Here is a 113,873-nt window from a genome sequence, read left to right as displayed (position 1 = left end):
TGCGTTTGTGCACGAATTCGATGGATCCGACGTCGATTCCGCGAGTCGGCTGCGCAGCGACGAACAGTCGCAGATCGCGGCTCAGTTCTCGCGCGAGCACCACCTTCTGCTGATTGCCACCGGAGAGGCGTCCGACGGCGGTGCCGATTCCCGGTGCGCGAACGTCGAATTCGCTGAGCTTGTCCGATGCGAACTTCTCCAGATACTCGCGTTGCACCGCGCCGCGTCGCACGAACGGCATGCTGTTGGAGCGATCGAGCATCAGGTTCTCGGCGATGGAGAATTCGCCCACCAGTCCGTCGACGGTGCGGTCCTCGGGGACGAAGCCGACGCCTGCGTCGAGCACGTCCTGCACCGTCGACCCGACGAGCGAGTTGCCGTCGAGGCTGATCTTGCCGGATACGTTGTCCTGCAACCCGAGTAGGGCTTCGACGAATTCGGTCTGACCGTTGCCCTGCACGCCGGCGATGGCGAGGATCTCTCCCGCCGCGACTTCGAGGCTGACGTCGTCGACGGTCTTGTTGCCCTGGGCGTCGAACACGGACAGGTTCTCGATCACCAGTGCCGCGTCCCCGGGCGTGGCCGGGTCCTTCGAGACGGTCAGCTGCACATCGCGTCCCACCATCAGTGCCGCGAGCTCGGTGTTGCTGGCGGTCGGCTTCGCTTCGCCGACGACCTTGCCGAGCCGGATGACGGTGATCTTGTCGGCCACTTCGCGTACTTCGCGCAGCTTGTGGGTGATGAAGACGATCGTGGTGCCCGACGCCGCGAGTTCGCGCATGATCCGCATCAGATCGTCGGTCTCCTGCGGCGTCAGGACGGCTGTCGGCTCGTCGAACACGAGTACCTTCGCCTCACGAGAGAGTGCTTTGACGATCTCGACCCGCTGCTGCACGCCGACGGGAAGGTCGTCGACGAGAGCATCGGGATCGAGGTCGAAGCCGAACCTCGCGGATATCTCCCGCACCAGCTTCCGAGCTGCCACGAGGTCGAGTCGTCCACCGAGCGAGGTGGTTTCGTTGCCGAGCACGATGTTCTCGGCGACGGTGAACACCGGAATCAACATGAAGTGCTGATGCACCATGCCGATTCCGGCGGTCATCGCCTCGCCCGGTCCGGCGAAGTTCTGCTCGACGTCGTCGAGCAGAATCTGGCCCTCCTCGGCGCGATACAGGCCACTGAGCACGTTCATCAACGTGGACTTGCCTGCACCGTTCTCGCCGAGGAGACAGTGGATCTCGCCGGATTCGACGCTCAGATCGATGTGGTCGTTGGCGATCAACGAGCCGAATCGTTTGGTGATACCGCGAAGTTCGAGCTTCATATCCCTTTACGACCGCTTGGTGCTACTTGGGTGCCGACGGCGACTCGACGGTGATGGACCCGTCGATGATGCCGGCCTTGATCGTGTCCAGCTCGCCCTGCAGCGCGGGGTCGACCTTGGACTCGAAGTCGTGGAACGGTGCGATACCGACTCCGTCGTTCTCGAGAGTGCCCACGTACGGGGTGTTGTCGAACGCATCGGCACCGGAGTTGGCGACGACCTCGTCGACGCTGGTCTTGAGTCCCTTGGTCACCGAGGTGAGCAGCAGGTCACCGACCGAGGGGTCGGACTCGAACACGTCGGCGTCGGCACCGATGAGGGCGACCGGGCGCGAGGAGTCGCGAATGGCCTGTGCCGCACTCTGATAGATGGGACCGCCGACCGGGAAGATGACGTCCGCGTTCTGGTCGATCAGACCCTGGGCGGTGTTCTTCGCGACCTCGTTGGCGGTGAATCCGCCGGTGAACGAGCCGTTCTGCGAGGGTACGTCCCAGCCGATGACGCGGACCGCTTCGCCCTTCTGCTCGTTGAAGTAGTTCACGCCGTCTGCGAAGCCGTCCATGAAGATGGTGACGGTCGGCAGCTGGGAGCCACCGAACGTACCGACCACGCCGGTGGTGCTGTAGCTCGCGGCCGCGTAGCCGGCGAGGAATGCGGACTGCGACGCGTCGTAGGTCAGCGGCTTGACGTTCGGCAGATCGATCGTGGAGTCGTCGATGATCGCGAAGTCGATGTCGGAGTTGGCCTCGGCGGCCACCTTGGTGGCGTCGGCCAGATCGAATCCGACGGTGACGATGAGGTTGCAGCCCTGATCGACGAGGTTGTTGATGTTGGGGCCGTAGTCGGTGGGCGATGCGGACTCGACGGTGCGTGGCTCGACGCCGAGTTCTTCGGAGGCTTCGGTCAAGCCCTCGAACCCGAGCTGGTTGAACGACTTGTCGTCGAATCCGCCACTGTCGGAGACCATGCAGGGCAGGAAGTCACTCGATCCGCCTCCGCCCGATCCTTCGTCTTCGGGGGCGGATCCACAGCCTGCGATCAGGGCGATGGCACCGAGCGACGCGACGCCGCCGAGTGCTGCCTTCCGCGTACTCGTGCGGGTAACGAATGACAAGATGTCCTCCAATTTAGGTGTACTTCGTCTGGGTCGGGACGCTACTCGCGCGGGCGAGGGTGCGCAGGATTTCGGTCAGGCATCCCTGTCGGGCTCGGCCTTGTGCGGCTCGGCCTTCGCGGTGGAGACATCGTCGGGCAAGCTGCCGCCTTCACGGAGTATTCGTGCTTCGTCCTCACGCACCATCACTGCCGGCCCCGCTGCCACCACCGAGGGGTTCGGCGGAGTTCCGGGCTTGAACACGTTGAAGAATACGTTGAGTACCACCGCGACGATGCTGGCGGCACTGATTCCGGAGTGGAAGATCGTGACGAACCAGTCCGGGAACTCGTCCCAGAAGTCGCTCGCGACAACAGGTATGAGGCCGAACGCCAAGGTCACCGCCACGATGACGACGTTGGAGTTGTTGTCGTAGTTCACCTTGCCGAGGGTGCGGATACCGCTCGCGGCGACGGTTCCGAACAGCGCGATGCCTGCGCCGCCGAGAACCGGAAGCGGGACGACCCCGACGACGGCTGCGAGAATCGGCGAAAGGCCCAGCAGTGCAAGCACGCCACCGCCCGTCGCCACGACGAAGCGGCTCTTGATGCCGGTCATCGCCACCAGGCCGACGTTCTGCGCGAAGGCCGTGGCCGGGAAGGTGTTGAAGATCGGGGCGACGGCAGAGGAGACCATGTCGGCGCGCAGGCCGTCGCCGACACGCTTGGAGTCGACGTCGGTTCCGACCACTTCGCCGACGGCGAGGATGTCGGCGGTGGTCTCGACCATGATCACCAGGATCACGATGGTCATCGACACGATCGCGCCGATTGCGAATATCGGGGAGCCGAAGGCGAAGGGTGTCGGGACGGCCACGACGGACGCATCGGCGACGCCGTCGAAGTCGGTCTTGCCGACGATCAGTGCCGCGATGGTGCCGACGACGAGTCCGAGCAGGATCGACAGCCGCGACAGTCCGGGGATCTTGGTCATCACCAGTACGGCGAGGAGGGTGAACATCGCCAGCCCGATGTTGCCGGGGTCCAGGTAGTTCGGGTTCGGGGCACCGCCCACCAGTTCCTGGCCGGTGATCCAGCGGGCGGCCACCGGCATCAGCGACAGTCCGATGACGGTGATGATGCTGCCGGTCACCAGCGGCGGGAAGAACCGAACGATCCTGGAGAAGAACGGGGCGATCGCCAATCCGATCAGCGCGGCCACGAGAACGGCTCCGAGCACCGTGCGCAGTCCGGTTCGCCCGTCGTCCGCGCCGGCGATGATCGTCAGAACCGTCGAGACCGATGCGAACGAAATGCCCTGTACCAGCGGCAGTTGCGAGCCGAAGAACGGGATGCCGATCGTTTGCAGCACGGTGGCCACGCCACTGACGAACAGCGCGCAGGAGATCAGCAGGGCCTGATCGGCTCCGGAGAGTCCGGCCGCTCCACCGACGATGATCGGGACGGCGATGACGCCGCCGAACATCGAGAGGATGTGTTGCAGACCGTAACCGAACATCTGCAGCACCGGTGGGCGAGCGTCCTCGGGCCTGGTCATGAATGTCAGGCTAGGAACCGGACGTTACGGGCAGCGGCACCCACCCATTTCCGGCGAGTTACGCTTGCTCGGCCTTACCCGCCTCCACCAGATGCTCGAACGCCTTCAGGTTCGCCAACGATTCGCCGCGCGATACCCGCCACGCCCATTCCCGTTTGATGGATTCGGCGAAGCCCAGCTCGAGCAGCACGTTGAAGTCGCCGTCGGCGGCCTCGAGGGTCTGGCCGAGAATGCGGTCGAGTTCGTCACCGTTGACGGCGTGCAACGACATTCGGCCGACGAGGTAGATGTCGCCGACCTTGTCGATCGTGTAGTGAACTCCGTACAGGCGACGGTTGCGTCGGAGCAGGTATTTGTAGACGCCCTCGAAGTTCTCGTCGGGTTTGCGGCAGACGAACGCCTCGATGCGCACCCCGTGATGCCCGACGGTCAGCATCGTCGTCGTCTTGAGTTTGCGTTCCCCTGGCAGTTCCACGGTGAACACCTCGCCCCGCCGGGTGTAGTCCAGCTCGCGGTCCTTCAGTGCCCGGTCGATCAGTTCGGCGGTCTCGCTCATGCAGTCACAGCTCCTGATCTGCGTAGTTTCGACAATCCTCGGACGCGTCGCGGAGAGAACTCGCTCGGCCCCTCGCCTCGGTCGAAGTGGAACTTGGCCTTGCGGTAGCTCTCGATGAGTCCGTCGGCGGTGTGCTCCCACGAGAAGTTGCGGGCGTGCTGCGGTGCCGCGGTCGCCATGTCTGCCAAGGCAACTGGATCCGCCAGCATCGACGAGAGCGCATCGGCCCAGTCCTCGGTGCGATGGCCCTGAACCAGGCGTCCGGTCTCGCCCGATCGCACCGCCACACCGAGTCCGCCGACGTCCGCGGCCAGGACCGGAGTGCCGCATGCCTGGGCTTCGATCGCGACCAGGCCGAACGATTCGTTGTAGCTCGGAACGGCGACGATGTCCGCGGCGCGGTAGACCTGGGCCAGGCGCGCCGACGGTTGCGGCGGCATGAACGTCACTCGGGCAGTTATCCCCAGGTTCTCGGCCAGATCGATGAGGGCGTCCGGTCGATCCAGTCCGCTGCCGGACGGGCCGCCGACGATGAGGACGCGCAGCGGTGTCGCCGGATTGCGCTGCAGCACTTCGGCAGCCGCGGCGATCAGCACGTCGGGGGCCTTGAGCGGTTGGATGCGTCCGACGAATGCGACGATCGACTCGTCGGGATTCAATCCGAGCTCGGCGCGCGCCGCACGCTTGTCACCCGGATTGTATTGCGCCAGATCGGCTCCCGGCGCAACGACGTCGATCGAATCCTGCGACGCCCCGTAGATCTCGACGAGAGACTTCGCTTCCTCGGTGGTGTTGGCGATCAGCCGGTCCGCCTCGGCCACCACCTGCTGCTCACCGATCTGACGCGCGGCGGGTTCGGGCGAGTCGCCCTGCGCCAGAGACGCGTTCTTGACGGCGGCGAGAGTGTGCGCGGTGTGTACCAGCGGCACTCCCCAGCGATCGCGCGCGAGCCAGCCGACCTGACCCGAGAGCCAGTAGTGCGAGTGCACCAGATCGTAGTAACCGGGTTCGTGGCGAGCTTCTTCTCGCAGCACCCCGGCTGCGAATGCGCACAGCTGAGTGGGTAGATCGTGCTTGTCCAACCCCTCGAACGGACCGGCGACGATGTTGCGCACCAGCACTCCGGGAGCTGCCTCGACGACAGGCGCGTCGGTCGACGCCGTCGCACGGGTGAAGATCTCGACCTCCACGCCGCGCTTGGCCAGCTCTTTCGCGCTCTGCAGCACGTAGACGTTCATGCCGCCCGCATCGCCCGTTCCCGGCTGCGCCAGCGGGGAGGTATGCAAGGACAACACAGCGACCCTGTTCAGCTGGCGTCCAGTCACTTCTTCAGTGTGCACGCCTCCACATTACGTCTCGATAACTACCCCTTCCGACGACCGGGCAGACTCGGACCATCCACGAACTCGGTCACCTCGGTGAAGAAGCGCTGCGGATCGGCGACGAACGGCCCGTGGTCCACACCCTCCCAGTACGACGCGACCGCCGTGGGAATCAGCTCCGCAGCGTGCCGTCCGGCGGAGACGTCGACGACGGTGTCCTCGGTCCCGTGCAGCACCAACGCCGGGATGTCGAGGCTGCGCAGCAGGTCGTCGTGGCCGACCGCTCGATCGAACAGGGCTGCGCGAACCCGTGGCCTCGTGGACAGCGTCAACCCGAACAACGCCTGCGCCTCCGTGCCCTTGCCTTCTGTCGGCCCGGTGAGCGCGTGCCCGAAACTCCCGAGCGCTTTGATCGCGACGCGGGGCTCCTCGGCCATCGCACCGGGGATCGCAGCGCGCATGGCCGTCCCGACGCGGCCGCCTGCCTCTCCCCTGCCGATGCTGGTGATCGCACCGACGAGCACGATGCCCGCCACCGCGCCCGTGCCGTGTTCGGCGAGGTAGTCGCAGATCACCAGTCCGCCGTACGACCAACCCAGCAGCACCGCGTCGGATGTGATGCCCTCGGCGGCGAGTACCGCGTCGACATCGCCTGCCCATGTCCTGGGATCGTCGTAACCGGCAGGCGGGGCGTCGGAATAGCCGTGTCCGCGCAGATCGACGGCGACGACGCGGTAACGCTCCGCCAGGTCGGCCAGCAGTCCCTCGCCCCAGCAGGCCGAGCTCTGCGCCCACCCGTGCAGCAGGATCAGTGGCCGCGCCGCCGGGTCACCGCTGACGCGGTAGACGATGTTGGCTCCGTCGATGCCGGTGGCCTGGCGAATCGGTCCTGCTGCACGGGTGCTCGTATCGGGCTGGCTCATAGTGGGTCAACCTACGCGGCAGCCTTGCGCATCGAGGCGAGCGGATCGGAGTACAGGGCGCTCAGAGAGACCACGGTTGCGGCGTACTCCTGCACTTTGTCGCCGAAACCGCTCACCCGAATATCCCTGCGCTCCAACGTCGAATGCGTCGCGAAGGCCTCCCCCACGTGCGGAATTCCGGCCGGGTACGCGGTGAACGCCTGGCCTCCGAGTACCACGCGGTCCGGATTGAACATGTCGCGCAGCAGCGCCACCGTCCGCCCCAGAATCTGCGCTCGCTCGACGAGCAACTCCCGCGCGGCCTCGGAGCCTGCCTGCGCCGCCTGATACACCGCGCCGATACTCGGGTGAGGCTGCGGTCCGACTATTTTGCGATCGACGGCGGCGGAGACCACGGCTCGATCGCTGACGGAGGCCTCGAGGCATCCCCGATTGCCGCAGCTGCACAGCGCCGACGATCCGGTGGGCAGGTGTGCGATGGACCCCGGGCCGCTCGTGGGGGTGTGCACGCGGCCGTCGATGGTCAGCGCCATGCCTGCGGTCTCGCGTGCGTAGAAGTACAGAGAAGTTCCGCTGTTGCTCTGCGACGCAACACTGTCCGACAGGCGCGGTGCGAGGAGCAGCTCCGAGGCCGCCATGGCCTCGACGTGCCCGGAGACCGAGATCGGCAGTCCGAGTCCACCGCCGATGATTCCGGCGACGCGGCCGTTCTCCCATCCCAGCCGCGGATGGTCGACGGTGCCGGTCGCGGTGTCGACACGTCCACCGATCGCCACCCCGACCCACAGTGGGGTGCGGCGGTGCCAGCGTCCGGCGAAGGCACCGGCACTGCGGGTGATCGACGCCAACGCTGTCTCCGAAGACCCGGCGGGCGTTGGTATCTCGATGGCGCCGAGGATGCGTCCCCGCAGATCGCTGACGATGATGCCGGTGACGACGGCTCCGATGTGGATGCCGATGGTCGAGAACGGTTCGTGATTGACCTCGAACGGCACCCGCGGACGGCCGATCGCCCCCGGTGCCGTCAGGTCTGCGCGCTCACGAAGCAGCCCGACGGTGAGCAGGGCCGACACCTGGCGATTGACGGTGGCGATGCTCGATCCGGTTGCGCGAGCGGCACGCTCGCGCGAGATGGGCCCCTCGACGCAGGCCACCCGAAGCACCGACGCGGCGGGACTGTCGGCGATCCGCAGATCCGGTGCGACGAGTTGGACGCGCGATCGAGGCGTCGGGAGAGACCGACGAGAGGTAGGGCCGGTGTGGTGGTGCAGGGTTGATACAGACATCCGTTGTGATCCTCAGCAGTGGCAGATTTCCGTCGTGAATGGACAACGACGGAAGTGCGAAGTGATGCAGGTCAAGGAAGGGGCGCGGTGGTCGTACGGAACCACGACGCGCGAATCGACTGTCTGCAGCTCGAAACGGAGAGCTAGAGACGGATTCCTTGGCCGGGACAACACAGTTCCCGAGGAAGCGGCAAGCGAGAACCGAGAGCCGCGGTCACATAGGTGACCCGCATCGCGGTGGTCTCACTGGCGGACATGGAATCAAAATTAGCACCCTTGCGTCCGATGTCCAATCGGGCGTCGGACAGCACGGGGCACACCGGGCATAGAATTTCGCCATGACCTCGTCCGAACACATTTCCCCCGATGCCCGAATCGCCGTCGTCACCGGAGCGAGCTCCGGCATCGGCGCGGCCACCGCCCGCCAACTGGCCGCCGACGGCTTCCACGTCGTGATCGGTGCCCGCCGACTCGACCGGCTCGAGGAGTTGGCGTCGGAGATCGGTGGCACTGCCCTGGAACTCGATGTGACGGACGAGGATTCGGTCGCCGCCTTCACCGCGGTCGTTCCCCGTGTCGATGTGTTGATCAACAATGCCGGGGGCGCGAAGGGCTTGGCCCCGGTGATCGACGCCGACCTCGACGACTGGCGCTGGATGTGGGAGACCAACGTGCTCGGTACATTGCGGGTGACGAAGTCGTTGCTGCCCAAGCTGATCGACTCCGGGGACGGTCTGATCGTCACCATCACGTCCGTGGCTGCGTTCGAGGCCTACGACAACGGATCGGGCTACACCTCGGCCAAACACGCTCAGGCGGTGCTGCATCGGACGTTGCGCGGCGAGCTACTGGGCAAGCCGGTGCGATTGACCGAGGTAGCTCCGGGTGCCGTGGAGACCGAGTTCTCGCTCGTCCGGTTCGACGGCGACGCCGCCAAGGCCGACGCGGTCTACCAGGGCATCACACCACTCGTGGCGAGCGATATCGCCGAGGTCATCGGCTTCGTCGCATCGCGCCCGTCGCACGTCAACCTGGACCAGATCATCATCAAGCCCCGGGATCAGGCCGGTCCGGGGCGCTTCTCCCGCAAGTAGCGGCTTCGCCGCAGGTGAGCGGAACTTCGTAGTGGGCTACGAAGTTCCGCTCACCTGCGCGTAGTGCTCACAGCGCCGACATCGACTCCCACGTCGGCCAGTCGATGGCCCAGTCGTACAGGTCGCCGTCTGCTGCCGAGAGGTCGATGCGCGTGCCGGTGACCTCGACGGGATCGCCGTACATCGCCGTCTGGAAGTACTGCTGAGCGTCGGCGTCGGAGAGATTGATGCATCCGTTGGTGACGTTCGAGGCCCCCTGCACACCGGTGGTCAGCGGATTGGCGTGGATGAACTCACCGTTGTTGGAGATACGCACAGCCCAGCGTTCGCGGACGTTCTCGTAGAACGGCGGGTTGGACATCAGGAAGTCCTCGTGCTTCTCGGTGACGACGTGGATACCGCTGCGGGTGACGTTGCGGTCCTCGTTGCCCTCGCCGTAGCTGACCGGTATGTCCATGATCGTCGCGCCGTCGCGGACCACCTGCATGCGGTGGCTGGTGGCGTCGGCGACGACGACCTGACTGCGTCCGATGCTGAAGTTCAGGGTGACATCGTCGGCTCCGTATGCACCGTCGCCGTAGTTCACGCCGTACAGGTTGGCTACCACCGAGACGGTCGTGCCGGGAGCCCAGTAGTTGGTGGGACGCCAGTGGATGCGCGAGCCGTTGTCGTCCGGAAACCATGCCCACGCGCCGGGAGTCGGCGGGTTGGTGGTCACCGTCAACGCCTTCTCGACGGCGGCCTTGTCGGCGATCGCCGAATCGAACTGCAGGATGATCGGGGCGGCGATGCCGACCTCCTGGCCGTCGCCGATGTTGGTGCTCACCGACGTGCGGCTGTCGGGTTCGACGGTGGTGAAGACACCGGTGATCTCGACGGCCTTGTCGTCGCTGCCCACGGCCGAGCCGGACCACGTGTACTGCACGCCGTAGCCGAGAGGCTCGGTGATGGCGTACGAGGTCTTGTCGGGCGAGAGCGCGCCCTGGACGACCTTGCCGTCGGGGTTGGTCAACGCGACCTGGGTGAGCGTTCCGTCGGCAACGGAGACCGAGATCGGCGCGACGGGGCTGACGTCGACGGCACCTGCGACCGGGTTCTCGGTCACCCGTGCGACGGGCGCTGCCTCGGTGGTCGGGGCTGCCGTGCCCGAGCCGGCATCGCCCGATCCGACGGTGCAGCCTGCCACGAGTGCCACCAAGGCGACCAGCACGGCGATCAACCACACCGTGCGAGTCCGTTTTGTCTGTTCTACCTGCTCATGCACGTTATCCAACGTACCTGCGTCGGCGAACTACCCCGATTTTTGGGGGCAGTCTCACAGCTGGCAGGAGTGGAGCCCGCGGAATGACTCACAGCTGCAGGAGTGGAGTTCCGCGGAACGACTCAGAGTTTGCGCGTACGCAGTTCGTGCCCCTTGGACGTCAGACAGCGCCCGGAATCGAGGCTCCAGTCCCACCCGTGCAGATTGCAGGTGAGCTTGTTGCCCTCGACGATGCCGAACTTCGTCAGGTCCGCTTTCAGGTGCGGGCAGCGGCGCTGGATCTCGTAGCCGCCCATCGTGATCGTGGCGGTGTCGTCGTGCGCCTCGGCGAACCAGCCGTCGGCGTAGGCGATGCGCTCGTCGGTGAGGCACTTGAAGAACGTGTAGAGGAATTCGTTGTAGCCGCCGACGCGTCGGGCTCGGAAGCGGGTGGACAGGAAGATCGAGTTGACCCAGTCCGGCTCTCGGTCACGTATCGCGGTGCGCACCAGTTCCGGCGGGATGGTGAAGCTGTAGCGGAACTTCTCGTTCGAGATCGGTTCGCGCACAATCCTTTTCGGAAAGTCCAGCACGACGGTTTCGTCGCCCATGGTGATTCCGACGGGATAGCCGATGCCGTCGCAGATCAGGTCCGTCTGCGCCATGATCGGCTCGAACAGGCCCCTCATCGGCTCGAGCAGTGGCTCGCCCTCGGCCGGAGCCCACGCCGCCTTCTCCGCTGCGATGACCGATGCCTGACGCTGGGCATAGGCCTCGATGTACTCGGCCTTACCGGTGGTGAAGATGGCCTCGGCCTCGGCCGTCGGAATCGGGTGCTCGTGGGAGATCAGCTCGGAGCCGTCGAACGTGGCGGCGGTGCCCGGCATCATCAGCAGGCCCTTGTCGTGCCCGTGCAGTCGCATCTGCTCGAGAAACACCATCTGGTCCGGGAACACGTTCGCCGGGTCGCCGTAGACGTCGTTGAGCGAGCGCAGTTCGTCGTCGAGGAAACACGGCGGGCCTGCCGACGGGACGACCCAGGTGGAGCCGACCTGCTCGATGTACTGGCGCGCCCGATCCATCTGCCGTTGACGCTTCTGGATGCCGAAGTTCTTCTTCGCGCGCGAGACCATGTCGTAGACCATCGGGTACCAGATCGCGCCCGAGTACTGCAGCATGTGCACGTCCACGGGACCGAAATTCTCGGTCATCACGTCCAGGTCCACCGGCCTCGCGTCGTTCATGTTGAACGCGACGGTCTTGCCGTCCGAGACGACCAGACCCGAGTCGCCGATCGGCCCGTCGGCGGGCGCACGCAACGCGATGATCATGATGTCCAGATCGCCCTTGGGACCGGAGATCGTGTGCTTGACCGAGTCCGTCGTCTCGTAGAACTTGTGGAAGCCGAGCTTCTCCAGCTCGTGCTTGAGATCGAGCACCGGGTAGTCCGGCAGCAGGACCGTGGCGTCCTTGTTGACGTGCTCGGCCAGGTTCTTCGGGTCGAAATGGTCCTTGTGCAGGTGCGAGACGTAGAGGTAGTCGCAATCACCGAGGGCGTCCCAGTCCAGACCCGAGTTGTCGGGGAACGGGAACCACGACGCGTAGAACGACGGGTTGACCCACGGGTCGCACAGGATGCTTCCGGCGTCGGTCCGAATATGGAATCCCGCATGTCCCACGCTGGTGACCTGCACTGATTTACCTCCCTGGAGCCTTCACTTGCAAAGCTTCATCGTATGCGCCGTTTCGACCGGCCCTAACCCAGCGCGCAGTTGACGAGGTCACACTCGGGCGTGAGCGTGATGCCGAACTTCTCCTGAACCCCGTCACGGACGTGCGCGGCCAGCGCCATGATGTCCGACGCGGTCGCCCCACCTCTGTTGGTGATCGCCAGCACGTGTTTCGAGGAGAGTGCCGCGGTGCCGCGCCCGAATTCGGTGCCGTATCCGCGTGGGAAGCCCGCGTTCTGGATCAGCCAGGCGGCCGGGATCTTGGTGCCCGCGGGGTCGGGAAAGTTGGGCGCGTGTGCGGCGGCCTCGGGTACCTCGGGCAGGACCGGGTTGAGGAAGAACGATCCGACGCTCCACGTGTCGTGGTCGCCCGCGTCGAGCACCATGCCGCGTTCGCCGCGCAGTGCCAGCACGGCAGCCCGCACGTCCGGCACCGGTACGACGTCGCCGATCTGCACGTCGAGACGCTCCGACAACGCCGCGTAGCGCACCGGAAGCGACTCGGTCGTCTTCTTCAGTGCGAACGTCACGTCCAGAATCACGTAGCGCGAGGATCGCTTGAACACCGACGACCGATGCGTTCCGAAACCGCACTGCTCCGGCGTCCACACCGCCGTCCGATCGGTGTCGCGGTCGTAGACGGTGAGGCTGTGCAGCAGCTCCGACGTCGACGCGCCGTACGCGCCGACGTTCTGGATGGGCGTCGCGCCGGTGGTTCCGGGGATACCCGAGAGCGCTTCCATGCCCGACAGTCCCGCGTCGATCGTCGCCTGCACGACGGCATCCCACTCGACACCCGCATCGACCGTCACCATCTCGCCGTCGATGTCCAGCCGGGACCCGGTCACCCGAACCACCCGGCCGTCGAAGCCGTCGTCGCCGACGACCAGGTTGGATCCGCCGCCGATGACCAGCACATCCGTCCCCGAGCGGTCCGCGTCACGCACCAGCGAGACCAACTCGTCGGCGTTCGTCGCGACGGTGAATTCACGGGCCGGGCCGCCCACCCGGATGGTGGTGAGCTCCGAAATTGCAGTAGGCACGGACTCTCACGCTACCGGTCGCGCACCGGGTCTTCGGTCACCCGGTAACCTGCGGGGATGCCTCGCCCCATTGAGCACAGCTCGACTGTGCCCGCCTCCGCCGACAAGGTCCACGCCGCGCTGACGTCCGAGCAGTACTGGAAGGACCGCATCGAGCAGATCGGCGGACCGGGTGCCAGCCTGAAGAGCGTCACGGTCGGCAACGGAACCATCGACGTCGTCATGACCCAGTCAGTTCCCGAAGAGGAGCTGCCGTCCGCGGTGACCGCCTTCAAGAAGGGCGACCTCATCATCGAACGCACCGAGAGCTGGGGACCGTTCGACGGCACCCACGCCGACGGCACGTTCGGAGCGACCGTCGAAGGCGCACCGGCCCGCATCACCGGCACCACCACGCTCGACGCCGGCGGCGAGACGACCACCATCGCGTTGGCAGGCACCACCGAGGTCAAGGTTCCGATCTTCGGCGGCAAGATCGAAGCGATGATCAGCGAGCAGGTGCTCTCCCTCATCGACAACGAACAGGACTTCACCGGTAACTGGATCGCCGCGAACCCGAACGGCTAACCTGGCGCACTATGGCTCGCCGAATGAACTACTCCGCCCGGTTCACCCACTCGACGCAGCAGGTCTATGCAGCGCTCTCCAGTCGCGATCACTGGGATGCGCGCATCGAGGAGATGCGTAAGTACTCGGAGAACGAGCTGAAGAGCTTCGAGGTGTCCGACGCCGGAATCGACATCGTGATGCACCACGTCATCCCGCGCACCGAACTGCCCGACATCGCGCAGACGGTGATGAAGAAGGACATGATCATCACCCGCAACGTGCACTTCGATGCCTTCGAGGAAGTCACCGCGGGCCACTACGACGCGTCGATTCCGGCCGGACCGGGCTCACTCAAGGGCACCACCTCGCTCTTCCCCACCAACGGCGGATCGACCCTGCGCACCTCCTCCGAGGCCAAGGTCTTCCTGCCGTTCATCGGCGGCAAGCTCGAACAGCTGATGCTCGTCAACCTCATCGACCTGTGGCGCGGTGAGGGCGAAGTGACCGCCGACTGGCTCGAGAAGAACGCCTAGCCCTGAGCCCGGTCCACAGAGGTCGTTCCGCAGGCTCCACTCCCCATCTGGGTCGTTCCACAGGCTCCACTCCTGCCCCCGAAGGTGTCATCACTCGCGGCACCACCGGCATCAATCGGTTGCGTCGTAGCGACCGGTGGCTGATGCACCACCCCGATGTTCGACGCGTTCTGCAGAGCTCGGCGAATCCCCTCGTCGTGGACCTCGGGTACGGGGCGATGCCGAACACGACGCTCGAGCTGGCCGGTCGATTGCGCACCGTCCGGCCCGACCTCCGAGTCACCGGTCTCGAGATCGACCCCGCTCGCGTCGTCCCCGGCAGTGACGGCGTGCAGTTCGCCCGCGGCGGTTTCGAGCTGGCGGGCCTGCGCCCCGACCTGGTGCGGGCGTTCAACGTACTGCGCCAGTATCCCGAGGATGCGGTACCCGCTGCCTGGCAACGCATTCTGTCGAGCCTGGCACCCGGTGGCCTGCTGATGGACGGCACCTGCGACGAGCTGGGTCGACGGTGCGCCTGGGTGTTGCTCGACGCCGAGGGCCCCCGTTCCCTGACGCTGGCATGGGATCCGTTCGACGTCGAGATGCCGTCGGACATCGCGGAGCGGCTTCCGAAGGTGTTGATACATCGCAACATCGAGGGCGAGCTGATCCACGATCTGCTTCGACGGGCCGACAGAGCGTGGTCGGTCTCGGCCCCGCTGGCCCCGTTCGGGCCTCGAATTCGGTGGCGCGCAGCCATGAAAGTGCTTGCCGAACAGGGTCTTCCGATCACACTCCCGCGCCGACGGATGCGAGACAACGTACTCACGGTCCCGTGGTCGACGGTCGCACCGGCAACGCGAATCGACTAGGTGCAGGCGGACAGTGCCAGTTCGACGCGTTCGGCCACTCGATCCGTGCTGTTTCCGGCCTCGGAGTACAGCGCCTGCGGGTCGACGCGACCGATCGCCACGGCGTCGCACACCACCTCGTCGAGGGTGATCTGGGAGATGCCGCCCGCGGCGAGGTCGAGCACCGTCCGCACCGGAGTGGTGAGGTTGAAGGTGCCTGCCGATTCGACGTCCCGGGGCTCGAGTCGTAGGCGATGAACCGCCAGTCTGGTGTCGGTCAGCCGTAGGTCGCCGAATGCGCAGACGTGCACGAATTGCGGGTGCAGGTGCCCGAATCCGTGTAGCTCCGCCGCGCTCTGGTGCGAGATCACGGCCTCGCCGCCGAACCAGGCACACCACATGGCGAACACTTCGAGTTCGCTGTGTGGCCACTGGCCGAGTCGGAACAGGTTGCGCTCGACGCGAGTCCACGTGTTGGTGGCCAGATTGACGCGCGCCATCGCAGAATCGAAGCCGAGCTCGCCGGCCTGCTCGGCCGTGAAGTAACCGTCCTGGCGAGTGGCCAGCGAGTGCAGTTCGTGCACGCTCGGTCCTGTCGTACTCATGACGCAAGCCTACGTCACAATGTGTTACAGGTCACAAAGTTTCGATCGAGAACGCAGGTTCGGCGAGTTTCACAGAGCTTGCTCAGAATCATCGGGAAGACTGCCAGGAATGTCATCCACAGCCAGGCGGAGCACCGCACCGCTGATCGCAGTCTCCGTCGTCGTCGTCCTCCTCGTCGCCGTCATCGGTGGCGAGTTGTTCGTCCGTCAGCAGATCAAATCCTGCCTCGCCGGCCAGCTCGAGTCCGAGCTCGGCAGCCAGGTCGAGGTCGGTCTCGGCCTGAAGCCGGTCCTGCTCTCACTGGTGGACAAGAAGGTTTCCTCGGTCACCGTCGACAGCGACGACGCGCGCTTCGGTCCCGCCGAGGGCATGGTCGTGCACGCCGAGGCACGTGACCTGAACCTGACGCAGACCGCCGACTCCGGCGGCACCATCGGCAGCTCCAGTGCCGACATCTCGTGGTCGACCGACGGCATCACCCGCACTCTGCAGAGCCAGGGCATCGGCGCGATCGTCTCGGGCGTCACCTCGGACGCGTCGGCGGGCACCCTCGACTTCGCCGTCGGAGCACTGGCGAATCTGACCGTCAAGCCGCAGGTTGCAGACGGCAGGGTCGACTTCCAGACCGTCGACGCATCGATTCTGGGTCTCGGCATCCCCACCGATCTGGTCGACTCCGTCGTCGGTGTGCTGACCGACAGTCTGCAGGCCTACCCGCTGGACATGGCTCCGACGTCGCTGACCGTCACCGACAGCGGCATCGAGCTCACCCTCGAAGGCGGGCAGTACACGATTCCGGTGACTCAGCAGGATCAGAATCAGCCGACACCCGAGGGTTGCTCGCTGGTCGCGTAACCCACGTGCACGGTAATTCGTAGCAGGCTACGAATTACCGTGCACGTGCGACGCAGTCGCTCTAGTTCAGACCGTCGAGCACCGCGCGCGTTCCCGAAAGCCCCAATCGTGTTGCGCCCGCGTCGATCATGGCCAGGGCGGCCTCCGTGGTGCGGATGCCGCCGCTGGCCTTGACGCCCAGTCGTCCGCCGACGGTCTCCGCCATCAAGCGCACTGCTTCGACGCTCGCGCCGCCTGCGGGGTGGAATCCGGTGGATGTCTTGACGAAGTCGGCACCGGCTTTCTCGGCGGCGCGGCACACCTCGACGATCGCGTCGTCGGACAGTGCGGCCGATTCGATGATGACCTTCAGGACCGCGGTTCCGGCGATCCCCTCGCGAACGGTGACGATGTCGGCCAGTACCGCGTTGTAGTCCCCCGCGATGGCCGCGCCGACGTCGATCACCATGTCGACCTCGTCGGCGCCTTGCTGCACCGCGAGCCTGGCCTCGGAACCCTTGATCAGCGAGTGATGCTTGCCCGACGGGAATCCGGCGACGACGGCAGTGAGCATTCCCTCGGCCTGAATCGGCAGCATCGACGGCGATACGCACACCGCGAGCACTCCGAGTTCGCGGCCTTCCTCGATGAGGGCGGCCACGTCGGCCGTCGTGGCTTCGGGCTTGAGCAGCGTGTGGTCGACCATTCCGGCGAGGGCGGAGCGGGTGAGTGTCATGTGTTCCAGCTTTTCACAGCACGCCCTTTCGTAGCCCTGTCGGTCTACGATTTTCGTTCATGACAGCAGCCTCGCTCGCCGCCACCTTCAACGCCACCAGCAGGGAGTTCGACGCGGTGACGCCACAGGTCTGGGGGCCGGCCGGGCAGTCGCTCGCCTTCGCGCTCGGGTTGGCGACCGGGGACACCGTTCTGGACGTGTGCTCCGGCACCGGGGCATCGGCGATCCCCGCGGCGGCCGCCGTCGGCCCGGACGGCCTCGTGCACGCCATCGATCTCGCCGACGACCTGCTCGAGGTCGGGCGGGTGAAAGCCACCGAACGGGCCCTGCGCAACATCGACTTCGTGCTCGCCGACGCCACCGAATGGGAGCCGCCATCGACGGTTCCCGATGCCGGATACGACGCGTTGGCCTGTTCGTACGGCATCTTCTTTCTGCCCGATCCCGAGGGGGACTTCGCTCGTCTGGTGTCGTTGGTTCGTCCGGGCGGTCGCGTCGGGGTGACGGTGTGGCGCAAGGGTGCGTTCGAGGCGTTCGCGGGCACGTTCTTCGAGGTGATCGGTGCGCATTCGCCGCCGAGCGAACACGACGGGCCACTCGCGCAGGACGGTTACGACAAGCACCCGATCCGGCGGATGGAGACGGCGGATCTTCTGTCGGCATGGCTCGCCGCGGCCGGCACCACCGATGTCGAGGTCGTGGAGCTGTCGAATCACGTTCCCGCGACGGAGTCGTTCGTGTGGGATCTCGTGCTGGGCAGCGCGATGCGGGGAGCGCTGACACCGTTCGACGATGCGACCCGGACGCAGATCCGTGCCGAGTTCTCGGAGCTGCTGACCGAGCGAGGAATCGATTCGATCGATCTGGGGACACTGGTGGCAACCGGGGTGCGGACGCCCTGAGACAATCGGCGGTATGAGTTCTTCCGTATCCGAGGATCGCCGTTACGTTCTGTCGCTCGGTTGTCCCGACAAGACGGGCATCGTCGCCCGCATCTCCACCTTCCTCGCCGAGGTCGGTGGATGGATCGTCGAGGCCGCCTATCACGCCGATCCCGACACCGGTTGGTTCTTCACCCGGCAGGCGGTGCGCGCGTCGTCGGTGGACATGAGCATCGAGGAGCTGAGGACGCGCTTCGCCGTGGTGGCTGCCGAGCTCGGTCCGGAAACCGAATGGACACTCCATGATTCGGGTGAGCCCAAGCGCGTGGTCCTACTGGTCAGCAAGGAGGCGCACTGCTTGCACGACCTCCTCGGGCGCGCTGCGGGCGGCGAACTGCCCGCTCAGATCTCCGCGGTGATCGGCAACCACAAGTCGCTCGAGCCGATCGCCGCGGCGCACGGCACCCCGTTCCACCACGTCGAGTTCGCCAAGGATCCGGCCGAGCGCGGGCCCGCCTTCGAGGAGGTGCGGTCGCTGGTCGATTCCTACGACCCGCACGCGGTTGTGCTGGCACGCTTCATGCAGGTTCTGCCCGAGTCGCTGTGCGCGCACTGGGCGGGCCGAGCGATCAACATCCACCACAGCTTCCTGCCGTCGTTCGTCGGCGCGCGTCCGTACCACCAGGCGTTCGCGCGGGGCGTGAAGCTGATCGGCGCGACGTGCCACTACGTGACGGCCGAGCTCGACGCGGGTCCGATCATCGAGCAGGACGTCATCCGCGTCGACCATTCCGACGAGGTGGCCGACATGGTGCGTCAGGGCCGCGACATCGAGAAGCTGGTGCTCTCCCGTGGCCTGCGGTGGCACCTGGAGGATCGCGTCCTGGTGCACGGCCGCAAGACCGTGGTGTTCAGCTAGATCATAAGTTCCGGAGCCGAACCACTTCGGTGTTGAATTCGTCGATTGCCTCGACGGAGCTCATGTGTCCGATGCCGGGGATCACGATCAGTCTGCTCAGGTGGTCGTGATCGTCGAGGGCGCGGGCGAGTTTGCGGGCGTGCACGGGTGGGGTCAGTCGGTCGGCCGATCCGACGAGCACGCTGGTGGGAACGGACATGTTCTCGAGCGCTTCGTGGATGTCGAGGTCGCTGAGCGCGGCACCCCAGATGCCGCGGGTGCGCGGGGCGCATTCGAGCACGATCTTCTCGCAGAACGCCACCTCGGCCGGTGTCGCTCCTGGTGCCATGGAGATGTACTTGATGGCCTGGCGGGTCACCGGCGACGGCCGCAGCGGAAGCGCCGAGCTGAGCACGGCTTTGCCCACGGGGGTCGGGAGGCGCGGGAAGCGCTGCGGCAGTGGGATGACGGTGGTTTCGCGGACGAGTGAGTCGGTCGCGGTGCTGGCGAGCAGGACGGCACTGACCAGGCGATCGACCTGTTCGGGATAGTTTCCGGCCCAGGCCATGATCGACATGCCGCCCATGCTGTGACCCACCAGCACAGCTTTGTTGTCCTCGTCGACGGTGGCGGTGAGGACCGCAGCGAGGTCGTCGGCCAGCACGTCGGGGCTCAGTGGTCGCGTTCCCACGTCGCTGCGGCCGTGGCCGCGCTGGTCGTACGCGATGACGCGGTAGCGGCCGGCGAGGGCGTTGATCTGCGGGTACCAGTAGTCGGCCGAGCAGGTCCAGCCGTGGCTGAAGACGATCGGCGCGGCATCGGAGTCACCGTAGCTACGGACGTGCAGGTGGGCACCGTCGTCGGTGACCACCTCGGTGATGTGCGGCTCGAAGGTGGGGTACTGCAGCAGCTCGTCGGGCTGGACGTCGGTCGTCTTGGTGAACGAGTGCAGGCGACGCCGCCGAACGACGAACGTACCGATGCCTGCCGCGACGGCCGCACTGCCGACTCCGAACAGCGCGCGTTCGATTACCTTGCGTGAAACCACTGATTCCCCTCCACCTGTATCCCCCGAGCGGGTGCGGTAGAGGCTACGCCCAGAACCGAACGGGCGTCGACGCGGCTGGTTACCAGCGAGGTCCGCGCTGGATGCTGTCGATCTTGGGCCGTACGTCGACGAGGTACACGCACACGGCGACGACGCCAATGATGCCCAGGAATCCGATCACTCCGGAGACGAGGATGAGGAGCAGGCCGACGAACAGGATGGCCAGCCACGCGTTCTTGGTGAGCTTGTCCACGGCAGGAAAGGCGTCGGCGCGCTGACGCAATGCGTGGAAGATCGCGAATCCTGCACCTACCACTCCGAGGATCTGCAGAAAGGTCAGGATGTAGTAGCTGAAGCTGCCGGCGATGCTCACGCGGTCAGTGTACGAGAAACGACCCCCGCGCCGCTCGGCGCAGGGGTCGTTTTCTTTACGAGTGCTTTAGCGAGTGGTCTTCTTCGCCGGAGCCTTCTTGGCCGGAGCCGGGGTGGACTTCTTGGCCGCCGGTGCCGGTGCGGTCTTCTTGGCCGGTGCCGGAGTCTTCTTGATCGGCGAGTTGGCGTTGCTGCGGGTCTTGGCCTCGACCGTGCCCGCCGCGCCGCTCACCTTGTCGGACGCCTTGATGGCCTTGTCCTTGGCCTCGTCGCCTGCTTCGTCGATGTTCTCGGCGAGCTCGTCGGCGGCGTCGGAGATCTCCTCGGCACCCTCACGAACCTTGTCCGATGCGAGACCGGCCAGTGCAGCGGCACGCTCACCCACTGCGCGGGTCTGCGAGGCGACGGTTCCGAGGGCCTGCTCGGTGAGGTCGACGACGTCGTTGGCGGCGGCATTGGCGCGTTCGAGGCGTTCTTCGACGGCGGGCGTGCGGCGGATGCGCTCGACGGTCTCTTCGCCGCGCTCGGCGAGCGAGGTGTAGAGGTCGGATGCCACCTTCAGGTATGCCTCGGCAACCTTGCGCAGCTCTTCGGGAGTGAAGCGCTCGCGCAGCTCGGCGATCTCGTCGGGGAGCTCTGCGGGCAGGTTCGCCAGCCGCTCGCGCAGGCTCTCGACGCCCTCGGTGACATCTTCGGAGATGTCGGCGATGCGGGCGTTGACCTCGCTGGTGCGGCTCTCGGCGCGCGAGCGCACCTGAGCGACGACGTCGGCCACGGCCTGGACGACGGCGTCGCCTGCACCGACGGCTGCGAAGATCGGGGTCTTGACGTTCTCGAAGTTCTTGGAATCAGACATCGGGTGTCTCCTGTTCGTCGGGTTCGGGCTCCTGCGTCGACTCGTTCTCACGACAGAACGAGTCGTAGATCTCGATCAGCACTTGCTTCTGCCGTTCGGTGATGTGCTCATCGCCGAGCAGAGCTTCGCGCACCGGACCGTGGGGACGCGCTTCCAAGATCCCGGCCCGGACGTACAGCACCTCGGAGGAGACGCGCAGACCCTTGGCTATCTGCGCTAGCACTTCTGCGGACGGGTTGCGCAGTCCGCGTTCGATCTGGCTCAGGTAGGGGTTGCTCACTCCGGCCCGGCTGGCGAGTTGCCGCATGGATACCTGCGCGGCTTCCCGTTGGGACCGGATGTAGCTGCCGATGTCCTGGGCCGCAGTGGTGACCACTGCAGCGACCAGATCCCCCGCCTCGGCGACGACCTGCGTCGCCTCGGTCGCTTTGGCGACCAGATCCCCCTCGTTCTCGGCCATATCGGCCTCCTGTTTCGGTGTCCTACTGGACGGTACCGAAGGGTGCTAACTATTGCAAGCACTCTGCTAGCACTAGTGCCCGAAGATCAGATCCGAGATCGTGTAGATGGCGAGACCGGCGATGGAACCGACGACGGTTCCGTTGATGCGAATGAACTGGAGATCGCGTCCGACCTGCAGTTCGATCTTCTTGCTCGCCTCCTCGGCATCCCACCGCGCGACGGTGTCCCCGATGATCGTGGTGATCTCGTCCGCGTAGTTCGCGGCGATGTAACTCGCCCCACCGAGGAGCCAGCCGTCGACCTTGCCGCGCAATTCCTCGTCGTCGCGCAAGCGCACCCCGAGGTTGGCGGTGTTCTCCTTGATCTTGGTGCGCAGCGTGCTCGTCGGATCGTCCACCGACTCGGTGATCAGCCGCTTGGCCACCTTCCACGTCGCCGCGGCGAGGCCGGTGATCTCCTCGCGCCCCATGATCTGCGCCTTGAGCTTCTCGGCCTTCTCGATGGTGACCGGGTCGTGCTGCAGGTCGTTGGCGTAATCGACGAGGAACTTGTTGGCGGCCAGGCGTACGTCGTGTTCGGGGTTGGAGCGAATCTTCCAGGTGAACTCGACGAGCTCCTTGTAGACCTTCTCGCCCAACAGGGTGTCGACGAACTTCGGCGACCAGTTCGGGGAGTCCCGCGCGACGACGCGATCGATCATCTCCTGGCTGCCGAGCGCCCACTGGTGAGCGCGCTCGGCGAGCATGTCGATCAACGGCAGCTGGCGATTCTCGCGGAGCAGTTCGTCGAGAATCCGGCCGATCGGCGGTCCCCACTGCGGGTCGGCGAGTCGACGCACGATGGTGCTGTCGATGACGGCGGTGATGTCCTCGTCGTTGAGGACGTCGACAACGCCGTGCAACACGGTCGCCGCCTCGGCCGCGACCCGTTCGGCGTTGTCCGGCTGAGCGAGCCAGGTACCCAACCGCAGGGGAACCTGCGCGGACGCGACCTTCTCGGACACGACCTCGGGCGCGAGGAAGTTGCTGCCGACGAACGAACTCAGGCTCGCACCCAGCTGGTCCTTCTTCTTCTTGATCAAGGCCGTGTGCGGAATCGGGATGCCGAGCGGGTGCTTGAACAGGGCCGTCACCGCGAACCAGTCCGCGAGTGCGCCCACCATTCCCGCTTCCGATGCCGCGCGCACGTAGCCCACCCAGGCACCTGCACCTGTCGACTCCTGCCAGCGGCAGAAGATGTAGACGATCGATGCGAAGACGAGAAAGCCCGTCGCGACCGTCTTCATCTTGCGGAGGTCGCGGCGTTTGGTGTCGTCGTCGAAGTTCATCAGCTGCACAACCGACATTGTGCCCAAAAATACCTCGGACCAACCGGACGCACCCTGCGACGGTGTCCGAGCAGGCGCATAGGGTGGTGGTCGTGGCAAGAAATACGACGGAGGCAAAGCTGGACGAGTCCGAGCCGAGCGAGGACAAGCCCAAGGCCGAGAAGCCGGACGGCCGCAAACGTCGGTGGCGTGAGCACAAGATCGCGCGACGCGAGGAGTTGGTCGACGGCACGCTGGCTGCGATCCGGTTGCGAGGCCGCGAGATCGGAATGGACGAGATCGCGTCGGAGATCGGTATCTCCAAGACGGTGCTCTACCGCTATTTCACCGACAAGAACGACCTGACGAGCGCGACCATGTCGCGGTACGTCGAGACGACCCTCGCACCTCGCATCTACGCGGCCATCTCACACGAGCTCGACGAGTACGAACTCACCCGCGTCGTCGTGACCGCCTATGTCGAGACGGTGGCCACCGATCCCGAGGTGTACCTGTACGTCATGGCGAACAACGCCGGCAACAATCGCGACGTCGTCGCCGAGTCCGAGCGCATGATCGCCGAGTTGCTCTCCACCGTGTTGGGTGAGCGCCTACGGCAACGCGAGATGGACTCGGGCGGTTCGGTTCCGTGGGCCTTCGCGATCGTCGGCGCGGTTCAGTTGGCCACGCACTGGTGGATCTCCAACAAGTCCATGTCCGCGGACGATCTGATCGACTATCTCTGCATGATGATGTGGGGCGGCATCCACGGAGTCGCCATGGCCGACGGCTCCCCCGCGAAATTCAAGTCGCAGCCGCACCCTCTCGTCGTCGAACCAGGCACGCCCTAGCGCTCGTCGTACCCGTCGTCGTCGAGCGGGACCTCGGCTCGTTGATCCAGCACGTCCCGGACGTCGGCCTCGACGGGCAGATCACTCGTACTCGGCTCGCCGGACTCGTCGACGATCGGCAGACTCTGCTCGACCCGATCCTCGGTGGGCGTTTCGATGGGTGATTCGCTCATGTCTCCATTCGTACCATCACTCGTCAGTTTGAGATCCGGTCCGGTCGGACATTCGAACAGGTATGACTACCGATACATTGACCGGACGCCGCATCGCCATTCTCGCTACAGACGGCGTCGAGCAGGTCGAACTGGTTCAGCCTCGTGAAGCCGTCGAAAATGCCGGAGCCACAGTCACATTGGTGGCACTCGACCATGGTGACATCCAAGCGATGGAGAGCGACGTCAATGCCGCCGACACCTTCACGGTCGACCGCGTCGTCGCCGATGTCTCCGCGGACGACTTCGATGCGCTGATCCTGCCCGGCGGCACCACCAACCCCGACCAACTTCGCGTCGACGCGGACGCGGTGGCGTTCGTGCGCGCATTCGTACAAGCCCGCAAACCGGTCGGCGTCATCTGCCACGGTGCCTGGACTCTCGTCGAGGCGGACGTCGTGAAGGGCCGGACGTTGACGTCCTACCCGAGTATCCGAACCGACATTCGCAACGCGGGAGGAACCGTCGTCGACGAGGAAGTGGTCGTCGACGGCAACCTGGTGTCGAGCCGCAATCCGGACGACCTGCCGGCCTTCTGCGCGAAGATCGTGGAGCATTTCAGCGCTTGATAGGTTAGCGTGCCCTATGCACATTTCTCGTTCGTTGGCTCTGCCTGCGGCAGCCCTCGCCCTCGCCCTCACTCTGACCGCATGCAGCTCCGACAACGGCGACACCACCGACCCCTCGGAGGCCGGTGGTGTCGTCGTCACCGACATGTTCGGCGACGTCGAGGTCCCGGCGAATCCGCAGCGAGTGGTTGCACTCGGCTGGTCGGACGCCGAGACCGCACTGGCGCTCGGCGTCCAACCCGTCGGAGCGAGTGACTGGCTCGGAGTCGGCGGAAACGGCCTCGGCCCGTGGGTCGACGAAACCTACGACACCGACCCCACGATCGTCGGCACCTTCGACGTCGACATGGAGTCGATCGCGGCGCTGGCACCGGATCTGATCCTGTGGACTCGCAGCACCAACGACAAAGCCGTCTACGACGACCTGTCCGAGATCGCCCCGACTGTCGCCGCGCCGCCGGGAACCGACGTCGCCTACGGCACCACGTGGGACGGCCAGACCGAGATCGTTGCCCAAGCGCTCGGAAAGGTCGACGAGGGCAAGAAGCTCGTCGACGACACCCAGGCACTGGTCGACGACACCATCGCCGCCAACCCCGAATTCGCCGGCAAGACCGTCGCCGTCGGTACGCTCTACAGCGGACAGGTCGGTGCCTACGTCCGCGGCGACACCCGCGTCGACTTCCTCGAGTCGTTGGGCATGGAGAACACCCCGGCCGTCCAGAACCTCGCGCAGCCGGGAGCATTCAGCATCGAACTGTCCGAGGAGAACATCTCCGCGCTCGATGCCGACCTCACCGTCATGTTCCCCATCGGCACCGGACCCGAGGTGATCACCGACAACCCGTCGATCCAGGGCCTGCCGTCGGCACGCGACGGACGCCTCGTGGTGCTCGGAGATCAGAACCTCTCCAACGCATTCTCGGCAGCCTCGGTCGCAGGCACCCGATACGCACTGGAGAACGCAGTGCCGCTCTTCGCGGCACCACTGAAGGGCTAGATCACACCCTCCCCGGGGGGGGCTTGTCACACTCTCCCTGGAGGGAAGCCACCCGCGGCGATCGGTCCCCAGGTGTCGATCACAATGCGTATCAACGACTTTCCCTGCTTCACCATCGCCGCGCGGTACTCGTCCCAGTCCGAGTGCTCGCCGGCGATGCTGCGGAAGTACTCCACCAGAGGCTCGACCGCGTCGGGAAGATCGATGATTTCGGCGGTACCGTCGACCTGGACGTAGTCGCCGTTCCAATCGTCACTGTGCACCAACACCGTGACGGCGGAGTTGCGGCGAATGTTGTGCACCTTCGCGCGCTCGGGGTACGTGGCGATGACGATGCGGCCTTCCGAGTCGACCCCGGCCGAAACCGGGGAGACCTGCAGGCCGTCGTCGCGCTTGCGGGTGATCAGGGTGTGGTGGTGCCGCGGAGAGACGAATTCGAGCAATTCCTCACGCGACACGGTCTCGGCTTTTGCGATGGTAGGGGCCATGATCCCCATGGTAGAGAAGTAGTGTCATCGGTCATGGCCGACAACTCGAAATTGTGGACGCTCTCTCCCGTCGAGGTGCTGCGTGCCGGCGCGTCTCCACGTGTGGAGGACATCGATTTCACCGCAACTCCGGGATTCGACGGCAAGAAAGCCCACGGCAACGACGTCCTCGAACAGCGGGGTGCAGTGCTGGCCGCGCTGCAGGAGAAGCTCTACGCCCATGGGCGCGCGGGTGGAACCAGGTCGGTTCTGCTGGTACTCCAGGGCATGGACACCGCAGGCAAGGGCGGAATGGTCAAGCACGTCATCGGCATGGTCGATCCGCAGGGCGTGGACCTGGCGTCGTTCGGGGTGCCGACTCAGGAAGAGAAACAACACCACTACCTGTGGCGAATCCGCAAAGCACTTCCGCGGGCCGGCCGCATCGGGGTGTTCGATCGCTCCCACTACGAGGACGTCCTCGTCGTCGCGGTCCACGACTTGGTGCCACGGCAGGTGTGGGAGAAGCGATTCGACGAGATCAACGCCTTCGAAAAGGAGTTGACCGAACAGGGAACCGTCGTGGTGAAGGTCGCGTTGTTCGTCTCGGCAGACGAGCAGAAGAAGCGGTTGCAGGAGCGGCTCGATCGGCCCGACAAGCATTGGAAGTACAACCCGGGCGACGTCACCGAGCGTGGCTTCCTACCGCAGTACCGGGCGGCGTATCAGCGGGTGCTGGATCGGACCGACGTCGATCATGCACCGTGGTACGTCGTCCCGGCCGATCGGAAGTGGTACAGCCGCCTGGCTGTCACGGAGATCCTGATCGACACGTTGGAGAAACTCGATCTCGATTGGCCCGCAGCCGATTTCGACGTCGAACACGAGAAGAAGCGTCTCGCCGAGAGCTGAACGAGAAGGGCCCGCGACACTGCGTCGCGGGCCCTTCTCTCATGCTGGGTACAGCTGGGTGAAGATTTACAGCGTGGCTGCGTCGATCACGAAGCGGTAGCGCACGTCGGACTTGACGACGCGGTCGTATGCCTCGTTGATCTTCTCGGCCGGGATGACCTCGATCTCGGCACCGATGTGGTGCTCGGCGCAGAAGTCGAGCATTTCCTGGGTCTCGGCGATGCCACCGACCATCGAACCGGCGAAGGAGCGACGGTTGGCCAGCAGGTTGAACGCGGGCACCTCGAGGGGCTTCTCGGGAACACCGAGCTCGACGAGGGTGCCGTTGCGGGCGAGCAGTCCGAGGTACTTGCCCATCGGCAGGTTCGCGGAGACCGTGTTGAGGATCAGGTCGAACTTGCCCTGCAGATCCTTGAGGGCGGTGGTGTCCTTGGTGGCGTAGTACTCGTCGGCACCGTAGGCCTTGCCGTCGGCTTCCTTGGCGTCGGTCTGGCTCAGCACGGTGACGTGTGCTCCGAGTGCGTGCGCGATCTTGACGCCGATGTGGCCGAGGCCGCCCATGCCGATGATGGCGACCTTCTTGCCCGGTCCTGCGCCCCAGTGCTTGAGCGGCGAGTACAGGGTGATGCCTGCGCACAGCAGAGGTGCGGCGACGTCGAGCTCGACGCCCTCCGGGATTCCGAGAACGAACTTCTCCGTCACGACGATCTGGGTGGAATAGCCGCCGTGGGTGAACTCGCCCTCGTAGGTCTTCGAGTTGTACGTCTGGACGACGCCCTTGGTGCAGTACTGCTCGTCGCCGTCCTTGCACGCCTCGCACTCGCCACAGGAGTCCACGAAGCAGCCGACGCCGACGCGGTCGCCCACCTTGCGGCTGGTCACCTCGGAGCCGACCTCGGCCACGATGCCTGCGATCTCGTGCCCGGGAACGACGGGGTACGTGGTGCCACCCCACTCGTTACGGGCGGTGTGGATATCGGAGTGACAGATGCCGGCGAACTTGACGTCGATGAGGATGTCGTGCGGTCCGACAGCGCGTCGCTCGATCGTCGCCTTCTCGAGCGGGGCGTCAGGAGCGGTGGCCTGGTAAGCGGTAGCTGAAGTCATAAGTACATTGCTACCTACGCATCGGTGCAAGCGCAAGGCAGCTACCGCCTCGACCAGGCTATTCCTACTCTAAACGAGTCGTTCGCAACAGTAACGTCAGCTGTTCTTGGCGATGTTGCCGCCGAGCCACAGAACGTATGCGCCCAGACCGATCAGTCCGATCTTGCGAGTCTTGGGGTATGCGATCGCGGCACCGACCGCCAGTTCGGTGGCTCCGTTGCGACTGATCCAGGTCCGAGTGTCCTTGGGGAACGGAAGCTTGGTGATTCCCTCGAACGCCTCGGGCACCACGAAGTGGGCGGCGCCGGTGGCCGCCAACCCGATCCCGAATGCCTTGGGAACCACACTGTTCGACTTCGTGGACTTGCTCACTGACATGCTCCTGTGATCGAAGTGACTGCATTCGCAGACCGACAATAGCGGTCCGGTGACCGTCGCGGGGCAACCCGCCCGCGGCGGTGTCTACTTTGCGATTCGGCCGTTCTCGTAGCGGTAGAAACCGGCTCCGGCCTTCTTGCCCATGTGCCCGGATTCGACCATTCGCAGCAGCAGCGGCGGTGCTAGGAAGAGGGGTTCCTCGAACTCCGAGTACATCGAATCTGCAATGGCTTTGACCGTGTCGAGGCCGATCAGATCGGCGAGTGCGAGCGGCCCCATGGGGTGCGCCAGACCCAGCACCGTCGCCTTGTCGACGTCTTCCTTGGTGGCGAACCCGGATTCGACCATGCGAATCGCGGAGAGCAGATACGGCACGAGCAACGCGTTGACGACGAAGCCCGATCGATCTGCCGAGCGCACGACCTGTTTGCCGAGAACATCGCCCGCGAAGCGCTCGGCCCGGTCTGCCACTGCCGGTGACGTCAGGTCGGTGGTGACGAGCTCGACGAGTGGCAGTACCGGGACCGGGTTGAAGAAGTGCAGACCCACGACTCGGCCGGGTGCCGTCGTGGCGGCTCCCAGGCTCACGATGGGAATGGAGGAGGTGTTGGAGGCGATGACGGCATTTGGGTCGGTCACCACCGAGTCGAGTTCGGCGAAGATGTCGGTCTTGATCTTCTCGTCTTCGAGCACTGCTTCGACGACCAGTTGGCGGTCGCCGAAGTCGGCGAGGTCGGCGGTGAATCGCAGCCTGCATGCCGCTTGCTCACGCTCACGTTCGGTGATCTTGCCGCTGCTGACGCCGCGGTCCAGCGATTGCAGGATGCGGCTGCGACCGGCCGTCGCCAGTTCGCGGGTCTGTTCGTGGACCAACACGTCGACGTGCGCACGGGCGCAGACCTCCGCGATTCCTGCACCCATCTGCCCCGCTCCGACGATCCCCACCCTCTCGACCGTCACAGGAGGCTCCTAGTCATTGATGTTGCGGCACAACAGGTTGAAGTGAGATGCGGGTAACTCTTACCGGGTACGCCCAAAACCTTCGTCGTACAGAACAGGCGGCCCGCAACGAATGTTGCGGACCGCCTGACTAGTGCGCTGAAAATCCGGAGAGGCGGAACTGCTTAGTGGAACTGGCCTTCTTCGGTGGAGCCCTTCAGTGCTGCCGTCGAGGTGTTGGGGTCGACGGTGGTGGCGATGCGGTCGAAGTAGCCTGCACCGACCTCACGCTGGTGCTTGATGGCGGTGAAGCCGCGCTCTTCGGCAGCCTTGAACTCGCGCTCCTGCAGGTCGACGAACGCGGTCATGCCTTCGCGGGCGTAGCCGTGTGCCAGGTCGAACATGCCGTAGTTGAGCGAGTGGAAGCCTGCGAGGGTGATGAACTGGAACTTGAAGCCCATGGCACCGAGTTCCTTCTGGAACTTCGCGATGGTCGCGTCGTCCAGGTGCGCCTTCCAGTTGAACGAAGGCGAGCAGTTGTAGGCGAGCAGCTGGTCCGGGAACTCGCTGCGAACCGACTCGGAGAACTTCTTGGCGACCTCGAGATCCGGCACGCCGGTCTCCATCCAGATGAGGTCGGCGTACGGGGCGTAGGCCTTCGCACGGGCGATGCAGGGCTCGATGCCGTTCTTGACGCCGAAGAATCCTTCTGCGGTGCGGGTTCCGTCGAGGAATTCACGGTCACGCTCGTCGACGTCGGAGGTGATCAGCGTGGCTGCCTCGGCGTCGGTGCGGGCGATGATGACCGACGGGACGTCGGCGACGTCGGACGCGAGGCGTGCCGAGGTCAGGGTGCGGATGTGCTGCTGGGTGGGGATGAGCACCTTGCCGCCGAGGTGGCCGCACTTCTTCTCCGATGCGAGCTGGTCCTCCCAGTGCACGCCTGCGGCGCCGGCCACGATCATGGCCTTCTGCAGCTCGTAGGCGTTCAGTGCGCCACCGAAGCCGGCTTCGGCGTCGGCGACGATCGGTGCGACCCAGTTCTTGACGGAGGTATCGCCCTCGATCTTGGCGATCTCGTCGGCGCGCAGGAGTGCGTTGTTGATGCGACGGACGACGGACGGCACCGAGTTGGCCGGGTAGAGGCTCTGGTCCGGGTAGGTGTGACCCGAGAGGTTGGCGTCGCCTGCGACCTGCCAGCCGGAGAGGTAGATCGCCTGGAGGCCGGCGCGAATCTGCTGCACGGCCTGGTTGCCGGTGAGGGCACCGAGCGAGTTGATGTAGTCCTCGTTGTTGACGAGGTCCCACAGGATCTCGCTGCCGCGGCGAGCGAGGGTCGCTTCTTCGACGACGGTGCCCTGGAGGTCGGAGACCTGCTGTGCGGTGAAGTTACGGGTGACGCCCTTCCAGCGGGGGTTGGTGTCCCAATCCTGCTGGATCTCGGCGGTGGTCTTCGGGGTGCCGGTGGTCGACATCTTCAGCTCCAGTCTCTTCTGCTTCTCGGCCTGCCTCGAGACGAATCTTCACATCGTTGCCAGGCCCTTCTGGTGTACTCCAGAACAATGGCACACCCGAAAACATGCGTCTACCAGTTGTTAGTGCCAATCTTGGCTAGCTTTACTGGCGTCGTTGCTAATGTTGCAAATTTTTGGTCGACACAAACCTCTCCGATCGGACAGCGTGGTTACTCGCCGGTAGCGATGAATCCCCAGTTGATGAACGGAATGAACAAAATTCTTTACCGGACGCTTGTACGGTTTGACGAGGGCGTCTGAATCGAGTCAGAAACCGAGCACTCTGTGATCGACATCACAGCTACCTCATCCCACGATGTGAGCATGGCACGGGTTGCTTCCCTCGACACCACTTTTGCGGGGATCCCCCGACCGACGCCACCGAGTGGAGCAGAAGTTGCACTCATCCACAGGCTGGCACCTGTCCACAGGACTTTCGATTTCCCCAGGTCGAGCATCGAAGACCACCCACGCCATCGCAGACGCTGCACCCATGACAGCCGACTCCACTCCCGCCCAACCCGGTCATTCCGCAGGCTCCACTCCCGCCCAACCCGGTCATTCCGCAGGCTCCACTCCCGGCCCCGCCACATTCCGACAGCTCGTCTCCTCCGGACTCCATCCCAGCACCGTCTCGCGACGCTTCACCCGCGTTCTGCCGACGGTCCATATGCGCGGGGAGCCGTCGACGATGGATCGGTGTCGGGCCATCGCCCTGTGGCGACCCGATGCCGTACTCAGTCACCGTTCGGCCGCATACCTACGCGGCTGGACGACCGAGCCGTCCACTCTCGATGCAACCGTCCCCCGCTCGGCCCGGTTGCGACCACCGCCATGGCTCCGACTGCACCGTCGCGCACTCGATTCCCGGCTCGTCGACGAGGTCGAGTCACTGCCTTGCACCACTCCTGCGCAGACGATGCTCGATTGCCTGGCGGTACTCCCTCGCGAAGAGGCCGAGTTGCTGATCGACGAGCGTCTGAAGTTCGGACTCGACCCTGCGTCGCTCATCTGCCTACTCGAGCGATTCCCGGGTCGACGCGGCAACGCAGAGTTGGCCCGTCAGGTCCGGTTGGCAGTGACGAGGTTCGCCTCGGAACCGGAGCGGGCCCTCGGCCGGGCATTGCATCGGATCGGCCTGTATCTGGAGATGAATGCGACAGTCGGCTCGTTCGTCTGCGACCTCGTCGACCGTCGCAGCCGAACGATCATCGAGGTGGACGGACGCGAATTCCACAGTGCAGCAGAGGTGTTCAGCAAGGATCGACGTAGACAGAACGCCCTGGTACTGGGTGGCTGGTTGGTGCTGCGCTACTCGGCGTTCGATGTGCTTGCCGCGCCGGATGTGGTGGCTGCCGAAATCGCGTCGGTTGTCAGGCGGCGTCGGGAATCGCGGCGATGAGAGCACACAATGCTCCACTCGCCGGTCCGCACGAGGGATTTACCGGATCCACCGCGCCGAGTGGAGCACCCATTGCATCAGGCGCCGCGATGAACCCACAGAGCAGAAAATGCTCCACCCCTGGGGCCGCGTACGACATTTTTCGCACGCGGCCCCGGGAGTGGAGCACCGGTTGCCGAGATCAGATGCGAACGCCGGTTCGGTCGTCGCTGCGTGCAATCACCTGCGACGTGATCGGCGTCCGACGCGAGGCCAGCACGCCGAGGCCGCCCATCGCGGCGATGACGAGTCCTCCGACGATCGCGAACAGGTCGGCGGCGAGCAATCCGGACGGGAACACCATCAGCGCGGGCGAGACAGCAAGCAGCAACCCGAGGCCGACGTGGGTCCAATGACTCTGTCTCGACGAGGATCCGATGGCCCAGAGTGCAGACGACGCCGCAAGGATGCCGAGCACGAGGATCGCACCGGTGACTTCCTGGTCTCCCTGGACGGGAAGCCAGACGGTCGATGCGACGAGCACGGCTCCGGTGACGAAGACGACGACGTCCCTGACGATTTCCGATGTGCGTTGACGATTGGACATGACCGCTCCTCGTGGTGCGTGGTGAATAGCTCGTACACCGGTATACGCCCTTACTTCGGCTAATGTTCCCGTTGGCTGTCGAATTGTGACCCAGCAGCCGATTGCGAACGGTGTTAACCCGATTCTTCGCAGGCGTAGCCTGGCGATATGTCGAAAACCTTCGTCGGCGTGCGGCTTCGGCAGCTCCGCAGCGAACGCAGCATGAGCCAGGTGTCACTGGCGCAGAAGCTCGGGATCTCCGCCAGTTATCTCAACCAGATCGAGCACGACGTGCGTCCACTGACGGTGCCGGTGTTGCTGCGGATCTCCGAGGTGTTCGGCGTCGACACGTCGTTCTTCTCCTCCGAGGACGACACCAGGCTGGTTGCCGAACTCCGCGAGGTGGCGCTCGATCAGGACATGGGGATCGATGCCGATGCCCACGAGATCGCGCAGATGGTCAGCTCTCACCCGCAGTTGGCACGGGCGATGGTCAACATGCACCGCCGATACCGCAATACGACGGCTCAGCTGTTGGCCGCTACCGAGGAGCGGTTCTCCGACGGCAGTGGCAGTGGTTCGATCAGCAAGCCGCACGAGGAAGTGCGTGACTACTTCTATCAGCGACAGAACTATCTGCACGAATTGGACACTGCGGCAGAGGCTCTGACCTCGAGAATCCGGTTCCATCGCGCCGACGTCGGTGGCGAGATCGCCAAGCGGCTGCGGACGGTTCACGACGTGCAGATCGTCAATCGCATCGACCTCGGCGAGAACGTGCTGCATCGGTTCGATCCGCAGACGCGAGTGCTGGAGATCTCACCGCATCTGTCCGGCGGGCAGAAGGTGTTCAGGTACGCCGCCGAACTCGCCTATCTCGAATGCGGGGATCTGCTGAAGAAGATGGCCGACGAGGGCAACTTCACCAGTGAGTCGTCGAAGAAGTTGGCGGTGCTCGGTTTCGCGAACTACTTCGCGGCCGCGACGGTGTTGCCGTACCACCAGTTCCACGACGTCGCCGAGGATTTTCGGTACGACATCGAGCGGCTCTCGGCCTTCTTCTCGGTCAGCTACGAGACCATCTGCCATCGCCTGTCCACCTTGCAGAGGCCCGAGTTGCGGGGTGTTCCGTTCTCGTTCGTGCGCGTCGATCGCGCCGGGAACATGTCGAAGCGCCAGTCCGCCACAGGCTTTCACTTCTCGTCCAGTGGTGGCACGTGCCCGCTGTGGAACGTGTACGAGACCTTCGCCTATCCGGGCAAGATCATGACGCAGATCGCCGAGATGCCCGACGGCCGCAGCTACCTGTGGATCGCACGCACCGTGGAGCGACGCGCCGCGCGATACGGACAGCCCGGCAAGACCTTCGCCATCGGCCTCGGATGCGAACTGCGCCACGCCGGACGGCTGGTGTACGCCGACGGTCTGGACGTACAGGGCTCGGCGGCGGCGACACCGATCGGAGCGGGCTGCCGGGTGTGCGAGCGTTCCAACTGCCCGCAACGCGCGTTCCCGCCACTGGGTAAGGACCTCGACATCGACGAGCACCGAAGTTCGGTGTCGCCGTATCTCGTTCGCTGAGAAGAAAGGAAGACTGCAATGACACGCATCGGCGTTGTACTGCGACCCGAACTTGCGCCGGAGGATCTCGTCGACGCGGCTCGTGCGGCCGACCGCGCAGGCGTCGACGAGGTGTGGTTGTGGGAGGACTGCTTCTACTCCGGTGGATTGTCGGCTGCTGCACTGGTTCTCGCGAACACCGAACACGTGAGCGTCGGCATCGGGGTGCTACCGACTCCGATGCGGAACGTGGCAGCCACAGCCATGGAGATCGCTACCGTGGCCCGTGTCCATCCGGGGCGGCTCCGCGTGGGGCTCGGACACGGAGTTCAATCGTGGATGGGGCAGATCGGGGCGCGAGTGCAGTCGCCTCTGACGTTGCTGACCGAACAGATGACAGCGCTCACCGCACTGTTGGCGGGCGAGAGCGTCACCGTGCAGGGTCGGTACGTCTCACTCGACAACGTGCAGCTGAACTGGCCTCCGCTGCAACCGCCGCCGCTGCTCGTCGGTGCGACGGGGCCGAAGACTCTGGCCCTGAGCGGACGCACCGGTGTGGGAACCATCCTCACGAGTGAGACGTCACCGGATCAGGTGCGAACGGCCATCGAGCACATCGATGGTGGGCCGGACCACGAGATCGTCGTCTACGTCGCCGCCGTGACCGATTCCGATGCCGCGCTGAGCAACCTGCAACGCTGGATCGATGCCGGTGCCACCACCGTCGTACTCGAACCCCCTGCGGACCGAGCGGATCCGACCACGTTGTTCACCCACGCCGCGGCAATGACGGCACAGGTCAACTCGCAGTGAATCCCCTGGCACGATCTTTGTCCTCGGTCGTCCACAGTGTGGTCGTCACCTCGGCCCGCACCAATGGAATCACTTCTTCGGCGAACTGTCGTAACGTGTCCTTCTGACGCTCGAAGTCCAGAACGTGGTTGATCGAAACCGATTGCAGATCATGGCCGTACGCGTCGTGGTAGTCGAGTATCTTCGCCGCGACGCGTTCGGACGAGCCCACCAGTGCGGGCCCCCGCGCTACCGCGTCGTCGATGGTCCGAAAGCTCGTCACCTTGCCCTTGGCCGCCGGATCGTGTTTGCGCTTGTCCTGCTGCGCGACGATGCCTTCGTAGATCGGCCGATACTCGGCAACGGCAGCCTCGGTCGTCGTACCGAGGAACAACCCCCCGGAGCCAGAACCCACGTACGCCCTGTCCGGGTCATGACCGTGATTGCGATACTGCTCGCGGTAGCGGTCGATGAGTTCCTTGTAGTTCTCCCTCGGCTGCAGTGCGTTGGCTGTCACGATGGGGTCTCCCCACTCGGCCGCCAGATCGACCGCCTCGATCGACGTGGCCGAACCGTGCCAGATTCGAAACGGCCCGTCGAAGGGCCTGGGCAGTGTGGTGGCGTCGGACAACGGATGTCGGTGGCGCCCGGTCCAATCCACGTGCTCCTCACGGATCAGCCTGCGGAGCAGTTCGTAGTTCTCGGTGAGGTACTCGTACTGGCGCGCGATGTCGAGTCCGAACAGTGGGTACTGCAGTACTTCGTTGCCTTTGCCGATGACGACTTCGAGGCGGCCTCGACTCAGTTGATCGACGGTGCCGAGGTCTTCGGCGACGCGAATCGGGTCCAACACCGACAGGACGGTGACGCCGGTGGACAACAGAATGCGATGTGTCGCCTGCGCGAGCGCGCCGAGAAGCACCGTGGGAGCGGACGAGAGCACGTCTCCCGCGTGCCGTTCTCCGACAGAGAACGAATCGATGCCCAGTTCTTCTGCAAGAACGGCGAGTTCGATCAACCGGTCGAATCGGTCACCGGTGCACGACTGCACCGGTGACCGGGTGCGGCGGGTTGAAGACGATGTCGAGAACCTGAAAGCGCATAGTTCTACCGGGACTTCCAGCCGAGGGACTCGAACGATTGCCTGAGCGTCACACGCGAACCGATCGCCTCACCGCTGCGCAGGCGCGACAGTACCGACGAGATCCACGATGACGTACGCCCCTGTGTCACATAGTATTCCGATAATCGTTGCTCGTAGACAGGCACCGCAGCGTCGGCCACCACGGCGTCGTAGTTTTCATGATGGAGCACCGAGGAGATGGGCAATCGCGGCTTCACCCCGGCCGTATCCTCGCCCGCTCGGCCCAGCGCCAAGCCCACCACCGGAACCGATTGTTCGGCCAATGCCAGCTCGGCAGCAATCTCGTCGGGTGCGTTGCGCACCGCCCCGACATACACCGTCCCCCATCCCAGCGACTCCGCAGCGACGACGGCGTTCTGCGCGGCCAGCGCTGCATCGATGGCACCGAGAATCGTACTGTCGAAGTAGTCGGCACCGCCGAGTTCGGCGTCGTGCGCTGCGGCGAGCCGTCGGGCCCGCCCGAGATCCGCCACGAACACCAGGAACACCGCAGCCTCGGCGATGAACGCCTGGTTGCCGGCCAGCGCCGCCAGACGCTTCTTGCGCGCCGGGTCTCGTACCGCGATCACGCTCCAGGCCTGCAGGTTCGATGACGTCGGCGCGGATTGGGCTGCGGCGACGATGGTCTCGATCGTCTCGGTGTCGATCGGATCGTCTGTGAACGTCCGCACCGAGTGATGCGACAGCAGAACGTCGATCGTCTCGTTCGTGTACGCCAATGCCGTCAGAGCAGGATCGCGGTAGCGCTGCTGAACCCACGAGGCCGAAAGGGAGGTCACGTGTCCCACGCTCCTCCGAACGACGCCGACGCGCCACAGTTGCGCTCGCCGTGATTCGAAGGCTAGGGCTTTCGGAGCCGATGCTGCCGGAGGTAGCGTCCCGCGTCCGCGAACGCGCGTGCTCGACGCGTGAGTGTGGGTGGGGCGGGCTTCTCACCTCGCCACAGGCGGTACAGGGTGCTCATGCTCAGGATGAGTCGTTCCGGTGAGTCCCAGTGTGAGTACTGCCCGAATTCAGGAGATTTCAGCAGGTTGAGGGCGGCTTCGGTTGGACCGAGGCCGGCGTCGAAGCAGCTGCGTCCGGCCTCGGATACCCAGGTCCAATAGTTGTGGAGCGCCCGGATCTCGTCGGTGCCGCACAGAGGTCCGTGGCCGGGAACGTAGACGTCGGCATCGAGATCGAGAAGGTGGTCGAGCGCGTCGATCCAGTTCTGCAGAGGTCCGTGCCAGAGCACCGGGGTGGCGTCGATGAAGAGCAGGTCGCCGGCGAACACGACTCCGACGTCGGGGAGATGGGCGATGAGGTCACCTTCGGTGTGTGCCGGGCCCAGGTACCGCAGGTGGACCGGCCGCCCCGCCACGTCGATGGTCTCGGTGGTGTCGAAGGTGTGGTCGGGCAGTCTCGGCAGACTCGTGGGGAAGGTGGCGTCGCCGCGGACTCGGTCCATGTAGGAGCCCATTGCCCCGACCGGCCCCGGCACCCAACCGATCTTCGCGCCGACAGATGCGAACGCGTCCACTCCTTTCGGCGGTGTTTCCTCTTTCATCGCGTGCAGCGACGCGGTACTGGTGGTGATGCGGGCGGTGGCAGGGACGGTGTCGTTTCCCCACCAGTGATCGCCGTCGGAGTGGGTGTTGAGTACCTCGGTGATCGGTGCGTCGGCGACCAGTTCGGCGGTGTCGGCGACGACTCGCTGCGCCCAGTTCACATCCCACACGGTGTCGATCAGCATCGACGCCGAACCCGGTGCCACGATCAGTCCGGTGTTGGTCTGCCCCCAGCTGCCGGGCGGCCGCATGAATGCCCAGGTGTCGTCGGCGATCTGTCGATACCCCACCTCTGTGTCTGCCACCGCCACAGGCTAGCCGGTGAGCAGCTCCTGCGGGCTCGAGTTGGACCGACATTCGGTCCTGATCGATGCGGGGGAGTTGGACATCTTGTCGGGTGGCGAAGTCTCGTCCGTAGGTGCAGGCTTTGCAGAACCGAAACAGTCGACGCTAGGGGTTCAGTGATGACGGTGCCTGTCCTGCAGAACTACATCGACGGGGCGTTCGTGACGCCGTCGGGCACCGAGATGCTCGATGTGGTGAATCCGGTGGACGAGTCGATCGTCGCCCACTCCCCCATCTCCGACGCCGCCGATGTCGATGCCGCGATGTCGGCCGCTGCCAGAGCATTCGAGACCTGGGGCAAGACGACCCCGAGCGAACGGCAGAAGGTGCTGTTGAAGCTCGCCGACGCCATCGAGGCGCACAGCGACGAGATCGTCGAGGCGCAGAGCCGCAACACCGGTCAGCCCAAGGCCACCATCGCGGCCGAGGAAGTCACTGTCGGTGCCGATCAGATCCGATTCTTCGCAGGCGCGGCACGGATGCTCGAGGGCAAATCTGCGGGCGAGTACATGGACGGCTTCACCTCGTACGTGCGCCGCGAACCGATCGGCGTCGTCGGGCAGGTGACCCCGTGGAACTACCCGTTCATGATGGCGATCTGGAAGATCGGTCCTGCACTGGCCGCGGGAAACACCATCGTGCTCAAGCCGAGTGACACCACCCCCGAGAGCACGCTGGTGCTCGCGAAGCTCTCGAAGGGCATCGTGCCCGACGGGGTGTTCAACGTCGTGCTCGGGAACGGCGGCACCGGTGCGGCGATCGTGGAACACAAGACTCCCGGCCTGGTCTCGATCACCGGATCCGTTCGCGCCGGCATCGCTGTTGCCGTGGCCGCCGCCAAGCAACTCAAGCGGGCGCACCTCGAACTCGGCGGCAAGGCACCGGCAATCGTGTTCGACGACGTCGACATCGCCAAAGCCGCCGACGGTATCGCCGAGGCCGCGTTCTTCAACGCCGGCCAGGACTGCACCGCTGTCACCCGCGTCCTGGTCCACGAGTCGGCGCACGACGGACTCGTCGATGCCCTTGTCGCCAAGGCGAAGACGCTGAAAGTCGGCCTGCCCGACGACCCCGACACCTTCCTCGGGCCACTGAACAACGTCAACCACTTCGGTCAGGTGAGCGCCAAGGTCGCGGGTATCGGCGAACACGCCATCATCGTCACCGGTGGCAAGCGCATCGGCGATACGGGCTTCTTCTTCGAGCCGACCATCATCACCGGCGTGCAGCAGTCCGATCCCATCGTGCAGGAGGAGACCTTCGGCCCGGTGCTCACGGTGCAGAAATTCGGCGACGAGGCGGAGGCGATTGCGCTGGCCAACGACGTCGACTTCGGTCTCGCGTCGAGCGTCTGGACTTCCGATCATGCACGCACACTGCGCATCTCGGCAGCTCTGGACTTCGGAGCCGTATGGGTCAACTGCCACATCCCGTTGGTGGCCGAAATGCCGCACGGAGGATTCAAGTACTCCGGCTACGGCAAGGATCTCTCGGCCTACGGGGTCGAGGACTACACCCGCATCAAGCACGTCATGAGCTCGACGGAGACTCTTCGATGACCTTTCACCCCCTCGATCCCCTGTCCAGCGACGAATTCGCCACCGTGGCCGAGGTTCTCGGTCGCGACCACGGAGTCGGCGACGGCTGGCGCTACGCCTCGATCGAGATGATCGAACCGGCCAAGTCCGAGATCGCCGCATTCGACGCGGACGGTACCGTGCCTGCGCGTCGAGCAGTCTCGGTGGTGTTGAACCGCAACGAGAACACGACGTTCAAGGCCGTGGTGTCACTCGACGATCGCACCACCGAATCGTGGACGCACATTCCGGATGTACAGCCCAACTTCACCGTCGACGAGTGGGAGGAGGCCGACGCGGCCCTGCGTGCCCACCCCGATGTGATTGCCGCCCTTGCCGATCGGGGTATCACCGATCTGGATCTGGTGTTCATGGACACCTGGACCTACGGCGAGGCAGTGACGCCCGAGAAGTACAAGGGTCGACGCCTGGGCTGGTCCGACACGTGGGTCAAGGCCTCGGAGGGTGCCAATCCCTATGCCGGGCCGGTCGGCGGTTTCCACTGCGTCATCGACGTCAACACGATGGAACTGCTCGAGATCGAGGACACGTATCGCGTCGAGCGACCGGAGATCATGGGTGAGTACGTGCCCCGCCACATCCCGGAGCGAATCAGGAACGCGAGCACCCGCCCACCCCTGAAGCCCCTCGAGATCACTCAGACCGACGGGCCGTCGTTCGAGCTCGACGGCAACAAGCTGACGTGGCAGAACTGGTCGCTTCGCGTGGGGTTCAACTATCGCGAGGGCATGACTCTGCACGCCGTCAGCTACAACGACAACGGGAACGTGCGGTCCGTTGCCAATCGAATGTCGTTCGCGGAGATGGTCGTTCCGTATCGCGATCACACCGAGGACCACTACCGACGCACCGCGTTCGACATCGGCGAATGGGGCCTGGGCTTCATGACCACCTCGCTCGAGCTCGGCTGCGATTGCCTCGGCGAGATCCGGTACCTCGATGCAGTGCTGCACAACAGCAAGGGTGAGCCGTACACGATCACCAACGCGATCTGCATTCACGAGGAAGACAACGCCGTGCTGTGGAAGCACGTCGATCACGACGCCGGAGCCGAGGTGCGACGGATGCGTCGGCTCACGGTCAGCTTCCATGCAACGGTTGCCAACTACGAATACCTCGTCTACTGGCGGTTCTATCAGGACGGCAACATCGAGTGCGAGGTCCGCGCGACGGGCATCATGGTCGTCACCCACTTCGACGAGGGCGGCACCCATCCGTCCGGAACGCTGGTCGACAACCGCACGTATGCGCCCTACCACCAGCACTTCCTGGTCGCCCGGCTGGATCTGGACATCGACGGCACCGAGAACACCGTGTATTCCAGTGAAACCCAACGTGTTCCGATGGGACCGGACAACCCTTACGGTCTCGCGCTGACTCAGGTCAACACTCCGCTGACCACCGAGTCCGAAGGCAAGCAGGATTACGACTGGAACACCCAGAAGGCGTGGAAAGTCGTCAATGACAACGTCACCAACGGCCTCGGCACCCGGCCCGCCTACAAGTTGGTTCCGGGAGCGGCCATCCCGTCGATGTTCGATCCCGCATCGCCGATCTTCCAGCGAGCCCAGGTGATCGGCCACACCGTCTGGGTCACCCCCAACTCACCCGACGAGCGTTGGCCCAGCGGCGAGTTCGTGAACCAGAGCGGCATCGACCACGGGCTACCGGAGTGGACCGAGAAGGATCGCAGCATCGAGAACACCGACGTCGTCGTCTGGTACACCTTCGGCATCCACCACATCACGCGACCGGAGGACTGGCCGGTGATGCCCGCGGACACGGTCTCGTTCTGGCTCAAGCCGTTCGGGTTCTTCGATCGAAATCCATCGCTCGACGTCACACCGTCGGAACCGAAGTCGTGCCACACCGATCCCGGTAGCACCTGCCATTAGCTCGCCCAACCTCAGGGAAGGTCCGCCCATGCGTCTGATCGTGGGGTACCAGGCAACACCGAGTGGAGCAGACGGAATCGCTCTGGGGGCAACGCTCGCGCGTTCGCTGCAGGCATCGCTGGACATCTGCCTGGTCTTGCCCCAGGAGCGGCCGGTGCCGTCCAAGGCACCGGTCGAGGCCGGATACGACGACATCCTGATCGATCGGGCCACCGGCTGGCTCGACGAGGCACTGACCCTGGTACCCGAGGACGTACAGGCACGCGCGCACCTGTTGTTCGACGAGTCCTTCGCACAGGGCCTGCTCGACTGTGTGGACGAGTGTGACGCCTACATGATCGTCGTCGGTGCGGCCGGTGACGGTCTGCTCGGACGCCATTCGATCGGCACCGTCACCAGCGATCTTCTGCATGTGTCGCATGTGCCGCTCGCGCTGGCTCCGCGGGGGTATCGGCACTCGCCGCCGCAGCGCATCCGGGAGATCACCTGTGCAATCGGAAATCGGCCGGGGGCAGCCGAACTCGTGCGGGCAGCCACCGACCTGTCCGTCACCGCCGAGTTGCCGCTGCGGCTGCTCTCCCTCGTGTCCGCAGAAGAGCAATCGGCACGGGGTCCGGACGGTCTCGCCAAGGCCGAGGAGGTGCTGCGGACCGTGCAAGCGGAACTGCCCGCCGGATCGGACGTGCAGTTGACGGTGGCGGAGGGCTCCGGCATCGAGAAGGCCGCTTCTTCGCTCGACTGGCACGACGGCGACGTGTTGATGGTGGGGTCGTCTCGACTCGCCCAGCCTCACCGCCTCTTCCTGGGATCGGTTGCCGCCAAGATGCTTCGGGTCGTTCCCGTTCCGATGATCGTTGTTCCGAGAGAGGCCGACGATGAATGAGCACAAGGTAGTCGACGTCGAGTCCAAGGGCCTGTCCGCCGGCCAGCTCGGGTTGCTCGCCAGTGTGGTGCTGGGCATCTCGACCATCGCACCCGCGTACGCACTCACTGCGTCGCTCGGGCCGACGGTCACCGAAGTCGGAGTACATCTGCCCGCGATCTTCATCGTCGGCTTCATCCCGATGTTGTTGGTGGCCTTGGGCTACCGAGAGCTCAACGCGGCGGAGCCCGACAGCGGCACGTCGTTCACGTGGGCGTCGAAGGCCTTCGGCCCGTACGTCGGATGGATGGGTGGCTGGGGCCTGATCGCGGCCACCATCATCGTGCTCTCGAACCTGGCCGGAGTGGCCGTCGACTTCTTCTATCTCTTTCTCGCCCAGGTCACCAGCAACGACTCCTTGGCCGACCTGACCGGCAACAAGCTCGTCAACATCGTCACGTGCCTGGTGTTCATGGCGTTGGCGGCGTGGCTCTGCTATCGCGGCATGCAGGAGACCAAGCGCGTGCAGTACACGATGCTCGGCTTCCAGCTGCTGGTGATGGCGTGGTTCATCGTTGCCGCGTTCGTCAAGGTCGGTTCCGGCGATGGGGCCGAGGACATCTCGTTCAGCCTGGACTGGTTCGACCCGTTCGGGATCCCGAGCTTCTCCGCCTTCACTGCCGGACTGTCGCTGTCGATATTCATGTACTGGGGTTGGGACGTCTGCCTGACGGTCAACGAGGAGACCTCGGGCAGCGCAAAGATTCCCGGGCGTGCAGCGCTGGTCACGGTGTTCTTCATCATCGTGCTGTACTTGCTCACCGCAGTGGCAACTCTGCTCTTCGCCGGCACCGGTGACACCGGAAACGGACTGCAGAATCCCGACACCACCGACAACGTGTTCGCCGCCCTCGCCGGGCCGGTGATGGGCCCCTTCGCGATCCTGCTGTCCCTGGCCGTGTTGAGCAGCTCCGCCAGTTCGCTGCAGGCCACGTTCATCTCACCGGCGCGTACTCTGCTCGCGATGGGTCACTACCAGGCCCTACCGAAGCGGTTCGCCTCCATCACACCGAGATTCAGCACTCCGGGCTTCGCGACGCTCGTGGCAGGCGGGGCGTCCGCCGGCTTCTACGCCGTGATGCGGGTGGTGAGCGACAACGTTCTCACCGACACCATTGCCGCTCTGGGACTGATGATCTGCTTCTACTACGGCATCACGGCATTCGCCTGTGTCTGGTACTTCCGCGAGGAGCTGTTCACCAGCACCCGCAACTTCTTCTTCAAGTTCCTGGCCCCGCTACTCGGTGGCGTCGGGATGGCCGTGGTGTTCGTGCAGACCTCGGTCGACGCCTGGGACCCCGAATTCGGCAGCGGCTCATCGCTTTTCGGCATCGGGATGGTGTTCCTCATCGGCGTGGGCATCATCGTTCTCGGCATCGTCGTCATGGCAGTGGTGGCACTGCGCAAGCCGGAGTTCTTCAAGGGCAACATTCTCCGCCGCGACACTCCGTCACTGATCGTCGAGGACTGACGACCCACCCGGACTTCGTCGGCGCCCGGGGCCACGATGTCGCTTCCGGCGATCAGCCGTCGAGCATGTTCGCGGGCGCCGGATCGAATCCGGCCAACAGCGCGCGGAGTCCGTACTCGAAGGCCTCGTCGGAGCGGGAGGACTTGGAGGACGCGGTGTCGAGGGCTGCGCGCAGTGCGTGACCGACTTCGACACTCGGTCGCCACGGGGCCTCCGGTGCCGCCAGGTCGAGTGCTGAGCCGAGGACGAAGCTGTCGAGAACAGTGATGATGTTCAGCACGTCGGCGGGTCCGAATTCCGCCGCTGTGAGGGCATCTGCCAGCGCGTTGTACATGCCGAAGGCGTGAGCACTGTTGACGGCATGCTCGGTGAGCAACGGGATCAGACGTGGATAGCGGGCGTAGCTGTCGCGGTACGCGCGGGCGATCTGCGCGACGGTCTCACGCCAATCGAGCCCGTGTCCGGGTAGCGCGACCTCGGACATCGCGCGTTCGCGCAACAACTCGACTATCTCTTCGCGCCCCGACACATGGTTGTACAGCGACGACGGGCTGACGCCGAGTTTCTTGGCGAGGAGCGGGATGGTGAAGCCACCGGTATCGGCCACCAGCGCGAGGGCTGCAGTGGTGATTCGTTCGGTGTCCAACAGTGACACGGACGGTCTCCCCACGGTGCGCACCCTTCTTCCTCTTGCGGTTCCGATCGCAGTCGACAATACTTAACGAATCACATTCGTTTTATCGGAGGTCCCATGCTGACGATCACCGCACTCACCGCGCCCGAGGCCCTGACCCGCACCACCCCGACCGATCGGGCACCGCTCCGTGTCGGGTTGGTTCAGCATCGCTGGAACCCCGATGCCGCGGCGTTGAAAGCCGAATTGCTCGAGGCCATCTCCGCCGCCGCGAACCTCGGGGCGAAGGTCGTCTTCCTGCCCGAGATCACCCTGCTGCGCTACCCTGCCGACACCCGCGCCGGAGCCGACCCGGGCAAAGAAGCCGAGGATCTGCTGACCGGGCCCACGTTCACACTCGCTGCCGAGGCCGCAGCCGCGAACGGCATCGTGGTCCATGCTTCGCTGTACGAGAAGTCCGAAGCAGCGGACGGATTGGGCTTCAATTCCGCCATCATGGTCTCCCCGACGGGCGAACTGCTGGCGCGAACCAGAAAGCTGCACATCCCCATCTCGGCCGGGTACTACGAGGACACCTACTTCCGGGCCGGCCCGGCCGAGGACCCGTATCCCGTGTACTCCCCGGCGGAACTCGGCGGTGCCAGAGTGGGCCTGCCCACCTGCTGGGACGAGTGGTTCCCCGAGGTCGCGCGCAGTTACGCACTCGGCGGCGCGGAGATTCTCGCGTATCCGACGGCCATCGGGTCCGAGCCCTCGTTCCCGGCCTTCGACACCCAACCGCTGTGGCAACACGTCATCGTCGGCCACGGCATCTCGAACGGCCTGTTCATGGTGGTACCCAACCGCTGCGGCGACGAAGGCGAGATCACCTTCTACGGTTCGTCGTTCATCTCCGATCCCTACGGCCGCATCCTGGTTCAGGCACCCCGCGACGAATCGGCCGTCCTCGTCGCGGATCTCGACCTCGATCAGCGTCGAGAATGGTTGGAGCTGTTCCCCTTCCTCCTGACACGCAGACCCGACACGTACGGCCGCCTCACCGAGCCGGTGAACGCCGACGCACCGTGCGGTGACGGACACGCCGCGACACCGGTGATCAAATGAACACCGCCGCAACGACGTTCACGATGCCGCCGGAGACCGCGCCGCAGGACAAGGTGTGGATGGCGTTCCCCTGCGAGGGATACTCACTCGGCAACGATCCGGAGGCCAAGCACGAGGCCCGCTCCACATGGGCTGCCGTCGCCCACGCTGTTGCCGAATTCGAGCCGGTGACCGTCGTCGTCGATCCGGCCGAACGCGCCGTCGCATCGACGTACCTCTCGCGTGACATCGACATCGTCGAAGCACCGTTGAACGACGCCTGGATGCGCGATATCGGTCCGACATTCGTTCATGCACAGGACGGTTCGGTGGCCGCCGTCGACTGGGTCTTCAACGGCTGGGGTGCACAGGACTGGGCGCAGTGGGACAAGGACAGCCGTATCGGCGAGTTCGTGGCGAATCAGGCTGCAGTACAGCGAATCACGTCGCCGATGGTCAACGAGGGCGGCGGCATCGCGGTCGACGGCGCGGGCACGGTGCTGGTGACCGAAACCGTGCAACTCGATCCGGGCCGCAACCCCGGACTGTCGAAAGCCGACGTCGAAGCGGAACTCGCGCGAACCATCGGAGCGCGGCACGTCATCTGGCTGCCGCGCGGACTGACGCGCGATTCCATGCGTTTCGGTACTCGCGGGCATGTCGACATCGTCGCGGCCGTCCCGTCGCCGGGAACGGTGCTGGTGCATCGGCAACACGACAGGGCTCACCCCGACTACGAGGTCAGTTCACTGATCGTCGACGCCTTGCGTGCCACCCACGACGGCTCGGGTGAGGATTGGAACATCGTGGAGGTGCCTGCTCCGCGGACGCTGCGAGATGCCGACGGCTTCGTCGACTACAGCTACATCAATCATCTGGTGGTCAACGGCGGCGTGATCGCCTGCAGTTACGACGACCCGTCCGACGCCGACGCGGCAGCGATCCTGCGCGAGGCGTACCCGGGCCGGGACGTGGTGACCGTGGACGCGAGGCCACTGTTCGAGCGAGGCGGTGGGATCCACTGCATCACCCAGCACCAGCCTTCGGCGAGGAATCTCGGCTGACAGTCGGGTCCTACGAGCTGCGACGAACCTCGAGCTGCTCGCCGACGGTGACGGTGTGCGCTTCGGTCACGCAATCCAGGCGTCCGTCGAGACGCAGGGAGACGTTGTATTCACCCTGCTTGAGGTTGAACGTGGTGATGGTGATGCCGGTGGCGTTCTCGCCCACGATCACGCGCTGACTCAGCGACAGCATCCCGTTGTGAAGAACTTCGCACATCTGACCCGGCAGAACGTTCTCGACGTGAACGGTGATGGCCTTCGGTCCGCCGACAACCTCGATGGTGGGCTCCGGCGTGCTCGATCCGACGAGTCTGAGGTAACTCTTGTCTCTGCGCACGGCCTCGACTTCCCTGTTTGTGTACTCCACCCTGAGGTGAACGCCCGACGTGGTCTCAACGGTAGTTCGTGGCGCGGTTGAAGACGGATTGGTTTCACACGCCGTCATCGGCCTCGCCCCGAGCCTCTCTTTACATCGAGGGCCGAACCGTCCGCGTTACGAACCCGCCTCCGACCAGCCCACCCACAGCCGCGCACATCCAGGGAATCTCGATGTCACCGGTCAGAACATACCCCCCGGACCGCGGATCTGCGAGCGGACTGATCGAACCGATATCTTTACGTATCTTTGCACCCTGTAATCCGCGTACGCGCCGTCCGGCTAGTGAGGTCTGTCCGTTTCCTCGAAGCCGAGCAGTTCGGCCTCCTCGGCGGCGAGCTCGGCGTTGTGCTTCCGACGCTGGTGCCCTTTGACACCGAGCGCAGCGGCCGTTGCTCCCAGAGCTGCTCCGACGGCCACGCCGATCCAGGTCGACACACCGACGTCACCGCCCTGAACGAGCAATCGCACCAGCACACCACCGAAGCCCACGAGATACAGAACGCCGACGATCGCCATCCGCGGCCGCCGAAGCTCCTGCACCGTGTACATGTCGACCCCCCGAGCCCGGGCATACCCGATGACCACGAAGGCGACAGTGACGAGCGCGACGATGATCCCGATCGCAATCCACGCCCCGGTGACTCCCGCCGCGTAGGGCAGGATCGCCGCGGCGATAAGTCCGATCCACAGCAGCGATTGGAATCCGACGGCCGAGGCTTCGTTCCAGGCGTCGCGTTGGAGTTCGTCGGTGTAGAACTCGTCGTCGAGGTCGCCGACGAATCGAGCGGCTCTGACGAATGCGCTCATGATTCTTCCTCTCCTTCGTCTCCGAACAGTGTCTCCACTGTCGTATCGAGTGCGCGGGCCAATCGCAGCGCCAGGTAGACGCTCGGCGCATAGTCGCCGCCTTCGACGGAGACGATGCTCTGACGGCTCACGCCGCAGATGCTGCCGAGTTCGGCTTGGGTGATGCGTGCCTGTTTGCGATGTGCGCGAACGTTGTTCGTTCCGGACATACGTGAAAGTCAACTCTGCTTGTCATTTTTTGTCAAGCCTGCTTGTCATTTGAAGGCATTTACGTCTGCGTAACGCGGGAAACAGACTCGTCACCGCAGAAAATACCAACGCAATACGCGGCCTTTACTGTTCGCAATCGCGAATACAACTCCGTATACAAAACTTCCGAAAGGGCCGTAGATGCCTGCTGTCTCGAAGCGCATGTCCGTCAAGCGCGTCATGGTCGTTCCCGCAGCGCTGGCTGCATTGAGCCTGGTCGCCACCGCATGCGGAAGCAAGGCCAGCGACACCACCTCTGCCGACGGCGGCGGCGGTTCTGCCACCTCGTGTGTCGACACCTCCGGTGACACCATCAAGGTCGGCTCGCTCAACTCCCTGTCCGGCACCATGGCGATCAGCGAAGTGACTGTTCGCGATTCGATCGCACTGGCCGTCGAACAGATCAACGCGGCGGGCGGAGTCAACGGCAAGCAGATCGAGATCGTCGCCGAGGACGGCGCATCCGAGCCGACGGTGTTCGCCGAGAAGGCCGAGAAGCTGATCAGCAGCGACTGTGTCGCAGCGGTATTCGGCGGCTGGACCTCGTCGAGCCGTAAGGCCATGCTGCCCGTGTTCGAGGACAACGACGCTCTCCTCTACTACCCGGTGCAGTACGAGGGACTCGAGGCGTCGAAGAACATCTTCTACACCGGTGCCACCACCAACCAGCAGATCATTCCGGCGCTGGACTACCTGAAGGAGAAGGGCGTCAAGTCCCTCTACCTGGTGGGCAGCGACTACGTCTTCCCGCAGACCGCCAACCGCGAGATCAAGGCATACGCTGCCGCGAACGGTATCGAGATCAAGGGTGAGGACTACACCCCCCTCGGTTCGACGGATTTCTCCACCATCGTCAACAAGGTGCGCTCCGCCGACGCCGATGCGGTGTTCAACACCCTCAACGGCGATTCGAACGTCGCGTTCTTCCGCGAGTACACCAACGCCGGCCTCAAAGCTGCTGACATGCCGGTCATCTCGGTCTCCATCGCCGAAGAGGAAGTCGCCGGTATCGGTGCGGCCAACATCGAGGGTCAGCTGACCGCCTGGAACTACTACCAGACCGTCGACAGCCCCGAGAACACCAAGTTCGTCGCCGACTACAAGGCGAAGTACGGTGCCGACAAGCCGACCTCGGACCCCATGGAAGCCGCGTACACCTCGGTCTACCTGTGGAAGAACACCGTCGAGAAGGCCGATTCCTTTGCCGTGGCCGACATTCAGGCTGCGGCCGACGGCGTCAGCTTCGCCGCTCCCGAGGGCGAGGTCGTCATCGACGGGGACAACCACCACATCTCCAAGACCGCTCGCATCGGTGAGATCCGCCCCGACGGACTGATCTACACGGTGTGGGAATCCCCCGAAGCGATCGCACCCGACCCGTTCCTGGAGACCTACGACTGGGCCGCCGACCTCAACTGACCACCACCCATGTGAGTGGAACTTCGTAGCCTGCTACGAAGTTCCACTCACATGCTCCGAAGGAGCTCCCCTATGGACGTCGTGATCGGACAGTTGTTCACCGGCCTGTCGATCGGATCCATTCTTCTCCTCGCCGCCCTCGGGCTGTCACTGACATTCGGTCAGATGGGCGTCATCAACATGGCGCACGGCGAGTTCATCATGGCCGGTTCGTACACGGCCTACGTGGTGCAGCAGATCGTCTCCACCGGCGGTGCATCACTGTTCATCTCTCTGATCGTCGGCTTCCTCGTCGGCGGTGCAATGGGAGTCTTGTTGGAGGTCACGCTGATTCAGCGCATGTACCACCGACCACTCGACACCCTGCTCGTCACGTTCGGCGTCGGGCTCATCCTGCAGCAGCTCGCTCGCGACATCTTCGGAGCACCCGCGGTCAACGTCGTCTCCCCGGGATGGCTCAGCGGCGGCGTCGACATTTTCGGTGCCGTGGTTCCCAAGACCAGAATCTTCATCCTCGTGCTCGCGATCGTCGCCGTTCTCGCACTGTCGGTGGCACTGAAGAAGACCGCAATGGGTCGACGCATCCGTGCGGTGGTGCAGAACCGTGATCTCGCGGAGACCTCGGGTATCTCGAGCCGTAGGACGGATATCTCGACGTTCTTCCTCGGTTCCGGTCTCGCCGGTGTCGCGGGCGTCGCGCTCACCCTGATCGGTTCCACCAGTTCCACTGTGGGACAGAGCTATCTGATCGACGCCTTCCTGGTGGTAGTGGTCGGCGGACTCGGCCAGATCAAGGGTGCGGTCATCGCGGCCTTCGCCCTCGGGATTCTCAACTCGTTCATCGAGTACAGCACCACGGCCTCGATCGCCAAGGTCATCGTGTTCGTGCTCATCGTGATCTTCCTGCAGGCCCGCCCGCAAGGCTTGTTCGCCGTCAAGACAAGGAGCCTGGTATGAGCGAGTTCATCGCCAAGCGCGGTGCCCTACTGGGATTCGCGCTCGCCGCGATCCTGCTGTTCGCCGTCGCTCCGGCCGTTCTCAGCGACTTCCGGCTGAACCTGCTGGGCAAGTTCATCTGTTACGCGATCGTGGCCGTCGGTATCGGATTGGCCTGGGGCCGAGGCGGAATGCTCACTCTCGGTCAGGGCGTCTTCTTCGGCATCGGGGCCTACATCATGGCCATGCATCTGAAGATCTCGGACGCCGATCTCCGCGGCGACGACGTACCGGACTTCATGTCGATCGCAGGCATCCGTGAACTGCCGTCGTACTGGGTGCCGTTCACCTCACCGATCACCACGATCCTGGGCATCCTGTTCCTGCCGGCCCTGGTGGCACTGGTACTCGGTCTCGGCGTGTTCAAGCGTCGGGTCAAGGGCGCGTACTTTGCGATCCTCAGCCAGGCACTCGCCGCCGCGTTCGCGATTCTGCTCATCGGTCAGCAGACCACGGGCGGCTCCAACGGCCTCAACAGGTTCCGCACGTTCTTCGGGTTCAATCTCAACGACCCCGCGAACAAGCAGATGCTGTTCTTCATCGCCGCAGGCGTACTGCTCGTGGTCGTCGCCATCACCCGCCAGCTCATGTACTCGCGCTACGGCGAACTGCTGGTCGCGGTGCGGGATCAGGAGGAGCGCGTGCGGTTCCTCGGATACGACCCCGCCAACGTCAAGATCGTGGCCTACGTGGCCGCGGCGTTCTTCGCGGGTCTCGCAGGCGCACTGTTCGTTCCGATCGTCGGCATCATCTCCCCCAACGACGTCGGCATCGTCCCGTCCATCGCGTTCCTCATCGGTGTGGCGATCGGCGGTCGCACCACCCTGCTCGGCCCGGTCCTCGGCGCGCTCGGCGTCGCCTGGGCTCAGACCACACTGTCCGAGCAGTTCCCGTCGGGCTGGACGTACGCGCAGGGTCTGCTGTTCGTGGTGGTTGTCGGGTTCTTCCCCGCCGGTATCGCGGGACTGTTCGCGCTGCGCAAACGAAAGCAGGAATCCGAACCGGTTCCCGAACCGAGCGAAGAGCCAGAGAAGGAACTGACGCGATGATTCATGTCGAAGGTCCGCAACCCACGTTCGGCGGCAACGCCGGCATGTCGAGTCAGTATCTCGAAGTACGAGATCTGACAGTCAGTTTCGACGGTTTCAAAGCCAACACCAACGTCGACCTGACGCTGATGCAGGGCGATCTGCGCTTCCTCATCGGGCCCAACGGTGCAGGCAAGACCACGCTGATCGATGCCATCACCGGCCTCGTCCCGGCCACCGGCTCGGTCACCAAGTCCGGGGTCGAACTGCTCGGCAAGAAGGTGCATCAGATCGCCCGCCTCGGCATCGGCCGAACCTTCCAGACCGCCAGCATCTTCGAGAATCTGACGGTATTGCAGAACCTGGATATCGCCGCCGGTTCCGGTCGGTCCGTGCTGACGATGCTGCGTCGTCGAGGATCGGTACTTCCCCAGATCGAGGAAGCCCTCGAGACCACCGGCCTGACGGCCGAGCGCGACAAGCCCGCGGGAATTCTCGCGCACGGGCAGAAGCAGTGGCTCGAGATCGGAATGCTGTTGGTGCAGAACGCCGACGTGCTCCTGCTCGACGAGCCGGTCGCAGGCATGAGTCACGAGGAGCGCGAGGAAACCGGCCAACTGCTGCAGCGCATCGGTGGTGAGCGGACCGTCGTCGTCGTCGAGCACGACATGGACTTCATGCGTATGTTCGCCACCTCGGTGACGGTGTTGGCTGCCGGACGTGTTCTGGCCGAGGGCACGGTGGCCGAGGTACAGGCAGATCCGAAAGTCCAAGAGGTCTATCTCGGCACCGCAGCGGCGGGCGAGGAACTCGACCAGATCGCAGAGGAAGGAGCCGACCATGCTTGAACTGGTCGATGTGCGTACCGGCTACGGACGCAGCGAAGTGATTCACGGTGCGTCGCTGACGGTTCCGGCCGACGGTGTCGCCGCGGTCATGGGACACAACGGCGCAGGCAAGACCACTCTGCTGCGGGCTGCGGTGGGGTTGCTCAAGGTCAACTCCGGCAAGGTCATGTTCGACGGCGAGGACGTGAGCGCGTTGCGTCCCAGCGCCCGTGTCGCCCGCGGACTCGCGTATGTGCCGCAGGGTCAGCAGTCGTTCGGCCAGTTGACGACGGCCGAGAATCTGCAGGTCGTCGCCGACGGTCGCAAGCGTGGCAAGGCACTCGTCGACGAGGCACTCGATCTGTTTCCGGCGTTGAAGGAGTTGCTCGGTCGCAGAGCGGGATTGCTATCGGGTGGTCAGCGCCAACAGCTCGCGATCGCACGAGCACTGATCACCGAACCGCGGATGTTGATTCTGGACGAGCCGACCGAGGGCATTCAGCCGTCGGTCGTCGCCGAGATCGAACGAACCGTCATCGAACTCACTCGACGCGGAGGATTGGGAGTGTTGTTGGTGGAGCAGCACATCGGCTTCGCCCTCGAGTCGGCGCAGAACTACTACATCCTCGAGGCCGGCCGCATCACGTCCACCGGCGTGGGCGGGAGCGAGTCCGAGGCGGACGTCCGCGCAGCCATGGCGATCTGACCGGACCCATCGTGCCGCGCAAGGACCTTCGCGAGAAGGTCTATTCGTCACTGCGCCGGGATCTGATCTCCGGTGCCATCAGCTCCACCGAACGGCTCGGCGAGGAGCGTCTCGCCGAGCTGTACGGTGTCTCACGCACACCGGTGCGCGAGGCGCTGGCGCGGCTGCAGGCCGACGGCCTCGTCACCCGCGACGAGGCCGGCCTGCACGCCTATCGCCCCCGGATCGGCGATCTCCCCGATCTCTACGAGCTCCGGTCGACTCTCGAAGCCCGGGGCATCATCCGATCGATGTCGCACCCGGTCGATCGGTCGTCGTTGTCGCACCTGTTGGACACCTGGATCGGTTTGCGGGCCGACCCACCCGACACCACCGACGATCTGGTCTCGCTCGACGAGAACTTCCACGTCACCTTGTTGGCTGCCTCGGGCAACCCTGCTCTGACCGAGGCACTGTGCACCGTGAATGCCAAGGTGCGTCCGGTTCGGATACTCGGCGGACTCACCGCCGCAGCCGTCGTCTCGGCGATCGATCAACACATCGACATCGTCGAACGTGTCCTCGCCGGGACCTTGGACTCGGCACTGGAACTGCTACTGGCACATATCGATTCCTCACGCGACCTGGTGGTCGAGCGGGCCGAGCAAGCTGCGGCGCTGGCGGGCGCGGTCCGGATGTGACTCGGATCAATTCTCCGAGAGAATCCGATCGATGTCGTCGAGCACGGTCTGTCCGCCCTTGGGTCCGACGCCGGTGATCCAGTACGACAGGTCCACCGCGTGTGGATTCGGCAGTACGGCCGCGTTGGCGGTGATCGACTCCGGTATCGCTGCGGGGTCCGACGGGTCCGAGGCGGTGACGACGATCAGATCCGCGGCCGCCTGAGCTGCCAGCTCGGGCGAGAGGTCGACCGAGATCTCGTCGGCCCATTCCGGCCTCGGCGGGGTGGTGAAGCCTGCGCACTCGAGCGTGCTCCCGGCGAACGACGTCGGCCCGTAGAGGGTCAGTTCGCCCGCGCGGGGGCGGATCAACTGTGCCGTTTTCCCAGCGGTGTCGTGTTTCTCGGCGATCTCGGCACACCGATCGTCGTACGCGGTGAGCAGTTGCTCCGCAGTGTCCTCCTTGCCGAGAGTGCGTCCGACGAACCGGACGTTGTCGCGCCACGGATCGGATTGGGAGGCCATGAACACCGTCGGCGCGATGGCGGCGAGTTGGTCGTGGTACTCGGCGTGCCGAGTCTCCGTGCCCAGGATGAGATCCGGTTGCAGAGCCGCGATGTCCTCGATGGTCGGTTCGGCAACGGTGCCGACGGTGGCGATGTTCGCGGCTTCGGTACCGAGGTACGACGGCACGCCGCTCGCCTCGCTGAGCACCGCGGTCCCGACGGGTACGACGCCGAGGGCGACGGTGGTGTCGAGTTCGACCGGCTCGAGCGTGACGATGCGCAGCGGGTTCTCGGGAACCTCGACCGTTCCCCGGACGGTCTCGACCGAGCGCGTCGCGCCGCCGTCGGCGTCGGAGGTGGCCTCGGTGGACGAACACGCCGTCGCAGCCACGCCGAGGGCGACGGCCAGAGCGAGGGTCATGATGCGGTTGTGAGACTTGGTCAAGGGTCCTCCGTGGCTGCATTGTCTGGAATCACAAAGAGGCTAGCCTATCCTTTGTCGACCCGGTGACGCCCGGCCGTCCAGTGGGTACGGTGTGGCTGTGACCACTCCACGCATTCCGTCCGGTACCGCCAGAACCCTCGGGCCCGTCAACTGGGTCATCTGCAAGGTGATCGCCAAAGGTGCGGGGGTGCCCAATCCTCATCTGTTCACCACCCTCGGGCGCACCGGCGGACTGTTCCGAGCCTGGCTGTTCTACAGCGGGCACCTGATGCCGGGCGGCAAGATCTCCCGCAAGGAAACCGAGATGGTGATCCTGCGCGTGGCGCACCTACGAGAATCCGCCTACGAGATGGACCATCACATCCGGCTCGGCAAGCGGGCCGGTATCGACCGCGATCTGCTCGAGCTGATCAAGACCGGACCCGACGCACCAGGCCTGTCGACGCGGTATCGGACCATCCTGACCGCGGTCGACGAACTCATCGCCACGAAGATCCTCTCCGACGCGACCTGGAACGAACTCGCCACCCAGTTCGACGAGCGCAGGCTCATCGAATTCGTCCTGCTGGTCACCCAATACGACGGGCTGGCAACCACTCTCGCGACCCTGCGCGTCGAACGCGACTACACCGAACGCTAGACGTGTCCGCCGATCGTCCGATCCCCACCTCGCGTACCGCACGGGGTGCCGCGCTGGGACGCGCAGCGGCCGGCCAGGCGGTCCGCACCGCGGGAGCCCGCATGTCGATGGTCGGACGGTCCGAGGCGGTGCGCGATCGGATCTCGGAGAAAGCCTCGGTGCAGGCAGCCGATCAGCTGGTGACCGTGCTCGGCAGCATGAAGGGCGCAGCGATGAAGCTGGGCCAGATGTTCTCGGTACTCGATCCCGCCCTGGTCCCCGAGCACCATCGACAACGGTTCCAGGACAAGCTCGCCGCACTTCGCGACCGAGCCCCGGAAGTCGACTTCGACGCGATGCGCGCCGTCGTCGAAACGGATCTGGGCGACTCCGTCGCCAACCTCTTCGCCGAGTTCGACCGAGATCCGATAGCAGCCGCCTCGATCGGCCAGGTCTACCGCGCTCGCCTGCACGACGGCCGAGTCGTCGCCGTCAAGGTCCAGTACCCAGGAGTCGACGACGCGGTCCGCGCCGACATGAAGAACCTCGCACTGTTTCTGAAGTTCTGGCGCAACGCTCTTCCCGCGGTGGCCGCACCCGAGCTCGTCGAGGAATTGCGTCTGAATTTCGAACGCGAACTCGACTACCTGGAAGAGGCGCGCACCCAATCGATCCTGGCCGATCGATTCCGCGAGCACCCGTTTCTCGCTGTGCCCGACGCGATCGAGGGCATGTGTACCCGCCGAGTTCTCGTCACCGAGTTCTTCGACGGCATCGCGTTCGATCGAATTCGGTCACTACCCGCCGCCGAACGCGATCGCATCGGCGAGATCGTCTACCGCTTCTACATCGGTTCGCTGTATCGGTACGACGAATTCTGCGGTGACCCGCATCCGGGAAACATGTTGCTCGGCAACGACGGTCGCGTCGGGTTCATCGACTTCGGCCTCTTCAACCGCATGCGACGAGAGCACGTCGAGTTCGAGCTCGACTGTCTGAGGATGGCGTCGGAGGAACGCGGCGAGGACCTGCTCGCCGCGATGATCGCCCGGGGTATCGTCGACGGCACCGCCGGCGTCACCGCGGACGAATGTCTGGAGTACGTCTTCGCGGCGTCGGAATGGAATCTCGTCGATCGGGTCATGACGGTGACACCGTCGTTGGCGTCGAGTGGGCTGATGCTCGCGATCGACCCACGCGGTGGACAATTCACCGGAATGAAGCGGCAGAACCTTCCTGCCGAGCACCTGTTCTCCCGTCGAGCCGATTTCATGACATTCGGCGTTCTGGGGCAGCTCGAGGCAACGGCCAACTGGCACGGAATCGCTCGCGAATGGATCTACGGCGACGCCCCGGTCACCGAACTCGGTATTGCCGAGTTGCGGTGGCGGGGCGAGCAGAACCGCTGACGCTGCGCCGCTACTTCGTCACCCCGGCGCGCTTGTTTCCCGCCGACCGGCCGAGCCGACCGAGCGGGGCCAGGATGTCCTGATAGCGCGGACCCACGAGTCTCGGAATCAGATCGAAAGCGCGGGCGTCGGGGCCGATCAGAACGCGCGGCTTGTTCTTCTCCACTCCCGCGAGGATCACCTTGGCGGCCCTCGTCGGTGTGGTCAGTGCGATCTGTTGGAATCGACGCGAGGCTTCGTCGGGTGTGCCGAGGTCGTCCATTCCACGGGCGTTGGCCACGATGTTGGTCTTGATGCCGCCCGGATGCACACACGTCACTCCGACAGGGTGTCGAGCGATCTTCATTTCCTGACGCAGTGCCTCGGTGAATCCCCGAACGGCGAATTTCGCGGAATTGTAGGCACTCTGACCTGGGATGCCCATCAGGCCGAACACGCTGGAGACGTTGACGAGGTGACCCTCACCCGACTCGATCAGGGCAGGCAGAAATGCCTTGGTACCGTTGGCAACTCCCCAGAAGTCGATGTTCATGACCCACTCGAAATCGTCCCAGGTCATGTCGACCACATCGGCACCCAACGCGACGCCGGCATTGTTGGCGACGAAATTGACGCGTCCGAATTCGCTCAGCACTGCATCCGCGTGCGTGTGGACGGCGGACCGGTCCGACACGTCCAGCTCGTACGTCACCGTGCGGGCTCCGACCTTCTCGCACAGAACGAGAGTTTCGCCGAGTCCTTCGCCGTCGATATCGGACAGCGCAAGCTGCGCTCCACGCTCCGCCAGATCGAGCGCGAGGGCGCGACCGATCCCCGAACCGGCACCGGACACGACGGCGACCTTGTTCTCGAAATTCTTCATATACGCACTTCTTCCACATTCTCGCTGTCGGTTCCTGCTCCGGTCGGGAGCAGGAATTCGTACTGTGCCGGATCGAATTTCCTTGTGCGAAGCCAGTACTGCCAGGTGAATCCGGGCCACACCGTCCGGTTGGCACCGTGCGAATCGAGGTACCAACTGGTGCAGCCGCCCGTGCTCCATACGCCCTTGTTCAGCTTCGCCTGGATCTCGGCGTTGAAGCGATCCTGTGTCTGCTGCCGAACCGTCACCGCGTCGGCGGCACTGGACCGGACGAAGTCCATCACCGAGAGGGCGTACCGGATCTGTTGTTCGATCATGAACACCACGGAGTTGTGCCCGAGCCCGGTGTTGGGACCGAGCAGGAAGAATGCGTTGGGGTATCCCGCGGCCACGATTCCCAGATGAGTCTCGATTCCGTGTTCTTGCCAGTGCTGCACCAGCTTCCGGCCACCGATACCGGCCACGTTCAGACCGTCGAACCCGTCGGTGACATGAAAACCGGTGGCGTAGATGATGACGTCCACCTCGCGTTCGGTCCCGTCTGCGGCGACGATCGACCGTTCGCGTACCTCCGCGATCGAGTCGGTGATCACGTCCGTGTCGGGCCGAGTCAATGCCCGGTAATACGTGTTGGATCCGAGCAATCGCTTGCACCCGATGCGATAGTTCGGGGTCAATTTCTTGCGCAGCTCCGGATCCGATACCTCTCGCTCGATGAACCTGCGTGCAGCTGCCTCGACCGGACGCAGGAGATTGGAATGCCCGTTGAGGCCTATCGCGAGAGACTCCGCAGACCAGTAGATCGAATTTTCGGAACACCTTGCGCGCCAGCGCCGATCGACGAAAGAGTCGTCGGAGACCGGTCGGGATGTCGAAATTCCGCCTCGGGAGTACCCACGCGGGAGATCGTTGATACAGGTGCAGTTCGCCGACGGTCTCTGCGATCTGCGGGACGAACTGCACTGCGCTCGCACCGGTTCCGATGACTGCCACTTTCTTGTCGGTCAGATCCACCTCGTGATCCCACCGCGCCGAGTGAAAGGCCGTGCCCGTGAACGACTCGATGCCCGGCAGCTCCGGAGTGTTGGGAACGTGCAGCGCTCCGATGCCGGAGACGATGAACTGAGCGACGTATTCGTCACCGTTCGTCGTCGTGATGTGCCATCGGTGCTCGTTCTCGTCCCAGAAGCCACCGTCGCACTCGACACCGAACCGAATGTTGTCGTTCAGGCGATACTTGACCGAGAGCTGTTGTAGATAGCTCAGGATCTCCGGTTGGGCAGACCACATCTGCGACCATTCGGGGTTGGGCTCGAACGAGTACGAATACATGTGCGAGGGGACGTCGCACGCGCAACCCGGATAGGTGTTGTCTCGCCAGGTGCCCCCGACGGACTGTGCCTTCTCCAGAACGAGGAAGTCGTCGCGACCGCGGGTGCGGAGCGAGATCGCCATCCCCAACCCGGAGAAGCCACTGCCGATGACCAGAACCCCGGTGTGATGGACCGTCATCGCCGATCCTCCGAGGGCACGACGCCGGTCATCTTCCACAACACAGCGGTGATCGTCCCCTCGAGCAACCCGGCCGAATCGAGAAAGGCGACGGTGTTCGATGCGTCCCGACGCCTGATCGCCGCCCGTCGACGCCGCGAGGCGATCATGCCCCGGACCGGGGACATGCCGACGGATCGATACACCTGGGGCGAGACGCCGAGACGAAGGATCACGTTGGCGAGTACAGCAAGCAGCAATCGGTTGAACGCGCGAGAGAATCTGTTCGACTTCTCCAGCGCGGCAGCCACTTCCGATCGGGCGAATGCGAAGCGGTCGGCGCTTTCGAGTCGATGGATCTTCACCGCCTGCCGAACATGGGGTTCGATTCCTGGTTCTGTCACCGCACCCTGCATCGATCGGGAGAAGGTCTCCTCGACCAGCAGGGTCGACGCATGGGACGCCGCACCGAGGGGCAGGAAACTCAGCAGTTTGACTGCCGTCGTCGTCCCCTTGGGAAGCCTGTACGGCGGGACTTCCGAGGCGCGAACGAGCCGTCCGAAGGTGATCGTGGTCCGCGAGCTACCTGCGACCTCTACGAGTGCATTGCGGGACGCCGGGCTGTTGAGCCCCTCCTCCGCCGCCCGCCGGAGCTGATTGCCGGTCAGCATCGCGGACAGATAGGACACGGTGCTCCACCTGCTCACTGCCTCGTGCAAGGCGAGCGTGCGCCGGTCCTGCTCGGTCAACTTGGCCCACGAACGAGTTCCGTGCAACGTGATCGATTCACGGGGAAGCGCAAATTCGTCCGGCTGCCAGGGAGATTCCCAATCGATGTCGACGTGCGGATCGTATTCGACCGCCGACGAACGCGGGCTCATGCCAGATCGTCCGGCATCGCCCGGGTCATCTTCCACAGACGACGGGTCACGACACCGTCGCACATACCGGCGTCGGCGAAGAAGCGGATCATGGGTTCGGAGAAGAACTGCATGTTGGTCTTGTAGGTGGGACTCGCCATCGCCGTGACGATTCCGCGGATCGGGTTGATGCCGATCGATCGGTAGACCTTCGGGTTGATGAGGGCCAGGTACGTGAAGTTGGCGATCGACGCGAGGATCACGCGATGGATGGCACGGTTCACGCGATTCGTCGCGGCCATCGCGCGCACCATTTCCTCGCGCGCGTAGGTGATGTGGCGCGACTCCTCGATGACGTGGATTCGCATCATCTGGCGCAGGTGCGGCTGCATCTCGGGGTCGTACTGCGCCTCGCGCTGCGCCCGGTCGAGAACCTCCTCGATGAGCAACACTCCGCCGTAGGTGGCGGGTCCGAGCGGCAGAAACTGCCCGATCTTCCCGAGGAACACTGCGGGCTTGGGCATCAGGTACGGGGTGAGCCCGGTCTTTTCGATCAGCTTTCCGAACATGATGGAGTGTCGAGATTCCTCGCCGATCTCGGCTATCGAATACATCGAGTGATCGGAGAAGGTGCCTCTGCCGAACACCCGGAGCAAGTTCGCGCTGAGCATGCCTTCGGCGTAGATGCCGAAGGACAGAATGCTGACGATCTCGTGGCGGCCCAGTTCGCGACGCTGTTCTTCGGTCAGTTTGTCCCACAACTTGGTTCGGTACAACGAGATTCGGTGCTCGGGCATCCAGCGCATACCGTCGACCATCGGAGCATCCCAATCGATGTCGGCCTCGCCGTCGTAGAACTTGTTCGCAGTCGACTTCAGCAGTCTTCGCGCCGTTTTGTCTCTCGGTCCGACTGTCTTCGCACGCGAGGTCGACTGGTCCTCGGTCATCAGCCGACCCGGAGACGATCCGGCATCCCCTCCACCGACTCGCTCATCGACAATTGCACGCTTCACAACCGATCCCCCTTGTGATCGACGGCCCCCCGGCCCTTCCGACTACCCCGAACTCGCGGTAGCCAGTACCGGCGGTAGTAGGTACTGTGTCGAGTGTGGTTCAACTCACCGGACGTGTCAACCCCGAGGATGGGCGGCACTCGACCCCGTGCAAGAAGATCGATGCTCGCACCGAACGCTGGCGCGAACACCGCCTCGAGGTGCGACGGAAGTTCGTCGCGGCGGCACTGGTCGCGATCGACGTGCACGGCCCGAGCGTCAGCATGGGCGATATCGCGAAAGCGGCCGGTACCGCCAAACCCAAGCTCTATCGACACTTCGCCGACCGGTCCGATCTGTACTCGGCCATCGTCGAGCACGTCCAACAGATGCTGTGGGATCGGATAGTCGGCACGGTCAACCTGTTCGAGGATTCGGTGACCGACCTCATCGATCGCAGCGCCGCCGGATACGCGGCAGTCGTGTCGGAACATCCCAACCTGTTCCGATTTCTCGTCCACGGCCACTTCCTGGCCCGCACGAGTGGCCGGCAGACCACGACCGAGTCCGCAACGGACCCAGCGCTGGCCTCTGCGCGTGCCGCATCCGACACGGTTGCTCAGATGCTCGCCGGTGCCATTCACGGACCAGCAGTGGACAATTCGACGGTCGAGATGGTTTCCTATTCTGCATTCGGCGCGGTGGCCACCGCCACGGACTGGTGGCTCGGCAGTTCGGACGACCACGAGCTCGTCATACCGATAGAAGCTTTCACCGCCCATCTGGCAGCCATCGTGCGGGGGATCGTCGAATCCTCGTGTGCGCTCGTCGGCGTCCGCATCGAATCCGATCAACCCATGCATGTCGCGTTCGTACGCGAGGAGGGAAGAGGAAACCCGTGAGTGATCTCTCCGGCAAGCCCGACTACCGCGGTCCTGCCACATTGACGTTCGACGATCCGGCGGCCGAATTCGACGTCCGGATCGATCTGCGCGGGCACTCCCAACCCATCGACGGCATCTTCCGTTGGTACGGACGCGTCCGGCCACACGAAGGACTCCAGGAATTCATGGAGGCCGCGGCCAGTAGCCGCAAGGGCATGCTGAGCACCGACAGCGGTACCGCCCCCGTCACGGTGGGCGACGTGGACTTCTGGGGTCGATACCGGCTGCAGGGCAAAGGAAATCCGCCCTACCCGCTCGAACCCGAGGAAGACTGGGACGACACACCGGCCGCAAGCACACCATCGGCCGAGGACCGAGCGCTCGCGAGAGCGGCGGCACTGCTCGAACCCGAATTCCGCGCGAGCGCGGACACGACCGAGGGCTACGTGGAACTGCTCGGCGGTACGCCTGCGCCGTCACCGACCACCGCGAGCAAGGCGATGAACAACCGCCTGGTTGCCTCGATCTACGAAAAGCTCTGGCGGCCCGCCGGTATCGCCATGATGGGGGTCGGTGGCCTGTCCATGTCCGCCGAACGCGCCAAGGCCGCCTCGGACCTGCGACTGACCGGCGACATGAAGGTGCTGGACGTGGCATCGGGACCGGGAAACTTCACCAGGAACCTGTCGGAGCACCTGAGCGGAGACGGCATCGCCATCGGATTCGACATCTCGGAGCAGATGATTCGCCGCGCCGTTCGAGACAACCGCGGGCCCCACGCCGCGTACATGCGCGGTGATGCGCAGTCACTACCGTTCGCCGACAACACCTTCGACGCCGTGTGCTGCTTCGCCGCCCTGTACCTGATCCCGAACCCGCTGACCGTGGTCGACGAATTGGTCCGGGTGCTCCGGCCGGGTGGTCGAATCGCGATCATGACGAGCTACGGCCGTGAGACCGCTCCGGTGCGGTCGGTGGTGGGTGCAGCGTCGGGGCGTATCGGGGTCCGCATGTTCGAGAAGGAGCAGTTCACGTCGATCTTCGAGGCATGTGGGATGACCGAAATCGAACAGGAGGTGCGCGGGCTCGCCCAGTTCGTCAGCGCCACGAACGCTTCCTGACCCCGGGTCAGGTCTTGGGGCCGTAGTCGCTGACGATCCACTGACCGTCCTGCTCGGTGACCGTCACGAGCAGGAGGTTGGGCACCTTGCCGGGGTCCGGTTGCTGCACGTTCTGCGTGGTCTGCTGCGCGAACACCGCCACTTTGTACTCGCCACCGGACTCGGAATCGATTGCGGCAGAGAGTACCTCGCCGTTGGCGACCACCTGGGACTCGTTCATGATGGCAGTGAGGGCCTCACGAACTCCGCTGTAGCGATCCTGCAGGGACTGCGATGCGCCCTGGTCGACGCCGTCGAAGAACGCGTCGAGGTTGCGGTAGTCGTAGGTCAGCGACCGCGCCGTGTAGTCGGTGGCGGTGTTCAACGCCATCTGTCGATCCTGATCGTGCGCACGCTCGTCGGCCAGATCGCCTGCTGCGGAATGCCACAGCACTCCGAACACCGCCGCGAGCGCGATGCCCGGTACCGCGGCAGCGACCACGGACCACCGAATGCGGCGCCGTCGGGGGGTCTCGGCGGACACCGGTGCTTCCTCGGTCCGGGATTCTTCTACTTCGACCATGAGGGGGTCACTCCAATCAATTCGGAATTTCTACGGAAAGCCTCGCCGGCCCGCCGGGAGGGAAGACGGTCTGCATCACGTCGACGATCGAGCCTGCGTCGATCCGCATCGGCTTGATCGGTGCGGTGTACGGCTTGAGCAGTGTCGCGATCAACGCGAGGTCGGGCGACAGCGGTGTGAGGTACTGATCGATCTTCGGCCCGATCTTGCCGAGCGGATCGTCCCAGACGTCCGCGCCGACGTACGAGTAGTCGTTGAAGCCCTCGAGCAGGTTTGCCACACCAGAACCCGTCGCGCCGACCCACGGTGCCGCGTCGGTCATCACCGGACCGTATCCGTAGGCGAGGCGCCCACCTTGTTGCGCATTGTCGTACAGGCGACGAATCTCTCCGCTCTTGTCCCGCAACGTCGCTGCGAGGAATCGGAATGCCTCCACGAGACGATCGATATCCGCACCACGGCCTTCGACGGCTGCCGACGCGGTATCGGTCAAACCCCTCAAGGCATTCGTATCGAGTTGCGAGGCGAGCGAATCACCCAGGCTGAGGGCCTCGCTGACGGTGACCGACGGGCGTACGTGATCGCTGCCGAGGACATCTCCGTCCGTGAGATACGGCCCTCCGACGCTTCGAGGCCGAAGGTCGAGGAACTGCTCGCCCGCTGCGGACAGGTTCGCTACCACGACCTCGGAGTCGGTCGGGATCCGGTTCGCGGCGTCGAGCGCGAGTGTGACGTCGAGGCCGCCCGCTACCACCGCGATGGACTCCACCCGGCCCACCTTGATGCCTCTCGAGGTGACCTGCGCGGTATCCATCAGCCCGCCGGAGGATTCCATGTGCACCACGACACGATCGATCGTTCTGGTCGGGTTCACGTCGAGCACGCCAACGACCAGGTACCCGATGCTCGCAACGGTCATGGCCGTCAGTGCCACGAGGGAGACGAGTGTGCCCCGCTTCATCGGACGATACCGATGCCGCGCAGGATCCCGATCATGTCGTCGGCCAATGCGCCGGCCCCCTGATCGGTCGACACCGACCGCACCGCAATGTTCGGAGTGGACTCGAAGTACGGGATGAGGCGCTCGCGCAAGAGGGTGTTCGCTTTCTCCATGTTCATGGGCACCGCGGTGTCGGCATTCGAGATCGTGATCAATGCAGGCGCGATGATGTCGATGGCACCTCTGAGTTCCGGATACGGTCCGGCGAGAACGTCACCGACGTTCTGCGACATGTATCCCAGCATGAAGATCATGTGTACGACGCTGAACAGGACCTCGGACAACCCGTCCGATCGTCTCGGGCCCAGCTCGAGAACACGCTCGACGCCGTCACGTTGCGTCACAACGGTATTCGACACACTCTCCGCCGCCGCGAGAATCCGATCGATCTCGCCGGTGTTGTCGCCGATGTCGGTCAGCGCAGCCCGAGCGGCGGAATTGATCTTGTCGACCTGGGCCGGATCCGGAGGAATGGCCGCATTGACGTTGTTCACCGCCTCCTGCAGTTCCACATAGTGACCGCCGGTCACGATGTTCGACAATCCTCGCAGCACGTCCTCGACGTTGTCTGCCGGTACCGTCCGCTCCACGGGAATGACGTCACCGTCGCGAAGATAAGGCCCGCTCGAACTCGAACCCGCACTCGCGTTCGCGTCGGACGGCGGTTGCAGCGAGATGTAGATCTCGCCCAGGATCGACGACTGTCGAAGCTCGGCGACGGTATCGGTCGGCAGCTGAACATCGGCCGACAGATCGACGGTCGCGACAGCGGTCGAACCGACGAGGTCGACTCGGTCGAGAACGCCCGCATCGACACCCTCGACGATGACCTTGGCCTTCTCCGGCAGATTCAGGACACTCGCGAACTCGATTCGCAGAGTGTATTTGTCACCCGACACATAACTTCCCGGAATCGGCAGCTCCGCCGGGTCGACGCTGCACGCCGACAGCAGAGCGACACAGCACAGCCCGATCACCGCGCGCCTCATCGCCATCCCGCCGAACCGAGTACCAGCTGCACCAATCCGACGTCGATGACATCGCCTCGTTGCTGATCGGCCGAACACGTCGGGCGGTACTTGTTGAGCAGAGCGCAGACCTCGTTCGGCGAGTTGGTGTCGATCTCGAACTGTGGCGGGTGATAGATCAGGCGCCCGCTCTTGGAATCGTTGTCGTACATCGTCATCAGGTTCTGCCCGACGGTCGGCACCTGTTCGAGAATGTCCTTGATATCGCCCACTCGCCCGAGCAGGACGTCGACCACAGGGGCCGCCTGGTCGAGAAATGCGTAGACCTTGTCGTCGTACTTCGCGACGTTGCGCGCGAGTGGCGGCATGAATTCGGTGGTCAAAGCGACCGTGGTCCCGAACGACTGGGTGAACTCCGACAGCGTGATCATTCCCCGCTTCAGGTTGTCGAGTAGCTTCGCCACCTCGGGCCAGCTCACCACGAACGTGTCGATGAGGCCGTCGAGATTGTCGATCAGGCGTCGCACGGTGGTGTCTCGGTCGGCCGGATCGCCGACCAGCTGGGCCAACTGCTGGAGGCTCTCGTTCAGCTGGGCACCGGACCCACGGAGCGAACCGTCGACCGAACGAAGTGTGTCGCCCAGGACTTCGTCGTGCTTGCCGTCGGCGTCGGCCGGGCCCAGCAGATCAGCAGTGAGGCCCGATACGGCATCGAGAGTATCGCTGATTCCCAACGGAGTTCTGGTGCGCTCCAACGGAATGCACTGCGCGCGATCGAATTCGGTGCCGCCGGTGTACGGCTCGGTGAATTCCACGTGCCGGTCGGTGACGATCGAACTCGACAGTGTCACGGCACCGACTTCCGCAGGCAACACCAGGCTGTCGTCGACATCCATCGTGACCATCACGGAGGCGTCGGTGTTCTCGATGTGCGTCACCGTCCCGACGACCACACCCAACATCATGACCGAATTGCCCTCGTACAGCCCGACCGTATCGGTGAACTCGGCGCACACCGACGAGCTGCTCGCCCCCGAATCGATGACGGCGGTAGCCGACGCGACGGAACCGACGAGAGTGATCACCACAGCCGCTGCCACAGCGACCTTCACGATTCTGCGCCTCATCAGCACGCCTTCCCCGGCAGCGGAATGCAGACACCGACACCGACGACCGTGTCCTGCGACTGATCGATCACCGGACCTTGACCGCCCCCGATCAGTGCGGCGAGACCGTCCGTACTCTGCTTCATGGTCGTGATCGCCCCGTCGAAATCACCCAACTGCGCGAAGAGCTTCTGTGTGATCTCCTCGAGCTGGACGATCGACGGCTCGAGCCCCTTCTCGAATGCGACCACAGGCCGATGGAAGAGCTTGAACATCCGTCCGAGCAGGTCGAAGGCATTGACCACTTCTGCGCGCTTGTCTCCGAATCCCTTTGTCAAGGTGCCGAGTTCGTGAACCAGCTCCACGAGCATCACTCGATCGGCTGCCAACGCGCCGACGTACTCGTCCGACACCACGAGCCCACGTTCGAGCTGTTCGGAGCGGGTCGCGATGACGTCGGTGAGCGAGGACAGATTGTCCACGATGGCACGGGTCGACTGCGGCTGCGTACTCACTGCCCGGTCCAGTTCGGCCACGGTCTGTCGCAACGTCGGTCCGTCGATATCGCGGACCAACGGAGTTGCCTGCTGGATCGCGTCGGACAGCTCGTACGGAAGCGCGACCCGCTCCGACGGAATCGGTGCCGAGTCGAGCGCGCCGTCGCCATGAGAGCTGAGCATCACGTAATGACCACCGATCGGCGTGAGCAACTTGACCGTCAGCGTCGATGCGTCCCCCACGAAAACGTCCGATCGAACACTGAATTCGACATCGACGTGATCGCCCGCGAGCTCGACCGAGCGCACGGAGCCGACGGGAATTCCGGCGATCCTGATTTCGTCACCCGGCTTCACCCCTGCGGCCGAGCCGAACTCCGCGGTGTAGGTGCGATCGCCGAACGGAACCGTGTACAGAACGGCCGCGACGAGGAGGAGTACCAAGGAGAAGGCGACACCGACTGCACCCCAGAAGAAATGTGTCTTGTTCTCCGACTGCTCGTCACGAACGCCCCGGCGCAGCACGCGTTTCATCGACACACCACCAAATTCTGTCCGCCGAGCACGATCTGCCCGATCCCCGGGATGTCTTGTTGGCCCTGACTACACGTGTAGGTCTTGGCACCCGGCGCGGGAATACTCGCGTTGAGGCCGGTCAACAATGCGGGGGCAAGGGCGAGCATCTCGGTCACCTGTTCCGTCTGCGGAAGCATTCGCCGCAGCGCTCCGTCGACCGGCGCATAACTGTTGTCGTACGCGCTTTCCAGTCCCTCCATCAAACCGACCAACGGAGTGAGCCCGTAGTTCGCCTGATCCAACGAGGCCAAGACCCCGTCCATCTGTGTACTGAGCTTGGACACCAGACCGTGTAGTTGTTCGAGCAGGTCGGCCACGGAGGAGGACTGGCCGCCGATCGAATCCGAGATCTGGCCGAGATTGTCGATGAGCAGGCCGATGATCGACTCCCGTTGAACCGCGAACTGGGTGATGCGGTCCACGTCGCGGAGCACCGGACCCAGGCCGGACCCGTCGCCCTGCACCATGCGCAGAATGTTCTCGGTGAACTGATTGAGCTGTGCGGTGTCGAGCGTGTCGAAGATCGGTTTGAATCCGTTGAACAGCGTGGAAATATCGAACGACGGGATCGTGCGATCCACCGGGATCGTCTCACCCGACGCCAGGGGAGCACCGGTAGCCGCATCCTTCTGGATCAACTCGACGTAACGCTGGCCGAGAAGGTTCTGGTAGCGGACAGCTGCCTGAGTGTTCGCGAAAATCGGTCGCCTGTCCTCGATTTCGAATCCGACGCGCGCAATGCCTCCTTCGAGGTCGACCGAGGAGACCTTGCCGATCTGTACCCCGGACATGCGCACATCGTCGCCCACGTACAGACCCGACACGTCGTCGAACTCCGCGCCGTACGACGACAGCGGACCACCGACCGGGGTACGGAGTGCAGCCACGATGATCACGGCGCACACCGCGGTCACCGTGAAGAAGACGAGCAATTTGAGCACAGGTCCGGTTACCTTCTTCACCCGTTCGCCTCCTCGTGCGCGGCAACGGCTCCGGCCAGATTGGGCATGGTCCGAACTATCAGGTCGAGCTGGAGTTGCGGCTTGCCGTCGACGATGGGGAATGCGTCGGAAATGCCGTCGATCACCTGCGGGACCCTGTTGTAGCTGGGCGCGAACGTGCCGATCGATGCCGTGATCGGCACCAGCAGATCGAGCACGGTCGACAGAAGCGGAGTCAGGTTCGGATTGTTCTTCTTCAGCAGGTCGCCCACCGGAACCATCAGCTGGTCGCTCAGACCGTCGTTGGCCGCGATGGTCCTGGCCCTGTCGGCGGGCGCTTCGACGTACGCACTCTTGTCCACCACTCCCACCACCAGATCGAGAAGAGGTGGAATCAAGTTGGCGATACCGTCACCGAGTTCCGCCCCTCGGTGCAGCTTCCAGGCGAGCGGATCGATCTGATTGTTCGCCATCATTTGCGCAGTATCGAAGTACGGCTTCAGGTTTCGACTCACCTCGACGGACGTGTTCGCGATGAGATCGAGAAGGTTCTGCACTTGTTCGGAGTCGAGTACCTCGGTCAGTTCGGCGACTCGCCGGAACACTCCGGTCACCGTTGCACCGCGCAGTTCGCTCGACACTGCCAGGGTCGAATTCGAGGCGAGTGGATTGCCGGTACCGTCGGAGACCAATTCGATTGCAGTGGAACCGAATACGTTGGACGAGGAGAACTGGGCCTGCATGGTGTCGGTCAGCTCGCCCGCCTGGCTCGGGTCGATCTCCAGTTCCAGCCTCTGATGGCCGAAGCCGACGGTCTCGATGTGGTCCACCGTGCCGATCGACAGGCCCCGGAACTTCACCTCCGAGCCGGGGGTGAGACCGTCGCCGACCGACGCCGCGTCCAGTGTGAGTTCGAAGGGCGACTCGAAGGTACCCCGCGCGTACGCGGTGAGGCCGCAGGCGAGAACGGCAGCGGCGACAGCAACCGCCAGTCCGCGCATGCGAAGGGTTGCAGGACCGGCCGATCGACCGGTCAGATCATCGAACACTGCCATCTCTACCCCGAAATCCTTATCCCCGAGTCGAATCCCCACAGAACCAAGGTCATGATCATGTCCAGCACCACCACCGCGACGAGGCTGGCTCTGATGGCGCGGCCCGACGCTCGCCCCACACCTTCCGGACCGCCCGAGGCGTAGTACCCCTGGTAGCCGTGGATCAGAATGATCGTCACGACGAACACAGCAGCCTTGAGCAGGGAGAACAGCACGTCGATCGGTTGCAGAAAGGCACTGAAGTAGTGGTCGTAGGTGCCGGACGACTGTCCACCGACGACCCGGACCACGAACGCGCACGACAGGTAGCTCAGGATCAGCGTCAGCAGATAGAGCGGCACGATCGTGACGATTCCCGCGATCACCCGGGTGGTCACCACGAACGGCATCGACTGGATTCCCTGAGCTTCGAGGGCGTCGATCTCCTCGGAGATCCGCATTGCGCCGATCTCGGCCGTCATCCGACATCCTGCCTGCGTCGCGAACCCGATGGCCGCGATCATCGGGGCGAGCTCACGAGTGCTGGCGTACGCGGAGATGAAGCCCGTCAGCGGCTCCATCCCCACCATGCCCAGTGAATTGAACCCTTCGATTCCCACGGATGCACCCACCGCGACGCCCAGGACGACGAGAACCGACACCGTTCCGCCACCGACGATCAGTCGTCCACTGCCCCAGGTGATGTCACTGAGGATCAGCAGCATCTGACGTCGGTAGGCACGAACCGTGTGAGGTATCGCCACGAGCACCTTGACGCAGAACGTCAGCTGGTGGCCCAGCATCTCGAGTACCTCGAACGGCTTACGTCCGAGGTATCTGGCACCGCGGGTCAGATGAGCGGTGCCGTGCACTGTGTATCGAGAAGGAGTGGCCACGTCAGCCCAATCTCTGCGGCATGAACATGGCGACCAGCTGGGTGATCACGACGTTGACCGCGAACGCCGACACCACACCGAGCACCACGGACGCATTGACCGCGTTGGCCACCCCGCGAGGACCGTGCGAGGCGGACAAACCGCGGTGGCACGCAACAACGATGACGATGACCCCGAATATCTCGGTCTTCACCAGGGCGACGACGAGGTCCGCAACCGAGGCGAAGCTCGCGAACGAGCTGATGTAACTGCCGGGCGTGCCACTCTGGAAACCGACGTTGATCGCGTAGCCGGCGGCCAGACCCATGAAGATGATCAGAATGCACAGAAACGGTGCCACCAGGAGGATGGCTGCCAGCCGTGGCGCGACGAGCCTGCGCACCGGGTCGATTCCCATCGTCGACAAAGCATCGATCTCGTCGCGAATGGTGCGCGCCCCCAGATCGGCTGCGACCGCCGACCCTGCGGCACCGCCCAACAACAGAGCCGCGACGATCGGTGCCCCTTGGCGGATCACCCCGAGACCACCTGCAGCACCTGCGATGGACGTCGCGCCGATCTGGTCGGTGAGACTGCCGACCTGCACGGAGACGATGACGCCGAACGGGATGGACACCAGTACCGCGGGAATCACTGTGACAGTCACGACGAACCAGGCCTGGTCGACGGTGTCACGCCACGGATGCCGCAACGTGGCGATGTCACGTACGAGGTGAACGAAGGCCAGCACGCCCAGCTCCAACGTCTGGCCGAACGTCCTGAATCCACCGGAAACCCCGTCGCTGACGCGTGCGAGCGCCGATACCGGCGACGACAATTCCCCACCCCCCCAAACTCGTGTTCATGGCGACTCCCCCGCGCCGAAAACGAAAAGTACCAGCCGACAGTCGACCAAGTGACGTTTTCCTCACTTACCGACCTATGAGAAATCACAGACTTCGGCCGGGCTGCCTGAGGTTCCGTTGCGACCGAGCGCTCGGGTGCGCGCAGCGTCGCACGGTCATCGCGCGCCTCCAGTACGGACCGCTCGCCCCGCTTTACTGATACTTTGGATTCTCATCGACGCTGGGAGAAAAGATTGACAAGCGCTCCGAATCGCACCCGCATCGAATTCCCCGACATCTCCTCTCGCACGTGGGAACACCCGTCGGATCGAGCTGCGCTGGTCACCCTGCGCACCCTCAAAGGTTTCGACACCGTTCTGCGCACGCTGTCCGGGCTGCTACGCGAACGGCAGCATCGCCTGATGTACCTCGCCACAGCGGTACGCGTCGACGAGCGCCAGTTCAAGGACCTGAACGACCTGCGCACCGACTGCGTGAACATTCTCGGTGCCGAGGAGACACCCGAGTTGTTCGTCGTGCAGTCACCGATGGTCAACGCGTTCACCATCGGAATGGACCGCCCGTTCATCGTGCTGACCACGGGCATGCTCGACATCATGACCTACGAGGAGCAGCGTTTCGTTGTCGGTCACGAGCTGGGCCACGCACTGTCCGGGCACGCGGTGTATCGCACCGTGCTCATGCATCTGATGCGGCTCGCCGGCACGGTCGGCTGGGTTCCGGTGGGCGGCTGGGCCCTACGCGCGGTCATCGCAGGATTGATGGAATGGCAGCGAAAGTCCGAACTATCCGGTGACAGAGCAGGTTTGCTGTGCGGACAGGACGTGCACACCGCGATCCGCGTGCAATTGAAGCTGGCCGGCGGCGCACGCATCAGCGAAATCGACGTCGATGCCTTCCTCGCTCAGGCCGCCGAGTACGAGGCCAGCGGAGATCTGCGCGACGGCGTACTCAAGCTGCTCAATCTCGAACTCCTCTCGCACCCGTTCTCGGTGCTCCGCGCCGCAGAGTTGAAGAAGTGGGTCGACGACGGCGAGTACGCGGCCGTACTTCGCGGCGACTACCCACGCAGGTCCACCGACCACGAGGCCAAGGTCTCGGAGGAGTTCCGTAACGCAGCGCGCACGTACAAGAACAACTTCGACACCTCCGAGGACCCGCTGATCAAGACGGTGCGAGACATCGGAAGTGGCTTCACCGGAGCCGTCGACGCCGTCGGCAACGGAATCGGCGACGTGGCGTCGGATATCAAGGGACGCTTCGATCACTGGCGAAAGTCGTAGCGCCGGAGCAGGACCCAAGAACGACGAGGGCGGCGACCACCGAAGTGGTCGCCGCCCTCGTCGTCGTTCGGCTGGGATCAGAAGTTGATCATGTGCCCCGCGAGGCCGTGGATGGCCTCCTGCAGTGCCTCCGACAGCGTCGGGTGCGTGTGCACGTTGCGTGCCAGTTCGTTGACCGTGAGATCCCATTTCTGGGCGAGGGTCAGCTCGGGCAGCAGCTCGGAAACGTCCGGTCCGATGAGGTGACCGCCGAGCAGTTCGCCGTGCTCGGTGTCGGCGATGAGCTTGACGAAGCCGGTGGCGTCGCCCAGTCCGTGTGCCTTGCCGTTGGCGGCGAACGGGAAGTTCGCGACCTTGATGTCGGACCCGCGGGCCTGAGCCTCCTCGCGGGCCTGGTCCTCGGTGAGACCGAAGCTGGCGACCTGCGGCTGGCAGAACGTCGCACGCGGCATCATGCGGTAGTCGTCGATCGGCAATGTCTCTGCGCCGCCGATGGTTTCGGCAGCCACGACGGCCTGGGCCTCGGCCACGTGAGCGAGCTGCAGCTTGGCGGTGACGTCGCCGATGGCGTAGATGTGCGGCACGTTGGTCTGCATCGTGTTCGTGATGCCGATGGCACCGCGATCGGTGAGCTCGACGCCGGTCTTCTCCAGGCCGAATCCTTCGACGCGAGGCGCGAAGCCGACGGACTGCATCACCTTGTCGACGGTGAAGGTCTCGCTCTCACCGGACTTGTTGTGCTTGATCGCGACGGTGACCTTGGAGCCGTCGTCGTCGATGCTCTGCACGCCTGCGCCGGTGATGACCTTGACGCCGAGCTTCTTGTACTGCTTCTCGATTTCCTTCGAGACGTCCTTGTCCTCGTTGGGGAGCGCGCGATCGAGGAACTCGACGATGGTGACGTCGACTCCGTAGTTCTTGAGGACGTAGCCGAACTCCATGCCGATCGCGCCGGCACCGACGATGAGGATCGAACCCGGCAGATCCTTCGTCATGATCTGCTCTTCGTACGTGACGACGTTCTCGCTCAGTTCCGTGCCGGGAAGCAGCTTGGTGGTGCTGCCCGTCGCGATGATCGCGTTGTCGAACGTGATCGTCTCGGTACCACCCTTTGTCAGCTCGACCTCGATGGTGTTGGCATCGGTGAACGTGCCCTTGCCGTCGTACTCGGGGATCTTGTTCTTCTTCATCAGGAAGTGGATGCCCTTGACGCGGCCGTCGGCAACCTTGCGGCTCCGATCGAAGGCTGCGCCGAAGTCGAAGGAGGCTTCACCCGAGATGCCGAACAGCTTGGCCTCTTTGGTGAAGAGGTGCGCCAGCTCGGCGTTACGGAGAAGGGCCTTCGAGGGGATGCAGCCGACATTCAGGCACACACCGCCCCAGTACTTCTTCTCGATGATGGCAGTGCTGAGTCCGAGTTGTGCCGCGCGGATAGCAGCGACGTACCCACCGGGACCGGCTCCGAGGACAACGACGTCATAGTGTGAGGTCACGAGTCCCCAGCGTAGTCGTGCCGTCCGACGCTGTCTCGACCTGGTCTTCGTTACCAGCCGGTAGCCACGCGAGCGCCGACCACCCCGACGGCCCGAGTGCTGCTAGAACTGTGGAATGGCAATCTCGGACGACCCGTACCTCTGGCTCGAAGACGTCACCGGCGACGCTGCGCTCGCGTGGGTGCGCGAGAAGAACGAGGTGACGGTCGAGGCGCTGAGCGGGACGGCGTTCGAGGCCACCGAGGCGAGCATCCGAGAAATTCTCGACACCGACGCGCGCATTCCGTACGCCCGTCGGCGCGGACGATTTCTGTACAACTTCTGGCGCGACGCCGAACACGTCCGCGGCCTGTGGCGTCGAACCACGATGGACGAGTACCGAACCGAGAATCCGGCGTGGGACGTGCTGCTCGATCTCGATGCGCTGGCCGCGAGCGAGGACGAGAACTGGGTGTGGGGTGGCGCTCAGGTGCTGCGCCCCGATCAACGGCTGGCTCTGGTGACGCTCTCTCGCGGCGGCGCCGATGCAACGGTGGTCCGCGAGTTCGATCTCGACTCCCGCACCTTCCGCGCCCCGGAGAACGGCGGATTCGCCCTACCCGAGGCAAAGACGGACATCGGGTGGATCGACGCTGACACCGTCTTCGTCGGAACGGATTTCGGACCGGGCTCGCTCACCGAGTCGGGCTATCCGCGCATCACGAAGCGGTGGCATCGCGGTACCTCGGTCGACGAGGCCGAGACCGTGTACGAGGGTGCGGCACAGGACATCTCGATCTCCGCCTGGCACGATCGCACCCCCGGCTTCGAACGCGACTTCGTCCAGCGCGCCACCGACTTCTACAACTCCGAGACCTACGTGCTCGACGGGTCCACGTTGACCCGGATCCCGACGCCCACCGACGCGTCGACCTCGGTGCACGAGAACTGGTTGCTGGTTCGCACGATGACGCCGTGGACGGTGGGCGACGAAACCTATCCGGCCGGCGCACTGCTCGCTGCGGATTTCGACGAGTTCGTCTCCGGCACGATCGCTCTCACCGTTCTCTTCGCTCCCGATGCGCACACCTCCCTGCACCAGTACGCCTGGACCGAGAATCACCTGCTGCTGGTGACCTTGCAGGACGTACGGACGCAGTTGCACGTCCTCACCCCCGGCGAGAAGGAGTGGGCAACCGGCACGATCGACGGGTTGTCGGATCTGACCTCCACCGAGATCATCGGAACCGACGCCGAGGAGAACGGTGACGAGTTCTTCCTCTCCTCGTCCGGCTATCTCACTCCGGCGACATTACTGGTGGGCACCGTGGGCGGTGAACTCGAAGTTCTCAAGCAGGCTCCGGCGTTCTTCGACGCCGACGGCCTGACGGTGGAACAGTTCTTCGCACGGTCCGACGACGGTACCGACATCCCCTACTTCGTCGTCCGACGCGCCGATTCCGGTCCCGGACCGACACTGCTCTACGGTTACGGCGGCTTCGAGATCTCGATGACGCCCGGCTACAGCGGTGCGACCGGACGGGCGTGGCTCGAACGTGGCGGCACCTACGTCGTCGCGAACATCCGCGGCGGCGGAGAGTACGGGCCGTCCTGGCACACCCAGGTCCTGCGCGCCGGACGCCATCTGGTGCACGAGGACTTCGCCGCCGTCGCGCGCGACCTCGTCACCCGCGGCATCACCACCACCGAGCAGTTGGCCGCGCAAGGCGGGAGCAACGGCGGTCTGTTGATGGGCATCATGGTGACTAAGTACCCGGAACTGTTCGGCGCGTTGGTATGTCAGGTCCCGCTGCTGGACATGAAGCGGTACCACCTGTTGCTCGCGGGGGCGTCCTGGGTGGCCGAGTACGGCAACCCCGACGACGCGGACGAGTGGGAGTTCATCTCGCAGTACTCCCCCTACCAGAACGTCGTCGCCGCATCCGAACGTCGGTATCCGCCGATTCTGATCGCCACGTCGACCCGCGACGATCGCGTCCATCCCGGACATGCACGCAAGATGGCGGCTCGATTGGCCGAACTCGGCCACGACGTCAGCTACTACGAGAACATCGAAGGTGGGCACGGCGGGGCGTCGGACAACGCGCAGTTGGCGTTCAAGACCGCGTTGACCTACGAGTTTCTGTGGCGACACCTCGCTCGTAGCTGACGGTCAGGCAGCGAGAGCGTCCTCGAACATCGGCCAGGAATCGTGCAGATCGTTCTGCCAGTAACCCCACGAGTGGGTGCCGCGGTCACGCAACTCGAAGTGGGCCGGGATGTCGAGCTGCTCGAGGGCCGTCTTCAACCTGCGAGTGCAGTCTCCGGTCGCCACCTCGATGGCACCGCCCACGACCATCTGGTTGAGCAACACGAAGCCGGTTCCGTTGGGGTTCGTACCGTCGAGGGTGTCCGATGCTCCCGCCAGCCCGCTGCCGTTCGAGATGTACAGCGCTGTGCCACGCAACTTTTCGGCATTGATCACCGCATCGTTGCGTACCCAGTCCTGATGATCGTCCGGCCCCCACATGTTCGTGACGTTCGCGCCGAGCGCCATGGACACGACCGTCTTGACGTAAGCCCGGCCCAACGCGTCGGTGGTCGACGCGCATCCGCTGTAGGAACCGACGGCACGGTAGAGCCCCTGGTGGTGAGCGGCCAGGTTCAGGACCGAGGTCGCGGCCATCGAGATACCGGCAATTGCGTTGCGGCCGTTGGTATCGAGCAGATCGTCGACGAGCGGTGGGAGTTCGGCGGTCAGGAAGGTTTCCCACTTGTTGCGCCCGAGCCTCGGATCGTCCTGCTGCCAGTCGGTGTAGTAGGAGTAGGCCCCTCCGACCGGGGTCACCACATTGACGTTCTTGTCGGCGAAGAACGACACGACATCGGTCTGGGTGTACCAGTCCATTCCGTCGAGTCCGCCGCCCGCGCCGTTGAGCAGGTACAGCGTGGGGCTCGGAGCCGTCCGATCGGGAGATCGCAGAATCTTCAGTGGGATCGTCCGGTCCATCGCGGCCGAGTGAACGAATGCCGTCATGGCGACGTCGTCGGTCACCTCGGTGCGCACCACGTACGACTCCGTCGGACCGGACATCTCCTCGGCCGGGGTCGCGGAGGCGAGCGGGTGCGCCACCGCCGCGGCGCAGGCCACCACGCATACGACGACCACTCTGCGTAGCGCCCTCGATCGGAGAAACTGCTCCTCACCACCGATTCGACGAACAGAATCCCCCAGGCCGCTCATAGTCGTGCTCGCTATCGTCGTTCACACAATTGTTGGTTCAAAGACTTTGTACACCAAAACGAACCAGAAGCATGTGCAAACGTACGAAAACCTGTGGATTACCCAGTTCGGATCCGAACCCGTCAGCGATGCATCCACTCCGCCACGAGGTCAGCGACCGCCGTGGGGCTACGGATCCACCCGTTGTGTCCGAGTGGCTCGTCGACGTGCACCGAGGTCACTTCGGCACGGGCAAGCTTGCGTACGAGGTTGTCCATCGAGCCACGGGGTGCGAGGTCGTCGCCTTCGATGGTGACTGCGAGCACCGGAAGCGTCAGACGGCCCATCCGTTCCTCGTAGTCCATGTCCGCTCCCGCCGGTTCGATCGTCCCGGTCCGCGCGAACCGGGACCAGTCGTCGATCAGAACCCTCGACTGACGGCCGAACCCGCCGATACCGATCCGATCTCCCGGCCAGAACCCGGCGATGCTGCTGGTGATCGCCATCGCTGCGGCACCCACGTACAGCGGGACGCCGCGGGTGGTGCCGAATCCGCGGTGGTAGGGCGAACCCGACGCCACCAGGATCAGTCCACCGAGCCTGCCCCTGATGCGGGCGGCGTACATCGCACCGAGCTGGCCGCCCATGCTGTGGCCGAGCAGGAACGGCGTCGCTTCCGGGAACTGCTCGCGAACCACCTCGAATATCGCCGGGAAGTCGACCGAAACCAGTTCCTGGTAGCCGTAGCGACTCGCCGAACTCGGCTTCGGCACGCTGTCCCCCTGACCCCGGAGGTCGCCGATCGCAGCATGGAAACCGCGCGCGACGAGAGCCTCGGCGAACAGCCGGTAGTAGCCACCGGGAATGCCGAGGCCGGGAAGAACGACGATCACGGGCGCATCGTCACGGCCCTCACCGGGGAACAGTGACACCGGCACGGTCGAACCGTCGGGCATCTGAATCGGAACCGTCTGCATCGGCTCACCCTATGACGGGTGCAACCATGCCTCCCCCCAGGGCTCGTGTTCACCGGATCGCCGGCCAATCATCGAGTGGTGCAGATCTTTTCGGTCGAACGAATGACATCTGCAACGAATGCACGTCGAACGACGAGAGCCGGGCCCGACGATGCGGACCCGGCTCGAAGCCGTGAATCAGGAAGTCATGAGTCAGGAGGGCAGGCCGGGGATTTCGACGGCCGAGCCGCTACCTTCCGAGCTACCGAGAGCGAGCAACTGCAGCAGGATTGCGAGCAACTCCATGAAAACTCCTTCGAGAGAGGGGGATTCGATGCCTGGACAGCATCGCGAACCGTCACGAGTTCATCGGACGTAGAGATCCGTGCAGCCGTTGGGCCGCAGGCCCAACGGCGCGGCGGTCGGTCAGTCCGAGGAGGAGCTGATTCCCGAGAAGAGCTGGAGGAAAATTGCGAGGAGGTCACCGAGTTCAGCGGACATGCGAAATACTCCTTCTTCGAGGGGGGTGTGCAGATCGCCTGTGACGGATGTCACGCGATGATCTCTGCAAGAAGATTTGTACCGCAGTCGGTCTCGGTTTGTACACGGAAACAACAGTAAAAGTCGAAAATCTTGGTGCGGTGTCACAAAACGGTGACGGTACCGACCGTGGCCGCCCCCGACGAACGGTCACGGCCACGGTCGACACGGACGAACTACGCCGCGCTACCCGACGTCAGCACGCCGACGATCTGATCGACGATCGCGTCGACGATGCCGTCGTAGACGCCGGTGGCGATGTCGGAGATGAACTGCGCTGCTGAACCCATGAGAACTCCTGTTACTCGTGTGCAAGGACAGCCGTAGGCAATACGACCTCGTTCGTTCCTACCGCACCGACGATGACGGTGCATAGCCCGGTACCAACTCGAGACATCGAAGATCCACTACCGCAACGACTTACCGGAGATTGCACCATATTACGCGGCAAAACTACTCGCCGATCACGTCTTTCGCGCGCCCCACGAGCAGAGGGTCTGTTTCACCGACTATTTCGGAATCCTTGTTCGCGTAGTCGAATTTGTTGAGCACGAAGCGCATGGCGTTGATGCGAGCCCGCTTCTTGTCGTTGCTCTTGACGACCGTCCACGGCGCGACATCGGTGTCGGTGGCACGGAAGTTCTCCTCCTTCGCCGCGGTGTAGGCATCCCACTTGTCCAGCGAGGCAAGGTCCATGGGCGAGAGCTTCCATTGCCGCACCGGGTCGACCTGCCGGATGGCGAAGCGGGTGCGCTGCTCGTGCTGCGACACCGAGAACCAGAACTTGGTCAAGCTGATGCCCTCGTCGACGAGCATCTGCTCGAACAGCGGTGCCTGCCGAACGAACTGAGCGTGCTGCTCGTCGGTGCAGAACCCCATGACCCGCTCGACGCCCGCCCGGTTGTACCAGGACCTGTCGAACATGACGATCTCCCCGGCCGCGGGCAGATGTGCGATGTAGCGCTGAAAGTACCACTCGGTCGACTCACGAGCCGACGGCTTCTCCAGCGCGACCACGCTGGCACCGCGCGGGTTGAGGTGTTCCATGAATCGCTTGATCGTGCCGCCCTTACCGGCGGCATCTCGGCCCTCGAAGATGATGACGTGCCGTCGCCCGGTCTCCTTGGTCCACATCTGCAACTTGAGGAGTTCGATCTGCAGAAGACGCTTCTCCAGTTCGTACTCGGCACGCGTCATACGCTCGTCGTACGGGTAGTTCTCGCGCCAGGTGTCGACGACGTGGCCGTCGGGGACGGTCAGCAGTACCGGATCGTCGTCATCGGAGTCGTCGACGGTGAAGCCCGACGTGTCGGCAAGATCCACGGCTGTCGTGATGTCGAGCAGGTCGCTCAGGTTGGTACGCGCAGCCGTGCCGTTGCGGAGATCGTTGTCGGTCATGGGCCGAAAGTTAGTGCTCATCGGTGACCGATCCATGTCGGTTCGGTGAACACCCGATGCATCCGGTTTCACCGCAGGCACTACCCGGTCCGCAAGGGGGACGGACCGGGTAGCGCCTGCTCGTGAACTCGCCGATCTCGTGCGACCGTATCGGCCGTCACAGCGGTAGGTCCAGGGGTCTGCCCGGAAAAGTCGACGATCTTGTTCGAGCGCCGATTTCGGACCGTTCGTTTGTCGGGGTCGATATGGGTGAAATCCCCGATGCGCCGAAAGGTGTTGCTGATGCAGACTTTTCAGCATGACATTCGAGAGCGGTTCCCCCAGAGAGTTCACCAGGTCGAGTTCGCAGAAGATGATGGGAGGTGTATGCGGCGGAGTTGCCGAATATTTCGGCTGGGACGTCAACATCGTCCGACTCGCGACCGTTGTCGGCGCAGTCCTGACCGGCGGCACCGTCGTGCTGATCTACCTCGCGGCGTTGATGTTGATGCCGCTCCGATGAAGCCCGAACGCGACGAAGCCCCGGACCTCGACAACAGGTCCGGGGCCCCGCAACCGACTACTCGGCGACGCTGGAGAGTCCTTCGGCGCTTCCGGTGAAGAGCTCGGTGATCGCGTCGGAGATGCCTGCAGCGATGCCGTCGGTGATGATTCCGCCGAGGCCGCCGCCTTCGGTGCCGCCGCCGAGCAGACCGGTGATGAGATCGAGAAGCATGGAGTGAGCACCTTTCGGAGAAACGACGAGGCCTGGTTGAAGATTGGACCGGGCGGCAGAAATATAACGCGCCCGATCTGTCCGATCCGACGTTTGCCCGAAAAAGTCCCGCTCCCCGTTTGTTGCCGGAAAAAACTTCCGCACGGTTGCGCGCGAACTACTCCTGTCCGGTGATCAACCAGCCGCACGGTCCGGCCAGCTCGTCGGCCTCGGCGGGTCCCATCGAACCGGGCGCGTAGCTCTTCACCTCGGGCGGGTTGCTCAGCAACGGGGCGGCGACGTCCCAGACGTGCGCCAGACCGTCCGGCCTGGTGAACAACGAACGGTCTCCACTGAGCACATCGAGGATCAAGCGCGCGTACGGGCTCAGCGGCTCGGCGTCGGGCACCGACTTCAGCGGCAGCGCCAGATGCCCCACCGACAGATCGAAATCCGGGCCCGGTTCCTTGACCGTCATGGCGATGTCGATGCTGCCGTCACCCGAGAGGTCGAACGAGAGCACAGTGCCGTCCTCGGGCAGTTCGGTGAGCGGACTGTCGGCCGGTTTACCGAACACCAACGACACGCGCTGCTGGCTCACGCCCAACATCTTTCCGGTGCGGAGCAGAAACGGGACTCCGCGCCACCGGTCGGTGTCGACCCACAACTTCGCCACGACGAACGTGTCGACTTTCGAATCGTCGGCGACGCCCTCGACATCGCGGTAGCCGTCGTACTGACCGAGTACCACCTCGCCGGTGTCCAGCGGCCGGAACTGCCCGATCACGGTCTCACGCGCCGATTGCAGATCCTCGGCCTTCAGCGATGCGGGCGGCTCCATCGCGACCTCCGCGGCAACCTGGAACAGATGGGTGACGAGCATGTCCAACACGGCACCGGTGGCGTCGTAGAACTCGGCGCGGTCGTCGATGTCGAGCGTCTCGGGGACGTCGATCTGTACCTGCGCGACGTGTTCGGAGTTCCAGATTCCGCTGATCATGCCGTTCGCGAACCGCAGCACATGGAGGTTCTGCGTCGCCTCCTTGCCGAGGAAGTGATCGATGCGATAGACCTGGTTTTCCTCGACCACCTCGTGCACGGCCTTGTCGAGTTCCTCGAAGTTGCTCTGCGAGGTACCGAAGGGCTTTTCGTAGACCACCCGGGAGCCGTCGGCCAGATCGTGTGCTCCCAAGGCCTTCGTGTAGTCGACGAAGGTGCTCGGCGGCAGAGCGATGTAGTGCACCAGCTGGGCGTCGTCGCCGACGTCCTTCTTCGCGTCGGCGACGACCTCGGGCAACTTACCGGGATCGTCGACGGTGAAGCCGTTGCCCGCGAAGCGGATTCGCTCGGAGAACGTCGTCCAATCGTCCTCGGCCACGTTCTCGGCGAATTCGTCGAGAACGCTGCGTACGTGATCGCGGAACTCGTCGTCGGAGGTGTCCTTGCGGCCGTTGCCGATCAGGACCCATTTCTCCGGGAGCAGGCCTTCGAGATGGAGTTGGTAGAACGACGGCAGGACCATTCGCTTCGCGAGGTCTCCGGTTGCGCCGAAAAGGACGAATACAGTGGGTTGCGAGGACGCCATGACCTCCACTATGCACCGCACAGTTTGGGCGCGCACAGTGCCGACGAGTGAGAGTGCATGATGACCAGATCACGGTTTCACGGTGAGATCTACGGGGTAGGCACAACGTCCGGCATGCGCATCGTCGTCGGGCATTGGACGCGATCGCCGCTGGGCGAATTCACCGACGTCATGATCCAATTCGCGGACGGCAGACGCCTGCTCGTCGCGCCCGACGAGGACGTTCGGGAATTCGTCACCGCCACATACACCTTCGACGCCACCGAACTCGTACCGGTGACATTCACCGCTCAGCAGGATGGTTGGCGGTCGGTGACAGCGGGTGACCTGTCCGTGAGAATCCGCGTTGCCGGACCCACCGTGCTCGGCCGCGCGCTGAGCCTCGTCCCCGACGTGGTGTCGACAGCACCGTGGTTCTGCGCGATCAGCGATCCCATCGCCCGAGTGATACTGCGCGGAGTCCGCACCCGCGGCAGCGCGGGCGGGGGCCGACGTGAGTACTACGGTGCCAGGCACCAACACCGCGTCACCGACGTGCAGGCCTCGTGGCAGGGCGAGGACCTCGGTTCACTGACCCCGGTCACTCCCCCGGTGACCTTCGGATTCGGCAGCACCCCGGCGGCACCGTCGGTCACATCCATCACCACGACGATCGACAGTTAGACCACCACGGCGCCGGACGCCCGCAGATCGTCGAGGGCAGCGGCCGACGACTCCGGCGCAACTCCCGCGACGAGGTCGGTGAGAACACGGACGTCCAGCTTCTCGGCCACAGCGTCTTTCGCCGAAGCCAGAACGCAGTAGTCGGTCGCAAGCCCGACGACGTCGATGCCGGTGACCTCGTTGGCGGTGAGTATCTCGGCGAGGGATGTCCCGTCGTCGGTGACACCCTCGAACGCCGAGTACGACGGTTTGCCCTGCCCCTTGTAGACGTGGACGTCCACCGAACCGGTCGCGTAATCGGGGTGATACTCGGCTCCGACGGTGCCCGCGACGCAGTGCACCGGCCACGTGGTGACGAAGTCCGGGGCGGCGTCGGTGGCGAAGTGCCCGCCGTTGTCGCCCTCGGCGTCGTGCCAATCTCGCGAGGACACCACGAGGTCGTACTCGTCACCGTGGCGCGCGAGGTACGCGCTGATCCTGCGCGCAACTTCCGCGCCGCCGGTCACCGCAAGCGCGCCGCCCTCGGTGAAGTCGTTCTGCACATCCACTACCAACAGAGCACGAGTCATGGATCCCAGTATCCTCGACGGGTGCGCGTGTCGTCTCTGGTGACCTACCCCGTCAAAGGATGTGCCGGTGCCGTGCTCGATGCGGCCCAGGTGAGTGCCACCGGCCTCGAACACGATCGATCGTTCATGATCGTCGATGCGGACGGCGCATTCCGCAGTCAACGCACCGACCCCGTGCTCGCGGTCGTCCGCTGTTCGGTGGGCGACGGAACGTTGACGCTCGAGCACGACACCTCCGGCTCGGTGACCGTGTCGGTGGACCGCGATTCCGAAGCGCGAGACATCACGATGTTCCGCAGCCCGATGCGCGGGATCGATCAGGGCGACGACGTCGCCGACTGGCTCACCGACGTCATCGGAGAACCGTCACGCCTCGTCGCCGCACCGCGCGACCTCGACCGCGTCACCGACGGAATCCGGCCAGGATCAGCACAATTCGCCGACAGCTCTGCGGTGCACATCCTCTCGACCGCCACCTTGGCCGGGCTCAATTCCCGCCTCGACGTCCCGCTGCCGATGGATCGCTTCCGCCCCAACATCGTCGTCGACGGCTGGGACTCCCCGCACCGGGAAGACGAGGTGCGGGAGGTGACCATCGGCGGGGCGCGATTGGCCTACACCAAACTCGCCATCCGCTGCGCCGTCACCACGGTCGAGCAGTCCACCGGTGTGCGCACCGGTCCGGAACCGCTGCGCACGCTCGGCGACTACCGCCGCGGTCGGCAGAAGGGCGTCGCCTTCGGGTCGAAGTTCTCGGTGGTGCAGGACGGCACGGTGACCGTCGGGGACGAACTACACGTCGCGAGTTGGGGCGAGTCGGAGCTGTAGCTCGGCTGTGGTGCGCTGAGTGTCCACTTTTCGGTTCCGCGGGCGGGTTTCCGCTCACGCGAAGGAATTGTGGACAACCACGTCACTCGCTCCGGTGGCAATCAGCGCCGCCAACTGGATCCGCGCCTGCCCCGCCCGCAGTTCGCGGGAGAACACCGCACCCGCATCGAGGAGATCGTGGCCACCCCCACCGCCGCCGTACGTCGGCGAGGTCTCGCCGAACGGAACCCGCGTCGTGACCACCACGTGCACCCCGGCGGCCACTGCCTCCTTCACCGCATGCACGACGCGGGCGTTGGTGTTGCCCGAACCCGTCGCCTCGAGCACGATGCCCGACGCCCCGGCCTCGCGGCACGCGTCGATCTGCAGTCCGTCGGCCCCGGGATAGAGGGCGACGATGTCGACGCGAATCCCGGCAATGGGCTTCCACTGCAGGGGTTTCGGCCGAGGCAGGGCCGCCGACCGAAAGGCATCGAGTTCGGTGGTGTGCTTCTTGATCGCGCCGCGCGCCGGCAGCAAACGACCGCCGAACGCGATCAGAACACCGGGCTCGGACTGCGCGGCCGCCACCGCCGCGGCGATGTTGCTCGGGCCGTCCGGATCTGGATGATCGGCCGTGCGCTGTGCACCGGTGAACACCACCGGACGTTCGTCGTCGTGGAACAGATCGACGTAGAGCGCCGACTCCTCCATGGTGTCGGTGCCGTGCAACACCACCACTCCGGCGCATCCGTCCTCGGCCAGCGCGTCCGCGACCGCAGTGCGAATGGTGTCGAGATCGGCGAAGTCCAACGCCGAGCTGTCCTTCGACATCACCTCGTGCACCCGAACACCGTCGACATCGACCCCGATGCCGGCGACCGGACGAGAGACACCGTGCTCGTCGCGACTGCTGGCAATCGTGCCGCCTGTGGTCAACAAGGCGACATGCTCGGCGCTCTCCGGTCGTTCCTGCAGGCTCCACTCCTCAGTCACTGCGCGCCGCCACCTCTCGAATTCGCTTGCGGCACAGAAACCATCCTCCGACGAGCATCGGCGCGATGAGCAGGATCGACGCCACCGTCCAGGTACCGACCGGTTTGTCGAAGGCCATCAGCACGAGTACACACGCCAGGAAGCCTAGCGTTGCGTATCCGGTGTACGGGGCACCGAAGAGCTTGAACGCAGGTCGGGTGACCGCACCGGTTCTCGACAGCGACCAGAACTTCAACTGACACGCCACGATGACGGCCCAGGCGCTGATGATGCCCAGAGCGGCAAGGTTCAGCACGATCTCGAATGCCTGCGCCGGAACCACGGCGTTGAGCACGACGCCGAGCAGCGTCACCACCGACGTCAGTGCGATGCCGCCGTACGGCACACCCGACTTGTTCATCCGCGCGGCGAACGAGGGGGCCGAGCCGGCGACCGCCATCGAATGCAGGATGCGTCCGGTCGAGTACAGCCCAGCATTGAGGGAGGACAACGCTGCGGTGAGGACGACGAGGTTCATGATCGCGTCCGCGCCGTCGACGTCGATCGCTCCGAAGAACGTCACGAACGGACTCTCACCGGCCCGATAGGCGGTGTACGGCAACAGCAGTGACAGCAGCAGCACCGAGCCGACGTAGAACACGACGATACGGATGATGACGGTGTTGATCGCCTTCGGTATCACCTTCTCGGGATTCTGCGTCTCACCGGCCGCAGTGCCGACCAGCTCGATCGAGGCGTAGGCGAACACCACTCCCTGGATCACCACGATGGCAGGCAGCAGTCCGTTGGGAATCAGCCCGCCGTTGTCGGTGAGCACGCTCAGACCCGGCTCTTGTCCGTCGATGGGAGTGCCGAAGATGACGTAATAGGTGCCGATGGCCAAGAAAGTCACCAGTGCGACGACCTTGATGAGCGCGAACCAGAACTCCAGCTCACCGAACACCTTGACCGACACCAGGTTCAGCCCGAGCACGAGCACCAGGCCTGCGAGCGCGAAGACCCATTGATCGACGTTGCCGAGTGGAGCCCAGTACTTCTTGAAGAAGTTCATGTAGAGCGCCACGGCCGTCACGTCGACCACCGCTGTCATCGCCCAGTTCATCCAGTACAGCCAGCCGGCCGCGAAAGCGACTTTCTCGCCGAAGAATTCGCGCGAATACGAGACGAAGGATCCCGACGACGGGCGGTGCATCACCAGCTCACCCAGTGCGCGCAGAATCAGGAAGGCGAAGAATCCGCACAGCGCGTACACCAGAACCAGGGCAGGTCCGGCGTCGCGCAGTCGCCCGCCCGCGCCCATGAACAGTCCGGTGCCGATCGCGCCGCCGATGGCGATCATCTGGATCTGGCGAGGGGCCAGCTCTTTTCGGTAGCCCAGGTCTTCTTCACTGAAGGCCTTGGCGGTGTCGACACTCCGGTTCTCTGTACTCATCGCGTTACCTCGTCGACGTCTCGGGAGCAACGGAATGCTCGGTGGGAGCCACCCGCAGATTCGCGAGGTGCTCGGGGCTCAGGAGTCGATCCAGTTCGTCCCGGGCCAACAGACCCTTCTCGAGAACGAGGTCGACCACGTTTCGACCACTGACCAACGCCTCCTGGGCAATAGCAGTCGATTCCACGTATCCGAGATACGGGCTCAGCGCGGTGATCAGGCCGATGGAGTTCTCCACGCGCTCACGCAGCAGGTCGACGTTGGCGGTGATGCCGTCGACACACCGATGCGCGACGGTTCGGCATGCGGCGCTCAGGTGCGCCATACCGTCGGACAGGGACTTGACGATGATCGGCTCGAATGCGTTGAGCTGCAACTGTCCCGCCTCTGCCGCCATGGTGATGGTGACGTCGTGACCGATCACCTCGTAGGCAACCTGGTTGAGTACCTCGGGGATGACGGGGTTGACCTTGCCGGGCATGATCGACGAACCCGCCTGCATCGGAGGCAGATTGATCTCGTTGAAGCCCGCCCGCGGCCCGGAGGACAACAGCCGGAGGTCGTTGCAGATCTTCGACAGCTTCACCGCGACGCGCTTGAGAACGCCGGACAGGTGCACGAACTGACCGACGTCCTGCGTTGCCTCGATCAGATCCGTCGCGGTCACCAGAGGCAGGCCGGTGATGGTCCGCAGATGTGCGACGGCCGATTCGGTGTATCCGGCGGGAGCGTTCAGTCCGGTGCCGATGGCGGTGGCTCCGAGGTTGATCTCGTGCACCAGCAGTGCCGCTTCCTCGAGTCGCGAGCAGTCCTCGTCGATCATGACCGCGTAGGTACCGAACTCCTGGCCGAGGGTCATCGGCACTGCATCCTGCAGCTGCGTGCGGCCCATCTTGACGACGGTGGCGAACTCGGTTGCCTTGCGGCCGAACGAGTCTCGCAACACCTTCATCGAGGCGATCAGCTCGTGGACGGCGAAGACGGTCGCGATGTTGACCGACGTCGGGTACACGTCGTTGGTGGACTGCGACGCGTTCACGTGCTCGTTGGGGTGCAGCATGCTGTAGTCGCCGTGCGGGTGCCCGAGAATTTCCAGGGCGCGGTTGGCGATGACCTCGTTGGCGTTCATGTTGGTCGAGGTGCCCGCGCCACCCTGGATGACGTCGACGACGAACTCCTCGTGCCACTGACCGTCGAGAATTTCCTGACACGCCGTACGGATCGCTTCCCCGCGGGTGGCGTCGAGAATTCCGAGATCCTGATTGGCCGACGCGGCGGCCCACTTCACCGCGGCGAGTCCGCGAACGAGGTGCGCATTGGTGGAGATCGGACGCCCGGTGATGGGGAAGTTCTCGAGGGCGCGCAGGGTGTGGATTCCCCAATACACGCTGTTCGGGATTTCGCGTTCCCCGAGAAGATCCTTCTCGATGCGGGTATCGGCCACGGTGCGCTCCTAGGTGAGGGTGTCCAGCTGTCCGGCTGTCTGACAGGTAGAGTGTGGCGCAGAACACCTCATTCGTCAACCCCACGCTAGGATCACGTCATGAACCTGTCGGACAGCTGGGCAGTCAGTGCGCCCACGAATGCCCGGATGAGCGCGGCCGAGGCGGTGTTCGCAGACCTGCGCGCGGCCATCGCGTCGGGCGAGCTCCCCGTCGGCCAGAAGTTGCCGTCCGAGGCGGCCCTTGCCGCCCGGCACAGCGTCAGCCGGTCCGTCATCCGCGAGGCACTGCGCTCCTGCCACGCCCTCGGCCTCACCGAGACCAAGACCGGTCTCGGCACGTTCGTGATTCGCGACCGCGTCGGCAACGACCTCGACATCGGCAACTACGCCGCCCGCGAACTCATGGAGGCCCGCCCGCACGTGGAGATTCCCGCCGCCGGCTGGGCCGCGGAGCGACGCACCGACGAAGAGTTGGCGGTGCTCGCCGGCCTGGCGGACGAAATGCGTTCGGAGGACGACCACGAGGCCTGGGTTCTGCTGGACGCGCAGTTCCACACCGCGATCGCGCGGGCGAGCAAGAATCGCGTGTTCGAGGCGATCATCGTCGACATCCGGGATGCCCTGACGCGGCAATCGGAGACCCTCAACCTCGTCGCACATCGGCAGCAACAGTCCAACGTCGAACACGACGCCATCGTCGACGGCATCCGATCGGGCGAGTACGACGCCGCAGCCCGCGCCATGACCGCGCATCTCGATGCCGTCCGGGGTGCCGTGGAGTCGCTCGCCGATCGGGCCGATCGGTAGTACTACTAGGCTGCTTGCCGTGACGAAGGTATTGAACTCTCTCCCGGTCGGCGAACGAATCGGCATTGCATTCTCCGGCGGTCTCGACACCTCGGTGGCTGTCGCGTGGATGCGCGAGCACGGGGCGATCCCCTACGCGTACACAGCCGACATCGGCCAGTACGACGAGCCGGACCTGTCCGATGTGCCCGAGCGCGGCCTGGCCTACGGGGCCGAGCAGGCGCGGCTCATCGACTGCCGCGAGCCGCTCGTCGAGGAGGGCTTGGCGGCACTGACCTGCGGCGCGTTCCACATTCGCTCGTCTCTGCAGACGTACTTCAACACCACCCCGCTCGGCCGCGCAGTCACCGGCACCATGCTGGTGCGCGCGATGGCCGAGGACGGCGTCTCGATCTGGGGCGACGGATCGACGTACAAGGGCAACGACATCGAGCGGTTCTACCGTTACGGCCTGCTCGCCAACCCGCAGCTGCGGATCTACAAGCCCTGGCTCGACGAGGCGTTCGTCGCCGAGCTCGGCGGTCGGCACGAGATGTCGCAGTGGCTCACCCAGCGCACGCTCCCCTACCGTGACTCGGCAGAGAAGGCCTACTCCACCGACGCCAACATCTGGGGCGCCACCCACGAGGCGAAGAAGCTCGAATACCTCGACACGTCACTCGAGATCGTCAGCCCCATCATGGGCGTTCGGTTCTGGGATCCCGAGGTGGACATCGCGCCCGAGGAGGTCACCGTCGAGTTCGAGCGGGGTCGACCGGTCCGGATCAACGGCAAGAGCTTCGACAGCCCCGTCGACCTCGTCATGGAAGCCAACGCCATCGGTGGACGCCACGGCCTCGGCATGAGCGATCAGATCGAGAACCGCATCATCGAAGCCAAGAGCCGCGGCATCTACGAGGCTCCCGGAATGGCACTTCTGCACATCACCTACGAGCGCCTCGTCAACGCCATCCACAACGAGGACACCGTCGCCTCGTACCACAACGAAGGCCGTCGACTCGGCCGTCTGCTGTACGAGGGACGCTGGTTCGATCCGCAGGCACTGATGCTGCGCGAGGGCCTGCAGCGGTGGGTCGGCAACGTCGTCAGCGGCAGCGTGACACTGCGACTGCGCCGCGGCCAGGACTTCACGATCGTCGACACCCAGGGCAGCAACTTCAGCTACCACCCCGAGAAGCTGTCCATGGAACGCAGCCAGGGCCAGGCGTTCTTCCCCGGCGACCGCATCGGTCAACTCACGATGCGCAACCTCGACATCGCCGATTCACGCAGCAAGCTCGAGCAGTACGCCGCGCAGAACCAGCTCACGGCCTGGGGCGAGCTCATCGGCGAACTGCCCGCAGGCGGTGCCGACGCCATCGCCGCCAGCGGCCCCGACGGTTCCGTGGACTCCTCGGCACTCGACCACGCCGCCATCGAGTCCGGCACCGACTAGCCACTCCTGCCCCGCCGAACTCGAAGTTATGGACGGATTTCCGCCGATTTCCGTCCACAACTTCGAGTTCGGCTACTCCTCGGGCTCCGTCAAACCCTCGTGCTCGTCGCGCTCCGCCCATTCGAGTAGCTCGTCGATCGCGAACACCGCATCGTCGATGCCCGCGTGCAGGTCCCCCAACTCGGCGAATCTGGCCGGCACCGTGAACATCGTGAACTCGCGCGGATCGACGTCGGCAACCTCGTCCCACGAAATCGGCGTCGACACCGTCGCCTGCTGATTCCCGCGCACCGAATACGCGCTGGCGATGGTGTGATCGCGGGCGTTCTGGTTGTAGTCGACGAACAGTTTCGACGGGTCGCGGTCCTTGCGCCACCACGTCGTCGTCACGTCCTCGGGTGCGCGGCGCTCGACCTCACGCGCGAAAGCCAGTGCAGCCCTTCGCAAGTCCTTGAATCCATGAGCCGGGTCGATCCGAACGTAGATGTGCAGACCGTGCCCACCGGAGGTCTTGGGCCAGCCGACGGCCCCCAGATCTCCCAGCACCTCCTGAACGACCCCGGCGACACGTCGGACCCGGTCGAAGGAACAGTCGGGCATCGGATCGAGGTCGATGCGCCACTCGTCGGGCATCTCGACGTCGGCGCGGCGGCTGTTCCACGGATGGAACTCCACGGTCGACATCTGCACCGCCCAGGCCACGTGCGCCAGTTCGGTCACGCACAGCTCGTCCGCGGTGCGGTTGTAGCGGGGAAACGTCACCTGCACGGTCTCGAGCCACGGCGGCGCGCCATTCGGCACCCGCTTCTGGTGCACCTTGTCACCGGCCAGTCCCTTGGGAAAGCGATGCATCATGCACGGGCGCTCCCGAAGCGCCCGCACGATGCCGTCGCCCACGCTCAGGTAGTAGTTCACCAAATCCAGCTTGGTGGCTCCGCTTTCGGGGAAGTACACACGCTCGGGGTTGGAGATGCGGACGATGCGGTCACCGACCGGTAACTCGATCGACGGAGAGCTACTGGCCATGAGGTCGAGGGTAAGCGATCAAGAACGAAGCGTGATGCCGTATCGGTCGCGTTTGCGATAGATGGTCGCTCGACTCATCCCGAGTTCCTCGACCGCGTCGTTCATGGTGATGCCGGGGCGAGAGAGCACGCGGATCATCTCGTCGCGCTCGAACGTCTCGATGCGCGTGAGCCGATGGGTGGTGCGCGAGAGCACCTCCGGCGGTAGATGGTGGACTCCGATGACGTCGGCGCGGACGGATGCCTTGTGCATCACCGTGGCCAGCTCACCGACGTTGCCCGGCCACGGATGTTCGCGCAGCGCTCGCTCGGCAGCGGGGGTGAGCGTGACCTGGCGGCCGCGTACTCGACCGGCCAGATGGAGGGCGAGCGGGGCGATGTCGTCGGGCCGGTTTCGCAGCGGCGGTACCTCGACCACAGTGCGCAGCAGTCCCGCGAGTGCCGGGGGCACGTCGTCGTAGTTCGACGCCGTGACGGTGACGGGTACGCCGTGGCCGGCGCGGCGGATCAGTTCGGCGAGGGCGTCGGCTGCACGCGCGGGAAGCCTGTCGACATCGCGGATGATCACTGCCGTATCGGGTTTCGGCAGCTCGGGCGTCCAGAGGTCGAGCCAGGCGTCGACGTCGCGGGCTGCCGGTGCTCCGGCGCTGAGGATGCGGCCGCGCGGGCGTGCCGCGCGCAGTGCGCGAGCGAGCACGGTGGCCCGGCCCGATCCCGGCTCACCGACCATGAGAATCGAACCATGTTCGGCCAGAGCAGCTTCCGCAGACCCCAGTGCACTACGCCAGCCAGGGGAAAGGTCGTCGAGGATGCCTGATCCCGGCCCGCTGTGAGCGGTCTCGACCCGGAACACCTCACCGCGCGGAGCAGGCCGTGGATGCTGGCCCTGTGCCCGCGCGAGCATCATCGCCGAGGTGTTGCCTGCCGCCGACTGCGCAAGGGCCAGAAGCAGATCCGACGACGACTCCGACCAGGTGGTCAGATTGACGCAGCCCTCCACCCTGCCGGTGAGGGGATCGAGGACCGGCGCAGCCGCGCACGTGTAGCCGGCGAGCGAGAGCGAGTAGTGTTCGTCCGCCCTCACCACTGCGGGCACCTGATCTGCCAGCGCCAGCGCCAGGCCGTTGGTACCGGCCTGGTCCTCCGCATACGAGAAGCCGGGCGCCAGATGCACACGGTCGAGCGCGGCCAGCAGATCGCGATCGGCGCTGACTCGGTCCAACACGAGACCGTCGGCGTCGGTGAGCATCATCGACACCGGTTCGTTCGCCAACGTGTCGCGCAACCCGTTGAGCACCTCGCGGCCGCATCGGTAGAACAGGGACTCGTCGTCGTAGGTTCCCGAGAAGACCGGAGCAACCTCGTCGAGCGACACCCCGTACCGCTGGCTTCGGTGCCAGGACGCGAGGAGCCGATGCGAGACGGCAGCGAGCGGCTCCGAGTGGAGTCGGGCTCGCGAGAGACCCCCGGAATCGGCCATGTGATCCAGGTTACATTCGCATGTCGCCATCTGTGCCGGGGCAGCGTCTCGAATTGAGACGCCGAGGCCGCGACGCCGGCTCGATTCGGACCTACCGTCGTTCCCATAACGACGTGACGCACGTCACGTATCGCACCATCCGGGAGGCACACCGCATGTACACCAAGAATGGCGAGAAGTTCTTCATCGTCGACGCTCACATCGCTCTGTGGGACGCGCGGGAGCAGAACCAGCGCAACATCCACGGCAAGCAGTTCATCGACTGCTTCTACGACTACCATCGCAACCTCTCCCCCGAGAGCGAACTGTGGACGTACGACGAGTACCTCTACCAGGGTGGCGAGCGCCTGATGCACGACCTGTTCGAGGTCGGCTACGTCGATCACGCCATCTTCCAGCCCGCCCACCTCGGCGAGTTCTACAACAACGGGTTCGGACAGACCGAGGAGGCGTCGGCGTTGGCCGCCGCGCACCCGGACAAGCTGACCTACAACCACCACTTCGATCCGCGAAACGGCGAACGTGGCCTCGACCAGCTGCGAGCCGACGCCGAGCGCTTCGGACTCAAGGGCGTCAAGCTCTACACCGCCGAGTGGCACGGCGATTCCCGCGGCTACAAGCTCGACGACGACTGGACGCGGCGCTACCTCGAGGTCTGCCGCGAAGTCGGCATCAAGAACATCCACGTGCACAAGGGACCGACCATCCGTCCGCTCGATCGAGATGCATTCGACGTAGCGGACGTCGACCACGTGGCCACCGACTTCACCGATCTGAACTTCATCGTCGAGCACTGCGGACTGCCCCGGCTCGAGGACTTCTGCTGGATCGCGACCCAGGAACCCAACGTGTACGCCGGTCTCGCGGTGGCCATTCCGTTCATGCACACACGTCCGAAGTACTTCGGCCAGATCATGGGTGAGCTGCTGTACTGGCTGGGCGAGGACCGCATCTTCTTCTCCTCCGACTACGCACTGTGGACGCCCAAGTGGCTGGTCGAAGGATTCGTCGACTTCCAGATCCACGAGTCCCTCGACGAATACGCTCCCATCACGCTCGAGCAGAAGAAGAAGGTGCTCGGACTCAACGCCGCCAAGCTCTACGACATCGAGGTCCCTGCAGAGCTGCAGCTGCCCGACGCCGACGAGACCGAGACCGGACCGCGTCAGCCCGAGCGCGCCGACCTCGCGGCGGTCTGAGATGACGACTGCCACGACCACCAGGAAGGACGAGGCCTACGCCGCCCTCGGTGTCGTCCTGGATCCCGAATTGGACGAGCCCATCACCGATCTCGGCTTCGTCCGATCCCTGGAGGTCGACGAGAGCACCGTCCACGTTCATCTGCGGTTGCCCACGTCGTTCTGCTCGCCGAACTTCGCGTACCTCATGTCGGGGGATGCGAAGGACGTGCTGACGGCACTGCCGTGGACCGAGCATGTTCTCGTCGAACTGGACGATCACCACGACTCGGACAAGATCAACGCCGGCCTCGCCGCCGACGCGGGCTATCGAGGCACCTTCGGCCACGAAGCCGAGGAGGACCTCGAGGAATTACGAGCGACGTTCCGCCGCAAGGCGTATGTGGCGGCGATGGAACGTTCTCTCCAGGGGTGGCTGCGAGCGAATCCAAGTGCGACCGAGAACGACTTGGCCGCAGTGGTTCTCGGAGATCTTGCGGACGATCGCACGTCGACCGCTCTGCTTCGCCGCCGCGAGGCACTCGGGCTGAGAATCGACCCGGCCGCTCCGGCTCTGGTCGACCACACCGGTCGCCCACACACCGGTGATCTCACGATGGTGATGCGGCGCGCCCGCGCCACCCGCGTCTCGATCGACGGCAACGCGCACTTCTGTCGCGGGTTGCTGCAGACTCGCTACCCCGGCGCGGAAGAACAGCAAGTCCCTCGAGAGGAGGGCGCGTTCATCCCCCTCACCTCCCTCACCGTCCAGCACACCACAACACAGGAGCAGTCACGATGAGCACGATGCGCGCCGTCCAGGTGGTCGGGTATCACAAGAATCTGGAGATGACCGAGGTACCGATCCCCGAGGTTCGAGGCCCTCTCGACGTGATCGTGAAGATCGGCGGGGCAGGCGTGTGCCGCACCGATCTGCACATCCTCGAAGGCCAGTGGGCCGAGAAGTCCGGTGTCACACTGCCGTACACGATCGGGCACGAGAACGCCGGATGGGTGCACGCGGTCGGTTCGGCCGTCACCAACGTCCGCGAGGGCGACAAGGTGATCCTGCATCCGTTGGTCACGTGCGGACTGTGCCGGGCATGCCGGTCCGGTGACGACGTGCATTGCGAGAGCAGTGATTTCCCCGGGATCGACACCAACGGCGGGTACGCGGACTATCTGCGTACCAACGCCAGGACAGTGGTGAAGATCGACGAATCGCTCGAACCGTCCGCGGTGGCAGCGCTGGCCGATGCAGGCCTGACGGCGTACCACGCCGCCGCCAAAGCGGCCCGGCGGCTGACTCCACGCGACAAATGCGTCGTCATCGGTGCAGGCGGCCTCGGCCACATCGGTATCCAGGTGCTGGAGGCGCTGTCGCCCGCAGAGCTCATCGTCATCGACCGCAACGCCGATGCCGTCAAGCTCGCCCTGACTCTCGGTGCCGATCACGCGGTGGTCGCCGACGGCAGCCAGATCGACCAGGTCATGGAACTCACGGGCGGATTCGGCGCCGAGGTCGTTCTCGACTTCGTCGGCGAAAATGGCTCCACCGCAGAGGGATTGGCGATGACCAGACGGGCCGGTGACTATCATGTGATCGGCTACGGCGAGAACGTCGACGTGCCGACCATCGACCTGGTGTCGGCGGAGAAGAACATCGTCGGCAACCTCGTCGGGTCCTACAACGACCTGTGCGATCTGATGTCTCTCGCCGCGCGCGGTTCCGTGAACCTGCATACGCAGACCTACGCACTGGACGACTTCCAGAGTGCCATCGACGACCTCGACAACGGACGGGTTCGCGGCCGCGCGATTCTCGTACCCTGAAATCGGGTAGTAACCACCGACACAACCCCAACAACGAGGAGCAACGTTGATCTTCATCACCGCCAAGTTCAAGGTCAAGCCCGAGCACGCCGACAACTGGCCCGAGATTTCGCGCGACTTCACCGAGGCCTGCCAGGCCGAGGAGGGGTGCCTCTGGTACTTCTGGTCACGCACCCTCGACGACCCGACCGAGTACGTCCTGGTGGAGGCCTTCAAGGACCCCGACGCCGGTGCGACACACGTGAACTCGGATCACTTCAAGCAGGCGCAGAAGGATCTCCCGCCGTACCTGCAGGAGACGCCGAAGATCATCAGCCAAGAGGTCGACGGCACCGACTGGAACGAACTGGGCGAACTCGCCGTCGACTAGATCGTTCTAGCTCCGTTCTCGATCCCGGACCACCTGGCCCAGCGTCACGACCGCGTCGGCGAACTGTCCCGGCAGTTCCTGCGGCGGGTTGTGGCCGCAGTCGATCTGCCGAACGTCGATCAGATCGGTGAAGTGCGCCGCGTGGTCCGGGCTGCCGTACAGCGAGGCAACGGTGTCCTCGGTCGGATCGATCACGATCGTGGGCACCGTGATCCTCGGTTGCTCGGTCAGCAATTCCTGCGTCGCTGCATAGGCCGGGTCCCCGGCCTCGACGCCGTAGCGGTGGCGGTAGGAATGCACGGACACGTCCACGAAGTCGGGGTTGTCGAACGAGGGTGCGGTGGCCGCGAACTCGGAGTCGCCGAACCGCCAGGTCGGCGACCAATCCGTCCACAGTGTCTGTGCGATCTCTGCGCGGTGGGCCGCGAGCCCGGCCCGGCCCCGCTCGGAGTGCAGGTAGTACTGATACCAGTGCCGCTTCTCGAGATGCGGCAACACCGGCGTCGACACTGCCGCGGCGATGTCCTGGACCAGGTAGCCGGACACGCTCACCAGGCCCGACACCAACTCCGGCCACATCGCGGCGACGACGCACGCCGCTCGCCCACCCCAGTCGTAGCCGGCGACGATGGGCTCGTTCAGTTCCAGCGCGAGAATCAACTCACGCAGGTCGTGGCCGATCGCGGCCTGCTCTCCGGATCGCATCGTGTCGGCGTCGACGAACCGGGTCGGTCCGAAGCCCCGCAGATACGGCACCACCACGTCGTATCCGGATTCGGCGAGCAGCCTGGCGACGTCGTCGTAACCGCGTGGGTCGTACGGAAACCCGTGTAGCAGCACCACCGAGGGACCGGACGGATCGCCGACGCGGTCGAACTCCACATCCAACACTCCTGCGCGAATCATCATGGGTCCATGCTCGCATTGCGGTGGCGGTATGCACCGAGGGTCAACTGCTCAGCACGTCCTGCATGCCGGGCGCGAGAACGTCGGACAGGTCGGTCCATGGGACGGTGATCGTGATGAGGCCGATGCCATAGGCCCCCACCTGGTAATCACCGAAGTGAATGTTCATCCCCTCCGGTGATGCGGTCCAGTTGCCGAAGTCGGCCACCGTCGGCTCGATGCCCGAGCGCTCGAAGTTCTCGCCGGCCCGGGTGGTCGGAAGAATCTTCGCCGCTTGCTCGGACAACCTCGACAGACCGGCATCGAGATCGGTGAACGCGTCACCGAGGGTGATCGGCTGTGCGGTGTCGACCTCGATCGTCACGGTCGAGATCAGCGAATCACCATGGGCGCCGGCAGGCACGGCGATCCAGTCGGTGATCTGTTCGGAACTGATCACGCGCCTACCGACGTAGGTAGAGCTCGGCGTGTAGCCGTCGCCGAGAGCGAAGTCCTGTCCGTTGTGGCCGTCGATCAAGTCCTGCAAGGCCGCCCGCATCGACTCGTTGAACTCCGCCGTCACAGCGGGATCCCCACCACTGAGCTGCGGAATGGCGACATCGTAGGTTGCATGTTCCGTGGATCCGGTGACCCGAGTGCTGCCGACGACGTACGACTCGGCGGCATTCGACGTGGTGGGCGGAGTTGTACTCGTCGGCTCGGCGCGCTCGGTCGTGGCCGGTGCGTCGGAGGTCGTCGGCGCGGACGCGGGCGTGGCGGTTCCCGAAGTGGAACAACCCGCGAGGGCCGCTGTCACGGCAAGGGCGGCAGCCATCGAGCGGAGACGAGTCATGACCGACCCTAACCACTGCGCGTCGACTCACTCAACAGGAAACAACTGCGGAGCACCGACTCCGCAGCTAGCGTCGAACCGTTCGGTTCGTCTCGACCGGCCACGTTTCGGAGGGAGTTCGATGAGAACCAGGAGCATCATCACCAATCTGCGCGTGCCGAACGTGGACGCGGCCAAGTCGTTCTACACCGAGTTTCTCGGTCTGCGTTCGGAGGAGTTCGACATGGGCTGGGTTGCGCGGCTGACGTCGCCCGACCGCCCGGTCAGCGTTCAACTCGTAACCGAAGATGCCAGCGCACCGGAGGATTCGGTGATGTCGGTGCACACCGACGATGTCGACGGCGCGTACACCGAAGCCCAGAAGTTGGGCTACGAGATCGTGTATCCGTTGACGACCGAACCGTGGGGTGTCCGCCGGTTCTTCGTTCGCGCTCCCGACGGCAACGTCGTCAACATCGCGTATCACCGGGACTGACTGCTTCGAATCGGGTGCAGCAGACCGCGCCAGGCGCGGCCCATTGCACCCGATTCGAACGCGAAAAAGCCCGACCCCGCAGAGCGGAGTCGGGCTTTTTCAGCGAGGGGCTGGACTCAGAAGTCCATGCCGCCCATGCCACCGGTCGGATCGCCTGCGGGCGCTCCGGCCTTCTCGGGCTTGTCGGCGACGACGGCCTCGGTGGTGAGGAACAGAGCCGCGATGGACGCTGCGTTCTGCAGTGCCGAGCGGGTGACCTTGACCGGGTCGTTGATGCCTGCAGCGAGCAGGTCCTCGTACTCGTTGGTCGCGGCGTTGAGGCCGTGACCGGCGGGCAGGTTGGAGACCTTGTCCGCAACGACGCCGGGCTCGAGGCCTGCGTTGAATGCGATCTGCTTGAGCGGAGCGGACAGCGCGACGCGAACGATGTTCACGCCGGTTGCCTCGTCACCGTCGAGCTTGAGGTTGTCGAGTGCGGGCGCTGCCTGGAGCAGTGCCACGCCGCCACCGGCGACGATGCCTTCTTCGACGGCTGCCTTGGCGTTGCGCACGGCATCTTCGATGCGGTGCTTGCGCTCCTTGAGCTCGACCTCGGTTGCCGCTCCGGCCTTGATGACTGCAACGCCACCGGCCAGCTTGGCCAGGCGCTCCTGCAGCTTCTCGCGGTCGTAGTCGGAATCGGAGTTCTCGATCTCGGCGCGGATCTGGTTGACGCGACCGGCGATGGCGTCGGAATCTCCCGAGCCCTCGACGATGGTGGTCTCGTCCTTGGTGATGACGACCTTGCGTGCCTGACCGAGCAGCTCGAGTCCGGCGGTCTCCAGGGAGAGGCCGACCTCTTCGCTGATGACCTCGCCGCCCGTGAGGATGGCGATGTCGGCGAGCTGAGCCTTGCGGCGGTCACCGAATCCGGGAGCCTTGACGGCCACGGACTTGAAGGTGCCACGGATCTTGTTCACCACGAGGGTGGAGAGAGCTTCGCCCTCGACGTCCTCGGCGATGATGACGAGCGGCTTGCCGGACTGGATGACCTTCTCCAGCAGCGGCAGCAGGTCCTTGACGGTGCTGATCTTGGAGCTGACGAGCAGGATGTACGCGTCTTCGAGGACGGCTTCCTGACGCTCTGCATCGGTGGCGAAGTACGCCGAGATGTAGCCCTTGTCGAAGCGCATGCCCTCGGTGAGCTCGAGCTGCAGGCCGAAGGTGTTGGACTCCTCGACCGTGATGACGCCTTCCTTGCCGACCTTGTCCATGGCCTCGGCGATGAGCTCGCCGATGGACGGGTCGCCTGCGGAGATGCCAGCGGTAGCAGCGATCTGCTCCTTGGTGTCGATCTCCTTGGCGGACGCGAGCAGCGACTCGGTGACGGCTGCAACAGCCTTCTCGATGCCGCGCTTGAGGCCGAGCGGGTTCGCGCCGGCTGCGACGTTGCGCAGGCCTTCACGGACGAGTGCCTGAGCGAGAACGGTAGCGGTGGTGGTGCCGTCGCCTGCGACGTCGTCGGTCTTCTTGGCGACCTCCTTGACGAGCTCGGCACCGATCTTCTCGTAGGGATCTTCGAGCTCGATCTCCTTGGCGATGGAAACACCATCGTTGGTGATCGTGGGAGCTCCCCACTTCTTCTCGAGTACGACGTTGCGACCCTTGGGGCCCAACGTCACCTTTACTGCGTCGGCGAGGGCATTGAGGCCTCGCTCGAGGCCACGGCGTGCCTCTTCGTCGAACGCGATGATCTTGGCCATTGCGAAGTGATCCTCCGGATTGGGGGTGACACATTGCTGGCCGAGCTCGGTGCCCGCGACGGACGACCAGGGGTGTCGTTGATTCCCCGGCCTCACCGTGTCCCGACCTGGCACTCACGTGTCGAGAGTGCCAACTGCATTTCTAGCACTCGACCATGGCGAGTGCAAGGTCGTCCGCCGGGAGCGAACCACCGCCACCCCCGTGCCCGACGCCACCGCGCGGCGGCTGTCGCGAGCAGATGCTCACCTTTGCACGGGCCCTTCACACACTGTTCACATCCGTGGCCATTGTTAACATTCGGCATCTTCCGCACGAACGCCGAACGCTAATATCGTTCTGGGACAGTAGTTTTCACGTCATTTCAATTCGGACATACCCCCACAAAAGCGACAGTAAGGATCGAAACATGTCCGATACGGTCGACACCTCGTACGACAATTCGGCGATGGATCACGAGGAGGAGGGCTACCACAAGGGCCTCAAACCTCGTCAGTTGCAGATGATCGCGATCGGCGGCGCAATCGGCACCGGCCTGTTCCTCGGCGCGGGCGGACGCCTCGCCAGTGCCGGCCCCGGCCTGTTTCTCGCCTACGCCCTGTGCGGCATCTTCGTCTTCTTCATCCTGCGTGCACTCGGCGAGCTGGTCCTGCATCGCCCGTCGTCGGGCAGCTTCGTGTCCTACGCGCGCGAGTTCTTCGGCGAGAAGGCTGCGTTCGTCGCGGGCTGGATGTACTTCCTCAACTGGGCGATGACGGCCATCGTCGACGTCACGGCCATCGCGACGTACATGCACTACTGGGGCAGCTTCGAGGTGATCCCGCAGTGGGTCATCGCACTGATCGCCCTCGTCATCGTCATGTCCATCAATCTCGTCTCGGTCCGCTGGTTCGGTGAGATGGAGTTCTGGGCGGCGATGATCAAGGTCGTCGCGCTGGTGACCTTTCTCATCGTGGGCATCGTGTTCCTCGCCGGACGCATTCCGGTGGGCACCGAGGTGCCGGGTATCAACCTCATCACCGACAACGGCGGCTTGTTCCCGTCCGGGGCATGGCCACTGGTGATCGTGATCTCGGGTGTCGTGTTCGCCTATGCCGCAGTGGAATTGGTGGGGACGGCTGCGGGTGAGACCGAGAACCCGGAGAAGATCATGCCGCGGGCGATCAACTCGGTCATCGCTCGTATCGCACTGTTCTACGTCGGCTCGCTGGTGTTGCTGGCCGTGCTGATGCCGTACACCGCGTACCAGGCCGGGACGTCGCCGTTCGTGACGTTCTTCTCGAGCATCGGCCTGGGCGGCGCGGGCACCATCATGAACATCGTGGTGCTCACCGCCGCGTTGTCGAGCCTGAACGCCGGGCTGTACTCGACGGGCCGCATTCTGCGCTCGATGGCGATGAACGGCAGCGCGCCGGAGTTCACCAAGAAGATGACCAAGGGCGGCGTACCGTTCGGCGGCATCCTGCTCACCTGCTTCATCACGCTGTTCGGCGTCGCCCTCAACGCGATCGCCCCGGGCGAGGCCTTCGAGATCGTGCTGAATATGTCCGCGCTCGGCATCATCGCCAGCTGGGCGACCATCGTGCTGTGCCAGATACAGCTGTTCCGCTGGTCCAAGAAGGGCATCCTCGAACGGCCCAAGTTCCGGTTGTTCGGTGCGCCGTACACCAGCTACGCAACCCTGGTGTTCCTGTTCGGCGTGCTGGTGCTGATGGCGTTCGACGCCCCGATCGGCAGCTGGACCATCGCCACCCTGGTGGTCATCATCCCCGCGCTGATCGGCGGCTGGTTCCTGGTGCGCACCAAGGTGCTCGCCGTCGCCGAGGAACGCCTCGGCTACACCGGTCAGTACCCGGTGGTGGCGAACCGTCCGGTCGATCCGGAGGAGTGAACCCGTGAGCGAAGGCCCCACACCGACTCGGTGTGGGGCCTTCGTCGTGTCGCGGTCAGGAAAACTTGAGCCAGCGCGATCGGCTGAACGGCGATCGGCGCGGCGGCGGTTCGGGAACTCCCGCTTTCACTGCTGCCGCCACCGCATCGCTGAGCTCGGCGCAGGTTCGGAAGCGATCCGCCGGGTCCTTCGCCAGCGCGCGTGCGACCACGGCGTCGAGGCCCCGAGGCAACGAGCGTCGACGCCGCGTCACCGACGGCGGCTCGGCCGTGAGGTGTGCAGCGGTGATGGCCAACGGCGTGGCCAGCGGATACGGCGTCCGGCCGGTCGTCAGTTCGACGAGCGTGGCCCCCAGACCGTAGACGTCGGTCTGCGCACTGAGCACTCCCCCGCGCAGCAGCTCCGGTGCCGCGTACGGGATGGATGCCATCACCGTCCCACCCGCAGCGAGCGGAGTCGCGTCCCCCAGTAGGCGTGCAATTCCCCAGTCGGACAACATCACCTGCTCGTAGCCGTCGATTCGCTCGGTGGAGACGAGAATGTTGGCCGGCTTGACGTCCCGATGCACGACGCCCTGCGAGTGGGCGTAGTCGAGCCCTTTGGCCACCTCGGCGACGATGCGCGCCACCCGGGACACGTCGAGAGCGATCTGTCCGCGGGCGACCAGCCGCGCGGCGCTGTAGCCGTCCACGTAGTGCATCGACATCCACAACTGGTGCTCGAACTCACCGTGCTCGTGCACCGACACGATGTTCGGGTGCACCAGTTGCGCGGCGACGGCCGCTTCCATCCGAAACTTGTTGCGCAAGCTCGGCGATCGAGACGCGTCCCGGTCCAGGATCTTGAGGGCCTCGAGCCGATCGTGGCCGCGTCCGAGAACCAGATACACCTCGCTCATGCCCCCGACGCCGAGGCGGCGCTGCACCCGAAATCCCGCGAACTCCGAACCCGGCTGCAATCGCATCGTCATGGAATCGCCTGCCGCACAGGCCTACTCGCGCCGCCGTAACCGACGGGTGACACGATCGGACACGTCCGCAGCATCGACAGAACTGTAGTCCGTTCCAGGGCTCGAGGCGACTCGGCAGTTTCGCCACCAGCACCGATGTCGTTTATGGTGATTACCGGTACTTGACCGAAACAAGAGAAAAAGAACGGCAAACCGATAACGGTCAGCCGATTACGGTGACTCGAGTTGTAAGGAAGTCAAGTAAGTGAAAGCAGTAAAAGAAGCGTGGGGCGGCCTGCTCAAGCCCGTCTTCGTTCCCGCGTCGATCGTCATCTTCGCCATGATCGCCTTCTCGGTGATCTACGCCGGAACCGCCGCAGATGCGTTCGATCGACTCAATTCGGCCATCACAGCCGGTGTCGGGTGGTGGTACATCCTGGCGACCACCGGATTCGTGCTCTTCGCGCTGTACTGCGGCTTGAGCAAGGTCGGAAACATTCGCCTCGGTCGCGACGACGAGAAGCCCGAGTTCGGCGTCCTCTCGTGGTTCGCCATGCTGTTCAGCGCAGGCATGGGCATCGGCCTGGTGTTCTACGGCGTCGCCGAGCCGCTCTCGCACTACGTGACGCCACCCGAGGCGGGCGGCGTTCCCGGTAGCACCGACCCCGCTGCACGACAGGCGATGGAGCTCACCCTCTTCCACTGGGGCCTGCACGCCTGGGCAATCTACGTCGTGGTCGGCCTCGGACTGGCGTACATGACGTACCGCAAGGGACGCCCGCTGTCGGTACGTTGGCTGCTCGAGCCGCTTTTGGGGCGCAAGCGCATCGAGGGTGGCATCGGCCACGCGATCGACGCCGTCGCCATCGTCGGCACATTGTTCGGCGTTGCCACCTCGCTCGGATTCGGTGTGCAACAGATCTCGGCCGGCCTCGAATACCTGGGTTGGGTCGATACCAACAACTGGGTGACGGTCATCATCATCGCCGGAGTCACCGGTCTCGCGACGTTTTCCGTCGTGTCCGGCGTCTCACGAGGACTCAAGTGGCTCTCCAACATCAACATGGGGATGGCCGCAGCTCTGGCCGTCTTCGTTCTGATTGCCGGACCGAGCCTGTTTCTCATGCAGTCCTGGGTGCAGAACCTCGGCGGCTACATCCAGGCATTGCCGGAGTTGATGCTGCGCACATCACCGTTCTCCGACGACGGCTGGACCGGCGACTGGACCATCTTCTACTGGGGCTGGTGGATGAGCTGGGCACCGTTCGTCGGCATGTTCATCGCGCGTATCTCCCGCGGACGCACCATCCGCGAATTCGTGTTCGGAGTGCTGCTGGCACCGACGATCATCGGATCCCTGTGGTTCACGATCTTCGGTGATGCCGGCATCCTGCGTCAGCGTGAGAACGGCGACCTGTTGGTCGACGGTGCCGTCGACACCAACACGAGCCTGTTCCAGCTGCTCGACACGTTGCCTTTGGCGACGATCAGCAGCGTGCTGGCGATCTTCGTCATCGTGTTCTTCTTCGTGACATCCTCCGACTCCGGCTCGCTGGTCATCGACATCCTCTCCACCGGCGGCGACCTCGAACCGCCGAAGATCACCCGCGTGTACTGGTCGATTCTCGAAGGCGTGGCGGCGACGGTTCTGCTCCTCATCGGCGGAACAGGGTCGCTGACGGCGCTGCAAACGATGTCGATAGCCACGGCCGTGCCGTTCTCGATCATTCTGGTGCTCGCCTGCGTGTCGATGCTCAAGGCCTTCCGCTACGACGTCGCCACCACCCCGCGGTACGTGCGCGTGACCGCAACGCCGGAGGTCGCGGACAAGGAGCCGGACCCAGCTGGGTCGACAACGCGCAAGAGGGCGGCGGCAGGCATCTCGAGCACGTTCTCCGGCCTGACCCCGTCACGCGAGGGCCTCACGGCGCCCGCTCGCAACGGGACCGTCGTACTGGCAGTGCACGAGGTGCCCAACGAACAGCTCGAGGTTCATCCCGAAACCGGGGCGGTCGAGTACTCCGGAGACAATGCTCCGGTCGACCCACTCGGCGGCGAAGTCTTCGACACGCAGGAATTCGCCGACTCGGCCGAGGGCCAGAAGGACAGCAACCACACCGACTGACCGATCGATCCACCTCTGGCCCTCGCGACGCCGTCGCGGGGGTCAGAGGTTTTTCGAAGCCCAGTCGGTCAGAGCCTCCAACGACGGCAGCAGCGCCTCTCCGGACGTCGTCAGGCTGTAGCCGACGGAGATGGGTGGCCCGTCGTCGACGGTGCGCGTCACCAGGCCTGCCTTGCCGAGTTCGCCCAGTCGCTCCGACAACACCGAGTCACTGATGCCACCGACCGCGCGGCGAAGGTCCGAGAACCCCATCGGCCCGTTCATCAGCGTCGCGAGAAGAATTCCGTTCCATCTCTTGCCGAGGAAGCCGAAGGCTTTGGTCAGCGCCCCGTCGCAGGCACGAGGGTCGTGAGGCTGCTCGCTGGTGACCATACGTCCACCTTACCGAGGTGCTACAGTCCGCCTTGCTGCTTCTGAATTACTAGTGGCCTCGGATATGAAAGAAGGGCTCATGTTCATCGCAACCGTCGTCGTCTCGGTTCTGCTCGCCGTCGCGCTCACGTTCTCCGCCATCGGAAAACTGACGAAGAATCCCTCCGTCATCCCCATGCTCGGACAGGTCGGCGTCCCCGCCGACAAGATCCCCTGGCTCGCCTACGTCGAAATCCTCGGAGCCGTCGGCCTGCTGGTCGGATTGGCCGTCTGGCCCATCGGCGTCGCAGCCGCGGTCGGCGTCATCCTCTACTTCGTCGGAGCCGTTGCCGCCCACCTTCGCGCCAAGGACAAGGAATTCGCACCCGCCGCCGGACTGGCCGTGTTCGCGATCGTCGCGCTGGTGCTACGGGTGCTCAGCGCCTGACCAGTCGTAATCCATCTGGCTCGCGGTGGCGAGAGCATGATCCGCTCCCGCCCACCGCGCGACCAGGTGCAACGCCAGATCGAGACCGGCGCTGATACCCGCCGAGGTCGCCAGATCGCCGTGGTCGATGTATCGAACGGCCTCGTGGACGACGAGGGCAGGCCATCGAGCGGACAGTTGCTCCAGATCCTCCCAGTGCGTGGTGACCGGGCGTGTGTCGAGCAAATCCGCTGCGGCGAGCACGAACGCACCGGTGCACACCGACGCGACCAACTCCGCACCGGGCCGAGTGCGCTGCAACCACTCCAGCACTCGGCCGTTCTTCTCGACGGCATCGACGACACCGCCGGGAACCAGGACGACGTCGTATCCCCGCGGATCGTCGATCGTGGTGTCCACCCCGATCCTCATTCCACCCCTGGCGACGACCGGCCTGTCATCGATCCCCACAAGACTCACCTCGAAAGGTCGTGCACTCCCGGCACGGTCGGCCACTCGATTCGCCACCGAGAACACCTCGAACGGCCCGCACGCGTCGAGTACCTCGACATCGTCGAACATCAGAATTGCAACGCTTCTACTCATACCCTGACTTTCAGCTGCTCGTAGTCGACACGATGACGGGCACCATCACCGCGGCCATCACCGCAGCGTTCACATCCGAGACGGCCTTGCGCACCGCCGCGCCTGCCCACTCTCCCTCGGCGATCTGCTTCGCCCTCTGTTTCAGCAGCTTCTTGTCCGCATCCACGATCACCTTGTGCGTCAGGTCCACCGCCGAAATCAACGAGATCAACGCAGCCGTGTGGGGCGACGGCGTCGTCCCGTCGACCAGCGCGCTGCGTAAGGCATCTCGCAACACCTTCTCGTGCGAGGTGTCACGAGCAGGCCACGTCGTGGTCGGGAACAGCCCCAACACCTTGTCCTTGTTCTCGGTGACGAAGCCCTGAGCCACCAGCCGCCCAACCAACTCCTTCGACAGATTCTTCTGCGACTTCTCGATCACCTTCTGCGGCTTCATCGGCCGCGACGCCGACGCCACAAGATCGAACACTCGACGCAGCAGGACGTCGGCTGGGGGCGCTCCTGCGACGACCACATGATCCTTCTTCGTCTGCTCGCCGGGGCCGGTGATGCGCAACGATCCACCCATCGCGAGCTCGACCACCAGGGCACCTGCCAGCACCCGCGGTAACTTCGTGCTGTCGGCCAGCGGTTTGCCCGAGTCGTCGTCGAGCAACAGCAACAGGAGGTCCTCTGCGATCAAGGTCATGACGCGAGGCTACCCAGGATGTACGCGTAGTTGTGAGCCACCAGTTGCTCGAGAATCGCTATGTCCACATCGGCGAGCTTGTTCACGTACAGGCAACCTGCGCCTCGCTTGTGCTTGCCCAAGCGTTCGAGCAATGAATCCGATTGCGGGGCGTACGTCGCGCCGTACACCGACAGATTCGCCTTACGTGGGGAGAACCCCACGACGAGACTCTCGCCCCGACGGCCACTGCCCGTCGTGTAACGGTAGGCACCGAAACCCACCATCGTCGGCCCCCACATCACCGCCGGCTGCCCGGTCACCCGACCCATCATCTCGGCCAGGGCGAGACCGTCCGCGCGGCGAACCGGATGTTCGACAGCGGCCAGAAAATCCTCGGCCGGTACATCGGTGGGTCGAGTCAGGTTCTCGTTCAATTGATCAGGGCCTGCCAGTTCGACGGCACCCGCTCACGCGGCCCGGGCACCGTCTGATCGAGCGGATGATGTTGCGGCGGAGCCAGTTCGGGGCCGTCGTACATCTGCTCGTCGGCATAGTTGTAGAACCAGTCCTCGCCGGGCTCGTAACTGCGCACGAACTGGTGCCGGGTGGACTCCGCATGCTTACTGGCGTGCTGCGACGGTGAGGAATCGCAACACCCGATATGGCCGCACTGCGCGCACCGACGCAGATGCACCCACCACCCTTGCGTTTGCGTGCACTCCACACAGCCCGGGCCCGACGGTGGGACCTTCGGGTCGATGCCTTCGATGGTCATGTTGCCTCCTCTGTGGCCGGGTCGACGGGCAGCCGAACGATGAACCGTGTGTCGCCCGGTTCGGACACCACTCGCAGATCACCCTGGTGCTTCTTCACCACGATCCGCCACGAGATGTCCAGACCGAGACCCGTACCTTCGCCGACCGGTTTGGTGGTGAAGAACGGCTCGAAGATCCGCGACCGAATCTCCTGCGGCACACCGGGTCCGGTATCACAGATCTCGATCTGAACCTGATCCTCGTCCAACGATGTCCGCACCGTCAACACCCCCTTCTCTTTCGGGGTCGTTCCTGCAGGCTCCACTCCCGCGCCTGCCATCGCCTGCACGGCATTGTCGATCAGGTTCGTCCACACCTGGTTGAGTTCGGCTGCGTAGACCGGGATGGGCGGAACCGCGGGGTCGTAGTCCTTCACCACCCGAATCTCGTCACCGATCTTGCGGCCCAACATGATCAAAGTGCTGTCGAGCAATTCCCGCACGTCGACGGTCTGGTACGGCGCGCGGTCCATCTGCGAATACTGTTTCGCTGCACCGACGAGCGTGGAGATGCGCGTGGTCGAATCCGCGATCTCGTTCATCAACAGCTCGGTTTCGACGGTGTAGTTGAGCCACCGGATCGCACCCTCCAGCATCGTCGGATCGTCCACCGTCGCAGCAACCTTGTCGAGCCACGGCACATCCAGACCGGCCGAGACGAACGTCGGAGCCAGATCCCAACCGTCGCCGATACCCTTGTCCTCGAACCATTCTCCGAGTTCGTCCTCGCGGTCCGACGCCTCCATCGCGGTCAGCTTCGGAGCCTTGGCCACCAACTCCACGGCCTCGTTCTGCAGTCCGACCAGATGCGCCATGCTGCCGCGATCGAGAGTGCCGCCGGCGATCATCGCCAACTTCTGCCGCATGTGCGCCACCCGATTCCGCAACGCCGACGTCGCCCGCACCGCAGCAGCCGCCGGATTGTTCAGCTCGTGCGTCAACCCGGCAGACAGAGAACCCAACGCCAACAGGCGTTCTCGTTGTTCCACTATCTGCTTGGTGTTCTGATTGCCGAAGAACAGACCCTCGAGCAGGTGCAGCGCCATCGGGAACCATTCTCGCACGATAGACGCGAAGCACTCGGCGTCGAGCACGAAGAACCGCGAGCGCTCGGTCACCCGCATCGAACCCTGGTACGTCTGCGGCACCCGATCACCCAGGTACGCCTGCCACGCACCCGCGTACACCCCCCGCTGGGAGGTCCGGTTGACCACCAGATCCTCCCCGCCCGAGAGCTTCGAGAGCACGACGGCACCGTCCATCAACACGTAGAAACACGTCGCCGGATCGCCCTCCGCATACACCGGCCCGGGTTCGATCGTTTCGATGCGTCCGTCCCGACACAGCTCCGCCAGCTGCGAGTCGGAGAGATGCTCGAACAGGAACAGCGTCCGCAACTCCTCCGGATCACACGCAAGCCCACTCTGGTCACTCCGCGGGCTCCGCTCCTGCGCGCTCACGGGTTCGCCAGATATCTGTGCACCAACATCACGGCCATTGCTCCCTCTCCCACTGCCGACGCGACGCGTTTGGCCGAGTCGGATCGAACGTCACCGGCCGCGAAGACGCCGGGCACACTCGTCTCGAGGTGATGCGGCAGGCGAGTCGGCGTCCACCCGGCAGGTCCCCGTCCGTCGGTGACGAGATCCGGCCCGGTGACCACGAATCCATGGTCGTCCCGCACGAGTACCCCGTCGAGCCACTCGGTGCGCGGCGCCGCCCCGATGAACAGGAACAGATACTGCGCGTCGACGGTCGTCGTCTCGTCGGTTGCCTGGTTCCGCAGCGTGATCGACTCGAGGTGACCGTCGCCCGACACGCCCGCGACCTCGGTGCACGGCCGAACGCTGATCTTCGGATTCTCTTCGATCTGTTTGATGAGGTAGTACGACATCGACGCTTCGAGGGAAGACGCTCTGATCAGAATTGTCACCGACTTCGCCCCGCGCGAGAGGTACACCGCCGCCTGCCCGGCCGAGTTCGCGCCGCCGACGATGTAGACGTCCTGCTCGGCACAGCGCGCCGCCTCGGTCATCGCCGATCCGTAGAACACGCCGCGTCCGGTGAAGTCGTCGATTCCCGGTGCGTCCAGCCTGCGATAGGCGACGCCGGTGGACAGGATGATCGTCTGTGCACTGATGCTGCGGCCGTCGGCGAACCGTACGGTGCGCGCGGCACCGTTGGTTTCCAGGCCGACGACGTCCTGGGTGGTGACCACCTCGGCACCGAACTTGAGCGCCTGCCGCCGTGCCCGCTCGGCCAGCTGTGCACCCGACACCCCGTCGGGAAAGCCCAGGTAGTTCTCGATGCGAGAACTCTGACCGGCCTGGCCGCCGGTTGCGGTCCGCTCGATCAGGGTCGTCCGCAGACCCTCCGACGCACCGTAGAGCGCAGCTCCCAGTCCCGCCGGTCCGCCGCCGATGACGACCAGGTCGTAGAACTCCTCGGACGGTGACACCGTCAACCCGAGCCGGTTGCCGAGTTCGGCATCGGACGGTTCGATCAGCGCATCGCCCTCCGTGGTGATGACCACCGGCAACCGGCTGTCGTCCACGCCCGCGGCCGCCAGCAGCCGGGCACCCTCGGACTCGTCGGACATGTACCAGCGATACGGCAGCTGATTGCGAGCGAGGAACTCGCGGATCTCCGACGAGCGCGCGGACCAACGGTGGCCGATGATCTTGGTGTCCTCGACGGCCCGATGGTCGTAGGCACACCAGGCCTCCAGTTGGGCGTCGAGCACGGGATAGAGCTTCTCCTCGGGGGGATCCCACGGCTTGAGCAGGTAGTAGTCGAGGTCGATGACGTTGATCGCGTCGATCGCGGCGTCGGTGTCCGCGTACGCGGTCAGCAGGATGCGCCTGGCAGTCGGGAAGATGTCCATGGCCTGTTCGAGAAATTCCATGCCGCTCATCTGCGGCATCCGATAGTCGGCCAACAGTACGGCGACCGGGGTGCCGCGCAGCGCGAGTTCCTTCAGCGCGTCGAGCGCCCCGGAACCGGACTCCGCACGCACGATGCGGTACTGCTCGCCGTATCGGCGGCGCAGGTCGCGGGCGACCGAACGTGAAACCCCTGGATCGTCGTCGACGCTGAGAATGACCGGTTTCATGACCCTCCAGAACTGGTGCTCACCAACGACATGAGCATGCCACCGCGTCGCCCCGAATGGGAGGCAAGCAGTCCTGGAATCAGTGGGGTCAGATTCGGCCGCGCCTGATCAGATCGAGCTCCTGCGGGGTGAGGAGTCGTTCGAGCTTCTCGGCGGGCCAGGTGCGTGGGCTGCCGCTCATCCTGGCGGTCTTCAACAGCGGGAGATCTCTGCTGGTACGACGCATTATCGACTGTAATTTCACGGTGGATCACTCCGAACAATTTCTTCGTTGGTCCCGACACTCCGCTTGCTACATCGATCAGTGTCCGCCCGGTGTTAACGCCTCGGTGGGATCTCGTGCGGCGTTTCGCAGCTCGAGACAGTTTCCTCGGTCCTCGCTCGGGGTAAACGAGAGCCCCAATCTACTGATCGGGGAACGATAGTGAACACGTCGGGAAATGTGGCCAGTTCCGTACAGAACAACGGAGCATTCGAGAAAGCGGCGCGAGCCGGCCATTTCGTCAGCGGAGTGCTGCACATTCTGATCGGATACATCGCGGTTCGGTTGGCATTCGGCCAGGCAGGTAATGCAGACCAGTCCGGTGCACTCGCCGAATTGGCCGACAAGCCCGGCGGGAGGATTGCGCTCTGGGTGGCGGTGGTCGCTTTCGTGGCGCTGGCGCTGTGGCGCATCGTCGAAGCGGTCGTCGGCAAGAAGTCCGACGCCGACGCAGGCAGTGCGATGGACCGTCTCAAGGCTGCCGCGCTGGCCGTTGTCTACATCGCGTTCGCTTTCTCGACCTACGGCTTCGCTACCGGCTCGGGCAAGTCGAGCGGGCAGCAGAACGCCGGCTGGTCGGCGCGATTGATGGAATCCGGCGGCGGCAAGCTCGTGCTCATTGCTGTCGCGCTAGTCGTCATCGGCGTCGGCGGATACCACGTCTACAAGGGCGTTTCGAAGAACTTCCTCGACGATCTCGAAGGCCACCGGAGCGGGGCCGTCGTCAAACTCGGCATCGCCGGATACGCCGCGAAGGGCACTGCCCTCGTCGGAGCCGGACTCCTCGTCGTGGTGGCCGTTCTGCAGTCCGATCCGTCGAAGGCCACCGGCATCGACGGTGCCCTCAAGACCCTCGGCTCACAGCCCTACGGTCAGGTTCTGCTGATCCTCGCCGGAGTGGGCATCGCGCTCTACGGGCTCTATGCCTTCGTACTGGCTCGCTTCGCCCGCATGTGAGCGGGAGTGGTGCCTGCGGAACGACCCCAGGTGAGCGGGAGTGGAGCCTGCGGAACGACCCCAGGTGAGCGGTACTTCGTAGTGGGCTACGAATTTCTGCTCACCTATGTGGTCGATTGTGTCCGTTGACACATAGGATGCGCACGATTGAGTGTGACATTCAGTTGCATCTACTCACTATCAGGAGGCCCACGTTGAGCAAGACTCTCGAAGCCACGATCGACATCGCCGCGAGCCCCGAGACCGTATGGTCCATCGTCTCGGATCTGCAGCGCATGGGTGAGTGGAGCCCGCAGTGCAAGAAGATGAAGGTCTTCGGCGGACCGGTCGGCAAGGGCACCAAGACGCTCAACGTCAATCGCAAGGGGATGCTCGTCTGGCCCACGACCTCCAAGGTCGTCACCTTCGAGCCCAACCGTGAACTCGCGTTCCGCGTCGTCGAGAACAAGACGATCTGGTCCTACACCCTCACACCGACCGCGACCGGAACGACCGTGGTCGAGAAGCGGGAGGCACCCAGCGGCACGTCGGCGGTGTCGTCGTTGCTGGTCAAGCGTGTCCTCGGCGGCATCGACGAGTTCGACGTCGAACTCGTCGAGGGTATGAACAGCACCCTGCGCCGCATCAAAGTCGAGAGCGAGAAGCTGGGAGAAAAATAATTCTTCTCAGGAAGGTTTCAGGTTTGTTTCCCTCGGGCATCCGACGTTTCGACAAGCAAACGACACGAACGGAAAGTGGGGGCAACACATGTTGGGTCTCGGATTCATCGGCTGGATCATCATCGGCGGACTCGCAGGGTGGATCGGCAGCAAGATCATGAAGACGGATGCTC

The 113,873-nt window shown here is 64.5% G+C and carries 115 protein-coding genes and 2 pseudogenes (2 of these 117 cut by a window edge); 48 read left to right on the top strand and 69 right to left on the bottom strand.

Annotated features, from left to right (window positions below):
* The 7 genes from CH296_RS14900 to CH296_RS14870 form a co-directional block, all read right to left on the bottom strand.
* On the bottom strand, positions 1-1,324 hold the 5' portion of the coding sequence (locus tag CH296_RS14900; RefSeq protein WP_094629742.1) for an ABC transporter ATP-binding protein. It extends 179 nt beyond the left edge of the window; only the first 1,324 of its 1,503 coding nucleotides appear in the window; its start codon is at positions 1,322-1,324; its stop codon lies off the left edge, out of view.
* Between the two features lie 22 nt (positions 1,325-1,346).
* Positions 1,347-2,438: a BMP family protein gene (locus tag CH296_RS14895; protein WP_230596611.1), complete on the bottom strand. Its 1,092-nt coding sequence runs from the start codon at positions 2,436-2,438 to the stop codon at positions 1,347-1,349.
* Between the two features lie 75 nt (positions 2,439-2,513).
* Positions 2,514-3,974 carry a nucleobase:cation symporter-2 family protein gene (locus CH296_RS14890; RefSeq protein ID WP_094685098.1) on the bottom strand — a complete coding sequence of 487 codons (1,461 nt, stop codon included), beginning with the start codon at positions 3,972-3,974 and terminating at the stop codon, positions 2,514-2,516.
* 58 nt (positions 3,975-4,032) lie between these two features.
* Positions 4,033-4,530 (bottom strand): YbjN domain-containing protein, encoded by a 498-nt coding sequence (locus tag CH296_RS14885; RefSeq protein WP_032393861.1) that lies wholly within the window; start codon positions 4,528-4,530, stop codon positions 4,033-4,035.
* Positions 4,527-5,855, bottom strand: coding sequence for a D-inositol-3-phosphate glycosyltransferase (gene mshA, locus CH296_RS14880; RefSeq protein ID WP_179277727.1), 1,329 nt, complete (start codon positions 5,853-5,855; stop codon positions 4,527-4,529). Before mshA ends, CH296_RS14885 begins: the two co-directional genes overlap by 4 nt.
* A 38-nt stretch (positions 5,856-5,893) precedes the next feature.
* Positions 5,894-6,775, bottom strand: coding sequence for an alpha/beta fold hydrolase (locus CH296_RS14875; RefSeq protein ID WP_045198878.1), 882 nt, complete (start codon positions 6,773-6,775; stop codon positions 5,894-5,896).
* Between the two features lie 11 nt (positions 6,776-6,786).
* The gene (locus CH296_RS14870) at positions 6,787-8,061 is read right to left on the bottom strand and encodes an ROK family protein (RefSeq protein ID WP_179277726.1); all 1,275 of its coding nucleotides are present in this window, start codon (positions 8,059-8,061) and stop codon (positions 6,787-6,789) included.
* Between the two features lie 338 nt (positions 8,062-8,399).
* Between CH296_RS14870 and CH296_RS14865 the strand changes: the two genes are divergently transcribed.
* Entirely contained in the window at positions 8,400-9,155 is a 756-nt protein-coding gene (locus tag CH296_RS14865) for an SDR family NAD(P)-dependent oxidoreductase (RefSeq protein WP_032393858.1), read from the top strand.
* 67 nt (positions 9,156-9,222) lie between these two features.
* Here CH296_RS14865 and CH296_RS14860 read toward each other — a convergent pair whose 3' ends face one another.
* From CH296_RS14860 to CH296_RS14850, 3 genes are all read right to left on the bottom strand, one after another.
* The gene (locus CH296_RS14860; RefSeq protein WP_179277725.1) at positions 9,223-10,419 is read right to left on the bottom strand and encodes an Ig-like domain-containing protein; all 1,197 of its coding nucleotides are present in this window, start codon (positions 10,417-10,419) and stop codon (positions 9,223-9,225) included.
* A 119-nt stretch (positions 10,420-10,538) separates the two neighbouring features.
* Positions 10,539-12,089 (bottom strand): MBL fold metallo-hydrolase, encoded by a 1,551-nt coding sequence (locus CH296_RS14855; protein WP_032393856.1) that lies wholly within the window; start codon positions 12,087-12,089, stop codon positions 10,539-10,541.
* Positions 12,090-12,151: 62 nt separating this feature from the next.
* Complete coding sequence (locus CH296_RS14850) at positions 12,152-13,168, bottom strand: UDP-N-acetylmuramate dehydrogenase (protein WP_094685096.1); 1,017 nt, start codon at positions 13,166-13,168, stop codon at positions 12,152-12,154.
* A gap of 57 nt (positions 13,169-13,225) precedes the next feature.
* Between CH296_RS14850 and CH296_RS14845 the strand changes: the two genes are divergently transcribed.
* The 3 genes from CH296_RS14845 to CH296_RS14835 all read left to right on the top strand — a co-directional run bounded on the left by CH296_RS14845 (position 13,226) and on the right by CH296_RS14835 (position 15,101).
* A complete protein-coding gene (locus CH296_RS14845) occupies positions 13,226-13,735 on the top strand; it encodes a DUF2505 domain-containing protein (protein WP_094629748.1) in 510 nt (169 codons plus the stop codon).
* Between the two features lie 11 nt (positions 13,736-13,746).
* Entirely contained in the window at positions 13,747-14,250 is a 504-nt protein-coding gene (locus tag CH296_RS14840) for a DUF2505 domain-containing protein (protein ID WP_032393853.1), read from the top strand.
* A gap of 143 nt (positions 14,251-14,393) precedes the next feature.
* On the top strand, positions 14,394-15,101 hold the full coding sequence (locus CH296_RS14835; RefSeq protein ID WP_256980460.1) for a class I SAM-dependent methyltransferase: 708 nt from the start codon (positions 14,394-14,396) through the stop codon (positions 15,099-15,101).
* On the opposite strand, the gene CH296_RS14830 is transcribed toward CH296_RS14835, so the two are convergent.
* Entirely contained in the window at positions 15,098-15,685 is a 588-nt protein-coding gene (locus CH296_RS14830) for a type IV toxin-antitoxin system AbiEi family antitoxin (RefSeq protein WP_032393851.1), read from the bottom strand. The genes CH296_RS14835 and CH296_RS14830 overlap by 4 nt on opposite strands.
* 109 nt (positions 15,686-15,794) lie before the next feature.
* Between CH296_RS14830 and CH296_RS14825 the strand changes: the two genes are divergently transcribed.
* Positions 15,795-16,541 carry a DUF2993 domain-containing protein gene (locus CH296_RS14825; RefSeq protein WP_179272843.1) on the top strand — a complete coding sequence of 249 codons (747 nt, stop codon included), beginning with the start codon at positions 15,795-15,797 and terminating at the stop codon, positions 16,539-16,541.
* Between the two features lie 61 nt (positions 16,542-16,602).
* On the opposite strand, the gene deoC is transcribed toward CH296_RS14825, so the two are convergent.
* The gene (gene deoC, locus CH296_RS14820; RefSeq protein WP_032393850.1) at positions 16,603-17,256 is read right to left on the bottom strand and encodes a deoxyribose-phosphate aldolase; all 654 of its coding nucleotides are present in this window, start codon (positions 17,254-17,256) and stop codon (positions 16,603-16,605) included.
* A gap of 59 nt (positions 17,257-17,315) precedes the next feature.
* Between deoC and CH296_RS14815 the strand changes: the two genes are divergently transcribed.
* Entirely contained in the window at positions 17,316-18,158 is an 843-nt protein-coding gene (locus CH296_RS14815) for a class I SAM-dependent methyltransferase (protein ID WP_094685093.1), read from the top strand.
* A gap of 13 nt (positions 18,159-18,171) precedes the next feature.
* The gene (gene purU / locus CH296_RS14810; protein ID WP_032393848.1) at positions 18,172-19,056 is read left to right on the top strand and encodes a formyltetrahydrofolate deformylase; all 885 of its coding nucleotides are present in this window, start codon (positions 18,172-18,174) and stop codon (positions 19,054-19,056) included.
* A gap of 1 nt (position 19,057) precedes the next feature.
* Here purU and CH296_RS14805 read toward each other — a convergent pair whose 3' ends face one another.
* From CH296_RS14805 to CH296_RS14785, 5 genes are all read right to left on the bottom strand, one after another.
* On the bottom strand, positions 19,058-20,083 hold the full coding sequence (locus tag CH296_RS14805; RefSeq protein ID WP_032393847.1) for an alpha/beta fold hydrolase: 1,026 nt from the start codon (positions 20,081-20,083) through the stop codon (positions 19,058-19,060).
* Positions 20,084-20,162: 79 nt separating this feature from the next.
* The gene (locus tag CH296_RS14800) at positions 20,163-20,450 is read right to left on the bottom strand and encodes a DUF2516 family protein (RefSeq protein ID WP_371828356.1); all 288 of its coding nucleotides are present in this window, start codon (positions 20,448-20,450) and stop codon (positions 20,163-20,165) included.
* Positions 20,451-20,522: 72 nt separating this feature from the next.
* On the bottom strand, positions 20,523-21,311 hold the full coding sequence (locus CH296_RS14795; RefSeq protein WP_045198860.1) for a heparin-binding hemagglutinin: 789 nt from the start codon (positions 21,309-21,311) through the stop codon (positions 20,523-20,525).
* Entirely contained in the window at positions 21,304-21,771 is a 468-nt protein-coding gene (locus CH296_RS14790) for a helix-turn-helix domain-containing protein (RefSeq protein ID WP_045198858.1), read from the bottom strand. Before CH296_RS14790 ends, CH296_RS14795 begins: the two co-directional genes overlap by 8 nt.
* Before the next feature lie 72 nt (positions 21,772-21,843).
* Positions 21,844-23,118 carry a DUF445 domain-containing protein gene (locus CH296_RS14785; RefSeq protein WP_032393845.1) on the bottom strand — a complete coding sequence of 425 codons (1,275 nt, stop codon included), beginning with the start codon at positions 23,116-23,118 and terminating at the stop codon, positions 21,844-21,846.
* Between the two features lie 74 nt (positions 23,119-23,192).
* Here CH296_RS14785 and CH296_RS14780 point away from each other — a divergent pair, with 74 nt between their 5' ends.
* The gene (locus CH296_RS14780; protein ID WP_045200971.1) at positions 23,193-23,930 is read left to right on the top strand and encodes a TetR/AcrR family transcriptional regulator; all 738 of its coding nucleotides are present in this window, start codon (positions 23,193-23,195) and stop codon (positions 23,928-23,930) included.
* On the opposite strand, the gene CH296_RS28955 is transcribed toward CH296_RS14780, so the two are convergent.
* A complete protein-coding gene (locus CH296_RS28955; protein ID WP_155290782.1) occupies positions 23,927-24,103 on the bottom strand; it encodes a hypothetical protein in 177 nt (58 codons plus the stop codon). The genes CH296_RS14780 and CH296_RS28955 overlap by 4 nt on opposite strands.
* A 62-nt stretch (positions 24,104-24,165) precedes the next feature.
* On the opposite strand from CH296_RS28955, the gene CH296_RS14775 reads away from it, so the two are divergent.
* Both CH296_RS14775 and CH296_RS14770 read left to right on the top strand, forming a co-directional pair.
* Positions 24,166-24,711, top strand: coding sequence for a type 1 glutamine amidotransferase domain-containing protein (locus tag CH296_RS14775; RefSeq protein WP_032393844.1), 546 nt, complete (start codon positions 24,166-24,168; stop codon positions 24,709-24,711).
* 16 nt (positions 24,712-24,727) lie between these two features.
* Positions 24,728-25,711 carry an iron-siderophore ABC transporter substrate-binding protein gene (locus CH296_RS14770; RefSeq protein WP_094646842.1) on the top strand — a complete coding sequence of 328 codons (984 nt, stop codon included), beginning with the start codon at positions 24,728-24,730 and terminating at the stop codon, positions 25,709-25,711.
* A gap of 26 nt (positions 25,712-25,737) precedes the next feature.
* Here the strand turns inward: CH296_RS14770 and CH296_RS14765 are convergent, their stop codons facing one another.
* Positions 25,738-26,199, bottom strand: coding sequence for a PPOX class F420-dependent oxidoreductase (locus CH296_RS14765; protein WP_032394153.1), 462 nt, complete (start codon positions 26,197-26,199; stop codon positions 25,738-25,740).
* 33 nt (positions 26,200-26,232) lie between these two features.
* On the opposite strand from CH296_RS14765, the gene CH296_RS14760 reads away from it, so the two are divergent.
* A complete protein-coding gene (locus CH296_RS14760) occupies positions 26,233-27,090 on the top strand; it encodes a polyphosphate kinase 2 family protein (RefSeq protein WP_094659444.1) in 858 nt (285 codons plus the stop codon).
* 66 nt (positions 27,091-27,156) lie between these two features.
* Here the strand turns inward: CH296_RS14760 and CH296_RS14755 are convergent, their stop codons facing one another.
* The 4 genes from CH296_RS14755 to aceA form a co-directional block, all read right to left on the bottom strand.
* Positions 27,157-28,197, bottom strand: a complete 1,041-nt coding sequence (locus CH296_RS14755; protein ID WP_032393841.1) for an NAD(P)-dependent alcohol dehydrogenase — start codon at positions 28,195-28,197, stop codon at positions 27,157-27,159.
* Between the two features lie 96 nt (positions 28,198-28,293).
* Complete coding sequence (locus tag CH296_RS14750) at positions 28,294-28,575, bottom strand: hypothetical protein (RefSeq protein WP_371828351.1); 282 nt, start codon at positions 28,573-28,575, stop codon at positions 28,294-28,296.
* 84 nt (positions 28,576-28,659) lie between these two features.
* Positions 28,660-29,535: a 3-hydroxybutyryl-CoA dehydrogenase gene (locus tag CH296_RS14745; protein ID WP_032393839.1), complete on the bottom strand. Its 876-nt coding sequence runs from the start codon at positions 29,533-29,535 to the stop codon at positions 28,660-28,662.
* Between the two features lie 164 nt (positions 29,536-29,699).
* Positions 29,700-30,989, bottom strand: a complete 1,290-nt coding sequence (gene aceA, locus CH296_RS14740; RefSeq protein WP_027498404.1) for an isocitrate lyase — start codon at positions 30,987-30,989, stop codon at positions 29,700-29,702.
* Positions 30,990-31,521: 532 nt separating this feature from the next.
* Between aceA and CH296_RS14735 the strand changes: the two genes are divergently transcribed.
* Positions 31,522-32,430, top strand: a complete 909-nt coding sequence (locus CH296_RS14735; protein ID WP_094685092.1) for a DUF559 domain-containing protein — start codon at positions 31,522-31,524, stop codon at positions 32,428-32,430.
* 181 nt (positions 32,431-32,611) lie between these two features.
* Here the strand turns inward: CH296_RS14735 and CH296_RS14730 are convergent, their stop codons facing one another.
* Positions 32,612-33,016, bottom strand: a complete 405-nt coding sequence (locus tag CH296_RS14730; protein WP_094659446.1) for a hypothetical protein — start codon at positions 33,014-33,016, stop codon at positions 32,612-32,614.
* Between the two features lie 147 nt (positions 33,017-33,163).
* Between CH296_RS14730 and ramB the strand changes: the two genes are divergently transcribed.
* Entirely contained in the window at positions 33,164-34,576 is a 1,413-nt protein-coding gene (gene ramB, locus CH296_RS14725) for an acetate metabolism transcriptional regulator RamB (RefSeq protein WP_032393837.1), read from the top strand.
* 18 nt (positions 34,577-34,594) lie between these two features.
* Positions 34,595-35,368, top strand: a complete 774-nt coding sequence (locus tag CH296_RS14720; RefSeq protein ID WP_094685091.1) for an LLM class flavin-dependent oxidoreductase — start codon at positions 34,595-34,597, stop codon at positions 35,366-35,368.
* Here the strand turns inward: CH296_RS14720 and CH296_RS14715 are convergent.
* The 3 genes and pseudogenes from CH296_RS14715 to CH296_RS14705 form a co-directional block, all read right to left on the bottom strand.
* Positions 35,355-36,450 (bottom strand): annotated as a pseudogene (locus CH296_RS14715) (LLM class flavin-dependent oxidoreductase). The gene CH296_RS14720 and the pseudogene CH296_RS14715 sit on opposite strands and share 14 nt — an antisense overlap.
* A 4-nt stretch (positions 36,451-36,454) precedes the next feature.
* Positions 36,455-37,270, bottom strand: coding sequence for an NADPH-dependent oxidoreductase (locus CH296_RS14710; RefSeq protein ID WP_094629759.1), 816 nt, complete (start codon positions 37,268-37,270; stop codon positions 36,455-36,457).
* Positions 37,271-37,332: 62 nt separating this feature from the next.
* Positions 37,333-38,343 (bottom strand): MBL fold metallo-hydrolase, encoded by a 1,011-nt coding sequence (locus CH296_RS14705; protein ID WP_256980459.1) that lies wholly within the window; start codon positions 38,341-38,343, stop codon positions 37,333-37,335.
* A gap of 159 nt (positions 38,344-38,502) precedes the next feature.
* Between CH296_RS14705 and CH296_RS14700 the strand changes: the two genes are divergently transcribed.
* From CH296_RS14700 to CH296_RS14685, 4 genes are read left to right on the top strand one after another with little or no spacing between them, the layout of a single operon-like run.
* Entirely contained in the window at positions 38,503-39,942 is a 1,440-nt protein-coding gene (locus tag CH296_RS14700) for a gamma-aminobutyraldehyde dehydrogenase (RefSeq protein ID WP_094685090.1), read from the top strand.
* On the top strand, positions 39,939-41,876 hold the full coding sequence (locus CH296_RS14695) for a primary-amine oxidase (protein WP_094659450.1): 1,938 nt from the start codon (positions 39,939-39,941) through the stop codon (positions 41,874-41,876). The genes CH296_RS14700 and CH296_RS14695 overlap by 4 nt, the downstream gene beginning before the upstream one ends.
* A 28-nt stretch (positions 41,877-41,904) precedes the next feature.
* A complete protein-coding gene (locus CH296_RS14690; protein WP_032393831.1) occupies positions 41,905-42,759 on the top strand; it encodes a universal stress protein in 855 nt (284 codons plus the stop codon).
* On the top strand, positions 42,752-44,269 hold the full coding sequence (locus tag CH296_RS14685) for an APC family permease (protein WP_045198843.1): 1,518 nt from the start codon (positions 42,752-42,754) through the stop codon (positions 44,267-44,269). The genes CH296_RS14690 and CH296_RS14685 overlap by 8 nt, the downstream gene beginning before the upstream one ends.
* Before the next feature lie 52 nt (positions 44,270-44,321).
* Here the strand turns inward: CH296_RS14685 and CH296_RS14680 are convergent, their stop codons facing one another.
* A complete protein-coding gene (locus CH296_RS14680) occupies positions 44,322-44,939 on the bottom strand; it encodes a TetR/AcrR family transcriptional regulator (protein ID WP_045200964.1) in 618 nt (205 codons plus the stop codon).
* An 81-nt stretch (positions 44,940-45,020) separates the two neighbouring features.
* Here CH296_RS14680 and CH296_RS14675 point away from each other — a divergent pair, with 81 nt between their 5' ends.
* Both CH296_RS14675 and CH296_RS14670 read left to right on the top strand, forming a co-directional pair.
* On the top strand, positions 45,021-46,007 hold the full coding sequence (locus CH296_RS14675; protein ID WP_094685089.1) for a nitrilase-related carbon-nitrogen hydrolase: 987 nt from the start codon (positions 45,021-45,023) through the stop codon (positions 46,005-46,007).
* Entirely contained in the window at positions 46,004-47,050 is a 1,047-nt protein-coding gene (locus tag CH296_RS14670) for an agmatine/peptidylarginine deiminase (protein WP_256980458.1), read from the top strand. Before CH296_RS14675 ends, CH296_RS14670 begins: the two co-directional genes overlap by 4 nt.
* Positions 47,051-47,060: 10 nt before the next feature.
* Here CH296_RS14670 and CH296_RS14665 read toward each other — a convergent pair whose 3' ends face one another.
* The 3 genes from CH296_RS14665 to CH296_RS14655 form a co-directional block, all read right to left on the bottom strand.
* On the bottom strand, positions 47,061-47,387 hold the full coding sequence (locus tag CH296_RS14665; protein ID WP_045200962.1) for a hypothetical protein: 327 nt from the start codon (positions 47,385-47,387) through the stop codon (positions 47,061-47,063).
* Between the two features lie 321 nt (positions 47,388-47,708).
* Positions 47,709-48,236, bottom strand: coding sequence for a hypothetical protein (locus CH296_RS14660; RefSeq protein WP_094685088.1), 528 nt, complete (start codon positions 48,234-48,236; stop codon positions 47,709-47,711).
* Entirely contained in the window at positions 48,233-48,445 is a 213-nt protein-coding gene (locus CH296_RS14655; RefSeq protein ID WP_032393826.1) for a helix-turn-helix transcriptional regulator, read from the bottom strand. The genes CH296_RS14660 and CH296_RS14655 overlap by 4 nt, the downstream gene beginning before the upstream one ends.
* A gap of 181 nt (positions 48,446-48,626) precedes the next feature.
* On the opposite strand from CH296_RS14655, the gene urtA reads away from it, so the two are divergent.
* The 6 genes from urtA (at position 48,627) to CH296_RS14625 (ending at position 54,141) form a co-directional block, all read left to right on the top strand.
* Positions 48,627-49,904: an urea ABC transporter substrate-binding protein gene (gene urtA, locus CH296_RS14650; RefSeq protein WP_094646831.1), complete on the top strand. Its 1,278-nt coding sequence runs from the start codon at positions 48,627-48,629 to the stop codon at positions 49,902-49,904.
* A 72-nt stretch (positions 49,905-49,976) separates the two neighbouring features.
* Positions 49,977-50,861: an urea ABC transporter permease subunit UrtB gene (gene urtB, locus CH296_RS14645; RefSeq protein ID WP_032393824.1), complete on the top strand. Its 885-nt coding sequence runs from the start codon at positions 49,977-49,979 to the stop codon at positions 50,859-50,861.
* Entirely contained in the window at positions 50,858-51,949 is a 1,092-nt protein-coding gene (gene urtC, locus CH296_RS14640; protein ID WP_032393823.1) for an urea ABC transporter permease subunit UrtC, read from the top strand. Before urtB ends, urtC begins: the two co-directional genes overlap by 4 nt.
* Positions 51,946-52,776 (top strand): urea ABC transporter ATP-binding protein UrtD, encoded by an 831-nt coding sequence (gene urtD / locus CH296_RS14635; RefSeq protein ID WP_032393822.1) that lies wholly within the window; start codon positions 51,946-51,948, stop codon positions 52,774-52,776. Before urtC ends, urtD begins: the two co-directional genes overlap by 4 nt.
* Positions 52,769-53,461, top strand: coding sequence for an urea ABC transporter ATP-binding subunit UrtE (gene urtE / locus CH296_RS14630; RefSeq protein WP_032393821.1), 693 nt, complete (start codon positions 52,769-52,771; stop codon positions 53,459-53,461). Before urtD ends, urtE begins: the two co-directional genes overlap by 8 nt.
* An 11-nt stretch (positions 53,462-53,472) precedes the next feature.
* Entirely contained in the window at positions 53,473-54,141 is a 669-nt protein-coding gene (locus CH296_RS14625; protein WP_045198829.1) for a GntR family transcriptional regulator, read from the top strand.
* Between the two features lie 6 nt (positions 54,142-54,147).
* Here the strand turns inward: CH296_RS14625 and CH296_RS14620 are convergent, their stop codons facing one another.
* On the bottom strand, positions 54,148-55,047 hold the full coding sequence (locus tag CH296_RS14620; RefSeq protein WP_176459463.1) for an iron-siderophore ABC transporter substrate-binding protein: 900 nt from the start codon (positions 55,045-55,047) through the stop codon (positions 54,148-54,150).
* 115 nt (positions 55,048-55,162) lie between these two features.
* Here CH296_RS14620 and CH296_RS14615 point away from each other — a divergent pair, with 115 nt between their 5' ends.
* On the top strand, positions 55,163-55,711 hold the full coding sequence (locus CH296_RS14615; RefSeq protein ID WP_094629771.1) for a carboxymuconolactone decarboxylase family protein: 549 nt from the start codon (positions 55,163-55,165) through the stop codon (positions 55,709-55,711).
* 2 nt (positions 55,712-55,713) lie between these two features.
* The gene (locus CH296_RS14610) at positions 55,714-57,099 is read left to right on the top strand and encodes an AarF/ABC1/UbiB kinase family protein (protein ID WP_094685087.1); all 1,386 of its coding nucleotides are present in this window, start codon (positions 55,714-55,716) and stop codon (positions 57,097-57,099) included.
* 10 nt (positions 57,100-57,109) lie between these two features.
* Here CH296_RS14610 and CH296_RS14605 read toward each other — a convergent pair whose 3' ends face one another.
* From CH296_RS14605 to CH296_RS14590, 4 genes and pseudogenes are all read right to left on the bottom strand, one after another.
* The gene (locus CH296_RS14605; RefSeq protein ID WP_045198820.1) at positions 57,110-57,961 is read right to left on the bottom strand and encodes an SDR family oxidoreductase; all 852 of its coding nucleotides are present in this window, start codon (positions 57,959-57,961) and stop codon (positions 57,110-57,112) included.
* Positions 57,958-59,473 (bottom strand): annotated as a pseudogene (locus CH296_RS14600) (flavin-containing monooxygenase). The gene CH296_RS14605 and the pseudogene CH296_RS14600 overlap by 4 nt, the downstream one beginning before the upstream one ends.
* Positions 59,470-60,333 (bottom strand): diiron oxygenase, encoded by an 864-nt coding sequence (locus CH296_RS14595; protein WP_094685086.1) that lies wholly within the window; start codon positions 60,331-60,333, stop codon positions 59,470-59,472. The pseudogene CH296_RS14600 and the gene CH296_RS14595 overlap by 4 nt, the downstream one beginning before the upstream one ends.
* Positions 60,330-61,259: a diiron oxygenase gene (locus CH296_RS14590; protein ID WP_094646886.1), complete on the bottom strand. Its 930-nt coding sequence runs from the start codon at positions 61,257-61,259 to the stop codon at positions 60,330-60,332. The genes CH296_RS14595 and CH296_RS14590 overlap by 4 nt, the downstream gene beginning before the upstream one ends.
* A 161-nt stretch (positions 61,260-61,420) precedes the next feature.
* Here CH296_RS14590 and CH296_RS14585 point away from each other — a divergent pair, with 161 nt between their 5' ends.
* Both CH296_RS14585 and CH296_RS14580 read left to right on the top strand, forming a co-directional pair.
* On the top strand, positions 61,421-62,206 hold the full coding sequence (locus CH296_RS14585) for a TetR/AcrR family transcriptional regulator (RefSeq protein ID WP_256980457.1): 786 nt from the start codon (positions 61,421-61,423) through the stop codon (positions 62,204-62,206).
* Positions 62,203-63,309, top strand: coding sequence for a DUF4873 domain-containing protein (locus CH296_RS14580; protein WP_179277724.1), 1,107 nt, complete (start codon positions 62,203-62,205; stop codon positions 63,307-63,309). The genes CH296_RS14585 and CH296_RS14580 overlap by 4 nt, the downstream gene beginning before the upstream one ends.
* 7 nt (positions 63,310-63,316) lie before the next feature.
* Here the strand turns inward: CH296_RS14580 and CH296_RS14575 are convergent, their stop codons facing one another.
* From CH296_RS14575 to CH296_RS14535, 9 genes are all read right to left on the bottom strand, one after another.
* A complete protein-coding gene (locus tag CH296_RS14575; RefSeq protein WP_141214787.1) occupies positions 63,317-63,832 on the bottom strand; it encodes a hypothetical protein in 516 nt (171 codons plus the stop codon).
* 55 nt (positions 63,833-63,887) lie between these two features.
* Positions 63,888-64,832, bottom strand: coding sequence for an MlaD family protein (locus tag CH296_RS14570; protein WP_094685084.1), 945 nt, complete (start codon positions 64,830-64,832; stop codon positions 63,888-63,890).
* A complete protein-coding gene (locus CH296_RS14565) occupies positions 64,829-65,866 on the bottom strand; it encodes an MlaD family protein (RefSeq protein ID WP_094685083.1) in 1,038 nt (345 codons plus the stop codon). The genes CH296_RS14570 and CH296_RS14565 overlap by 4 nt, the downstream gene beginning before the upstream one ends.
* The gene (locus CH296_RS14560) at positions 65,857-66,966 is read right to left on the bottom strand and encodes an MCE family protein (RefSeq protein WP_143546364.1); all 1,110 of its coding nucleotides are present in this window, start codon (positions 66,964-66,966) and stop codon (positions 65,857-65,859) included. Before CH296_RS14560 ends, CH296_RS14565 begins: the two co-directional genes overlap by 10 nt.
* On the bottom strand, positions 66,966-67,976 hold the full coding sequence (locus CH296_RS14555; protein ID WP_045200954.1) for an MlaD family protein: 1,011 nt from the start codon (positions 67,974-67,976) through the stop codon (positions 66,966-66,968). Before CH296_RS14555 ends, CH296_RS14560 begins: the two co-directional genes overlap by 1 nt.
* Positions 67,973-68,980 carry an MlaD family protein gene (locus CH296_RS14550; RefSeq protein ID WP_094685081.1) on the bottom strand — a complete coding sequence of 336 codons (1,008 nt, stop codon included), beginning with the start codon at positions 68,978-68,980 and terminating at the stop codon, positions 67,973-67,975. Before CH296_RS14550 ends, CH296_RS14555 begins: the two co-directional genes overlap by 4 nt.
* Entirely contained in the window at positions 68,977-70,014 is a 1,038-nt protein-coding gene (locus tag CH296_RS14545) for an MlaD family protein (RefSeq protein WP_032393812.1), read from the bottom strand. The genes CH296_RS14550 and CH296_RS14545 overlap by 4 nt, the downstream gene beginning before the upstream one ends.
* A gap of 2 nt (positions 70,015-70,016) precedes the next feature.
* A complete protein-coding gene (locus CH296_RS14540; protein ID WP_094629802.1) occupies positions 70,017-70,796 on the bottom strand; it encodes an ABC transporter permease in 780 nt (259 codons plus the stop codon).
* A gap of 94 nt (positions 70,797-70,890) precedes the next feature.
* The gene (locus tag CH296_RS14535; RefSeq protein WP_373557285.1) at positions 70,891-71,631 is read right to left on the bottom strand and encodes an ABC transporter permease; all 741 of its coding nucleotides are present in this window, start codon (positions 71,629-71,631) and stop codon (positions 70,891-70,893) included.
* A gap of 336 nt (positions 71,632-71,967) precedes the next feature.
* Between CH296_RS14535 and CH296_RS14530 the strand changes: the two genes are divergently transcribed.
* Positions 71,968-73,017: a M48 family metallopeptidase gene (locus tag CH296_RS14530; RefSeq protein ID WP_094685079.1), complete on the top strand. Its 1,050-nt coding sequence runs from the start codon at positions 71,968-71,970 to the stop codon at positions 73,015-73,017.
* A 77-nt stretch (positions 73,018-73,094) separates the two neighbouring features.
* Here the strand turns inward: CH296_RS14530 and lpdA are convergent, their stop codons facing one another.
* Positions 73,095-74,510, bottom strand: a complete 1,416-nt coding sequence (lpdA, locus tag CH296_RS14525) for a dihydrolipoyl dehydrogenase (RefSeq protein ID WP_032393809.1) — start codon at positions 74,508-74,510, stop codon at positions 73,095-73,097.
* A gap of 115 nt (positions 74,511-74,625) precedes the next feature.
* Here lpdA and CH296_RS14520 point away from each other — a divergent pair, with 115 nt between their 5' ends.
* Positions 74,626-76,659, top strand: a complete 2,034-nt coding sequence (locus tag CH296_RS14520; protein WP_032393808.1) for a prolyl oligopeptidase family protein — start codon at positions 74,626-74,628, stop codon at positions 76,657-76,659.
* Between the two features lie 3 nt (positions 76,660-76,662).
* On the opposite strand, the gene CH296_RS14515 is transcribed toward CH296_RS14520, so the two are convergent.
* The 3 genes from CH296_RS14515 to ppk2 all read right to left on the bottom strand — a co-directional run bounded on the left by CH296_RS14515 (position 76,663) and on the right by ppk2 (position 80,606).
* Complete coding sequence (locus tag CH296_RS14515; protein ID WP_256980456.1) at positions 76,663-77,733, bottom strand: alpha/beta hydrolase family protein; 1,071 nt, start codon at positions 77,731-77,733, stop codon at positions 76,663-76,665.
* A gap of 122 nt (positions 77,734-77,855) precedes the next feature.
* Complete coding sequence (locus CH296_RS14510) at positions 77,856-78,689, bottom strand: alpha/beta fold hydrolase (RefSeq protein WP_032393806.1); 834 nt, start codon at positions 78,687-78,689, stop codon at positions 77,856-77,858.
* A gap of 972 nt (positions 78,690-79,661) precedes the next feature.
* Positions 79,662-80,606 (bottom strand): polyphosphate kinase 2, encoded by a 945-nt coding sequence (gene ppk2 / locus CH296_RS14505; protein ID WP_032393805.1) that lies wholly within the window; start codon positions 80,604-80,606, stop codon positions 79,662-79,664.
* A 298-nt stretch (positions 80,607-80,904) separates the two neighbouring features.
* On the opposite strand from ppk2, the gene CH296_RS14500 reads away from it, so the two are divergent.
* Positions 80,905-81,108: a PspC domain-containing protein gene (locus CH296_RS14500; RefSeq protein ID WP_094685077.1), complete on the top strand. Its 204-nt coding sequence runs from the start codon at positions 80,905-80,907 to the stop codon at positions 81,106-81,108.
* Between the two features lie 57 nt (positions 81,109-81,165).
* Here the strand turns inward: CH296_RS14500 and CH296_RS28950 are convergent, their stop codons facing one another.
* Together CH296_RS28950 and CH296_RS14495 are read right to left on the bottom strand one after the other, a co-directional pair.
* On the bottom strand, positions 81,166-81,321 hold the full coding sequence (locus CH296_RS28950; protein WP_155290781.1) for a hypothetical protein: 156 nt from the start codon (positions 81,319-81,321) through the stop codon (positions 81,166-81,168).
* Positions 81,322-81,478: 157 nt separating this feature from the next.
* A complete protein-coding gene (locus tag CH296_RS14495) occupies positions 81,479-82,885 on the bottom strand; it encodes a glucose-6-phosphate dehydrogenase (NADP(+)) (RefSeq protein WP_094685216.1) in 1,407 nt (468 codons plus the stop codon).
* A gap of 60 nt (positions 82,886-82,945) precedes the next feature.
* Here CH296_RS14495 and CH296_RS14490 point away from each other — a divergent pair, with 60 nt between their 5' ends.
* A complete protein-coding gene (locus CH296_RS14490) occupies positions 82,946-83,548 on the top strand; it encodes a hypothetical protein (RefSeq protein ID WP_094685215.1) in 603 nt (200 codons plus the stop codon).
* Here the strand turns inward: CH296_RS14490 and CH296_RS14485 are convergent.
* Positions 83,545-84,117, bottom strand: a complete 573-nt coding sequence (locus CH296_RS14485; RefSeq protein WP_094685076.1) for an isochorismatase family protein — start codon at positions 84,115-84,117, stop codon at positions 83,545-83,547. The two genes, CH296_RS14490 and CH296_RS14485, sit on opposite strands and share 4 nt — an antisense overlap.
* Before the next feature lie 21 nt (positions 84,118-84,138).
* On the opposite strand from CH296_RS14485, the gene CH296_RS14480 reads away from it, so the two are divergent.
* Positions 84,139-84,945 carry an MOSC domain-containing protein gene (locus tag CH296_RS14480; protein ID WP_032393802.1) on the top strand — a complete coding sequence of 269 codons (807 nt, stop codon included), beginning with the start codon at positions 84,139-84,141 and terminating at the stop codon, positions 84,943-84,945.
* Positions 84,946-84,999: 54 nt separating this feature from the next.
* On the opposite strand, the gene CH296_RS14475 is transcribed toward CH296_RS14480, so the two are convergent.
* From CH296_RS14475 to aspA, 3 genes are read right to left on the bottom strand one after another with little or no spacing between them, the layout of a single operon-like run.
* Positions 85,000-85,920 (bottom strand): asparaginase, encoded by a 921-nt coding sequence (locus CH296_RS14475; protein ID WP_256980453.1) that lies wholly within the window; start codon positions 85,918-85,920, stop codon positions 85,000-85,002.
* Positions 85,913-87,352, bottom strand: a complete 1,440-nt coding sequence (locus CH296_RS14470) for an amino acid permease (RefSeq protein WP_094659467.1) — start codon at positions 87,350-87,352, stop codon at positions 85,913-85,915. Before CH296_RS14470 ends, CH296_RS14475 begins: the two co-directional genes overlap by 8 nt.
* Before the next feature lie 4 nt (positions 87,353-87,356).
* Positions 87,357-88,796, bottom strand: coding sequence for an aspartate ammonia-lyase (gene aspA, locus CH296_RS14465; protein ID WP_032393800.1), 1,440 nt, complete (start codon positions 88,794-88,796; stop codon positions 87,357-87,359).
* A gap of 99 nt (positions 88,797-88,895) precedes the next feature.
* On the opposite strand from aspA, the gene CH296_RS14460 reads away from it, so the two are divergent.
* Entirely contained in the window at positions 88,896-89,603 is a 708-nt protein-coding gene (locus tag CH296_RS14460) for a FadR/GntR family transcriptional regulator (RefSeq protein ID WP_045198792.1), read from the top strand.
* Positions 89,604-89,622: 19 nt separating this feature from the next.
* Complete coding sequence (gene argG, locus CH296_RS14455; protein ID WP_045198790.1) at positions 89,623-91,038, top strand: argininosuccinate synthase; 1,416 nt, start codon at positions 89,623-89,625, stop codon at positions 91,036-91,038.
* Positions 91,039-91,110: 72 nt separating this feature from the next.
* On the opposite strand, the gene ligD is transcribed toward argG, so the two are convergent.
* Positions 91,111-92,064, bottom strand: a complete 954-nt coding sequence (gene ligD / locus CH296_RS14450; protein ID WP_094659468.1) for a non-homologous end-joining DNA ligase — start codon at positions 92,062-92,064, stop codon at positions 91,111-91,113.
* 18 nt (positions 92,065-92,082) lie between these two features.
* Positions 92,083-93,543: a GAF domain-containing protein gene (locus CH296_RS14445; protein WP_094685213.1), complete on the bottom strand. Its 1,461-nt coding sequence runs from the start codon at positions 93,541-93,543 to the stop codon at positions 92,083-92,085.
* A gap of 155 nt (positions 93,544-93,698) precedes the next feature.
* On the opposite strand from CH296_RS14445, the gene CH296_RS14440 reads away from it, so the two are divergent.
* From CH296_RS14440 to CH296_RS14425, 4 genes are read left to right on the top strand one after another with little or no spacing between them, the layout of a single operon-like run.
* Positions 93,699-94,742, top strand: a complete 1,044-nt coding sequence (locus CH296_RS14440) for an amidohydrolase family protein (protein WP_094685212.1) — start codon at positions 93,699-93,701, stop codon at positions 94,740-94,742.
* A 1-nt stretch (position 94,743) separates the two neighbouring features.
* Entirely contained in the window at positions 94,744-95,523 is a 780-nt protein-coding gene (locus CH296_RS14435) for an iron-sulfur cluster assembly protein (protein ID WP_094685075.1), read from the top strand.
* A 5-nt stretch (positions 95,524-95,528) separates the two neighbouring features.
* Entirely contained in the window at positions 95,529-96,554 is a 1,026-nt protein-coding gene (locus CH296_RS14430; protein ID WP_094646882.1) for an NAD(P)-dependent alcohol dehydrogenase, read from the top strand.
* 46 nt (positions 96,555-96,600) lie between these two features.
* Positions 96,601-96,924 (top strand): putative quinol monooxygenase, encoded by a 324-nt coding sequence (locus CH296_RS14425; protein ID WP_027498443.1) that lies wholly within the window; start codon positions 96,601-96,603, stop codon positions 96,922-96,924.
* Between the two features lie 6 nt (positions 96,925-96,930).
* Here the strand turns inward: CH296_RS14425 and CH296_RS14420 are convergent, their stop codons facing one another.
* Positions 96,931-97,833: an alpha/beta fold hydrolase gene (locus CH296_RS14420; protein ID WP_094685074.1), complete on the bottom strand. Its 903-nt coding sequence runs from the start codon at positions 97,831-97,833 to the stop codon at positions 96,931-96,933.
* Positions 97,834-97,873: 40 nt separating this feature from the next.
* Positions 97,874-98,662, bottom strand: a complete 789-nt coding sequence (locus tag CH296_RS14415; protein WP_094685073.1) for an RsiV family protein — start codon at positions 98,660-98,662, stop codon at positions 97,874-97,876.
* A 121-nt stretch (positions 98,663-98,783) separates the two neighbouring features.
* Between CH296_RS14415 and CH296_RS14410 the strand changes: the two genes are divergently transcribed.
* A complete protein-coding gene (locus tag CH296_RS14410) occupies positions 98,784-99,137 on the top strand; it encodes a VOC family protein (protein ID WP_094685072.1) in 354 nt (117 codons plus the stop codon).
* Between the two features lie 116 nt (positions 99,138-99,253).
* Here the strand turns inward: CH296_RS14410 and groL are convergent, their stop codons facing one another.
* Complete coding sequence (gene groL, locus CH296_RS14405) at positions 99,254-100,879, bottom strand: chaperonin GroEL (RefSeq protein WP_008713461.1); 1,626 nt, start codon at positions 100,877-100,879, stop codon at positions 99,254-99,256.
* 407 nt (positions 100,880-101,286) lie between these two features.
* On the opposite strand from groL, the gene CH296_RS14400 reads away from it, so the two are divergent.
* On the top strand, positions 101,287-102,768 hold the full coding sequence (locus tag CH296_RS14400; RefSeq protein ID WP_032393792.1) for an amino acid permease: 1,482 nt from the start codon (positions 101,287-101,289) through the stop codon (positions 102,766-102,768).
* 55 nt (positions 102,769-102,823) lie between these two features.
* Here the strand turns inward: CH296_RS14400 and CH296_RS14395 are convergent, their stop codons facing one another.
* Positions 102,824-103,738, bottom strand: a complete 915-nt coding sequence (locus CH296_RS14395; protein ID WP_094685071.1) for a serine/threonine-protein kinase — start codon at positions 103,736-103,738, stop codon at positions 102,824-102,826.
* 244 nt (positions 103,739-103,982) lie between these two features.
* Here CH296_RS14395 and CH296_RS14390 point away from each other — a divergent pair, with 244 nt between their 5' ends.
* On the top strand, positions 103,983-105,842 hold the full coding sequence (locus CH296_RS14390; RefSeq protein WP_176459346.1) for a BCCT family transporter: 1,860 nt from the start codon (positions 103,983-103,985) through the stop codon (positions 105,840-105,842).
* A gap of 42 nt (positions 105,843-105,884) precedes the next feature.
* On the opposite strand, the gene CH296_RS14385 is transcribed toward CH296_RS14390, so the two are convergent.
* Positions 105,885-106,214, bottom strand: a complete 330-nt coding sequence (locus CH296_RS14385) for a helix-turn-helix domain-containing protein (RefSeq protein ID WP_032393789.1) — start codon at positions 106,212-106,214, stop codon at positions 105,885-105,887.
* A gap of 79 nt (positions 106,215-106,293) precedes the next feature.
* Here CH296_RS14385 and CH296_RS14380 point away from each other — a divergent pair, with 79 nt between their 5' ends.
* Positions 106,294-106,641 (top strand): DoxX family protein, encoded by a 348-nt coding sequence (locus tag CH296_RS14380; RefSeq protein ID WP_094685070.1) that lies wholly within the window; start codon positions 106,294-106,296, stop codon positions 106,639-106,641.
* Here the strand turns inward: CH296_RS14380 and CH296_RS14375 are convergent.
* The 7 genes from CH296_RS14375 to CH296_RS28945 form a co-directional block, all read right to left on the bottom strand.
* The gene (locus CH296_RS14375) at positions 106,621-107,226 is read right to left on the bottom strand and encodes a DJ-1/PfpI family protein (protein ID WP_094685069.1); all 606 of its coding nucleotides are present in this window, start codon (positions 107,224-107,226) and stop codon (positions 106,621-106,623) included. The two genes, CH296_RS14380 and CH296_RS14375, sit on opposite strands and share 21 nt — an antisense overlap.
* 10 nt (positions 107,227-107,236) lie before the next feature.
* Positions 107,237-107,914: a GPP34 family phosphoprotein gene (locus CH296_RS14370; RefSeq protein ID WP_094685068.1), complete on the bottom strand. Its 678-nt coding sequence runs from the start codon at positions 107,912-107,914 to the stop codon at positions 107,237-107,239.
* Positions 107,911-108,330, bottom strand: a complete 420-nt coding sequence (locus tag CH296_RS14365) for a DUF1801 domain-containing protein (protein WP_094630892.1) — start codon at positions 108,328-108,330, stop codon at positions 107,911-107,913. Before CH296_RS14365 ends, CH296_RS14370 begins: the two co-directional genes overlap by 4 nt.
* Positions 108,327-108,671: a UBP-type zinc finger domain-containing protein gene (locus CH296_RS14360; protein WP_045198761.1), complete on the bottom strand. Its 345-nt coding sequence runs from the start codon at positions 108,669-108,671 to the stop codon at positions 108,327-108,329. The genes CH296_RS14365 and CH296_RS14360 overlap by 4 nt, the downstream gene beginning before the upstream one ends.
* Complete coding sequence (locus CH296_RS14355; RefSeq protein WP_094630895.1) at positions 108,668-110,170, bottom strand: ATP-binding protein; 1,503 nt, start codon at positions 110,168-110,170, stop codon at positions 108,668-108,670. Before CH296_RS14355 ends, CH296_RS14360 begins: the two co-directional genes overlap by 4 nt.
* Complete coding sequence (locus CH296_RS14350; RefSeq protein WP_094685067.1) at positions 110,167-111,822, bottom strand: FAD-dependent oxidoreductase; 1,656 nt, start codon at positions 111,820-111,822, stop codon at positions 110,167-110,169. The genes CH296_RS14355 and CH296_RS14350 overlap by 4 nt, the downstream gene beginning before the upstream one ends.
* An 88-nt stretch (positions 111,823-111,910) precedes the next feature.
* Positions 111,911-112,048 carry a hypothetical protein gene (locus CH296_RS28945; protein WP_176460599.1) on the bottom strand — a complete coding sequence of 46 codons (138 nt, stop codon included), beginning with the start codon at positions 112,046-112,048 and terminating at the stop codon, positions 111,911-111,913.
* Between the two features lie 198 nt (positions 112,049-112,246).
* On the opposite strand from CH296_RS28945, the gene CH296_RS14345 reads away from it, so the two are divergent.
* From CH296_RS14345 to CH296_RS14335, 3 genes are all read left to right on the top strand, one after another.
* Complete coding sequence (locus CH296_RS14345) at positions 112,247-113,041, top strand: DUF1206 domain-containing protein (RefSeq protein ID WP_373557283.1); 795 nt, start codon at positions 112,247-112,249, stop codon at positions 113,039-113,041.
* A 194-nt stretch (positions 113,042-113,235) separates the two neighbouring features.
* Positions 113,236-113,700 carry an SRPBCC family protein gene (locus CH296_RS14340; RefSeq protein WP_094659620.1) on the top strand — a complete coding sequence of 155 codons (465 nt, stop codon included), beginning with the start codon at positions 113,236-113,238 and terminating at the stop codon, positions 113,698-113,700.
* 88 nt (positions 113,701-113,788) lie between these two features.
* Positions 113,789-113,873, top strand: the beginning of a protein-coding gene (locus tag CH296_RS14335; RefSeq protein ID WP_045198755.1) for a GlsB/YeaQ/YmgE family stress response membrane protein. Its footprint extends 185 nt past the window's final position; 85 of the gene's 270 nt are visible here — the first part of the coding sequence; its start codon is at positions 113,789-113,791; its stop codon lies off the right edge, out of view.

The organism is Rhodococcus sp. 14-2496-1d (assembly GCF_002259365.1).
Classification (GTDB): domain Bacteria; phylum Actinomycetota; class Actinomycetes; order Mycobacteriales; family Mycobacteriaceae; genus Rhodococcoides.
This window is presented reverse-complemented; position numbering and strand designations above follow the sequence as displayed.

Excerpts from the sequence above, each read along its gene's own strand:
- CH296_RS14890 (WP_094685098.1), bottom strand. The coding sequence starts at position 3,974 with ATGACCAGGCCCGAGGACGCTCGCCCACCGGTGCTGCAGATGTTCGGT.
- CH296_RS14885 (WP_032393861.1), bottom strand. The coding sequence starts at position 4,530 with ATGAGCGAGACCGCCGAACTGATCGACCGGGCACTGAAGGACCGCGAG.
- CH296_RS14875 (WP_045198878.1), bottom strand. The coding sequence starts at position 6,775 with ATGAGCCAGCCCGATACGAGCACCCGTGCAGCAGGACCGATTCGCCAG.
- CH296_RS14870 (WP_179277726.1), bottom strand. The coding sequence starts at position 8,061 with ATGTCTGTATCAACCCTGCACCACCACACCGGCCCTACCTCTCGTCGG.
- CH296_RS14865 (WP_032393858.1), top strand. The coding sequence starts at position 8,400 with ATGACCTCGTCCGAACACATTTCCCCCGATGCCCGAATCGCCGTCGTC.
- CH296_RS14845 (WP_094629748.1), top strand. The coding sequence starts at position 13,226 with ATGCCTCGCCCCATTGAGCACAGCTCGACTGTGCCCGCCTCCGCCGAC.
- CH296_RS14840 (WP_032393853.1), top strand. The coding sequence starts at position 13,747 with ATGGCTCGCCGAATGAACTACTCCGCCCGGTTCACCCACTCGACGCAG.
- CH296_RS14835 (WP_256980460.1), top strand. The coding sequence starts at position 14,394 with ATGCACCACCCCGATGTTCGACGCGTTCTGCAGAGCTCGGCGAATCCC.
- CH296_RS14830 (WP_032393851.1), bottom strand. The coding sequence starts at position 15,685 with ATGAGTACGACAGGACCGAGCGTGCACGAACTGCACTCGCTGGCCACT.
- CH296_RS14825 (WP_179272843.1), top strand. The coding sequence starts at position 15,795 with ATGTCATCCACAGCCAGGCGGAGCACCGCACCGCTGATCGCAGTCTCC.
- deoC (WP_032393850.1), bottom strand. The coding sequence starts at position 17,256 with ATGACACTCACCCGCTCCGCCCTCGCCGGAATGGTCGACCACACGCTG.
- CH296_RS14815 (WP_094685093.1), top strand. The coding sequence starts at position 17,316 with ATGACAGCAGCCTCGCTCGCCGCCACCTTCAACGCCACCAGCAGGGAG.
- purU (WP_032393848.1), top strand. The coding sequence starts at position 18,172 with ATGAGTTCTTCCGTATCCGAGGATCGCCGTTACGTTCTGTCGCTCGGT.
- CH296_RS14795 (WP_045198860.1), bottom strand. The coding sequence starts at position 21,311 with ATGTCTGATTCCAAGAACTTCGAGAACGTCAAGACCCCGATCTTCGCA.
- CH296_RS14790 (WP_045198858.1), bottom strand. The coding sequence starts at position 21,771 with ATGGCCGAGAACGAGGGGGATCTGGTCGCCAAAGCGACCGAGGCGACG.
- CH296_RS14785 (WP_032393845.1), bottom strand. The coding sequence starts at position 23,118 with ATGTCGGTTGTGCAGCTGATGAACTTCGACGACGACACCAAACGCCGC.
- CH296_RS28955 (WP_155290782.1), bottom strand. The coding sequence starts at position 24,103 with ATGAGCGAATCACCCATCGAAACGCCCACCGAGGATCGGGTCGAGCAG.
- CH296_RS14775 (WP_032393844.1), top strand. The coding sequence starts at position 24,166 with ATGACTACCGATACATTGACCGGACGCCGCATCGCCATTCTCGCTACA.
- CH296_RS14770 (WP_094646842.1), top strand. The coding sequence starts at position 24,728 with ATGCACATTTCTCGTTCGTTGGCTCTGCCTGCGGCAGCCCTCGCCCTC.
- CH296_RS14765 (WP_032394153.1), bottom strand. The coding sequence starts at position 26,199 with ATGGCCCCTACCATCGCAAAAGCCGAGACCGTGTCGCGTGAGGAATTG.
- CH296_RS14760 (WP_094659444.1), top strand. The coding sequence starts at position 26,233 with ATGGCCGACAACTCGAAATTGTGGACGCTCTCTCCCGTCGAGGTGCTG.
- CH296_RS14755 (WP_032393841.1), bottom strand. The coding sequence starts at position 28,197 with ATGACTTCAGCTACCGCTTACCAGGCCACCGCTCCTGACGCCCCGCTC.
- CH296_RS14750 (WP_371828351.1), bottom strand. The coding sequence starts at position 28,575 with ATGTCAGTGAGCAAGTCCACGAAGTCGAACAGTGTGGTTCCCAAGGCA.
- aceA (WP_027498404.1), bottom strand. The coding sequence starts at position 30,989 with ATGTCGACCACCGGCACCCCGAAGACCACCGCCGAGATCCAGCAGGAT.
- CH296_RS14735 (WP_094685092.1), top strand. The coding sequence starts at position 31,522 with ATGACAGCCGACTCCACTCCCGCCCAACCCGGTCATTCCGCAGGCTCC.
- CH296_RS14730 (WP_094659446.1), bottom strand. The coding sequence starts at position 33,016 with ATGTCCAATCGTCAACGCACATCGGAAATCGTCAGGGACGTCGTCGTC.
- ramB (WP_032393837.1), top strand. The coding sequence starts at position 33,164 with ATGTCGAAAACCTTCGTCGGCGTGCGGCTTCGGCAGCTCCGCAGCGAA.
- CH296_RS14720 (WP_094685091.1), top strand. The coding sequence starts at position 34,595 with ATGACACGCATCGGCGTTGTACTGCGACCCGAACTTGCGCCGGAGGAT.
- CH296_RS14700 (WP_094685090.1), top strand. The coding sequence starts at position 38,503 with ATGACGGTGCCTGTCCTGCAGAACTACATCGACGGGGCGTTCGTGACG.
- CH296_RS14695 (WP_094659450.1), top strand. The coding sequence starts at position 39,939 with ATGACCTTTCACCCCCTCGATCCCCTGTCCAGCGACGAATTCGCCACC.
- CH296_RS14690 (WP_032393831.1), top strand. The coding sequence starts at position 41,905 with ATGCGTCTGATCGTGGGGTACCAGGCAACACCGAGTGGAGCAGACGGA.
- CH296_RS14685 (WP_045198843.1), top strand. The coding sequence starts at position 42,752 with ATGAATGAGCACAAGGTAGTCGACGTCGAGTCCAAGGGCCTGTCCGCC.
- CH296_RS14675 (WP_094685089.1), top strand. The coding sequence starts at position 45,021 with ATGCTGACGATCACCGCACTCACCGCGCCCGAGGCCCTGACCCGCACC.
- CH296_RS14670 (WP_256980458.1), top strand. The coding sequence starts at position 46,004 with ATGAACACCGCCGCAACGACGTTCACGATGCCGCCGGAGACCGCGCCG.
- CH296_RS14660 (WP_094685088.1), bottom strand. The coding sequence starts at position 48,236 with ATGAGCGCATTCGTCAGAGCCGCTCGATTCGTCGGCGACCTCGACGAC.
- CH296_RS14655 (WP_032393826.1), bottom strand. The coding sequence starts at position 48,445 with ATGTCCGGAACGAACAACGTTCGCGCACATCGCAAACAGGCACGCATC.
- urtA (WP_094646831.1), top strand. The coding sequence starts at position 48,627 with ATGCCTGCTGTCTCGAAGCGCATGTCCGTCAAGCGCGTCATGGTCGTT.
- urtB (WP_032393824.1), top strand. The coding sequence starts at position 49,977 with ATGGACGTCGTGATCGGACAGTTGTTCACCGGCCTGTCGATCGGATCC.
- urtC (WP_032393823.1), top strand. The coding sequence starts at position 50,858 with ATGAGCGAGTTCATCGCCAAGCGCGGTGCCCTACTGGGATTCGCGCTC.
- urtD (WP_032393822.1), top strand. The coding sequence starts at position 51,946 with ATGATTCATGTCGAAGGTCCGCAACCCACGTTCGGCGGCAACGCCGGC.
- urtE (WP_032393821.1), top strand. The coding sequence starts at position 52,769 with ATGCTTGAACTGGTCGATGTGCGTACCGGCTACGGACGCAGCGAAGTG.
- CH296_RS14620 (WP_176459463.1), bottom strand. The coding sequence starts at position 55,047 with ATGACCCTCGCTCTGGCCGTCGCCCTCGGCGTGGCTGCGACGGCGTGT.
- CH296_RS14605 (WP_045198820.1), bottom strand. The coding sequence starts at position 57,961 with ATGAAGAATTTCGAGAACAAGGTCGCCGTCGTGTCCGGTGCCGGTTCG.
- CH296_RS14595 (WP_094685086.1), bottom strand. The coding sequence starts at position 60,333 with ATGAGCCCGCGTTCGTCGGCGGTCGAATACGATCCGCACGTCGACATC.
- CH296_RS14590 (WP_094646886.1), bottom strand. The coding sequence starts at position 61,259 with ATGACCGAGGACCAGTCGACCTCGCGTGCGAAGACAGTCGGACCGAGA.
- CH296_RS14570 (WP_094685084.1), bottom strand. The coding sequence starts at position 64,832 with ATGAAGCGGGGCACACTCGTCTCCCTCGTGGCACTGACGGCCATGACC.
- CH296_RS14565 (WP_094685083.1), bottom strand. The coding sequence starts at position 65,866 with ATGGCGATGAGGCGCGCGGTGATCGGGCTGTGCTGTGTCGCTCTGCTG.
- CH296_RS14560 (WP_143546364.1), bottom strand. The coding sequence starts at position 66,966 with ATGAGGCGCAGAATCGTGAAGGTCGCTGTGGCAGCGGCTGTGGTGATC.
- CH296_RS14555 (WP_045200954.1), bottom strand. The coding sequence starts at position 67,976 with ATGAAACGCGTGCTGCGCCGGGGCGTTCGTGACGAGCAGTCGGAGAAC.
- CH296_RS14545 (WP_032393812.1), bottom strand. The coding sequence starts at position 70,014 with ATGGCAGTGTTCGATGATCTGACCGGTCGATCGGCCGGTCCTGCAACC.
- CH296_RS14540 (WP_094629802.1), bottom strand. The coding sequence starts at position 70,796 with ATGCTGGGCCACCAGCTGACGTTCTGCGTCAAGGTGCTCGTGGCGATA.
- CH296_RS14520 (WP_032393808.1), top strand. The coding sequence starts at position 74,626 with ATGGCAATCTCGGACGACCCGTACCTCTGGCTCGAAGACGTCACCGGC.
- CH296_RS14515 (WP_256980456.1), bottom strand. The coding sequence starts at position 77,733 with ATGAGCGGCCTGGGGGATTCTGTTCGTCGAATCGGTGGTGAGGAGCAG.
- CH296_RS14510 (WP_032393806.1), bottom strand. The coding sequence starts at position 78,689 with ATGCAGACGGTTCCGATTCAGATGCCCGACGGTTCGACCGTGCCGGTG.
- ppk2 (WP_032393805.1), bottom strand. The coding sequence starts at position 80,606 with ATGACCGACAACGATCTCCGCAACGGCACGGCTGCGCGTACCAACCTG.
- CH296_RS14500 (WP_094685077.1), top strand. The coding sequence starts at position 80,905 with ATGACATTCGAGAGCGGTTCCCCCAGAGAGTTCACCAGGTCGAGTTCG.
- CH296_RS28950 (WP_155290781.1), bottom strand. The coding sequence starts at position 81,321 with ATGCTTCTCGATCTCATCACCGGTCTGCTCGGCGGCGGCACCGAAGGC.
- CH296_RS14495 (WP_094685216.1), bottom strand. The coding sequence starts at position 82,885 with ATGGCGTCCTCGCAACCCACTGTATTCGTCCTTTTCGGCGCAACCGGA.
- CH296_RS14490 (WP_094685215.1), top strand. The coding sequence starts at position 82,946 with ATGACCAGATCACGGTTTCACGGTGAGATCTACGGGGTAGGCACAACG.
- CH296_RS14485 (WP_094685076.1), bottom strand. The coding sequence starts at position 84,117 with ATGACTCGTGCTCTGTTGGTAGTGGATGTGCAGAACGACTTCACCGAG.
- CH296_RS14470 (WP_094659467.1), bottom strand. The coding sequence starts at position 87,352 with ATGAGTACAGAGAACCGGAGTGTCGACACCGCCAAGGCCTTCAGTGAA.
- CH296_RS14460 (WP_045198792.1), top strand. The coding sequence starts at position 88,896 with ATGAACCTGTCGGACAGCTGGGCAGTCAGTGCGCCCACGAATGCCCGG.
- ligD (WP_094659468.1), bottom strand. The coding sequence starts at position 92,064 with ATGGCCAGTAGCTCTCCGTCGATCGAGTTACCGGTCGGTGACCGCATC.
- CH296_RS14445 (WP_094685213.1), bottom strand. The coding sequence starts at position 93,543 with ATGGCCGATTCCGGGGGTCTCTCGCGAGCCCGACTCCACTCGGAGCCG.
- CH296_RS14440 (WP_094685212.1), top strand. The coding sequence starts at position 93,699 with ATGTACACCAAGAATGGCGAGAAGTTCTTCATCGTCGACGCTCACATC.
- CH296_RS14435 (WP_094685075.1), top strand. The coding sequence starts at position 94,744 with ATGACGACTGCCACGACCACCAGGAAGGACGAGGCCTACGCCGCCCTC.
- CH296_RS14430 (WP_094646882.1), top strand. The coding sequence starts at position 95,529 with ATGCGCGCCGTCCAGGTGGTCGGGTATCACAAGAATCTGGAGATGACC.
- CH296_RS14420 (WP_094685074.1), bottom strand. The coding sequence starts at position 97,833 with ATGATGATTCGCGCAGGAGTGTTGGATGTGGAGTTCGACCGCGTCGGC.
- CH296_RS14415 (WP_094685073.1), bottom strand. The coding sequence starts at position 98,662 with ATGACTCGTCTCCGCTCGATGGCTGCCGCCCTTGCCGTGACAGCGGCC.
- CH296_RS14410 (WP_094685072.1), top strand. The coding sequence starts at position 98,784 with ATGAGAACCAGGAGCATCATCACCAATCTGCGCGTGCCGAACGTGGAC.
- groL (WP_008713461.1), bottom strand. The coding sequence starts at position 100,879 with ATGGCCAAGATCATCGCGTTCGACGAAGAGGCACGCCGTGGCCTCGAG.
- CH296_RS14400 (WP_032393792.1), top strand. The coding sequence starts at position 101,287 with ATGTCCGATACGGTCGACACCTCGTACGACAATTCGGCGATGGATCAC.
- CH296_RS14395 (WP_094685071.1), bottom strand. The coding sequence starts at position 103,738 with ATGACGATGCGATTGCAGCCGGGTTCGGAGTTCGCGGGATTTCGGGTG.
- CH296_RS14385 (WP_032393789.1), bottom strand. The coding sequence starts at position 106,214 with ATGGTCACCAGCGAGCAGCCTCACGACCCTCGTGCCTGCGACGGGGCG.
- CH296_RS14380 (WP_094685070.1), top strand. The coding sequence starts at position 106,294 with ATGTTCATCGCAACCGTCGTCGTCTCGGTTCTGCTCGCCGTCGCGCTC.
- CH296_RS14375 (WP_094685069.1), bottom strand. The coding sequence starts at position 107,226 with ATGAGTAGAAGCGTTGCAATTCTGATGTTCGACGATGTCGAGGTACTC.
- CH296_RS14370 (WP_094685068.1), bottom strand. The coding sequence starts at position 107,914 with ATGACCTTGATCGCAGAGGACCTCCTGTTGCTGTTGCTCGACGACGAC.
- CH296_RS14360 (WP_045198761.1), bottom strand. The coding sequence starts at position 108,671 with ATGACCATCGAAGGCATCGACCCGAAGGTCCCACCGTCGGGCCCGGGC.
- CH296_RS14350 (WP_094685067.1), bottom strand. The coding sequence starts at position 111,822 with ATGAAACCGGTCATTCTCAGCGTCGACGACGATCCAGGGGTTTCACGT.
- CH296_RS28945 (WP_176460599.1), bottom strand. The coding sequence starts at position 112,048 with ATGCGTCGTACCAGCAGAGATCTCCCGCTGTTGAAGACCGCCAGGATG.